73 protein-coding genes, 3 tRNA genes and 1 other RNA gene (1 of these 77 running past the window's edge) are annotated in these 92,551 nt (G+C 59.7%); 34 read left to right on the top strand and 43 right to left on the bottom strand.

Going from position 1 to position 92,551, the window contains the following annotated elements:
* Nucleotides 1-983: 983 nt before the first annotated feature.
* From L6D82_RS22440 to L6D82_RS22400, 9 genes are all read left to right on the top strand, one after another.
* A complete protein-coding gene (locus L6D82_RS22440) occupies nt 984-2,585 on the top strand; it encodes an ABC transporter substrate-binding protein (protein WP_236191681.1) in 1,602 nt (533 codons plus the stop codon).
* A gap of 260 nt (nt 2,586-2,845) precedes the next feature.
* Nucleotides 2,846-4,471 (top strand): ABC transporter substrate-binding protein, encoded by a 1,626-nt coding sequence (locus tag L6D82_RS22435; protein WP_085746903.1) that lies wholly within the window; start codon nt 2,846-2,848, stop codon nt 4,469-4,471.
* 300 nt (nt 4,472-4,771) lie between these two features.
* Nucleotides 4,772-6,370 carry an ABC transporter substrate-binding protein gene (locus L6D82_RS22430; protein WP_236191680.1) on the top strand — a complete coding sequence of 533 codons (1,599 nt, stop codon included), beginning with the start codon at nt 4,772-4,774 and terminating at the stop codon, nt 6,368-6,370.
* 177 nt (nt 6,371-6,547) lie between these two features.
* The gene (locus tag L6D82_RS22425; RefSeq protein WP_102687360.1) at nt 6,548-7,969 is read left to right on the top strand and encodes an OprD family porin; all 1,422 of its coding nucleotides are present in this window, start codon (nt 6,548-6,550) and stop codon (nt 7,967-7,969) included.
* A 79-nt stretch (nt 7,970-8,048) separates the two neighbouring features.
* The gene (locus L6D82_RS22420) at nt 8,049-9,644 is read left to right on the top strand and encodes an ABC transporter substrate-binding protein (protein ID WP_236191679.1); all 1,596 of its coding nucleotides are present in this window, start codon (nt 8,049-8,051) and stop codon (nt 9,642-9,644) included.
* A 73-nt stretch (nt 9,645-9,717) separates the two neighbouring features.
* A complete protein-coding gene (locus L6D82_RS22415; protein WP_007953665.1) occupies nt 9,718-10,728 on the top strand; it encodes an ABC transporter permease subunit in 1,011 nt (336 codons plus the stop codon).
* An 11-nt stretch (nt 10,729-10,739) separates the two neighbouring features.
* A complete protein-coding gene (locus tag L6D82_RS22410; RefSeq protein ID WP_039769224.1) occupies nt 10,740-11,666 on the top strand; it encodes an ABC transporter permease subunit in 927 nt (308 codons plus the stop codon).
* 10 nt (nt 11,667-11,676) lie between these two features.
* Nucleotides 11,677-12,645, top strand: coding sequence for an ABC transporter ATP-binding protein (locus L6D82_RS22405; protein ID WP_011332433.1), 969 nt, complete (start codon nt 11,677-11,679; stop codon nt 12,643-12,645).
* A complete protein-coding gene (locus L6D82_RS22400) occupies nt 12,645-13,625 on the top strand; it encodes a peptide ABC transporter ATP-binding protein (protein WP_085746899.1) in 981 nt (326 codons plus the stop codon). The genes L6D82_RS22405 and L6D82_RS22400 overlap by 1 nt, the downstream gene beginning before the upstream one ends.
* Nucleotides 13,626-13,732: 107 nt before the next feature.
* Here L6D82_RS22400 and L6D82_RS22395 read toward each other — a convergent pair whose 3' ends face one another.
* Both L6D82_RS22395 and L6D82_RS22390 read right to left on the bottom strand, forming a co-directional pair.
* Complete coding sequence (locus tag L6D82_RS22395) at nt 13,733-13,993, bottom strand: hypothetical protein (RefSeq protein ID WP_085608056.1); 261 nt, start codon at nt 13,991-13,993, stop codon at nt 13,733-13,735.
* Nucleotides 13,994-14,262: 269 nt separating this feature from the next.
* On the bottom strand, nt 14,263-15,846 hold the full coding sequence (locus L6D82_RS22390; RefSeq protein WP_085608055.1) for a peptide chain release factor 3: 1,584 nt from the start codon (nt 15,844-15,846) through the stop codon (nt 14,263-14,265).
* 356 nt (nt 15,847-16,202) lie between these two features.
* On the opposite strand from L6D82_RS22390, the gene L6D82_RS22385 reads away from it, so the two are divergent.
* The 5 genes from L6D82_RS22385 (at nt 16,203) to L6D82_RS22365 (ending at nt 21,381) form a co-directional block, all read left to right on the top strand.
* Complete coding sequence (locus tag L6D82_RS22385; protein ID WP_172667905.1) at nt 16,203-16,892, top strand: ABC transporter permease; 690 nt, start codon at nt 16,203-16,205, stop codon at nt 16,890-16,892.
* Between the two features lie 20 nt (nt 16,893-16,912).
* A complete protein-coding gene (locus L6D82_RS22380; RefSeq protein WP_236191678.1) occupies nt 16,913-17,806 on the top strand; it encodes a glycine betaine ABC transporter substrate-binding protein in 894 nt (297 codons plus the stop codon).
* Nucleotides 17,807-17,819: 13 nt separating this feature from the next.
* Nucleotides 17,820-18,473, top strand: a complete 654-nt coding sequence (locus L6D82_RS22375) for an ABC transporter permease (protein WP_007953690.1) — start codon at nt 17,820-17,822, stop codon at nt 18,471-18,473.
* On the top strand, nt 18,470-19,624 hold the full coding sequence (locus L6D82_RS22370; protein ID WP_039769215.1) for an osmoprotectant ABC transporter ATP-binding protein OsmV: 1,155 nt from the start codon (nt 18,470-18,472) through the stop codon (nt 19,622-19,624). The genes L6D82_RS22375 and L6D82_RS22370 overlap by 4 nt, the downstream gene beginning before the upstream one ends.
* Nucleotides 19,625-20,217: 593 nt before the next feature.
* Complete coding sequence (locus L6D82_RS22365) at nt 20,218-21,381, top strand: type III PLP-dependent enzyme (protein ID WP_007953693.1); 1,164 nt, start codon at nt 20,218-20,220, stop codon at nt 21,379-21,381.
* A 60-nt stretch (nt 21,382-21,441) separates the two neighbouring features.
* Here the strand turns inward: L6D82_RS22365 and L6D82_RS22360 are convergent, their stop codons facing one another.
* On the bottom strand, nt 21,442-22,200 hold the full coding sequence (locus L6D82_RS22360; RefSeq protein ID WP_236191677.1) for a tetratricopeptide repeat protein: 759 nt from the start codon (nt 22,198-22,200) through the stop codon (nt 21,442-21,444).
* Nucleotides 22,201-22,881 (bottom strand): Fe2+-dependent dioxygenase, encoded by a 681-nt coding sequence (locus L6D82_RS22355; protein WP_102717842.1) that lies wholly within the window; start codon nt 22,879-22,881, stop codon nt 22,201-22,203.
* 207 nt (nt 22,882-23,088) lie between these two features.
* Here L6D82_RS22355 and L6D82_RS22350 point away from each other — a divergent pair, with 207 nt between their 5' ends.
* Both L6D82_RS22350 and L6D82_RS22345 read left to right on the top strand, forming a co-directional pair.
* On the top strand, nt 23,089-25,410 hold the full coding sequence (locus tag L6D82_RS22350; protein ID WP_102687357.1) for a TonB-dependent receptor: 2,322 nt from the start codon (nt 23,089-23,091) through the stop codon (nt 25,408-25,410).
* Nucleotides 25,411-25,542: 132 nt separating this feature from the next.
* Nucleotides 25,543-28,071, top strand: a complete 2,529-nt coding sequence (locus L6D82_RS22345) for a PepSY domain-containing protein (RefSeq protein WP_236191676.1) — start codon at nt 25,543-25,545, stop codon at nt 28,069-28,071.
* Nucleotides 28,072-28,125: 54 nt separating this feature from the next.
* Here the strand turns inward: L6D82_RS22345 and L6D82_RS22340 are convergent, their stop codons facing one another.
* Genes L6D82_RS22340 through ptsP form a run of 4 tightly spaced genes read right to left on the bottom strand, consistent with a single transcriptional unit; the run spans nt 28,126 to nt 35,274 of the window.
* Nucleotides 28,126-29,667, bottom strand: coding sequence for an alkaline phosphatase D family protein (locus L6D82_RS22340; protein WP_236191674.1), 1,542 nt, complete (start codon nt 29,665-29,667; stop codon nt 28,126-28,128).
* Between the two features lie 59 nt (nt 29,668-29,726).
* Nucleotides 29,727-31,460, bottom strand: coding sequence for a PTS fructose-like transporter subunit IIB (locus L6D82_RS22335; RefSeq protein ID WP_236191671.1), 1,734 nt, complete (start codon nt 31,458-31,460; stop codon nt 29,727-29,729).
* 11 nt (nt 31,461-31,471) lie between these two features.
* The gene (gene pfkB / locus L6D82_RS22330; protein ID WP_236191669.1) at nt 31,472-32,413 is read right to left on the bottom strand and encodes a 1-phosphofructokinase; all 942 of its coding nucleotides are present in this window, start codon (nt 32,411-32,413) and stop codon (nt 31,472-31,474) included.
* Nucleotides 32,413-35,274, bottom strand: coding sequence for a phosphoenolpyruvate--protein phosphotransferase (gene ptsP / locus L6D82_RS22325; RefSeq protein ID WP_236191667.1), 2,862 nt, complete (start codon nt 35,272-35,274; stop codon nt 32,413-32,415). Before ptsP ends, pfkB begins: the two co-directional genes overlap by 1 nt.
* Nucleotides 35,275-35,580: 306 nt before the next feature.
* Between ptsP and cra the strand changes: the two genes are divergently transcribed.
* Both cra and L6D82_RS22315 read left to right on the top strand, forming a co-directional pair.
* Nucleotides 35,581-36,576: a catabolite repressor/activator gene (gene cra / locus L6D82_RS22320; RefSeq protein ID WP_074691885.1), complete on the top strand. Its 996-nt coding sequence runs from the start codon at nt 35,581-35,583 to the stop codon at nt 36,574-36,576.
* Nucleotides 36,577-36,579: 3 nt separating this feature from the next.
* Entirely contained in the window at nt 36,580-37,356 is a 777-nt protein-coding gene (locus L6D82_RS22315; protein WP_236191666.1) for a TatD family hydrolase, read from the top strand.
* Here L6D82_RS22315 and L6D82_RS22310 read toward each other — a convergent pair whose 3' ends face one another.
* From L6D82_RS22310 to L6D82_RS22290, 5 genes are all read right to left on the bottom strand, one after another.
* Entirely contained in the window at nt 37,357-37,746 is a 390-nt protein-coding gene (locus tag L6D82_RS22310; RefSeq protein WP_007953715.1) for a hypothetical protein, read from the bottom strand.
* Between the two features lie 154 nt (nt 37,747-37,900).
* Complete coding sequence (locus L6D82_RS22305) at nt 37,901-39,931, bottom strand: methyl-accepting chemotaxis protein (RefSeq protein WP_236191663.1); 2,031 nt, start codon at nt 39,929-39,931, stop codon at nt 37,901-37,903.
* Nucleotides 39,932-40,088: 157 nt separating this feature from the next.
* Nucleotides 40,089-40,922 (bottom strand): regulatory signaling modulator protein AmpE, encoded by an 834-nt coding sequence (gene ampE / locus L6D82_RS22300; RefSeq protein ID WP_236191661.1) that lies wholly within the window; start codon nt 40,920-40,922, stop codon nt 40,089-40,091.
* Nucleotides 40,919-41,479, bottom strand: coding sequence for a 1,6-anhydro-N-acetylmuramyl-L-alanine amidase AmpD (gene ampD, locus L6D82_RS22295; RefSeq protein WP_179692673.1), 561 nt, complete (start codon nt 41,477-41,479; stop codon nt 40,919-40,921). The genes ampE and ampD overlap by 4 nt, the downstream gene beginning before the upstream one ends.
* A gap of 64 nt (nt 41,480-41,543) precedes the next feature.
* Nucleotides 41,544-43,733 carry a DUF1631 domain-containing protein gene (locus L6D82_RS22290; protein WP_236191660.1) on the bottom strand — a complete coding sequence of 730 codons (2,190 nt, stop codon included), beginning with the start codon at nt 43,731-43,733 and terminating at the stop codon, nt 41,544-41,546.
* 255 nt (nt 43,734-43,988) lie between these two features.
* On the opposite strand from L6D82_RS22290, the gene nadC reads away from it, so the two are divergent.
* Entirely contained in the window at nt 43,989-44,837 is an 849-nt protein-coding gene (gene nadC / locus L6D82_RS22285) for a carboxylating nicotinate-nucleotide diphosphorylase (RefSeq protein ID WP_007953729.1), read from the top strand.
* Nucleotides 44,838-44,925: 88 nt separating this feature from the next.
* Here nadC and L6D82_RS22280 read toward each other — a convergent pair whose 3' ends face one another.
* The 17 genes from L6D82_RS22280 to rlmE all read right to left on the bottom strand — a co-directional run bounded on the left by L6D82_RS22280 (nt 44,926) and on the right by rlmE (nt 60,974).
* Nucleotides 44,926-45,225 (bottom strand): DUF6388 family protein, encoded by a 300-nt coding sequence (locus L6D82_RS22280; RefSeq protein WP_039769697.1) that lies wholly within the window; start codon nt 45,223-45,225, stop codon nt 44,926-44,928.
* A 234-nt stretch (nt 45,226-45,459) separates the two neighbouring features.
* Nucleotides 45,460-45,535 (bottom strand) — tRNA-Thr (locus tag L6D82_RS22275).
* 130 nt (nt 45,536-45,665) lie between these two features.
* On the bottom strand, nt 45,666-47,771 hold the full coding sequence (pnp, locus tag L6D82_RS22270) for a polyribonucleotide nucleotidyltransferase (RefSeq protein WP_011332410.1): 2,106 nt from the start codon (nt 47,769-47,771) through the stop codon (nt 45,666-45,668).
* A 194-nt stretch (nt 47,772-47,965) separates the two neighbouring features.
* Nucleotides 47,966-48,235, bottom strand: coding sequence for a 30S ribosomal protein S15 (rpsO, locus tag L6D82_RS22265; protein ID WP_011332409.1), 270 nt, complete (start codon nt 48,233-48,235; stop codon nt 47,966-47,968).
* Between the two features lie 141 nt (nt 48,236-48,376).
* The gene (gene truB, locus L6D82_RS22260; RefSeq protein WP_007953739.1) at nt 48,377-49,294 is read right to left on the bottom strand and encodes a tRNA pseudouridine(55) synthase TruB; all 918 of its coding nucleotides are present in this window, start codon (nt 49,292-49,294) and stop codon (nt 48,377-48,379) included.
* A 4-nt stretch (nt 49,295-49,298) separates the two neighbouring features.
* Nucleotides 49,299-49,700: a 30S ribosome-binding factor RbfA gene (gene rbfA, locus L6D82_RS22255; RefSeq protein ID WP_007953741.1), complete on the bottom strand. Its 402-nt coding sequence runs from the start codon at nt 49,698-49,700 to the stop codon at nt 49,299-49,301.
* Between the two features lie 159 nt (nt 49,701-49,859).
* The gene (infB, locus tag L6D82_RS22250; protein WP_007953742.1) at nt 49,860-52,376 is read right to left on the bottom strand and encodes a translation initiation factor IF-2; all 2,517 of its coding nucleotides are present in this window, start codon (nt 52,374-52,376) and stop codon (nt 49,860-49,862) included.
* 27 nt (nt 52,377-52,403) lie between these two features.
* Nucleotides 52,404-53,885, bottom strand: coding sequence for a transcription termination factor NusA (gene nusA, locus L6D82_RS22245; RefSeq protein WP_003221546.1), 1,482 nt, complete (start codon nt 53,883-53,885; stop codon nt 52,404-52,406).
* A 47-nt stretch (nt 53,886-53,932) separates the two neighbouring features.
* Nucleotides 53,933-54,391 carry a ribosome maturation factor RimP gene (gene rimP, locus L6D82_RS22240; protein WP_039769696.1) on the bottom strand — a complete coding sequence of 153 codons (459 nt, stop codon included), beginning with the start codon at nt 54,389-54,391 and terminating at the stop codon, nt 53,933-53,935.
* A 138-nt stretch (nt 54,392-54,529) separates the two neighbouring features.
* Nucleotides 54,530-54,606: transfer RNA gene (locus L6D82_RS22235), tRNA-Met, on the bottom strand.
* Nucleotides 54,607-54,703: 97 nt separating this feature from the next.
* Nucleotides 54,704-54,789, bottom strand: a tRNA-Leu gene (locus L6D82_RS22230).
* Between the two features lie 22 nt (nt 54,790-54,811).
* Nucleotides 54,812-55,195: a preprotein translocase subunit SecG gene (secG, locus tag L6D82_RS22225; protein ID WP_011332406.1), complete on the bottom strand. Its 384-nt coding sequence runs from the start codon at nt 55,193-55,195 to the stop codon at nt 54,812-54,814.
* 4 nt (nt 55,196-55,199) lie between these two features.
* Entirely contained in the window at nt 55,200-55,955 is a 756-nt protein-coding gene (tpiA, locus tag L6D82_RS22220; protein ID WP_007953744.1) for a triose-phosphate isomerase, read from the bottom strand.
* A gap of 65 nt (nt 55,956-56,020) precedes the next feature.
* Nucleotides 56,021-57,358, bottom strand: a complete 1,338-nt coding sequence (gene glmM / locus L6D82_RS22215; protein ID WP_085746884.1) for a phosphoglucosamine mutase — start codon at nt 57,356-57,358, stop codon at nt 56,021-56,023.
* A gap of 16 nt (nt 57,359-57,374) precedes the next feature.
* Nucleotides 57,375-58,226 (bottom strand): dihydropteroate synthase, encoded by an 852-nt coding sequence (gene folP, locus L6D82_RS22210; protein WP_102717854.1) that lies wholly within the window; start codon nt 58,224-58,226, stop codon nt 57,375-57,377.
* Nucleotides 58,227-58,234: 8 nt separating this feature from the next.
* Nucleotides 58,235-60,142, bottom strand: a complete 1,908-nt coding sequence (ftsH, locus tag L6D82_RS22205; protein ID WP_011332403.1) for an ATP-dependent zinc metalloprotease FtsH — start codon at nt 60,140-60,142, stop codon at nt 58,235-58,237.
* 202 nt (nt 60,143-60,344) lie between these two features.
* The gene (rlmE, locus tag L6D82_RS22200) at nt 60,345-60,974 is read right to left on the bottom strand and encodes a 23S rRNA (uridine(2552)-2'-O)-methyltransferase RlmE (protein ID WP_007953751.1); all 630 of its coding nucleotides are present in this window, start codon (nt 60,972-60,974) and stop codon (nt 60,345-60,347) included.
* A gap of 101 nt (nt 60,975-61,075) precedes the next feature.
* Between rlmE and L6D82_RS22195 the strand changes: the two genes are divergently transcribed.
* Complete coding sequence (locus L6D82_RS22195) at nt 61,076-61,384, top strand: YhbY family RNA-binding protein (RefSeq protein ID WP_007953753.1); 309 nt, start codon at nt 61,076-61,078, stop codon at nt 61,382-61,384.
* Nucleotides 61,385-61,393: 9 nt separating this feature from the next.
* Here the strand turns inward: L6D82_RS22195 and L6D82_RS22190 are convergent, their stop codons facing one another.
* From L6D82_RS22190 to grpE, 8 genes are all read right to left on the bottom strand, one after another.
* On the bottom strand, nt 61,394-61,798 hold the full coding sequence (locus tag L6D82_RS22190; RefSeq protein ID WP_236191658.1) for an MFS transporter: 405 nt from the start codon (nt 61,796-61,798) through the stop codon (nt 61,394-61,396).
* 28 nt (nt 61,799-61,826) lie between these two features.
* On the bottom strand, nt 61,827-62,303 hold the full coding sequence (gene greA, locus L6D82_RS22185) for a transcription elongation factor GreA (protein WP_007953757.1): 477 nt from the start codon (nt 62,301-62,303) through the stop codon (nt 61,827-61,829).
* On the bottom strand, nt 62,300-65,521 hold the full coding sequence (carB, locus tag L6D82_RS22180) for a carbamoyl-phosphate synthase large subunit (protein ID WP_007953758.1): 3,222 nt from the start codon (nt 65,519-65,521) through the stop codon (nt 62,300-62,302). The genes greA and carB overlap by 4 nt, the downstream gene beginning before the upstream one ends.
* Before the next feature lie 126 nt (nt 65,522-65,647).
* A complete protein-coding gene (carA, locus tag L6D82_RS22175; protein ID WP_007953761.1) occupies nt 65,648-66,784 on the bottom strand; it encodes a glutamine-hydrolyzing carbamoyl-phosphate synthase small subunit in 1,137 nt (378 codons plus the stop codon).
* Nucleotides 66,785-67,040: 256 nt separating this feature from the next.
* Nucleotides 67,041-67,847, bottom strand: a complete 807-nt coding sequence (dapB, locus tag L6D82_RS22170) for a 4-hydroxy-tetrahydrodipicolinate reductase (RefSeq protein ID WP_085746881.1) — start codon at nt 67,845-67,847, stop codon at nt 67,041-67,043.
* Nucleotides 67,848-67,856: 9 nt separating this feature from the next.
* Complete coding sequence (dnaJ, locus tag L6D82_RS22165) at nt 67,857-68,981, bottom strand: molecular chaperone DnaJ (RefSeq protein ID WP_007953765.1); 1,125 nt, start codon at nt 68,979-68,981, stop codon at nt 67,857-67,859.
* Nucleotides 68,982-69,278: 297 nt separating this feature from the next.
* Complete coding sequence (gene dnaK, locus L6D82_RS22160) at nt 69,279-71,195, bottom strand: molecular chaperone DnaK (protein ID WP_129972373.1); 1,917 nt, start codon at nt 71,193-71,195, stop codon at nt 69,279-69,281.
* A 102-nt stretch (nt 71,196-71,297) separates the two neighbouring features.
* Nucleotides 71,298-71,867 (bottom strand): nucleotide exchange factor GrpE, encoded by a 570-nt coding sequence (gene grpE, locus L6D82_RS22155; protein WP_236191656.1) that lies wholly within the window; start codon nt 71,865-71,867, stop codon nt 71,298-71,300.
* A 240-nt stretch (nt 71,868-72,107) separates the two neighbouring features.
* On the opposite strand from grpE, the gene recN reads away from it, so the two are divergent.
* On the top strand, nt 72,108-73,781 hold the full coding sequence (recN, locus tag L6D82_RS22150; RefSeq protein ID WP_236191655.1) for a DNA repair protein RecN: 1,674 nt from the start codon (nt 72,108-72,110) through the stop codon (nt 73,779-73,781).
* A gap of 75 nt (nt 73,782-73,856) precedes the next feature.
* On the opposite strand, the gene fur is transcribed toward recN, so the two are convergent.
* The gene (fur, locus tag L6D82_RS22145) at nt 73,857-74,261 is read right to left on the bottom strand and encodes a ferric iron uptake transcriptional regulator (protein WP_039769149.1); all 405 of its coding nucleotides are present in this window, start codon (nt 74,259-74,261) and stop codon (nt 73,857-73,859) included.
* 97 nt (nt 74,262-74,358) lie between these two features.
* On the opposite strand from fur, the gene L6D82_RS22140 reads away from it, so the two are divergent.
* Nucleotides 74,359-74,886: an outer membrane protein assembly factor BamE gene (locus L6D82_RS22140; RefSeq protein ID WP_102717856.1), complete on the top strand. Its 528-nt coding sequence runs from the start codon at nt 74,359-74,361 to the stop codon at nt 74,884-74,886.
* 63 nt (nt 74,887-74,949) lie between these two features.
* Here L6D82_RS22140 and L6D82_RS22135 read toward each other — a convergent pair whose 3' ends face one another.
* From L6D82_RS22135 to L6D82_RS22125, 3 genes are read right to left on the bottom strand one after another with little or no spacing between them, the layout of a single operon-like run.
* Nucleotides 74,950-75,261, bottom strand: a complete 312-nt coding sequence (locus tag L6D82_RS22135) for an RnfH family protein (RefSeq protein WP_236191653.1) — start codon at nt 75,259-75,261, stop codon at nt 74,950-74,952.
* Nucleotides 75,254-75,688 (bottom strand): type II toxin-antitoxin system RatA family toxin, encoded by a 435-nt coding sequence (locus tag L6D82_RS22130; RefSeq protein ID WP_129972375.1) that lies wholly within the window; start codon nt 75,686-75,688, stop codon nt 75,254-75,256. The genes L6D82_RS22135 and L6D82_RS22130 overlap by 8 nt, the downstream gene beginning before the upstream one ends.
* Nucleotides 75,689-75,695: 7 nt before the next feature.
* Nucleotides 75,696-77,099, bottom strand: coding sequence for a sodium-dependent transporter (locus L6D82_RS22125; RefSeq protein ID WP_085746876.1), 1,404 nt, complete (start codon nt 77,097-77,099; stop codon nt 75,696-75,698).
* A gap of 119 nt (nt 77,100-77,218) precedes the next feature.
* Here L6D82_RS22125 and smpB point away from each other — a divergent pair, with 119 nt between their 5' ends.
* A complete protein-coding gene (gene smpB / locus L6D82_RS22120; protein ID WP_007953781.1) occupies nt 77,219-77,701 on the top strand; it encodes an SsrA-binding protein SmpB in 483 nt (160 codons plus the stop codon).
* Nucleotides 77,702-77,751: 50 nt separating this feature from the next.
* Here smpB and L6D82_RS22115 read toward each other — a convergent pair whose 3' ends face one another.
* Nucleotides 77,752-78,519, bottom strand: a complete 768-nt coding sequence (locus L6D82_RS22115; protein ID WP_102717858.1) for an FCD domain-containing protein — start codon at nt 78,517-78,519, stop codon at nt 77,752-77,754.
* Between the two features lie 262 nt (nt 78,520-78,781).
* On the opposite strand from L6D82_RS22115, the gene L6D82_RS22110 reads away from it, so the two are divergent.
* The 11 genes from L6D82_RS22110 to L6D82_RS22060 form a co-directional block, all read left to right on the top strand.
* Complete coding sequence (locus L6D82_RS22110; protein WP_085746875.1) at nt 78,782-80,476, top strand: lactate permease LctP family transporter; 1,695 nt, start codon at nt 78,782-78,784, stop codon at nt 80,474-80,476.
* A 150-nt stretch (nt 80,477-80,626) separates the two neighbouring features.
* The gene (locus tag L6D82_RS22105) at nt 80,627-81,451 is read left to right on the top strand and encodes a (Fe-S)-binding protein (protein WP_236191645.1); all 825 of its coding nucleotides are present in this window, start codon (nt 80,627-80,629) and stop codon (nt 81,449-81,451) included.
* Nucleotides 81,448-82,902 (top strand): LutB/LldF family L-lactate oxidation iron-sulfur protein, encoded by a 1,455-nt coding sequence (locus L6D82_RS22100; protein ID WP_085647650.1) that lies wholly within the window; start codon nt 81,448-81,450, stop codon nt 82,900-82,902. Before L6D82_RS22105 ends, L6D82_RS22100 begins: the two co-directional genes overlap by 4 nt.
* Entirely contained in the window at nt 82,902-83,573 is a 672-nt protein-coding gene (locus tag L6D82_RS22095; protein ID WP_236191643.1) for a LutC/YkgG family protein, read from the top strand. The genes L6D82_RS22100 and L6D82_RS22095 overlap by 1 nt, the downstream gene beginning before the upstream one ends.
* Nucleotides 83,570-86,392 (top strand): FAD-binding and (Fe-S)-binding domain-containing protein, encoded by a 2,823-nt coding sequence (locus tag L6D82_RS22090; RefSeq protein ID WP_236191640.1) that lies wholly within the window; start codon nt 83,570-83,572, stop codon nt 86,390-86,392. The genes L6D82_RS22095 and L6D82_RS22090 overlap by 4 nt, the downstream gene beginning before the upstream one ends.
* Nucleotides 86,393-86,522: 130 nt before the next feature.
* Nucleotides 86,523-86,801 carry a hypothetical protein gene (locus L6D82_RS22085; protein ID WP_007953788.1) on the top strand — a complete coding sequence of 93 codons (279 nt, stop codon included), beginning with the start codon at nt 86,523-86,525 and terminating at the stop codon, nt 86,799-86,801.
* Between the two features lie 95 nt (nt 86,802-86,896).
* Nucleotides 86,897-87,286, top strand: a transfer-messenger RNA (tmRNA) gene (gene ssrA, locus L6D82_RS22080).
* A gap of 67 nt (nt 87,287-87,353) precedes the next feature.
* Complete coding sequence (locus L6D82_RS22075) at nt 87,354-87,836, top strand: cysteine hydrolase family protein (protein ID WP_236191639.1); 483 nt, start codon at nt 87,354-87,356, stop codon at nt 87,834-87,836.
* 462 nt (nt 87,837-88,298) lie between these two features.
* The gene (locus L6D82_RS22070; protein ID WP_139832907.1) at nt 88,299-89,585 is read left to right on the top strand and encodes a hypothetical protein; all 1,287 of its coding nucleotides are present in this window, start codon (nt 88,299-88,301) and stop codon (nt 89,583-89,585) included.
* A 250-nt stretch (nt 89,586-89,835) separates the two neighbouring features.
* On the top strand, nt 89,836-92,202 hold the full coding sequence (hsdR, locus tag L6D82_RS22065) for an EcoAI/FtnUII family type I restriction enzme subunit R (RefSeq protein WP_085746867.1): 2,367 nt from the start codon (nt 89,836-89,838) through the stop codon (nt 92,200-92,202).
* Nucleotides 92,203-92,290: 88 nt separating this feature from the next.
* Nucleotides 92,291-92,551: the beginning of a type I restriction-modification system subunit M gene (locus L6D82_RS22060; RefSeq protein ID WP_085746866.1), read on the top strand. 1,209 nt of this gene lie beyond the right edge of the window; 261 of the gene's 1,470 nt are visible here — the first part of the coding sequence; the start codon lies at nt 92,291-92,293; its stop codon lies off the right edge, out of view.

The following is a 92,551-nucleotide window of genomic DNA, read 5'->3' as shown; positions in this document are numbered from 1 at the left end:
GGGGTGGGTCGGGGACAACCTTGTTCATTGATTAACTCCTTGCTGACTTGAAGCCACCAAATGCCGTTCTCACGCGGCGAAGAGGTGGCAGCTATGTGCGGGGTGAGAAACCGGGCAAGGAGATTCCGGCCAGACCGAAGTCTGCCCGCACACGGCCGCCATAAATCAATTACAGGCAGCAGAAAAGCTGGCGGCAATTATGGTCGGACTGGCGTTCGAATAACACTCGCTTGCCTGGGTTCTCACACCCAATCACAGAGTTTTCTGCGACAACCAAAGACTAGGGATCGTGGTTCCGACGGACAACCTGAAAAACTTGTGGGAAGGTTCGGTGAATCCCACACATCTTTAAACATCCGAAAATGGATCGCGGAGCGTCCCGGGCTACATTCCCACGCGGAGCGTGGGAACGATCAAAAGCTGCCCTCTCCCGGAGGGAGAGGGAACTGACCGCGTCGTTTAAATGAAATACGCCGACGTGAGATATCGAAGGTGAATTCAAAATCCGAAAAGCACACAAACCGCTCTAGCTGTTGCCCCACCACCACTCAACAGGATGAGCGTTAGCTCGGCTGCAGCTTTTGATCTTGATCCACGGGCGACGTCGGAAGGCTGAGTGGAGGGATTTATCCGGGGGTGGGAGCGCAGCGACCGTGCGGCGAAGCCGCATGCATCGAGAGGAGGTGCAGCGAAGCAAACCGGAGGCGATGCCCCCGGATGAATCCCGTAACGAAGGAACCCCGAGCCCAGCGAGGGGCCGAACGCAGGAGCAAGCGTTTTTGGTTACTTTTTAGGCGTTTGTAAAAAGTGACCCGCCGTAAGGGCGGAACCATAAGAAGCCGTTACCGCAGCATCGGATATGCACACAATCACCCCAGATATACCGAGATAGACACCTCACCTAGAAAAACGATATTTCCGCGCCCACCGAAACCCCGGCTACCCTCCTCCCCACAACTACCTCCAGTGCACCCGGGGACTCCATGGATCGATTCACCTTCAAACCACTTCTAATAACCCTGGCCCTGACCGCCATAACCCCAATCGCCAACGCCGCAACAACCCTGGTCTACTGCTCCGAAGCCAGCCCCGCAGGCTTCGACCCCAGCCAATACACCAGCGGCACCGACTTCGACGCCTCCGCAGAGACCGTCTTCAACCGCCTAACCCAATTCAAACGCGGCGGCACCGAAATCGAACCCGGCCTGGCGACCAATTGGGACGTAAGCCCGGATGGCCTCCAATACACCTTCCACCTGCGCCAAAACGTAAAATTCCACACCACCGACTACTTCACCCCCACCCGCACCTTCAACGCCGACGACGTCCTGTTCACCTTCCAGCGCCTGCTCGACCCGGAAAACACCTTCCGCAAGGCCTACCCCGCCGAATCCCCGTACTTCACCGACATGGGCCTGAACACCACGATCAAATCCGTGGAAAAGCTCGACGAAAACACCGTGCGCTTCAACCTGAACAACGTCGACGCCGCCTTCGTGCAAAACCTCGCCATGAGCTTCGCCTCGGTGCAATCGGCCGAATACGCCGCCCAACTGTTGAAAGAAGGTCACGCCGCCGACCTCAACCAGAAACCGGTCGGCACCGGCCCGTTCGTGTTCAAGCGCTACCAGAAGGACGCGCAGATCCGCTACGCGGCGAACAAGGAGTACTGGAAACCCGAGGACGTGAAGCTCGATAACCTGGTGTTCTCGATCACTCCGGACGCCGCCGTTCGCCTGCAAAAGCTCAAGACCGGCGAATGCCAGGTCAGCGGCTACCCGCGCCCGGCCGACATCGAAGTGATGGAAAAAGACCCGAACCTGCGGGTGCTGAAGCAGGCCGGTTTCAACCTCGGCTTCCTCGCCTACAACACCACCCACCCGCCGCTGGATCAGCTCAAAGTGCGCCAGGCACTGGACATGGCCATCGATAAACCGGCGATCATCAAGGCGGTTTATCAGAGTGCCGGGCAGCTCGCGCAAAACGCCTTGCCGCCAGCGCAATGGTCATTCGATCCGAACATAAAAGACGCGCCGCACGACCCGGTAAAAGCCAAGGCGCTACTCAAGGAAGCCGGGGTTGCACCCGGTACAACCATCAACCTCTGGGCCATGACCGTGCAACGCGCCTCGAACCCGAATGCGCGGATGTCGGCCCAGATGATCCAGCAGGATTGGGAGAAGATCGGTATCAAGGCCAACATCGTCAGCTATGAATGGGGCGAGTACATCAAGCGCGCCAAGAACGGCGAACACGACGCGATGATCTACGGCTGGACCGGTGACAACGGCGACCCGGACAACTGGCTGGGCGTGCTTTACAGCTGCGCGGCGGTGAACGGCAGCAACTACGCCAAATGGTGCGATCCGGCCTACGACAAGCTGGTACAGCAGGCCAAGGTATCCAGCGATAAATCGCAACGGGTAAAACTGTATCAACAGGCGCAACTGATCCTTAAACAGCAGGTGCCAATCACGCCGATCGCCAACTCCACGGTGTTCCAGCCGCTGCGCAAGGAAGTCACTGACTTCAAGATCAGCCCGTTCGGTCTAACCCCCTTCTATGGCGTGGGTATAAATAAGTAACACCCGGCCCCAATCCGGCGCGCACAACGTGACCAACGCACCGTTTTGGGGCTTCGTTTGCACCGTAAAAACCGTCCGCAAACGGTCAAATGCGTCAGAAGTTATACGGATGCGACATTAAGGTACGTTCGTGCCACGCTTTGACGCCGCCGAGCGCTCTGGATCTTGCATTGGGTATGGGCCCTGCATAAGTATCCGCAGGCACGACTCACGAGGTCGTACCTCACAACTAAAAAATGACAACAAATCATGAGGCCAACATGCTTAAACACGCGGTCATTCCGTTTTTAGTCGGCGCAGGCTTGTTAGCCTCCGCACCTTTCGCCACCGCTGCGACTAACCTGGTGTTCTGCTCCGAAGGCAGCCCGGCCGGTTTCGATCCAGGCCAATACACCACCGGAACCGACTTCGACGCCTCAGCCGAAACCATGTTCAACCGTCTGACCCAGTTCGAGCGTGGCGGTACCGCCGTGATTCCTGGTCTGGCGACCAAGTGGGACATTTCTGATGACGGCCTGACTTACACCTTCCACCTGCGTGAAGGCGTCAAGTTCCACACCACCCCGTATTTCAAGCCGACTCGTGAGTTCAACGCCGACGACGTGCTGTTCACCTTCAATCGCATGATTAACAAGGATGACCCGTTCCGTAAGGCGTACCCGACCGAATTCCCGTACTTCACCGACATGGGGATGGACACCAACATCACCAAGATCGATAAAGTCGACGACCACACCGTCAAGTTCACTCTGAAAGAAGTCGACGCCGCGTTCATCCAGAACATGGCCATGAGCTTCGCGTCGATCCAGTCCGCCGAGTACGCAGCCCAGCTGCTGAAAGAAGGCAAGGCTGCCGACATCAACCAGAAGCCGATCGGCACTGGTCCGTTCGTGTTCAAGAGCTACCAGAAAGACTCCAACATCCGCTACACCGGGAACAAGGACTACTGGAAGCCTGAAGACGTGAAGATCGACAACCTGATCTTCGCCATCACCACCGACCCGTCGGTACGTATCCAGAAGCTGAAAAAGAACGAGTGCCAAGTCACCCTGTTCCCTCGTCCGGCCGACCTCGCGGCACTGAAAGCCGATCCTACGCTGAAGATGCCTGACCAGGCTGGTTTCAACCTGGGCTACATCGCCTACAACGTGATGGACAAGGTCAAGGGTAGCAACGAGCCGAACCCGCTGGCTGACCTGCGCGTGCGTCAGGCACTTGACATGTCGGTGAACAAGCCACAGATCATCGACTCGGTTTACCAGGGTGCGGGCCAACTGGCCGTCAACGCCATGCCGCCGACCCAGTGGTCCTACGACACCACCATCAAGGACGCCAAGTACGATCCTGAGAAAGCCAAACAGCTGCTCAAGGAAGCCGGCGTCAAGGAAGGTACCGAGATCGTCCTGTGGGCGATGCCGGTTCAGCGTCCGTACAACCCGAATGCCAAACTGATGGCCGAAATGCTCCAGTCCGACTGGAAGAAAATCGGTCTGAACGTGAAGATTCAGAGCTACGAGTGGGGCGAGTACATCAAGCGTTCCAAAGGTGGCGAGAACCAGGGCATGCTGATTGGCTGGAGCGGTGACAATGGTGATCCGGACAACTGGCTCAACGTGTTGTTTGGTTGCGACTCCCTGAGTGGCAACAACTTCTCCAAATGGTGCGACAAGAAATTCGACGGCCTCGTGAAAGAAGCCAAGCGCACCACTGACCAGGCCAAGCGCACCGAACTCTACAAAGAGGCGCAGCACGTCCTCAAAGATGCAGTCCCTATGACACCTATCGCTCACTCGACGGTGTATCAACCCATGCGCGCCAACGTGCAGGACTTCAAGATCAGCCCATTCGGCTTGAACTCCTTCTACGGCGTCAGCGTCAGCAAATAAAAGAAGCAGCGGCGACGTTTTCAGCGTCGCCGCTGTTTTTTTTGCCGAGAAGTCAGGAATTTGCCTACAACCTTTTCCGCCCCGTCTTACTGGGTTGGTTCAGGACGTGTTGCCTTTTCCTACGAGTCTTTAGGACTCAGCGCATTTACTGCCAGACCCACGGCCCCTACCGTCGGGTTCTGACCAGTGACTGCGTGGGCTATCGGTTTTGCTGCCGTATTGGTTTGAGCTCAATGCCGCCACCACATCCCTGGACGGGATCGCGGCGCATTGAAAAACACTAAAAAAAGAGGGAGCGTCATGCGCCATACCTTGGTTTTTTCCGCATTGCTGGGCGCCGGTCTTTTGGCCGCCACGTCCGCCAGTTACGCCGCCAGCAACAGCCTGGTGTTCTGCTCCGAAGGCAGTCCGGCCGGTTTCGATACCGCGCAGTACACGACAGCGACCGATAACGACGCCGCCGAACCGCTGTACAACCGACTGGCCGAGTTTGAAAAAGGCGCGACCAATGTCGTACCGGGCCTGGCAACCAGCTGGGATATTTCCGAGGATGGTCTCAAGTACACCTTTCACCTGCGTGAAGGTGTGAAGTTTCATACAACGCCGTACTTCAAACCTACGCGCGATTTCAACGCCGACGACGTGCTGTTCACGTTTAACCGCATGCTCGATCCGCAACAGCCATTCCGTAAGGCTTATCCGACCGAGTTCCCGTATTTCAACGGGATGAGCCTCAACAAGAACATCGCCAAGGTCGAGAAGACCGGGCCGCTGACCGTGCAGTTCACGCTCAACAGCGTCGACGCCGCGTTCATCCAGAACATCGCCATGAGCTTCGCCGCCATCCTGTCTGCCGAATACGCCGACAAGCTGCTGGCCGAAGGCAAGCCGAGCGACATCAACCAGAAGCCGATCGGCACTGGCCCGTTCGTGTTCAAGAGCTACCAGAAAGACTCGAACATCCGTTACACCGGCAACCCGCATTACTGGGATCAGAGCCGGGTGAAGCTGAAGAACCTGATTTTCGCGATCAATACCGACGCCTCGGTGCGCGTGCAAAAGCTCAAGGCCGGCGAATGCCAGATTACCCTGCACCCACGCCCGGCCGATGTGCCGGCACTGAAGAACGATCCGAAGCTGCAATTGATCGAGAAGCCGGGCTTCAACCTCGGCTACATCGCCTACAACGTCCGCCACAAGCCGTTCGATCAGCTCGAAGTACGCCAGGCGCTGGACATGGCAGTGAATAAACAGGGGATTCTCAACGCTGTTTATCAAGGCGCCGGCCAACTGGCCGTCAACGCCATGCCGCCGACCCAATGGTCCTACGACGACACCATCAAGGACGCCGCCTACAACCCGGAAAAAGCCAAAGAGCTGCTCAAGGCTGCCGGCGTCAAGGAAGGCACCGAGATCACCCTGTGGGCGATGCCGGTACAGCGTCCGTACAACCCGAACGCCAAACTGATGGCCGAGATGCTCCAGGCCGACTGGGCCAAGATCGGTCTGAAAGTGAAAATCGTCAGCTACGAATGGGGCGAGTACATCAAGCGCACCAAGAATGGCGAACACGACATCAGCCTGATCGGCTGGACCGGTGACAACGGGGATCCGGACAACTGGCTCGGCACGCTCTACAGCTGCGACGCCATCGGCGGCAACAACTACTCCATGTGGTGCGATCCGGCTTACGACAAGCTGATCAAACAGGCGAAGGTCGTCACCGACCGCGACCAGCGCACCGTGCTCTACAAACAGGCCCAGCAACTGCTCAAGCAGCAAGTGCCGATCACGCCTGTCGCTCACTCGACGGTCAACCAGCCACTGAGCACCAAAGTCGAAGGGTTCAAGGTGAGCCCGTTCGGTCGCAACGTGTTTTCGGGTGTCAGCATCGATTAAACAAACAACCGATTAGCCGCAATGCTGAGGGGGCCGTCTACCCCCTCACGCAAGCGCTTTGCCGAAATTCGCCAATCAGGTCTTTTGCAAACGTTTGCGATGTGTGAATGAGTTCTAAACCAATAACCGGCCAACCCAAAAAAGCCGGCATAAAAAGAAAGTAAAGGAGCTTCACCCATGAAACTGAGCAATACCGCGATACTGGCCCTGGCCATCAGCAGCATCACCGCCACGGCTTATGCGGAACCTGCAAGTCAGGAGTTCATCCCTACCACATTGGCCGGCAGCAGCGCCCAAAGCGAGGCCAAAGGCTTTATCGATGGACAAAGCCTGGGCGGCACAACGCGTAACTGGTATGCCAACGAACTGCGTCGTCGTGACGACAGTTTCAGTTACGTGAAAAACAGCGACAAAGACACCTCGCCAGTGGTCAGAACAAAGACCCCGCGTCGTATCAACTGGGTTCAGGGCACCATCGTCAACTACACCTCGGGCTTCACCCAAGGCACCGTTGGCGTGAGCACCGAAGTTGCCGCTTACAACGCCATCGTTCTCGACCGTGACCGCAAGGATATCGCCGGCGGCTCCAACCGCACCCTCGCCCATTCCGACGGTGATGCGGTCGACCAGTGGAGCAAACTGGGTCTGGCCAACGTCAAGTTCCGCGTGTCGAACACCACGTTGACCGCCGGTCGTCAGAACTTCAGCACGCCGATTGTCGATGTTATCGGCAACCGTCCGCTGCCTTCGAGCTTTGAAGGGATCAGTCTGCATAGCGAGGAGTTGAACAACCTGTCGTTCGACCTCGCCGGTTTCGACCGCGTCTCGCCACGTACCGAGCAGAGCCTGTCGAAATTCCGTTCCGAATACGGCGCCAACGGCGAAGAAACCGACAAGGTCTACACCGCGGGCGTGAACTATCAGCCGCTCAAAAGCCTGAAAACCAGCCTGTACGTCGCCAACGTCGAAGACTTCTGGAATCAGTACTACTTCGGCGGTACCCACGAACTGGGTGACAGCCAGGTCCTGAGCCTGACCACCGGTCTGAACTACTACAAGACCGTCGACGAAGGCAAAAAACTGATGGGCAACATCGACAACGATACCTACTCGTTGTCCCTCGGCCTGACTCACCAGGCCCACAGCCTGACCTTCTCGTACCAGCAAGTGAACGGTAACGAGTACTTCGACTACCTGCATGAAACCAACGGCATCTACCTGGCCAACTCCCTGCTGTCGGACTTCAACGGCCCGAACGAGAAATCCTTCCAGATCGCCTACGGCATCAACATGGCCGAATACGGCGTACCAGGCCTGAAGTTCAACATCTATCAGGCTCGCGGCTGGGGCATTGACGGTACTCACTACCGTGGCACGGCTTACACCATTCCAGATGACAAGCGCGGCGACCTGAGCCTGATGGACGGCGAATCGCACTACGAATACGGCATCGGTGCTTCCTACGCCGTGCAGAGCGGCCCGCTCAAGGCCACTGCGATTCGCGCGACGTACACCACTCACCGCGCCAGCGAACACCAGGCTGACGGCAACATCAACGAGTTCCGTCTCGTGACCACCATTCCATTCAACATCCTGTAAAAACCGCCAGCCGACGGCTGACTCAGTGACGAGTCGGCCGTTCGGCTTTTTGTCTTCAACCGATTGCAGAGGGTTCTTGATGAAAATGCTTCCCCTACGTGCGGCCATCGCGGCTGCGTTGCTGAGTGTCGCTATCGGCGTCTCGGCCAAACCCTTGGTGGTCTGCACCGAAGCCAGTCCGGAAGGCTTCGATATGGTCCAGTACACGACTGCAGTCACTGCCGACGCGGTGGCCGAAACCATCTTCAACCGTCTGGCGGACTTCAAGCCCGGCACCACCGAAGTGATTCCGGCGCTGGCCGAGTCCTGGGACATCAGCGAAGACGGCCTGACCTACACGTTCCACCTGCGCAAAGGCGTCAAGTTTCACACCACCGAATATTTCAAGCCGACCCGCGACATGAACGCCGACGACGTGGTCTGGAGTTTCCAGCGTCAGCTGGACCCGAATCACCCGTGGCACAAGCTGTCGAGCGTGGGCTTTCCGTACTTTGAAAGCATGGGCTTCAAGGAACTGCTGAAAGGCGTTGAGAAAGTCGACGACAACACCGTCAAGTTCACCCTGACCCGTCGCGAAGCGCCGTTCCTGGCCGACATCGCCATGGCGTTCTCCTCGATCTATTCGGCCGAATACGCCGACCAGTTGCTCAAGGCCAACAAGACCGGCGACCTGAACAGCAAACCGGTCGGCACCGGCCCGTTCATCTTCCAGCGTTACGCCAAGGACGCCCAGGTACGCTTCAAGGCCAACCCGGACTACTTCCGCGGCAAGGCGCCGGCTGACGCGCTGATCCTGGCGATTGCCACCGACAACAACGTGCGTTTGCAGAAGCTCAAGGCCAATGAGTGCCAGATCGCGCTGTATCCGAAACCGGATGACATCCCGAGCATCAAGAAAGACAGCAACCTGAAAGTCGATGAAATGGACGCGATGACCGTCTCGTACATCGCCATGAACACCCAGCACAAGTACATCAGCGACGTGCGGGTGCGCAAAGCGATCGACATCGCCTTCGACAAGGAAGCCTACGTCAACGCCCTGTTCGGCAAAGGCAACGCCAGCGTGGCGGTTAACCCGTACCCGCCGACCCTGCTGGGCTACAACCACGAGCTGAAAAACCCGCCACGAGACCTCGACAAGGCCCGCGCCCTGCTCAAGGAAGCCGGTGTACCGGAAGGCACCACGTTCACTCTGTTCACCCGCAACGGCGGCGGCCCGACCAACCCGAACCCGATGCTCGGCGCGCAGATGATGCAGGCTGACCTGGCGAAAGTCGGGATCAAGATCGACATCCGCGTGATGGAATGGGGCGAGATGCTCAAACGCGCCAAGGCCGGCGAGCACGACATGGTTTCAGCCGGATGGGCGGGCGACAACGGCGACCCGGATAACTTCCTGACGCCTATGCTCAGTTGCGAAGCCGCCAAGAACGGCGAAAACTACGCTCGCTGGTGCAACGAGAAATTCCAGGCCCTGCTCGACGAAGCACGGGCTAAAGTAGATCCGGCCGAACGCGCCAGGCTGTATGAGCAGGCTCAAGTGCTGTTCAATCAGGATCAGCCGTGGATCAGCATGGCCCACACCCGCATGTTCACCGCAATGCGCAACAACGTAGAGGGTTATCACATCAGCCCTCTGACAACCAATAACTTCGCCACCACCCAGGTGAAGTAGATAAGAAACTCCCGAAGTCCCTGACCCCAGGGACTTCGGGCACGCCTAACCGGCTGATGAGGTACCACACACGATGTTTAGTTTTATTGCCCGCCGACTGGGGTTGTTGATCCCCACGTTTTTCGGCATCACCTTGCTGACTTTCGCGTTGATTCGCATGATTCCCGGCGACCCCGTGGAAGTGATGATGGGCGAACGTCGGGTCGACCCCGAAATGCACGCTCAGGCAATGGAACGCCTCGGTCTGAACAAACCGCTGTACGCCCAGTACCTGGACTACATCGGCAAACTGGCCCACGGCGATCTCGGCGAATCCCTGCGCACCCGTGAGAGCGTATGGACCGAGTTCACCTCCCTCTTCCCGGCGACCCTGGAACTGTCCATGGCCGCCCTGCTGTTCGCCGGCATCCTGGGCCTCCTGGCCGGGGTGATCGCGGCCCTCAAGCGAGGATCCCTGTTCGACCACGGGGTGATGGGCATCTCCCTCGCGGGTTATTCGATGCCGATTTTCTGGTGGGGTCTGATCCTCATCATGTTCTTCTCGGTGAGCCTGGGCTGGACCCCGGTGTCCGGGCGGATCGACCTGCTTTACGACATCGAGCCGCGCACCGGTTTCATGCTGATCGACACCCTGCTGGCCGATGACATGGGCGCCTTCCTCGATGCCCTGCACCACCTGATCCTGCCGGCCATCGTGCTGGGTACCATTCCGCTGGCGGTGATCGCGCGGATGACCCGTTCGTCGATGCTCGAAGTACTGCGTGAAGACTACATCCGCACCGCCAAGGCCAAAGGCCTGTCGCCGTCGCGCGTGGTGTTCGTGCACGGCCTGCGCAACGCGCTGATCCCGGTACTGACCGTGGTCGGCCTGCAAGTCGGCACCCTGCTGGCCGGTGCGGTCCTGACCGAAACCATCTTCTCCTGGCCCGGCATCGGTAAATGGCTGATCGAAGCCATCGGCGCCCGGGACTACCCGGTTGTGCAAAACGGCATCCTGTTAATCGCCTGCCTGGTGATTCTGGTCAACTTCGTGGTGGACATCCTCTACGGCTTTGCCAACCCACGCATCCGTCATCAGCGCTGAGGTCAATACCCATGAGCACTCCAACTTCCTCAGTAGTCACCGCCGCCACCGCCGTGGATCAAAGTCTGCTGTACCCGTCCCCGTACAAAGAGTTCTGGCAGGCCTTCGCCAAGAACAAGGGCGCCGTCGCCGGCCTGCTGTTCATGCTGCTGGTGATTTTCTGCGCGATCTTCGCGCCGTGGGTCGCCCCGCATAACCCGAGCGAGCAATACCGCGACTTCCTGCTGACGCCGCCGGCGTGGCTCGAAGGCGGGCAGATGCAGTTCCTGCTCGGCACCGATGAACTGGGTCGCGACCTGCTGTCGCGTCTGATCCAGGGGTCGCGCCTGTCGCTGCTGATCGGTCTGTCGTCGGTGGTGATGTCGCTGATCCCGGGGATCCTGCTGGGTCTGTTCGCCGGTTTCTTCCCGAAAGTGGTCGGCCCGACCATCATGCGTCTGATGGACATCATGCTGGCCCTGCCGTCGCTGCTGCTGGCCGTGGCGATCGTCGCCATCCTCGGCCCAGGCCTGATCAACACCGTGATCGCGATTGCCGTGGTGTCCTTGCCGTCCTACGTGCGTCTGACCCGTGCCGCCGTGATGGGTGAGCTGAACCGCGACTACGTGACCGCCGCGCGCCTGGCCGGTGCCGGTCTGCCACGCCTGATGTTCATCACCGTGCTGCCGAACTGCATGGCACCGCTGATCGTTCAGGCGACTTTGAGCTTCTCCTCGGCGATCCTCGATGCCGCCGCCCTGGGCTTCCTCGGCCTCGGCGTTCAGCCGCCAACCCCTGAGTGGGGCACCATGCTGGCTTCGGCCCGCGACTACATCGAACGCGCCTGGTGGGTGGTGAGTCTGCCTGGTTTGACCATTTTGCTCAGCGTGCTGGCAATCAACTTGATGGGCGACGGCCTGCGCGATGCGCTGGACCCGAAACTCAAGAACGCCGCCTGAGGAGATTCCCATGTCACTGTTAGAAATCAAGAATCTCAACGTTCGCTTCGGCGACAAGAACGCCACCCCGGTTGTCGACGGCCTCGACCTGAAAGTCGACAAGGGCGAAGTCCTGGCGATCGTGGGCGAGTCGGGTTCCGGCAAGTCCGTGACCATGATGGCGCTGATGGGCCTGATCGAGCACCCGGGGATCGTCACCGCCGACTCGCTGAGCTTCGACGGCAAGAACATGCTCAAGCTGAACAACCGCCAGCGTCGGCAGATCGTCGGCAAAGACCTGGCGATGGTGTTCCAGGACCCGATGACCGCGCTGAACCCGAGCTACACCGTCGGTTTCCAGATCGAAGAAGTGCTGCGCCTGCACCTGAAAATGTCCGGCAAGCAAGCGCGTAAACGTGCGATCGAACTGCTGGAAAAAGTCGAAATCCCGGGTGCCGCCAGCCGTATGGACGCCTATCCGCACCAACTGTCAGGCGGCATGAGCCAGCGTGTGGCGATTGCCATGGCGATTGCCGGCGAGCCGAAACTGCTGATCGCCGACGAACCGACCACAGCACTCGACGTGACGATTCAGGCGCAGATCATGGACCTGCTGCTGGCGTTGCAGAAAGAGCAGAACATGGGCCTGGTGCTGATCACCCACGACCTCGCCGTGGTAGCCGAAACCGCCCAGCGCGTGTGCGTGATGTACGCCGGTCAAGCCGTTGAAGTCGGCCAGGTGCCGCAGCTGTTCGACATCCCGGCCCACCCGTACAGCGAAGCGCTGCTCAAGGCGATTCCGGAACACAGCCAGGGTGCCGAGCGTCTGGCCACACTGCCGGGCATCGTTCCCGGCCGTTACGACCGCCCGCAAGGCTGCCTGCTGTCGCCGCGCTGCCCGTACGTGCAGGACAGCTGCCGCGCGCAGCGTCCGACCCTTGACCCGAAAAGCCACAGCCTCGCCCGCTGCTTCTATCCGTTGAACCAGGAGGTGGCGTAATGGCCGTCGTACTTACCGCCCGCGACCTGACCCGTCACTACGAAGTCTCCCGTGGCCTGTTCAAGGGCCACGCCACCGTGCGCGCCCTCAACGGCGTGTCGTTCGAGCTGGAAGCCGGCAAGACCCTCGCCGTCGTCGGTGAATCGGGCTGCGGCAAATCCACCCTCGCCCGCGCCCTGACCTTGATCGAGGAGCCGTCCTCCGGCTCGCTGAAAATCGCCGGGCAGGAAGTGGCCGGCGCCGACAAAGCCCAACGCAAACAACTGCGCAAAGACGTGCAGATGGTGTTCCAAAGCCCGTACGCGTCGTTGAACCCTCGGCAGAAAATCGGTGATCAACTGGCCGAGCCGCTGTTGATCAACACCAACCTCTCGGCTGCCGAGCGTCGCGAGAAAGTCCAGGCGATGATGAAGCAGGTCGGCTTGCGTCCCGAGCACTACCAGCGTTATCCGCACATGTTCTCCGGCGGTCAGCGTCAGCGTATCGCGCTGGCCCGCGCCATGATGCTGCAACCGAAAGTGCTGGTGGCGGACGAGCCGACCTCGGCGCTGGACGTGTCGATCCAGGCGCAGGTGCTGAACCTGTTCATGGACATGCAGCAGGAGTTCAACACCGGTTACGTGTTCATCTCGCACAACCTGGCGGTGGTGCAGCACGTGGCGGATGACGTGATGGTGATGTACCTCGGTCGCCCGGTGGAAATCGGTCCGAAACACGACATCTATGCCCGTCCTCTGCACCCGTACACCCAGGCGCTGTTGTCGGCTACCCCGACCATCCACCCGGATCCGGACAAGCCGAAAATCAAGATCGTCGGCGAGCTGCCCAACCCGCTGAACCCGCCGCCTGGCTGCGCGTTCCACAAGCGCTGCCCGTACGCCACCGCGCGTTGCAGCAGCGAAGAGCCGGTCCTGCGCCAGCTCGACACGCGTCAGGTTGCATGCCACTACGCCGAGCAGTTCCTCGACGGCGCGGCATGAAAAAACCCGCCCCGTTTCCCGGGGCGGGTTGTTGATGAGTTGACCAAACCCCTTCTGCCCCGATTGCGCATCGATCGGGAAAGAAGGGGTTTTCTTTTGCGCGGAATCTACGTCTGGCTGTCGCCTTCGTCCGCATCGTCGGAGTCCGGCTCATCGGTGGTCGAGTCGTCATCGTCGGCGCTGCCACCCTGGCCCTGATCGCCCGGCTCGGACTCGGACTTGGCCAGCATCAGCGCGCTGTGCCCCACCTGCCCGCTCGATGCCTGGGTATCGTGATCCTCGCACTCGGCCCAGGCCGTCGCGGTGCCGAGGGACAGCATCACCATCACTTTCAACAGCAGCAAAACGCGTAGCAACCTGTTTTTCATAGCCGAGTCCATCCTGTTCCAGGTGAGAAATTCATGCTGACCTGACGCTGATTGAAATCTAGTTCCGATCCGCCGGGTTCACCAGATAGGACGCTAACCAATGCCCGGAAATGCCATGCGTGGACAGACCGCTTTCGAATAACGCTCATAACCGGATCGGCTAAGCGAGGCCGCTTCTCTCGAACGCCTGATGAGCAACCTATCGGTAGCCAATAAAAAGCCCCCGAGGCTTACGCAACGGGGGCTTTTGGGGGGGAACAGCTCAGCGCTTAGTGATGCTCACGGGTGGCACGGAATTTCACGTCCGGCCAGCGCTCTTCCATCAGGGCCAGGTTGACGCGGGTCGGCGCGAGGTAGGTCAGGTGACCGCCGCCGTCCAGTGCCAGGTTTTCCACGGCCTTGTTGGAGAATTCCTCGAGCTTCTTCTTGTCGCTGCATTCGATCCAGCGCGCGGAGTACACGGTGATCGGCTCGTAGGAGCACTCGACCTTGTATTCCTCTTTCAGGCGGCTGGCGACCACATCGAACTGCAGCACACCGACGGCGCCGAGGATGATGTCGTTGCTGCGTTCCGGGAAGAACACCTGGGTCGCGCCTTCTTCGGCGAGCTGTTGCAGGCCCTGGCGCAGTTGCTTGGATTTCAGCGGGTCGCGCAGGCGTACGCGGCGGAACAGCTCCGGGGCGAAGTGCGGGATACCGGTGAAGCCCAGGGTTTCGCCTTCGCTGAAGGTGTCGCCGATCTGGATCGTGCCGTGGTTGTGCAGACCGATGATGTCGCCGGCGTACGCCTCTTCCAGCTGTTCACGCTCGGAGGAGAAGAACGTCAGGGCGTCGCCGATGCGCACGTCCTTGCCGGTACGCACATGGCGCATCTTCATGCCTTTTTCGTACTTGCCGGAGCAGATACGCATGAAGGCGATGCGGTCGCGGTGTTTCGGGTCCATGTTCGCCTGGATCTTGAAGATGAAGCCCGAGAACTTCTCTTCCACCGGCTCAACGGTGCGCTCGTTGGCTACGCGTGGCAGCGGGCGCGGGGCCCAGTCGACAACAGCGTCGAGTACGTGATCGACACCGAAGTTGCCCAGCGCGGTACCGAAGAACACCGGGGTCAGTTGACCGTCGATGAACTCCTGCTGGTTGAACTCGTGGCAGGCGCCCTGCACCAGTTCCAGCTGCTCGAGGAAACGATCGTACTCATCGCCCAGGTGTGCGCGGGCTTCGTCGGAATCGAGCTTCTCGATGATCTTGGTTTCGGTGCGTTCGTGACCGTGACCGGCGGTGTAGACAATGATGTAGTCGTCCGCCAGGTGGTACACGCCCTTGAAGTCGCGGTAGCAACCGATCGGCCAGGTGATCGGCGCAGCCTTGATCTTCAGGACGGCTTCGATTTCGTCGAGCAGTTCGATCGGGTCGCGGATGTCACGGTCGAGTTTGTTGATGAAGCTGACGATCGGCGTGTCACGCAGACGGCAGACGTCCATCAGCGCGATGGTACGTGGCTCAACACCTTTACCGCCGTCGAGAACCATCAGGGCCGAGTCCACCGCAGTCAGGGTGCGGTAGGTGTCTTCGGAGAAGTCTTCGTGGCCCGGGGTGTCGAGCAGGTTGATCATGTGTTCGCGATACGGGAACTGCATGACCGACGTAGTAATCGAGATGCCCCGCTGCTTTTCCATCTCCATCCAGTCGGATGTCGCGTGGCGGTCGGATTTACGGGATTTCACCGTACCGGCCACAGCAATCGCCTTGCCCATCAGCAAGAGCTTTTCGGTGATGGTGGTTTTACCGGCATCGGGGTGGGAAATAATGGCGAAAGTGCGGCGTTTCGCGACTTCGGCGGCCTGTCTGGTCATGGGAAATCGCCTGGCGGTGATTCAAAAAAGGGCGGCGATTATAGCCCAACTCGATTCAATAACCGAACCGTTGAGCACATTAAGGGTGGCCAAATGCTGCCTCAGATGGGAACCTTTTAAAGCACGGAGACGTCCATCCCCTGTTACGACAATTCGTCAGGGGCTGAAAAATCAGCAAGTTAGCCTGACGAGGCTGCGCTCATGGCTCGCTTTCAGACCGCTTTTGCCGGGCTGAAAAAAAGCTGCTTCTCGCGAACACTGACTCCGGCAGCCAGGCATGGCATGCCACACGGAGCAGCGGTCGCCGACTAAAAAAAAGGAGTCCGCCTGTGGCTATCCGCTATGGCAAAGGGCTGATGGGAGGTGCGGTGGTGATCGCGCTCCTGGCCCTGCTGGTCCACTGGATCGGCATCAACACGATCGAACACTACCGCGACGATTTGTTGTTTTACCTGCAAGCTCACCTGATTCTCGTCCTCGCCTCAATGCTGGCCGCCCTGGTCGTGGGCATTCCCGCCGGTATATTCCTGAGCCGCCCGACCATGGTCGGCCGCGCCGAACGCTTCATGCAGATCTTCAACATCGGCAACACCGTGCCGCCGCTGGCCGTGCTCGCGATTGCCCTGGGGATTCTCGGCATCGGCAGCGGCCCGGCGATCTTCGCTTTGTTCCTCGCCTCGCTTTTGCCGATTGTGCGCAACACCTATGAAGGCCTGAAAAACGTCCAGGGCTCACTGAAAGAGGCCGCCGTCGGGATCGGCATGACGCCGCGTCAGGTGCTGTGGAAAGTCGAATTGCCCAACGCCGTGCCGATCATCGTCGGCGGTGTGCGGGTCGCGCTGGCGATCAACGTCGGTACGGCGCCGCTGGCCTTCCTGATCGGCGCCAACAGCCTCGGCAGCCTGATCTTCCCCGGCATCGCCCTGAACAATCAGCCGCAACTGCTGCTCGGCGCCGCGTGCACTGCGCTGCTGGCCCTGCTGCTCGATGGCGTGGTCACCCTCGCCAGCCGCCTCTGGCTGGAACGCGGTTTGCGCCCGTCTTGAGGCTTTGCGAAGGAATATTTATGAAAAGACTTAGTTTGATTCTGGGCTGCGTGCTGCTCTTCGCAGGCATCGCCCAAGCCGCCGACAAACCGGTGATTCGCCTTGGCGCCCGGCTGTTCACCGAGCAGACCCTGCTCGCGGAAATCACCGCGCAATACCTGCGCAGCAAAGGCTACGACGCGCAGATCACCGGTGGCCTGGGCAGTAACCTGGCCCGCAGCGCCCACGAAACCGGGCAACTGGACATGCTCTGGGAATACACCGGTGTGTCGCTGGTGGCCTACAACCATGTCACCGAAAAACTCGACAGCGCACAGTCCTACGCCCGGGTGAAAGAACTCGATGCAAAGAAAGGCCTGGTCTGGCTCACGCCGTCGAAATTCAGCAACACCTACGCCCTCGCCCTGCCGAAAAAAGTGGCCGAGCAATACCCGCAAATCCACACCATCAGCCAGTTGAATGACGTGCTGAAGGCTGAAGCCAAGACCAATCACCTGGTGGCGCTGGACACCGAGTTCGCCAACCGCTCCGACGGCCTGGATGGCATGGTCAAGCTCTACGACATGAACCTGACCCGCAAGAACATCCGGCAGATGGACGCGGGCCTGGTCTACACCGCGCTGCGCAACGGTCAGGTGTTTGCCGGTCTGGTCTACACCACCGACGGTCGCCTCAACGCGTTCGGACTGAAGCTGCTGGAAGACGACAAGCATTACTTCCCGGACTACACCGCCGCGCCAGTCGTGCGTCAGGCCTACCTCGACGCCCACCCGCAACTGGCCGAGCAACTCAAGCCGCTGGCCGAGCTGTTCGACGACGAAACTATGCGCCAGCTCAACGCGCGGGTCGACGTCGATCACGAGAGCCCGTCGAAAGTCGCTGCCGACTTCCTGCGCCAGCACCCACTGAATTAAAGGAGGAAAAGTCATGGAATTTCTGAACGCCTTTTCCCACCTCGACTGGCAGCAGGTGATGCACCTGACCTGGCAGCACATCACCCTGGTCGGCATCGCCGTCAGCCTGGCAATCCTCATCGGCGTGCCGCTGGGCATCCTGATGACACGCTTCCCGAGCCTCGCCGGTCCCTTGCAGGCCAGCGCCACGGTGTTGCTGACCGTGCCGTCGATTGCCCTGTTCGGCCTGCTGCTGCCGTTCTACTCGAAATTCGGCCAGGGCCTCGGCCCGATGCCGGCGATCACCGCCGTGTTCCTTTATTCACTGCTGCCGATCATGCGCAACACCTACCTCGCCCTGACCGGTGTCGAGCCGGGCATCCGCGAAGCCGCACGCGGCATCGGCATGACCTTCGGCCAGCGCCTGCGCATGGTCGAGTTGCCAATCGCAGTGCCGGTGATCCTCGCCGGTGTGCGCACCGCCGTGGTGATGAACATCGGCGTGATGACCATCGCCGCGACCATCGGCGCCGGCGGTCTCGGCGTGCTGATCCTCGCCTCTATCAGCCGCAGCGACATGTCGATGCTCATTGTCGGCGCGCTGCTGGTCAGTCTTCTGGCGATCTTCGCCGACCTCATTTTGCAGTGGCTGCAACGTTCGCTGACTCCAAAAGGACTCCTCAAATGATCGAACTTCAAAACCTCAGCAAGACCTTCCAAAGCAACGGCAAAGATGTGAAAGCCGTGGACTCGGTAAGCCTGACCGTCAATGAAGGCGAAATCTGTGTGTTCCTCGGGCCATCGGGTTGCGGCAAAAGCACCACGCTGAAAATGATCAACCGCCTGATCAAGCCGACCTCGGGCAAGATCCTGATCAACGGCGAAGACACCACCGACCTCGACGAAGTAACCCTGCGCCGCAACATCGGCTACGTGATCCAGCAGATCGGTCTGTTCCCGAACATGACCATCGAAGAGAACATCGTGGTGGTGCCGAAACTGCTCGGCTGGGACAAACAGAAATGCCACGACCGCGCCCGCGAACTGATGAGCATGATCAAGCTTGAGCCCAAGCAGTATCTGCATCGTTACCCGCGTGAACTGTCCGGCGGCCAGCAGCAACGGATCGGCGTGATCCGCGCACTGGCGGCGGATGCACCGCTGTTGCTGATGGACGAACCGTTCGGTGCGGTCGACCCGATCAACCGCGAGATGATCCAGAACGAATTCTTCGAGATGCAGCGGGCGCTGAACAAGACCGTGATCATGGTCAGCCACGACATCGACGAAGCGATCAAGCTCGGTGACAAGATCGCAATCTTCCGCGCCGGCAAACTGTTGCAGATTGACCATCCGGACACCCTGCTCGCCCATCCGGCGGACGACTTTGTCAGCAACTTCGTTGGCCAGGACAGCACCCTCAAACGCCTGCTGCTGGTGAAAGCCGAAGACGCAGCAGACAACGCGCCGTCAGTCAGCCCGGAAACCCCGGTGGCCGATGCGCTGGAGTTGATGGACGAACATGACCGTCGCTATGTCGTCGTCACTGACGCTGAGAACAAGGCACTGGGTTATGTGCGCCGTCGAGACCTGCATCGTCAGACCGGCACCTGTGCGCAGTTCCTGCGCGAATTCAACGCCACGGCGGCATACGACGAGCATTTGCGCATCCTGCTGTCGCGCATGTACGAGTTCAATCGCTCATGGCTGCCGGTAATGGATGCCGAGCGTGTGTTCCTCGGCGAAGTCACCCAGGAGTCGATTGCGGCATACCTGAGTTCGGGTAGATCGCGCGGAATGAAGACCAATATCGTGTCACCGGCCGAAGCGGTGGCCTGATCAAACGCAAAAGGGCTGTTCGACAGCCCTTTTTTTCGACCACCGGAACCTGAAAGTCGTGATTTTTTTGCAAGCGAAGTGCCGACAAGAAATATCAACACGTGAGAAAGCTGACCCTGTCCGCGAATGTCAGCATTAACCAGCAACTTCCCCCTCATTTCCCCTTCTCGCCGCCAACGTCGCCGATGTTGAAGTGAACGCACTTATCTAAGACTTGGCACACATCAGCGTCGAACGTGCAGGTATTTTTAACACCTGAAAATTATTGCGGAACATCTGACCGTCATCTCGGTCGGCTACAAAGAGTGATATCCGCGACGCACGTCAGAAGCGTGCAAAAACGCGACATTTTTAGTTGATCTCAGGCCCCTCACGCCCTAAAGTTCGCGCCGAACGTCCATGCTGGAAACGATCCATCCGGCTCAAGTACTGACGACGAGACAGCAAGGCCAAGGGAAAGAAAGACTACATTTCCCATGGCCTTTTTGCTTTCGGCGACATGCCTTGGGAAGTAGGCGAACCAAAGTGGGGATACGGAGGGCGTTCATTTGCACCCATTGATTTCACGAGTTTGCCCATAGGAGCTCCCAAGTATGTCGATCCAGGTCGAAGACTATTTCGCGCGCGAAACCTTTCAGAAAATGAAGGCGTTCGCCGACAAACAGGAAACCCCGTTCGTGGTGATCGACACCGCGATGATCGCCCAGGCCTACGATGACCTGCGCGCCGGTTTCGAATTCGCCAAGGTCTACTACGCGGTCAAAGCCAACCCGGCCGTCGAGATCATCGACCTGCTCAAAGAGAAAGGTTCGAGCTTCGACATCGCCTCGATCTACGAGCTGGACAAAGTGCTGAGCCGGGGCGTGAGCGCGGACCAGATCAGCTACGGCAACACCATCAAGAAATCCAAGGACATTCGCTACTTCTATGAGAAGGGCGTGCGTCTGTTCGCCACCGACTCGGAAGCCGACCTGCGCAACATCGCCAAGGCCGCACCGGGCGCCAAAGTTTACGTGCGCATCCTGACCGAAGGCTCGACCACGGCCGACTGGCCACTGTCGCGCAAGTTCGGCTGCCAGACCGACATGGCCATGGACCTGCTGATCCTCGCCCGCGATCTGGGCCTGGTGCCGTACGGCATCTCGTTCCACGTCGGTTCGCAACAGCGTGACATCAGCGTCTGGGACGCAGCGATCGCCAAAGTCAAAGTGATCTTCGAACGCCTGAAAGAAGAAGACGGCATCCACCTGAAGCTGATCAACATGGGCGGTGGCTTCCCGGCCAACTACATCACCCGCACCAACAGCCTGGAAACCTACGCCGAAGAAATCATCCGCTTCCTGAAGGAAGACTTCGGTGATGACCTGCCGGAAATCATCCTGGAGCCAGGCCGTTCGCTGATCGCCAACGCCGGCATCCTGGTCAGTGAAGTGGTGCTGGTTGCGCGTAAATCCCGTACCGCCGTCGAGCGTTGGGTTTATACCGATGTGGGCAAGTTCTCCGGCCTGATCGAAACCATGGACGAAGCGATCAAGTTCCCGATCTGGACCGAGAAGAAAGGCGAGATGGAAGAAGTCGTGATCGCCGGCCCGACCTGCGACAGCGCCGACATCATGTACGAAAACTACAAGTACGGCCTGCCGCTGAACCTGGCGATCGGTGATCGCCTGTACTGGCTGTCGACCGGTGCGTACACCACCAGTTACAGCGCGGTAGAGTTCAACGGCTTCCCGCCGCTGAAATCGTTCTACGTGTAAGCGATGCTGGCGTAATGCAAAAAGCCCATGACGTGTCATGGGCTTTTTTACGGCTGCGATTCAGGCACTCTGTAACTCGGTGCAACGGTGAGCGTAGGCCTGCGCAAGCGCCTGGATTCGCGGATCGGTTGCGCTCGCCAGCGTCTGGCTGGCCACGCGCAGGAAATTCAGGTTGCCGCCGGCCAGCGCTTTCTCCAGCCAGGTGAGCGCGTCATCGATCCGCCCCTCATCTGCCAACACCGCTGCATAGCTGAATTGCCCGCGAAAGTCCCCGCCCTCGGCCGAACGTCGATACCAGTCACGAGCCGCTGCGGGATCCGCCGCACACACCTGCCCTTCCTCCAGATAACGCCCGAGCAGGTTCATCGACTTGGCATGCCCGACCTCGGCCGCGCTTTGATACAGCGCGATGGCCTGAAGATGATCGACCGCTACACCGCGCCCGGTCGCCAGAAGATTGGCGAGGTTATACATCGCCCAATCCAACCCGGCATCCGCTGCAACGCGATATTGCTGGGCGGCAACCGCTGCGTCCGCCACGCAACCCCAACCGTGTTCATGACAGCGGCCGAGCATGTTGCGCGCCATCAGATGACCTTGCCCGGCGGCAATCTCAAACCAGCGCAAGGCCAGCGGCTGATCCTGAGCGATCCCGTGGCCATCGAGCAGGATCTGCCCGAGCAGCGCCTGCGCTTCCAGCACGCCCTCACCCGCCGCCAGCAGAATTGCCTGCGCTGCGCGGGCAGGACTCTCTTCGAGCATGGCGGTGAGGCGTTCGCCGTCGAGGACTTCTTCGCGACGTAACCGAAAATCCGCCACTTACACCTCGACCCAGCGACGCAGCAGGTTGTGGTAAGTGCCGGTGAGGCGGATCAGCGAAGGGTGATCGGGCATGTCCTGGGTCAGTTGCTGGATCGCCCCGTCCATCTCGAACAGCAAGGCTCGCTGGCTGTCTTCGCGCACCAGACTTTGGGTCCAGAAGAACGAGGCATAACGCGCGCCGCGAGTGACTGCGTTGACCTTGTGCAGGCTGGTGCCGGGATACAAGACCATGTCGCCGGCGGGAAGCTTCACTCGCTGGGTGCCGAAGGTGTCCTGGATCTCCAGCTCGCCGCCGTCGTAATCCTCTGGCTCGCTGAAGAACAGCGTGGCCGACAGATCAGTGCGTACCCGCTCGATGCTGCCCTTGGGTTGGCGTACCGCGTTGTCGATATGGAAATCGAAACTGCCGCCCGCCGTGTAGCAGTTGAGTAACGGCGGGAATACTTTGTGCGGCAGCGCGGCCGACATGAACAGCGGGTTTTTCCACAGGCGTTCAAGCATCGCGGCGCCGATTTCCTTGGCCAGCGGATGGCCTTCCGGCAGTTGCAGATTGTGCTTGGCCTTGGCCGATTGATAGCCGGCGGTGATCTTGCCATCGGCCCAGTCGGCCTGTTCCAGCGCCTCGCGAATACGCTGCACTTCGTCTTTCGCGAACAGCCCGGGGATGTGCAGCAGCATGGCAATGTCACCTGATGGCAAAGAGGCGGCAATGGTATTGATTCTTATTGACTGTGTAAAACCCGCTAGACGAATGAACTGGTAAAAACCGTAAGGTTAAATTGTAAAGAATGTAAATTTGTCGCGAATAGTAATGTTTCGCAATTGATACGAATACCTGTTTACCCTATATTCCGCCGCCTCAAATCCTTGGGGAGGGGAATAAAAATGGCACGTCAACCAGCACAAGTACCGGTCAGTTCACCACGTCTGCTCGCTTCCGCCATCGGCGTGGCAATCACCGCCGGCTCCGCAGGCCACATGGTGTTCGCCGCCGAAAAAACCGACAGCAAAGCCACCGGCAATGCCATCGCCCTGGACGCCACCGCCATCACCGGCGAAGCCCAGGACTCGACGTCCTACCAGGTCGAGAAAGCCTCCTCGCCCAAGTACACCGCGCCACTGGTTGATACCCCGCGCTCGGTCACCGTTATCCCGCAACAAGTCCTGAAGGACACCGGCGCCCTGAACATGCAGGACGCGCTGCGCACCGTGCCGGGCATCACCTTCGGTGCCGGTGAAGGCGGCAACCCGCAGGGCGACCGTCCGTTCATCCGTGGTTTCGACGCCCAAGGCGACACCTACCTAGACGGCGTGCGCGACACCGGTTCCCAGAGCCGCGAAATCTTCGCCGTGGAAAACATCGAAGTCAGCAAGGGCCCGAACTCCGCCATCGGCGGTCGCGGCGCAGCTGGCGGCAGCATCAACCTGGTGAGCAAGAAAGCGCACCTGGGCAACTCGTTCGACGGTGGCTTCACCTGGGGCTCCGACCAGACCCAACGCTACACGATGGATGGCAACTACCAGTTCAGCGACACCGCTGCCGGCCGTCTGAACCTGATGAGCCACGAGAGCAACGTCGCCGGTCGCGACAAGGTCGACTACGACCGCTGGGGCATCGCGCCGTCCCTGGCCTTCGGCCTGGGCACCGACACCCGCGTCAACCTCGACTACTACCATCTCGAAAGCAACGACACGCCGGATTCGGGCATCCCTTACACGATTCCGGCCGGTGGCTCGGCGGCGCGCACCAAGTCCAACCCGGACAAGCCGTACGCCGGCGGCGATCACAGCAATTTCTACGGTCTGGACCGCGACTTCCGCAAGGGCCGCACCGACACCGCGACCTTCGCCATCGAGCATGACCTGAGCGACTCGCTGACGATCAAGAACACCCTGCGTCACGGCACCAGCATGCAGGATTACATCCTGACCCAGCCCGACGACAGCAAAGGCAACGTGAACAACGGCAGCGTCTGGCGTCGCGCGAACACTCGCGTGAGCAACACCGAGACCACCACCAACCAGACCGACCTGTTCGGCAACTTCTACCTCGCCGGCTTCAAGAACAGCTTCTCCACCGGTGTCGAATACACCCGTGAGGAAAGCAGCAAATCCTCGTACAACGTCAACACCGACACCACGCCGCGCACCTCGGCCGTGACCACCAACTGCAACCCGGGCCTGATCGGTGCTGCCAGCGGCTACAATTGCACCTCGCTGTCGAACCCGAACCCGAACGATCCGTGGAACGGCGCAATCTCGCGCAACTACGCCGGCACCGACACCCAGTCCGATACCTACGCGCTGTATGCGTTCGACACCCTGGAGCTGTCCGAGCAATGGCTGGTGAACATGGGCCTGCGTTACGACCACTTCGAAACCGGCTACAAGACCTACACCGCCGCCGGCAACACCACCTCCAAAGGTTCTGACACCAGCGAGTTCGTCACCGGTCAGCTCGGCATCGTCTACAAGCCGGCAGAGAACGGCAGCATCTACGCGTCCTACGCCACCTCGGCCACTCCGCCGGGCAACACCCTGGGTGAAGGTCAGGAAGGCAACCCGCTGGGCGGCACGCCGGATCGCAACGGCAACCTGCTCAAGAGCGACATGGAGCCGGAAACCACCAAGAACTACGAAATCGGTACCAAGTGGGATCTGCTGAACGATCGCCTGTCGCTGACCGCCGACATCTTCCGCACCGAGAAAGAAAACGCGCGTGTCCAGGTTGATACCACTTCGTACGAAAACGCCGGCAAGACGCGTGTACAAGGTATCGAGTTGTCCGCCAGCGGCAAGATCACCGACAAGTGGCAAGTGTTCGCCGGTTACGCCTACATGGACAGCGAACAGGTTGACGGTGGCGACCTGCCGGCCAACAAGGCCAACAACGGCAACGAGCTGCCTAACACGCCGAAAAACAGCGCCAGCCTGTGGACCACTTACCAGGTCACGCCGAAGCTGACTATCGGTGGCGGTGCGTTCTACGTGGATGACGTGTTCGGCAGCGTGGCCAACACCACCATGGTCGATTCCTACGTTCGCTACGACGCGATGGCGGCGTACAAGCTGAGCAAGAACGTCGACCTGCAACTGAACGTGCAGAACCTGACCAACGAAACCTACTACGACAAGGCCTTCTCGACTCACTTCGCCAACCAGGCGGCGGGCCGTACGGCATTGCTGAGCACCAACTTCCACTTCTGATCGAAGAGGGAAGTACCGGGCCCCGTTCATTCATTTGAGCGGGGCTTTTGTGCGTAATAAAGAACGTTTCTCGATAGGCCACGGCATAATGCACGCCGTGAACACAATTTCCGAACGGACAAGGCAAGCGACGTGTTGAAGAAAACCCTGTTCCAGTTGCACTGGTTTTTTGGCATCACTGCCGGGCTGGTGCTGGCCCTGATGGGCATCACCGGTGCTGCCTATTCGTTTCAGGACGAAATCCTCAAAGCCCTCAACCCTTCCGTGTTGCAGGTCGAGAAGCAGGTCGCTGGCGTCCTGCCGCCCGCCGACCTGGTGGCGCAGATCGAAGCGGCCTCGGGCAAGAAAGTCTCGATGCTCTCGGTCGAGACCGAAAGCGGCAGCGCCGGCCGCGTCTGGTTCACCCCGCCCAAAGGCGAGCGCCGGGGCGAGATGCGCTACTTCGATCCCTACACCGCCGAGTTCAAGGGCGACGCCACCGGCCAGGACTTCTTCGGCCTGATGCTGCGACTGCACCGGTTCCTCGCCATGGGCGATACCGGCCGCAACATCACCGGCGCCTGCACCCTGATGCTGCTGTTCTTCTGCCTGTCTGGCCTGTACCTGCGCTGGCCGCGCCAGTGGAACAGCTGGCGCGTGTGGCTGACCCTCGACTGGAAGAAAAAGGGCCGCAGCTTCAACTGGGATCTGCACTCGGTGTTCGGCACCTGGTGCATGCTGGTTTACCTGCTGCTGGCGCTGACCGGACTGTCCTGGTCCTATGAGTGGTACAACAAGGGCCTGACCAAATTGCTCTCCGATGCGCCGCAAAACGAGCGCGTGCGCGGCGGTCGTGGCCCGGCCCCCGAAGGCCCGGCGCCGACTGCCGATTACGCCGCGATGTGGGTCAGCATCTACAGTTCCGCAGGTCCGGGCCTCGCCTCCTACAACATCCGCATGCCGCCGGTGGCCGGCCAACCGGCGACCGTGTTCTATCTGCTCGACAGCTCGCCCCATGACCGCGCGCTGAACCAGATCACCCTCGACCCGGCCACCGGCGTGGTCAAGCGCGTCGACCGCTACGCCGACAAAAGCTTCAAGGCGCAATTGCTGACCAGCATTTACGCGCTGCATGTCGGCAGCTATTTCGGATTGGTCGGACGGATCATCGTCACAGTCGCGGCGGTGTTGATGCCACTGTTCTTCATCACCGGCTGGTTGCTGTATCTGGATCGCCGCCGCAAGAAAAAGCAGATCAAGGATGCCCGCAAAGGTCTCGACCAACCGGCCGGCGATACACCGGCGTGGCTGATCGGTTTCGCCAGCCAGAGCGGTTTTGCCGAGCAACTGGCGTGGCAGACCGCCGGCCAGTTACAGGCGGCCGGATTGCCGGTGAAGGTGCAGCCGCTGGCGAATGTCAGCGAGCAGGATCTGCGCGAATCGAACAACGCGCTGTTCGTGGTCAGCACCTTCGGCGACGGCGAAGCGCCGGACAGCGCTCGCGGTTTCGAGCGCAAGGTGTTGAAGAACGCCTCGACCCTCGACAGCCTCAACTATGCCGTCCTCGGCCTCGGCGACCGTCAGTATCAGCACTTCTGCGGTTTCGCCCGACGCCTGCATCAATGGCTCGGCGAGCACGGCGGCAAAACCCTGTTCGCCCCGGTGGAAGTCGACAGCGGCGATCCTTACGCCCTGCGTCACTGGCAGACCCAGCTCGGCCTGATCACCGGGCAAGCACCGGTCGACACCTGGCAAGCGCCGAGCTACGAGAACTGGACGCTGGTGCGCCGCGACCTGATGAACCCGGACAGCAGCGGATCCCCCGTCTTCCTGCTCGGCCTGACCGCGCCGACCTCCCGCAGCTGGCTGGCCGGCGATCTGGTGGAAGTACTGCCACGCAACTGCCCGTGGGCGATCGAGCATTTCCTCGACGGCCTCGGCATCCGTGGTGAAACCAGCGTCAAGGTCAACGGCCTGGAAGAGTCGCTGGAGGTCGCCCTCGCCACCCGCCAGCTGCCCGAGCACCGCGCGCATCTGGTGGGCCTGCACGCTCAGGCGCTGGTCGATGCGATGGTGCCGCTGGCGATGCGCGAGTACTCGATCGCCTCGATTGCCGCCGACGGCGTGCTGGAGCTGATCGTGCGTCAGGAACAACACGCCGACGGCAGCCTCGGCATCGGTTCCGGCTGGCTGACCGAGCATGCTCCGGTCGGCGGCAGCATCAGCCTGCGGGTCCGCCGCAACAGCGGTTTCCATCTGCCGAACGCTCCGGTGCCAATGATCCTGCTGGGCAACGGCACTGGCCTCGCCGGGCTGCGCAGCTTGCTCAAGGCGCGGATCGCCGACAATCAGCAGCGTCATTGGCTGCTGTTTGGCGAGCGCAATCGCGAGCACGATTTCCTCTGCCGTGCGGAGCTGGAAGAGTGGTTGATCAATGGCGATCTGGAACGCCTGGATCTGGCGTTCTCGCGGGATCAGTCCGAGAAGATTTACGTGCAGGATCGTCTGCGCGAATCGGCCGGCGAGTTGAAGAAATGGCTGGCGGACGGTGCAGTGATCTACATCTGCGGCAGCCTTCAAGGCATGGCGTCGGGCGTGGATCAGGTGCTCAATGAAGTGCTGGGCGCCGCTGAAGTCGAACGCCTGATCGAACAGGGTCGCTATCGCCGCGACGTTTACTGATTCACCTTGGGTCACTGTGGGAGCAACCTTGCTCCCACAGGTTCAGCGCTGCATTCAGACCGGCTGCAGCTTCTGCTCGAACACCGCAACACCCTCCAGATCCCGCAACACCACGCTCATCTCCCCGCTCTGGCCGTCAATGTTCACCTCACCGAAAAACTGAAACCCGGCAAACGGCGAGGCGTTCTGTACCGCCGGCGCCTTCTCGAACACCACTTGCGGGCCAAAGGTCTTGTCCAGCGGATTGGGTCCGAAACTGCCGGCGCTCAACGGTCCTGCGACAAACTCCCAGAACGGTTCGAAATCCTGGAACGCCGCGCGATTCGGGTGATAGTGATGCGCCGCGCAGTAATGCACGTCCGCCGTCAGGAACACGAAATTGCGCACCTGCTGCGCGCGCAAAAAACCCAGCAGTTCGGCGATTTCCAGCTCACGTCCCTGCGCCGGGCCGGGGTCGCCGTTGGCCACCGCTTCCCAGCGCGCAACACCGGGACTGACCTCGCCATCCGGCACGCCAAGACCGATCGGCATATCAGCGGCGATCACTTTCCACTGGGCTTTAGAGGCCTTCAATCCGCGCTTGAGCCAGTTCAATTGCTCGCGCCCGAGGAACGGTTTTTCCGCCCCGAGATTGTCATCGTTGGCCCCGCGATAACTGCGCATGTCGAGCACGAACACATCGAGCATCGGCCCGTAGCTCAGCTTGCGATAGATGCGCCCGCCGCCATCGGCAGCCTGCAAACGCATCGGCGAATATTCGAGCCAGGCCTGGCGCGCACGGCCGACCAGGGTATGGATATTTTTTTCCTGATAACGTTCGTCGAGCTGTTTGCCCGGCGACCAGTTGTTGACCACTTCATGGTCGTCCCACTGCCAGATCTGCGGCACTTCGGCATTGAAGCGGCGGACGTTTTCGTCCATCAGGTTGTAGCGGTAATTGCCGCGATAATCGTCGAGGGTCTGGGCGACTTTGCTCTTGGCCTCCGTGGTGAGGTTGCGCCAGATCCGGCCACCCTCCGTGGTCAGTTGCGCCGGCACCGGGCCGTCGGCATAGATGGTGTCGCCGCTGTGGATAAAGAAGTCCGGCAGGCGCATGCGCATGGCTTCATAGATGCGCATGCCGCCGATATCGGGGTTGATGCCGAAGCCCTGGCCGACGGTGTCGCCGCTCCACACGAAGCGGATATTGCGCCGCGCGGTCGGTGCACTGCGCAAGTGACCGAGCCACGGTTCGCTGGCGACGCCGGTGCGGGCGTCCTTGAAATACACGCGGTAGAAAATCGCCTGATCGGCGGGTAACCCGGTGAGTTCGACGCGAGCGGTGAAATCGCTGCGCGCATCGGCCAGTGCCGAGACGACCCGGCGCGGATGGCGGAACTGGCTGCGGGTGTCCCACTCCACCACCATCTGCGCGGGGCGGTCGGCGCGGCTCCAGATCATCGCCCGGTCGCCCTGCAAGTCGCCGGATTGCACGCCGTCAGTGAGTTGCGGTCGATCCTTGACCGACGCGATCACGGCCGGCGCCAGCCCCGGCATCAGCAGTCCGGCGCCGACGGCTTGCATCACGCGCCGGCGACCGGGATTGAAATCGCTCATGGTGTTCTCCCTGAAAAAAGGAAAACTTAAGCACTGCTAGATGAAAGGGGTGTGACACCTCACGCCTTCGCGGGCTCCAGCGCCAGCTCCACGGCTTCCGGCCGCTTGACCAGCGCGTACACCACCGCCGTCAGCAGACTGCCCGCGACAATCGCCAGCAGGTACAACAGCGCATGGTTGATCGCGTTCGGAATCGCCAGCACGAACAGCCCACCGTGCGGCGCCATCAGCTTGCAGCCGAAATACATCGACAGCGCACCGGTCAACGCACCGCCGGCAATGCTCGCCGGGATCACCCGCAACGGGTCTTTCGCGGCAAACGGAATCGCCCCTTCGGAGATGAAGCACAACCCGAGCACCAGCGCCGCTTTACCGGCTTCGCGTTCAGTCTGGGCGAACTTGCGCCGGGCGATGAACGTGGCGATGCCGAGACCAATCGGCGGCACCATGCCGGCGGCCATGGTCGCGGCCATCGGTGCGTAACTCTGCGAGGCCAGCAGCCCCACCGAGAATGCATACGCAGCCTTGTTGATCGGCCCGCCGAGGTCGACGCACATCATGCCGCCCAGCAGCACACCGAGCAGAATCGCGTTGGTGGTGCCCATGCTGTCGAGAAAATGCGTCAGCGCCGCGAGCATCCCGGCCACCGGTTTGCCGACCACGTAAATCATCACCAGCCCGGTGAACAGACTGGCGAACAACGGGATGATCAGAATCGGTTTCAGCGCTTCGAGACTTTGCGGGAGCGCCACATACCGACTGATCGCCTTGGCCGCGTAGCCTGCGATAAAACCGGCAACGATCCCGCCAATGAAGCCGGCGCCCAGGGTGCTCGCCAGCAAACCACCGATCATGCCCGGCGCGAGTCCGGGGCGGTCGGCAATCGACCAGGCGATGTAACCGGCCAGCAGCGGCACCATCAACTTGAACGCGGTCTCGCCGCCGATCTGCATCAGCGCCGCCGCCAGCGTGCCTTCTTCCTTGAATGCAGTGATGCCGAACACGAACGACAAGGCGATCATCAGACCACCCGCCACCACCATTGGCAGCATGAACGACACACCGGTCAGCAGGTGTTTGTAGACGCCGCTTTTCTCTTGTTTGGCCGGGGCCTTGCCGTCGCCGGCAGCGCTTTCCACGACACCTTCGGCCAGGGCTTTTTTCAGCGTGGCTTCGGACTGTTTCAACGCAATCCCGGTGCCGCAGCGGTAAATTTTCTTGCCGGCGAAACGCTCGGTCGCGACTTCGATGTCAGCTGCCAGCAGCACCACGTCAGCCTCGGCGATGGCTGCCGCACTCAGCGGATTTCGCGCGCCGACCGAGCCCTGGGTTTCGACTTGCAGGTCGTAGCCCAGACGCTTGGCGGCTTGCTGCAAGGCTTCGGCGGCCATGAAGGTGTGGGCGACGCCGGTCGGGCACGCAGTGACAGCGACCAGACGCGGCGCTTGAGCGCTGGCAACCAAGGGCGGCGTTTCGGCAGCGACGTAAACCTCGGCCTCGACCGCGCCACGCCGCAGTACTTCTTCCACATCCTGCAGGGCTTGCGCCGGTGCAATCCGAAAGACTTTCTTGCCGATGAACCGGGTCATGTCCACCGGTCCCGTGGCCACCAGCAACACCCACTCGGCGGCCTCGATGGTGGCCGCCGACAACTCGCGTTCCGGGTGCGCCGCATCCACCACTTCGACGCTGGTGCTCCAGCCCTGACGCTGGGCCGCGGCATCCAGCAACCGGGCGCACAGCACACTGGTGACCATGCCGTTCGGGCAGGCCGTGACAATGGCTAACTTCATGACAAACCCTCTTATTGTTCTGTCAGGGGGCGCACGCGCACGCCCTGTTCGAGCTGCACCAGTTGCGCAGCATCGTGAATACCGAAACCGATCTGGGTTACCGCCTGCGCCGCAATTGCGGTGGCCGTGCGCAGGGTTTGTTCCAGCGTGTCGGCGCTGAGCAGACCGTGGAGCATGCCGGCCAGCAACGAATCGCCGGCACCGACCGTGCTGGCGACGCTGACTTTCGGCGGCGTCGCGTGCAGCGCCGAGCCGACGCTGAACCAGTTCACACCGTCGGCGCCGTGGGAAATCACCACATGCTCGATGCCTTGGGCGTGCAACCGATTGGCCGCTTCAGCCTGAGACGCGTGGGACACCACTTCACAGCCCAGCGCATCGGCCAGCTCTTCAGTGTTCGGCTTGATCAGCCACGGGCCGGCCTTGAGCGCCGCGCGCAGGGCGTCGCCGCTGGTGTCCAGGGCGACTTTCAGGCCCAACGCCTTCAAGCGTTCGACCAGTTCGCGCAACCACTGCGCAGTGACTCCGCGCGGCAAGCTGCCCGCAACTACAACCGCGTCATGCCCCGGCGCGATCTGCACCAGACGCTCCAGCAACGCCTGTTGCGCCACCACGCCCACAACCGGACCCGGGCCATTGATGTCGGTGATGCGTCCGTCCTGTTCCGCCACCTTGATGTTGCTGCGGGTATCGCCGGGCACCCGGATAAACGCATCGGTGAAGCCACGTTTGGCGAACAGGGTTTCGAAGGCTTGCAGATTGTCTTCGCCGAGAAAGCCGCTGACCGTCAGTTCATGACCGAGGTCGGCCAGCACTTGTGCGACGTTGACGCCCTTTCCGGCGGCGTGGGTGTGCATCTCGTCGCTGCGGTTGACCTGACCGGCCTCCAGACGTGGCAACTGCACCGTAAGGTCCAGCGCCGGGTTGAGGGTCAGGGTGAGAATCTTGGCCATTACATGGCCTCCACTAATGCGCGCACTTCGTTGGCGCTGCCCACGGCCAGGGCTTGTTGAGCAAGGGTTTGAGCCTGGGTCAGGCTGAGTTCGCGGATGCGTGCCTTGACCTCGGCGATGCTGCGCCCGGAGACGCTCAATTCATCCACACCGAGGCCGACCAGCACCGGCACCGCCAGCGGATCCGCCGCCAGCTCGCCGCACACACCGACCCATTTGCCATGGGCATGGGCCGCGCGCACGGTGATGTCGATCAGTTGCAGCACCGCCGGGTGCAGGCCGTCAGCCTGGGCGGACAGGGTCGGATGACCACGGTCAATCGCCAGCGTGTACTGGGTCAGATCGTTGGTGCCGACGCTGAAGAAGTCCACCTCTTTGGCCAGCACCGGCGCCAGCAACGCGGCAGACGGCACCTCGATCATGATCCCCAGTTGCAGGTCGGCAACCGGTATTTCCAGACGCAAGCGTTCGGTCATGTCGCGAGCCTGACGCCACTCTTCGACGCTGCCGACCATCGGGAACATGATCCGCAATGGACGGTTGTCCGCAGAACGCAGCAAGGCGCGCAACTGCGCTTCCATGATCTGCGGACGCTGCAAGGTCAGGCGAATGCCGCGTACGCCAAGGAACGGGTTTTCTTCCTTGGCGATCGGCCAATACGGCAGCGGTTTGTCGCCGCCGACGTCGAGGGTGCGCACCACCAGCGGGCGACCGGCGAGGCCGTCGAGGACGCGGCGGTATTCGGCTTCCTGAGTCGCCTCGTCCGGTGCCTGTGGATGAGCCATGAAAATCAGTTCGGTGCGCAGCAGGCCGATGCCTTCGGCGCCCTGCTCCACCGCGCTGATCACACCGGCGCTCTCACCGATGTTGGCAAACACTTCCACGGCGTGGCCGTCGGTGGTGTGCGCCGGTTGATGACGTTGTTCGGCGGCGGCTTTCAGGTGTTGTTCGCGGGTGTCGCGTTCTTCGCTGGCGCGTTGCAGGGTCGCGGCATCCGCGTCCACATGCAGGCGACCGCGCTGGCCGTCGAGCAGCAGCGGCGTGCCCGGTTTCAGCAGCAATACCGCAGCGCCCGCGCCGACCAGCGCCGGAATCCCAAGCGCGCGAGCCACGATGGCACTGTGCGCGGTGGCGCCGCCACGGGCGGTGAGAATCCCCGCGACCCGCGCCGGATCCAGACGCGCCACGTCGGACGGACCGACCTCGTCCATCACCAGAATGTACGGTTGCTCAGGCTCGGCGGGCGTCTGAACGCCACACAGTTGCGCCAGCACCCGACGACCGATGTCGCGCAGGTCGGCGGCACGTTCAGCGAGCAGCGCGTCCTGCAACGCTTCCTGTTGCTTCGCGGCGGCCTCGATCACGGCCATCCAGGCTGCTTCGGCGCTTTCGCCCTGCTTGAGGCGAGTGTCGACTTCGTCGGTGAGTTCCGGGTCGTCGAGCATTTCCTGGTGGGTGATGAAAATCTCGCGGATTGCCTTGGCCTTGCTGCGTTCGATCAGGCCCTGAATGTCCTGACGCACGTCGGCCAGCGCTTGCTTGAGACGCTCGCGCTCGATGGCAGCGGACTCGCCGCGCAACGGGTAATCGATGGTTTGCTGGACCTGAATGTGCGCCGGGCCGATGGCGATGCCGGGGGCGGCAGGAATCGCTTGCAGCAGGCTGCCGGAGGCCGGGGCGCTCAGGACTTCGGCGATGTCGGCGATGACTTCGCGCTGTTGGCTGACTACGGGTAGTGGTTCGACTTCTTCGCCGAGGCCTTCTTCGATGGCGGCCAGCAACGCCGGTAAGGCGTCAGCGGCGATGCTCGGTTCGGCGATGATTTCCAGCACCTGGCCACGACGAGCGCCAAGGCTCAGCAGTTTGCTCAGGCTTTTCACCGATACGGCGCTGTCCTGACCGTCGACGATGCGCACACGGATTTCGCCGTCAAAACTCTTCGCCAGTTGCGCGAGGATCTTCGCCGGCCGCGCGTGCAGACCATGGGCGTTGGCCAGCGCAATTCGCGCGCTCGGCCAGTCGGCCGGCAACTCGCCGCCGAGCACTTCGAGAACCTTGCGGCTGCTGGTGGCACGGCCCAGTTCATGGCCGCGACCTTCGATCAGCAACGCGCACAACCGCTCGAGCAACGCCTGATGCGCTTCACCGAGGCTGGCCAGACAGAACAGACCGCTGAGCGGCTGACCGAGGTAGCGCATCGGTTTGTCCGGCGTGACGAAGGCCAGGCCCGGACGCTTCACGGTCTGCTCGCTGTGCAGCCACCACAGGCCATCGCCCAGCGGCAGCGCTTCAACTTGCTGCAACACCCCTGCGAAACCGTTGCTCACGCAATCGGCCTGGCGCAGCAGACGCGCACCACGCCAGACCAGTTCTTCAAAATCGTCGGCGGAGACCCCAAGGCCGATCATCTGCGCATCCAGCGCCAGCTCTTGCGGCGCGCCTTGCAGCAGTTTCAGCAGCGCTTCGGGCGAACTCGCGCGGCGCAGGGCCTGACCCAGATCGGTCTCGCCGAGGGCGCGGGTCAGCAGTTGCAGCAGGCGCAGGTGTTCGTCGGATTTGGCGGCGATGCCGATGGCCAGATAAACGATCTGGCCATCGCCCCAGTCCACGCCGTCGGGAAACTGCATCAAGCGCACACCGGTGGCGAACACCTGATCGCGGGTTTCGGACGTGCCGTGGGGGATCGCAATGCCTTGGCCGAGGAAGGTCGAACCCTGAGCCTCCCGGGCCTGCAGGCCGGCGAGGTAGCCGTCGGCGACCAGACCATCGGCGACCAGATGACTGGCCAGCAATTGCAAAGCGGCGGGTTTATCCACAGCCGACTGGCCCATGGATATCTGCTCTACAGTGAGCTCGAGCATGCGATCTCCTTTTTGGCGCGGTGGTGCGCCAGGTATTGTTTTGAATGGTTGCAGCTTAGGCGCTGTGAGCCATCCTTTTCAGGAGGCTGTTTTGGCGGTTTCACGGCAGAACCGGCCAAAGGCGTCTAAAACGTAGAAAATACGCTTGCTGAAACGTTTAATCTAGATTGATCGGCACGTTACTCGATAATGTCCCATCCTTGAAGTCCAACTTGTCGGATGCGCTGAGACAATGGTCGCCTGCCTGAATCGGGTAGGATTGGCGAAAATGTCGCGGCAAGCTCGAAAAAACAAGGAAATCCCGGGTTGAAACTCAGTGATATCGCGCGGTTGGCCGGAGTGTCCGTGACCACCGCCAGCTACGTCATCAACGGCAAGGCCGAACAGCAACGCATCAGCACCGCCACCGTCGAGCGGGTGCGGGCGGTGGTCGATCTGCACGGCTTTACCCCCAATCCACAGGCGGCCGGGCTGCGCAGTCGGCACACCCGGACCCTGGGTTTTATCCTGCCGGATCTGGAAAACCCCAGTTACGCGCGGATCGCCAAACTGCTGGAGCAAGGCGCCCGTGCGCGGGGCTATCAGCTGCTGATCGCCAGCTCCGACGATGCACCGGACAGCGAGCGGCAACTGCTGCAACTGTTCCGCGCCCGACGCTGCGATGCGTTGATCGTCGCCAGTTGTCTGCCGGCCGGTGACGACAGTTATCGCCAATTGCAGGCCAAGGGTCTGCCGATCATTGCCATCGACCGGGTGATGGATGCCGAGCATTTCTGTTCGGTGGTCAGCGATGACCGCGAAGCCAGCCTGCACCTGACCGAAAGCCTGCTCGACCCGCAGCCGAAACAGATCGTGCTGCTGGGCGCCCGCCCGGAACTGAGCATCAGCCAGGAACGTGCGGCCGGGTTCAAGCAAGCCTTGGCCGGTTTCAAGGGCGAAGTGCTGATCGAGCACGCCGAATCCTTCAGCCGCGAGTGCGGCAAACAGTTGATGGAAGAACTCCTGCAACGCCTCGGGCATTTGCCGGATGCGCTGGTGACCACGTCCTACGTACTGTTGCAGGGAGTGTTCGACGCGCTGCATGACTTCCCGTTAAAAAACCGCCCGCTGCGCCTCGGCACATTCGGCGACACCCAGTTGCTCGACTTCCTGCCGCTGCCGGTCAACGCCATGGCCCAGCAGCACCAGTTGATCGCCGACAAGGCGCTGGAACTGGCACTCGCAGCGGTCGAGCAATCGGACTATCAGCCTGGCGTGCAAGCCATTGCCCGTACCTTCAAGCAGCGTATTCACCGGGATTGAGCCGTGGAGCTGATCGACAGCCACACCCATCTGGACTTCCCCGACTTCGACGCCGACCGCGCGGCGCTGCTCACCGAAAGCCGCGCCCTCGGGGTGCGGCGAATGGTCGTGTTGGGTGTCTACGAAGGCAACTGGCAAAGGGTGTGGGATCTGGTGCAAAGCGATAGCGATCTGTACGCGGCCTTCGGATTGCACCCCGTCTATCTCGATCAGCATCGGCCTGAAGACCTGCTTGCTCTAGGTGACTGGCTGACACGGCTAAAAGGTCATCGGCAGCTGTGCGCGGTCGGCGAAATCGGCCTGGATTACTTCATCGAAACCCTCGACCGCGAGCGCCAGCAAGCGCTGTTCGAGGCACAACTGCAACTGGCGGCAGATTTTGAACTGCCGGCATTGATCCATGTACGACGCAGCCATGCGGCGGTGATTGCCACGCTCAAGCGCTTCAAGCTCAAGCGTGCCGGGATCATCCATGCGTTCGCCGGCAGCCGTGAAGAAGCGCGGGAATACATCAAGCTCGGTTTCAAACTGGGTCTTGGCGGTGCGCCAACCTGGCCGCAGGCGTTGCGCATGCACCGGGTGCTGGCCGACTTGCCGCTGGATTCGGTGGTGCTGGAAACCGACTCACCGGACATGGCGCCCGCCATGTACCCCGGCATTCGCAATACGCCAGCGCATCTGCCGGCGATCTGCGACTCACTGGCCACTTTGATGAACATCAGTGCGCAACAGCTCGCTGCCGCCAGTACCGCCAACAGTTGCGAGGTGTTCGGCTGGTAGTCAGTCGGCGTGGGCCTTGGCCGCGTCGAGAATCAGCGTCAGGTGCTGGCGCTGCCGGGCATAACGAATCACCGCGAAGTACACGAAAATCGCGATCAGCGACGCGTTCAACTGCTCGGTAACGCTGAGCAGACCCACCCATTCCATCACCAACGCCACCAGCAACGCGGTGCACACCGTCACCAGCGCACTGGCGCGCATTAGTCCGAGAGAGTCGAGCGAGCGAAAGCGTTTGATCTGCTTCGGGCAGCGCAGCTCCAGGCTTTTCTGGCAGTGCGCACAGGTGAACGCTTCGTGGATCGAAATGGCATTCAGTTGCCAGGGTTTGAGCACCAGGGTGGTCTGGCAGTGGGCGCAGCGGCCCTGGACGCCCAGGGTTGCGACGGACATATGCGATCTCCTCCAAGTGGTCAAAAAACTGAGCTTGGTTCATTGAAGACGAAAAACCAGCTATCGGAGGAAAACAGGATTTTGCTTACAGATGTAAGCCAAAAAGTACTACAAGCCATTCCGAAAAAACCTGCCTCACAAGAGGCAGGTCAATTCAAACCCGGAACGCGCTGATCAATTGCTTCAACTCGACCACCTGCGCCGACAACGCGCGGCTGGCATCTTCGGTCTGATGCGCACCTTCTGCCGTGCGCTCGCCGGCACGGTTGATCTCGACGATATTCTGGTCGATGTCGTGGGCCACGGCGGTCTGCTGCTCGACGGCGGCGGCGATCTGCTGATTCTGGTCGACGATCATGCCGACAGCGCCGAGGATGTTTTCCAGCGCCTGCTGGACTTTCTCCGACTGCCCCACCGTGCCGTTGGCCATCTGATGGCTGACGCCCATGGCCTTCACCGCCGCACCGACGCCACCGTGAAGCTTGGCGATCATCTGCTCGATTTCTTCGGTCGATTGCTGAGTGCGTTTGGCCAGCGTCCGGACTTCGTCAGCGACCACGGCAAAACCGCGCCCCTGTTCGCCAGCCCGCGCAGCCTCGATCGCGGCATTGAGCGCCAGCAGGTTGGTCTGTTCGGCGATGCTCTTGATCACTTCCAGAACGCGGCTGATCGACTGACTGTCGCTGGCCAACTGGTTGATCACCAGCACCGACTGATCGATTTCGCTCGCCAGTGCCGCGATGCTGCCCTGCTGCGATTCCACCAGTCCGCGACCGCTAATGGTTTCGTCGTTCACGCTGTGGGCGCTGCTGACCGCGGCCGCCGCACTGCGTGCCACCTCCAGCGACGTTGCAGACATCTGGTTCATCGCGGTGGCCACTTGCTCGATCTGCGTGCGTTGCCCGGCGACCGCCTGATTGCTTTGCGCCGAGACGTTTTCCACTTGCCCCGCCTGTCGCTCGACCTCGCCAACGGTGTGGCCGACCCGTTCGATCAGGTCGTGGATTTTCCTCACCGTACCGTTGAACACTTCGCCCAACTCGCCGAGTTCATCGCGGCTGTTGGCGCGGAAATTCACTGTCATGTCGCCTGCCGCGACTTTATCCATCATGGCGCCGAGGTTTTTCAGGGTGGCGCGAGTCGAGGCGTAGAACCCGCCGTAGAGATAGAAAATCAACACGAACACCACCGACAACGCCACGGCTTGCAGCACCATGTGCGTACGGTTTTGCCCCAGGCGCTGCTGCAATTGGGTGTCGAGGAATTTCAGGGTGGCGTCGTTGAGCTGATAGGTCTGGTCCATCAGCCCGGTGACCTGGTCATAAAACCCCTGCCATGGAGCGTCGAGGGTTTCGGCCATCACCACTTGTTCTTCGATCAGTGTGCCGGCCTGTTTCAGCGATGCCTTGCTGGCATCGGCCGGTGCGCTCAGGGAATCACGGGCAGCTTTGCTCGAGCCCAGCGCGTCCTGCAATTTCAGGCCATATTCGGCCTGAAGTTTTTCGATCTGCACCAGCAGCTCGTCGAAACGGGTGCTCGACGAACTGTTGAGAAAGCCCTGGCCCAATGAATACGAACCCATCGCCCGACCCTCGCCCAACGCCTGAGTAACAGCCGGCGTGATCGAGGTGATCAGCTCGCTGAGCTGGCGAATGTCGCCCTGATTGTCGCGACTCAATCCGGCCTGACTGGCCACGATCTGGCTGAAAATCTGCGCATTGCCCAGCAGTTTGCCGATCAGCGCACTTTTGCTTTGCAGGGAGTTTTCCGCTTGCTGGGCCTTGAAGGCGGCGATCATTTCATCGCGCTTGGTCTCGAAGAACTTGATCTGCTCCGGATCCTCCGTCATGGGCGTCAGCCCTTGCAGGCGCGCCAGGACGTTTTGCTCAAGGCTGGTGATCTGCGCCTCGACATTGCCGGCCTTGCCGGACTGGCCGAGGGTGACGTTGATCTGCACCAGATTGTTGAGGGTTTCCAGATCCCGGCGCAGGGCCAGGCTGCTGCCCAGCAGATCGAGGCTCTGCAGCTCCACCCGGGTGCCCTGGAATTCACGGTAGGAATCGCGCACCAGATAGAAATTGGTCACCAGCATCGGCACCAGGAACAGCACGCTGATCAGGCTGAACTTCATGCCGAAGCTCAAGCGGTTCATCAGCGAGACGGCGGGATAGAGCAAGCTCTTCACTGGAAGTCTCCCTTGGTTTTTTCTTGTTTTTATTGGCAGGCGCGGGGCGACAGCAGATAGCCACTATCGGGCGCCATCTCTGTATAGCTCAAATCGAAGGGAGGTTTTGTAACTTAAGGTTAACGAGGAGGATTGCCCCCCTCGTCACTTGAACGGCCTACGCCAGCACTGTCCACAGGGCAAAGCCGGCATACCAAAGCACCGCCGCCCGCAACAGCAGTTCCCACAGGCAGTCGAGGGTGTTGATGCCTTCGGGACCGACAGCGGCCGGCGGGATTTCCCCGGCAGCCAGCCCGACCTTGTTGATCAGTTGCGCAGCGCTGATGTTCCAGTTCAGCAGTTCGTGCAGCATCACCCGGCTGACAGCGACGAAGTTGCCGACCAGAGCAAGACTCGCCGCCAGCAGGCGTACCGGCACCCAGTCGAAGGCGTGGCGCAGTTGCCCTGCCCGTTCGGCCACCGCCGGGTTCTGGGCGTTTTCTTCCGCCAGCGCCAGCAAGCGATAGCTCAGCGCCGCGACCGGGCCGAGCAGGAAGTACCAGAAAATCACCGCAAAGAAACTCTGGTAGGCCTGCCACAACAGATGCCGTTGCACTTGCTCCAGCAATTGCTCGCCGCTTTCGGCGCAGATGTTCAGATCACGCTTGGCCACATGGGCGGCGGCCTGCAGATCCTCACGGCGCCAGGCGTCGCGAAACGGCCCTAGTTCGCCGAGCAGATCGCCGCGCCCCAGGCTGTAAATCACCACCAGCAAATGCACCGGTAACGCCAGCAGACCGTAGGCCACCGGGTCCAGCACCACCAGCAGTAATCCCAGCAGCGCCACCGGCAACAACACCAGGACGGTCAGCACCAGCCACGGTTGTTTGACCAGCCCGCCGGTTTCAAGCTTGTGCAGTTCGCGGATCCATCCGCCATCGCCTTGAACCCGTTGGCGCAGGGCCGAGAACTTCTCGATCCATACCGCCAGCAGTAACACCAGAAAACTCATTGTCCTTCCTCTTGTGCCAGGGCGGCGCGGTAGCGTGCCCAGTCGAATGCGGGTCCGGGGTCGGTCTTGCGTCCGGGAGCGATGTCGCTGTGCCCGCAGATGCGCTCGACGGTGATCGCCGGAAACGCCGTCTGTATCTGCCGGGTCAGCACGGTCAACGCCTGATACTGCGCATCGGTGAACGGCAGATCATCGGTACCTTCCAGCTCGATGCCCAGCGAAAAATCGTTACAGGTTTCCCGTCCCTCGAACACCGAAACGCCGGCATGCCAGGCACGCTCAAGACAGGAGACAAACTGGGTGACCTTGCCGTCACGTTCGATCAGAAAATGCGCAGACACGCGCAGGTCGGCGATCCCGGCAAAGTAGGGATGTTCCGTGACATCCAGACGATTCTGGAAAAATTCCTGCACCTTGCCGGTGGCGAACTGCGCCGGTGGCAGGCTGATGTTGTGGATGACCAACAGGGAGACTTCGCCCGCCGGGCGTTCATTGAAGTTGGGCGAAGGGCAGACCTGCACCCCGTGACACCACCCGCTTGCGGGATCCAACTGCATACCGATTCCTTCAACGCCGACTGTGTTGGCGACCAGTATGCCGTGATCGGCCCCCGGCGCGCGATCACTTGCCGCGATTGAGCCGCCGCAGATTGCCGATTACCGACTCCAGCGCACGGTCGAACAACAAGGTGTCGTCCAGCGTCCGCACCGCGCCGCGACGGAATGCCAGGGCCAGTTCAGTGCGGTCGCGCTCCAGCACTTTCATCCCGGTGCGGTCGACGAACACGTACTTGTTGGTGGCCTCGATGATCGCCGCCAGCTTGCAGCGCAGGGTGTGTTCTTCGTCTTCTTCGAACGCCACCCAACTGCCCAGGCGCAACTGATCGACCTGACGCAAACCTGCGTCGTCGGCCGGCAAACGCGCCGGCATGCGTGGCTGGAGGCCATCGTCGGCCATCTGCAAGACAATCGCCTGCGACACTTCAATCATTTCCGGCAATGCGGTTTGATCCGGCTCGCTGGACGGTTCGAGCAGGCGCACATGCAGCGCTTCCAGTTCACTGAAGAAGCCGCTGGTGGCAAACGGATCGAAGGCCGAACTGCTCAGGCCGTCGCGCAATGACTTGAGCAACCCCGGCACTAGCGCCAGCAGACGCAGACCGGCTTCGGCGTCGTCGTGGCGCTGCACGCTCCAGATCAATTGCTCCATGGTCTGCACGTCGGCCTGCCATTCGGCAGACTGATCGCCGTGCTTGAGGCAGGTCAGCAGCAATACCTTGCTCCAGGCCTCCTGCACGAACGTCACCACCGACGGTGGCAGGACTTTGCCCAGCAGGGCCTGGTTCAGCGCCTGCTCGACACGCTGGCGGGCCAGTTCGGTTTTCGCCCGGCCCTCTTCGGCATCGCGTAAACGCTGTTCAAGCAATTCGCTGCGACGACGTTCGTCACTGGTGAACGCGAGGAAGTCCGCCAGCAACTCGGAAAAAATCGCCGGGTCATCGACGAAATCCGTCAGCAGGCGCTGCACCACTTGCTCGATGCGCAGGTACAGGCTGTCGCGCGCATTGCCGTCACACTCGCCCCAGCCCATCGCCGCTTCGGCGATTTCATTGAGCAGGCGACGCGCCGGGTGGCTGCTGCGGCTGAAGAAACTTTTGTCGATCACCGCGACCTTCAACATCGGGATCTGCAACCGGGCGATCAGTGCCTTGAGCGAATCCGGCAGATTGCGATCATCGAGGATGCAGTCGAAGACCATCGCCACCAGATTGATCACGTCCTCGTCCGCCCCGCCGACGATTCGTGATTTGCCGCTGCGTACGCTGACCCGGGTCAGCAACTGTTCAAGCTGATGGCGCAGATCGAAGTCGTCCTGCACCGCCAGCGCCGGTACGTATTGCTGCAGGTGGGAGAGCAGGCGCAGCAAGTCGCGGGTGGAAATCGGCTGCGCCGGGGCGCTGGGTTCCAGGGTCGGCGCAACGGTGCCGCGCACGTGCAGCAGCAACTCCTGCAACGCGGCGAAGACCTCCTGCACGCCCGCATCGGTCTGGGTTTTGTCGACGCCCTCGAATTCGCTCTGCACGCTGGCCACAGCCTGATCGATGGCGCGACGGGCCGGCGCCGGCTTGAGCTCGGGCAACACGCCCGTGGCGATCAGCAGTTGATTGGCTTCGGCGTAAAGTTGATCGGTATCGGCCAGCACATAGCGCTCGAACAGTTTGAGCAGGATCAGTTTGACCTTGATCTCCACGCCCAGATTGCGCCCGGCCTGCAGGAAGTATTCGCAAAGCATCGCCGGGCCCAGCGGGTTGTATTGATCGTCCAGGGTCTTGCCCAACAGCGCATTGAATCGCGCGGTCAGTTGATCGAGGGCGAACCCGTCGCGATTCAGCACGCGGCCGACCATGGTTTCGACCGCGACGTTGCGCTCCATGTCGTCGGTGCGCGCGGTAGTGTCCTCATTCTGCAAGGCATGAGAGAGGACGGTGGGGACGGGATCGAATTGAGTGAGGCCGACAAAGGCTTCGAAAAATTGCTCGAGAAAGCCGCGCTCGATGTTCTTGCGCTTGAGGCGCAGGTCGCGCATGGCTTCGAAGAAAATGTTCTGTTCGACGTCGTTGCGTGCCCGGTCGGCCATTTCGAACAGGGTGTCGTCGGCGTTATCGAACAGCTCCTGCAAACCGTTGCGCAGGCGCTGGGCAGCCTTGTCGCGAACCTGAAGCAGAATCACAGGCAGGCGGGCGAGCGGCGAGTGAGTCGCCTGATCGGTAGTGGCTTTGTGCAGAGGCACTACATTCCCGTCGTTGTGCATCCAAGCCTCCTGAAACGGTGATTTGCCGACGTCAAACTCATGGCGTCAAATGCAAGGCGGATTATCTTGCAAAAGATGTCCCCGGCGCCAGAGCCGTCAGGGTTTCCCCTATGCGCCGACACCTTGCAGTGACCACGACAGAAACGGGTTTGCTCAAAGAAAATCGACCGGATGCAGCGCTGCGTGGCTGTTCTCGCCTTGGGTTGGCCGACGCCATGCCCCTATAATCGGGCCACTTAGTTTGTGGAGCCCGTTATGCCGAATCTACGTCTCGCCGATTTGACCGCCGAAATCGAAGCCAACGTGCGCCGTGCGTTGCTCGAAGACATCGGCAGCGGCGACATCACCGCGCAACTGATCCCGGCCGAACGTCTGGCCAAAGCCACCATCATCACCCGCGACGCCGCCGTCATCAGTGGTACGGCCTGGGTCGATGCGGTGTTCCGCCAGCTCGATCCACGGGTGGCGGTGCATTGGCAGGTGCGCGATGGCGAACGGGTTTCGCCGAACCAGCCGCTGTTTCATCTGGAAGGCCCTGCCCGTTCGCTGCTGACCGGTGAGCGCAGCGCCCTGAACTTCCTGCAATTGTTGTCAGGCGTAGCGACCCGCGCGCAGTACCTGGCGGACTTCGTTGCCGAGACTTCGGTGAAACTGCTCGACACCCGCAAGACCCTGCCGGGCCTGCGTCTGGCGCAGAAATATGCGGTCACCTGCGGCGGCTGCCATAACCACCGCATCGGCCTGTACGACGCGTTCCTGATCAAGGAAAACCACATCGCCGCCAGCGGTGGCATCCCGCAGGCCATTGCCGCCGCGCACAAGATCGCCCCGGGCAAACCGGTGGAAATCGAAGTGGAAAGTCTGGAGGAGCTGAAGGAGGCGCTGGCCGCCGGTGCCGATATCATCATGCTCGACGAACTGAGCCTCGATGACATGCGCGAAGCCGTGCGCCTGAACGGCGGCAAGGCAAAACTGGAAGCCAGTGGCGGCATCAACGAAAGCACGCTGCTGCCGATCGCTCAGACCGGGGTGGACTACATCTCGATCGGCGCGATGACCAAGGATGTGAAGGCCGTGGACCTGTCGATGCGCCTGAGCATTTAAGGGCAGCGGCAAGATGCGAGCTACAAGCTGCAAGCCAAAGCGGTTGTGCTTTTACTTGTAGCTTGCGGCTTGTAGCTGGCAGCTCTCGTCAAACGACGAGATTGTTCATCTCGCAGTACTCTTCCCACTCGACGCCCAACACCTCAGCCGCTTCCTTGTGCAGCTCCAGGCGCTTGGCCTCGAACTCTTCAGGGGTGCTGGTGTACTTGAGGGTCAATTCCCAAGGCTGCAGACCCTGGGCTTCGGCTTCGTCTTCGAACGCCCACTGGATCTGGTCTTTCTGATCATCGGGACTCAGGTCCTTGATCTCTTCCTTCAGATCCGGAACATCCAGGATGTATTTTCTTAGCGCTTCTTCGTGACGTTGCTCTTGAGTTAATTCGGTCATGGCGTTCTCGCTGATCATGGGAATGGAGGATGGATCTGGATCATCAAGGATCTCTCTGACGCGGACTGTCCGGCCTTCGGAACCATTCGGGATCATCTGAAAACTGCTAAGCGATGCTCATGCAGGCACCGAATATAGGACGTTTGCATGACGAATTACACGGCTCTTTACATCTCTCCCACAAAAAGTTGACCTGTGGAACATAAATGCCGGTTCAAAAGGATTAGGAAGAGGTGGTGCCCGAGACAGGAATCGAACCTGCGACCTTCGCGTTACGAGTGCGCTGCTCTACCGGCTGAGCTACACGGGCGGTGGGCTAAACCTAGCACTGGTCTTGCAGGTCGGCAACTTCGCCGAATGACTCGATATTTCATGGACAAAAAAATGCCCCGCCGTTTTCACGGCGGGGCATCTTTCATTGCGCTAGAGCTGCGGGGTGATTAAACGCCCGAAGCCTTGGCAGCTGCCACGTCTTTGATGGACAGCTTGATACGGCCGCGGTTGTCCACGTCCAGTACCAGCACTTCCACTTCCTGGCCTTCTTTCAGGATGTCGGTCACTTTCTCTACGCGAGCGTCGCTCAGCATCGAGATGTGAACCAGACCGTCCTTGCCCGGCAGGATGTTGACGAATGCGCCGAAGTCGACGATGCGCTCAACCTTGCCGACGTAGATCTTGCCGATCTCGGCCTCTGCGGTGATACCCAGAACGCGCTGACGTGCTGCTTCAGCCGCTTCCTTGGTTTCACCGAAGATCTTGATCGAACCGTCGTCTTCGATGTCGATCGAAGCCTTGGTCTCTTCGCAGATCGCACGGATGGTCGCGCCACCTTTACCGATAACGTCACGGATCTTGTCGGTGTCGATCTTCATCGCGATCATGGTCGGAGCGTTGGCCGACAGTTCGGTACGCGACTGGCCGATGATCTGGTTCATCTGACCGAGGATGTTCAGGCGCGCTTCCAGGGCTTGGCCCAGAGCGATTTCCATGATCTCTTCGGTGATGCCCTTGATCTTGATGTCCATCTGCAGCGCGGTCACACCTTTGGCGGTACCGGCAACTTTGAAGTCCATGTCGCCCAGGTGGTCTTCGTCACCCAGGATGTCGGTCAGAACAGCGAATTTCTCGCCTTCTTTAACCAGACCCATGGCGATACCGGCAACCGGCGCCTTCATCGGAACACCAGCGTCCATCAGGGCCAGGGAAGCGCCGCAAACGGAAGCCATCGAGCTCGAACCGTTGGACTCGGTGATTTCCGATACCACACGGATGGTGTACGGGAACACGTCAGCGGCTGGCAGCATCGCCGAAACCGAACGACGGGCCAGACGGCCGTGACCGATTTCACGACGACCGGCGCCACCCATGCGACCACACTCGCCCACCGAGAACGGAGGGAAGTTGTAGTGCAGCATGAACGGGTCTTTTTTCTCGCCTTCCAGAGTGTCCAGCAGTTGTGCGTCACGGGCGGTGCCCAGCGTCGCGACGACCAGAGCCTGGGTTTCACCACGGGTGAACAGTGCCGAACCGTGGGTCTTCGGCAGAACGCCGACTTCGATGTTCAGCGGACGTACGGTGCGGGTGTCGCGACCGTCGATACGTGGCTTGCCGTTAACGATGTTTTCGCGAACGGTGCGGTATTCGATTTCGCCGAAAGCGGCTTTGACGTCGGCAGCCGAAGGTTGGCCTTCTTCACCGGACAGCTTGGCAACAACCTGATCACGCAGCTCGCCCAGACGCGCATAACGGTCGGCCTTGATGGTGATGGTGTAAGCCTGGGAGATCGCTTCGCCGAACTCGGAACGGATAGCAGCCAGCAGCTCGGTGGCTTCTGGAGCAGGTGCCCAGGTCCAGGTTGGCTTGGCAGCTTCGGCAGCCAGTTCTTTAACGGCGTTGATTACGACCTGGAACTCGTCGTGAGCAAACAGTACTGCGCCCAGCATCTGGTCTTCGGTCAGCTCTTTGGCTTCCGATTCAACCATCAGCACGGCGTCCGAAGTACCGGCAACAACCATGTCCAGGCTCGAGGCAGCTTGCTGCTCGTAGGTCGGGTTCAGCAGGTAGCCGGTGCTTTCGTGGAAAGCAACGCGAGCGGCGCCGATCGGGCCGTCGAAAGGAATGCCGGAGATCGCCAGGGCTGCCGAGGTACCGATCATCGCAGCGATGTCCGGATCGGTCTTTTTGCTGGTGGAAACGACGGTGCAGACAACCTGCACTTCGTTCATGAAACCTTCCGGGAACAGCGGACGGATCGGACGGTCGATCAGTCGGGAAGTCAGGGTTTCCTTCTCGGAAGGACGGCCTTCACGCTTGAAGAAACCGCCAGGGATCTTACCGGCAGCGTAAGTCTTTTCCTGGTAGTGAACGGACAGAGGGAAGAAGCCCTTGCCCGGATCGGCTTGCTTGGCACCAACTACGGTCACCAATACGCTGACGTCGTCGTCAACGGTGACCAATACTGCGCCGGAGGCCTGACGGGCGATACGGCCAGTCTCGAGGGTAACGGTCGACTGACCGAACTGGAATTTTTTGATTACCGGGTTCACGGTGTCCTACCTTCTTTGTGGCTCTTGGGGGAACTGGTTTCTTGCGAAATTCTTGGGCAATGCCGGGAATCGGCCCGACGCCTGTCCAGGGTAAAACGTGTATCCAGATAAAACTTGAGGCTGGGAGCTTGCCGGACGCCGGCGGAAACCCGCTGACATCTGACAGACAACCAACCTCATAGCGCAATCGCTGATTAGCGACGCAGACCCAGGCGAGCGATCAGAGCGCTGTAACGGCTCACGTCCTTGCCTTTCAGGTAGTCCAGCAGCTTGCGACGCTGGTTAACCATGCGGATCAGACCACGACGGGAGTGGTGGTCTTTACCATTGGCCTTGAAGTGACCTTGCAGTTTGTTGATGTTGGCGGTCAGCAGTGCAACTTGCACTTCTGGCGAACCAGTGTCACCAACAGCTTGCTGGTAGTCGGCAACGATTTGAGCTTTTTCTTGAACGTCGAGAGCCATGAGGCAATCCTTTTATCAGGAAACCGTTTCAAAAACAGTTTCAACAGGCCAGGGACAAATCCCTGTATCTATAAATGAGTAGTGACCGTGCCTGTTGACAGCCACACTCGCCGGCCTGCTGTTACACAGACCGGTTTCCGGTCATTCTGACCGAATCAGTCGACGCGGCGCGATGCGCCCGTCTTCGCTCACTTCACCGATACCGATGAAGCGACCGTTGTGATCCTGTACCCGCACCATGCCGAACTTCGGAGCATCCGGGGCACGTACCGGCTGGCCGTTGAGCCAGTAGAACGCGCTCGCTTCCGAGAACTGCAGCAACGGCCAATCCTGCAGGCCGCTGTCCGATGGCATCAGGAAGCGGTCGACCGCTTCGTTGCCGCCTTCGGCATGTACCGCTTCCAGCTCTTCGAGGGTCACGGTCTGCGCCAGGGTGAAAGGCCCGGCCTGGGTACGACGCAGTTCAGCGACGTACGCACCACAACCGAGTTGCTCACCGATATCCTCCACCAGGGTGCGAATATAGGTGCCCTTGCTGCAATCCACCGCAAGACGCGCAGTATCGCCTTCGAAGGCCAGCAATTCCAAGCGCGCAATAGTAACAGAACGCGGTTCGCGCTCCACTACTTCGCCTGCACGGGCCAACTTGTACAGCGGCTGGCCATCACGCTTGAGAGCGGAGTACATCGGCGGTATCTGACTGATTTGCCCACGAAATTTCGGCAGAACCGCTTCAATGTCGGCCTGACCAACGGTCACCGGACGCTCCTGCAAAACCTCACCTTCGGCGTCCGCCGTGGTGGTGGTCTTGCCCAGTTGCGCCAGGGTTTCGTAACCCTTGTCGGAATCGAGCAGATACTGCGAGAACTTGGTCGCCTCGCCAAAGCACAGCGGCAGAACGCCGGTGGCCAGGGGATCGAGACTGCCGGTGTGACCGGCCTTCTCGGCGTTGAGCAACCAGCGGACCTTCTGCAACGCGGCGTTGGAGGTGAACCCCAGCGGCTTGTCGAGCAGGATGATGCCGCTGACGTTACGACGGATACGTTTGACCTGAGCCACCGAGTTACTCCTTGGTGTCTTCGGGTTCTGCCGCAGCCACGTGCTGATTGTCCTCAGCCACGGCGCGCTCGATCAGGGCCGACAGGTGCGCACCCCGCACGACGCTTTCGTCGTAGTGGAAGTGCAATTGCGGCACGCTGCGCAGCTTCATTTCGCGGGCCAGCTGCATGCGCAGGAAACCGGCAGCAGCGTTGAGCACCTTGATGCTTTGCGCGATGTCTTCAGCGTTGTCCTGCCCCATCACGGTGATGAAGATCTTCGCGTGACCGACGTCACGGCTGACTTCCACAGCGGTAATGGTGACCAGACCGACGCGCGGGTCTTTGACTTCACGACGGATCAGTTGGGCCAGCTCACGCTGCATCTGATCGCCGATACGTTGGGTACGGCTGTATTCTTTTGCCATGATTTGTTACCTGTTACTGCCCCGCGGTGAAACCCGCAAGGTCTGAAAGCGGCAAACGCCCGGCCTGACAAAAGCCAGACCGGGCGTTGCGTTTAGAGTCCTGACGCCGTGCCGCGCACTTGCATGCGGCGGCCCGACGTGGCCCTTGAAGTGCGCGAGTCAGAGGCTGCGAGCAACCTGAACCTTCTCGAAGACTTCGATCTTGTCGCCGACTTTGACGTCGTTGTAGCTCTTCACGCCGATACCGCACTCCATGCCGGCACGTACTTCGGAAGCGTCATCCTTGAAGCGGCGCAGGGATTCCAGCTCGCCTTCGAAGATAACGATGTCTTCACGCAGTACACGGATCGGACGGTTACGGTGAACAGTACCCTCGATCACCATGCAGCCGGCGATGGCGCCGAACTTAGGCGAACGGAACACGTCACGGACTTCGGCCACACCGAGGATGTTCTCGCGAACGTCGCTGCCAAGCATGCCGGTCAGGGCTTTCTTGACGTCTTCGATGATGTCGTAGATCACGTTGTAGTAACGCATGTCCAGACCTTCCTGCTCGACGATCTTCCGTGCGCCGGCATCGGCACGCACGTTGAAGCCGAACAGTACAGCGTTGGAAGCCAGTGCCAGGTTGGCATCGGATTCGGTGATACCACCGACGCCGCCACCGACCACGCGCACTTGCACTTCGTCGTTGCCCAGGCCGTTCAGAGCGCCCTGCAAGGCTTCCAGCGAACCACGGACGTCGGATTTGAGGACGATGTTGAGCGTCTTCTTCTCTTCCTGACCCATGCTTTCGAAGATGTTTTCCAGCTTGCCGGCGTGAGCGCGAGCCAGTTTGACTTCGCGGAACTTGCCTTGACGGAACAGAGCCACTTCACGGGCTTTCTTCTCGTCGGCAACCACGCTCATCTCGTCGCCAGCGTCAGGCGTACCGTCCAGGCCGAGGATCTCGACCGGAATGGCCGGGCCCGCTTCCTTGATCGGCTTGCCGTTCTCGTCGAGCATGGCGCGCACGCGGCCATAGTTCGAGCCGACCAGCACCATGTCGCCTTGACGCAGCGTACCGTCCTGAACCAGAACAGTCGCCACCGGGCCACGGCCCTTGTCGAGACGCGATTCAACCACGACACCACGGCCAGGAGCCGATGGAGTGGCAGTCAGTTCGAGAACTTCGGCTTGCAGCAATACAGCTTCAAGCAGTTCGTCGACGCCGGTACCCATCTTCGCGGAAACCGGAACGAATGGAGTGTCGCCACCCCAGTCTTCGGAGGTCACGCCGTGGGCCGACAGTTCGCTACGGATGCGATCGAGATCTGCACCCGGCTTGTCGATCTTGTTCACCGCAACTACCAGCGGAACGCCAGCAGCAACAGCGTGCTGAACAGCTTCGATGGTTTGTGGCATCACGCCGTCGTCCGCCGCAACCACCAGGATCACGATGTCCGTCGCCTTGGCACCACGGGCACGCATGGCGGTAAACGCGGCGTGACCAGGGGTGTCGAGGAAGGTGACCATGCCGCGTTCGGTTTCAACGTGGTATGCACCGATGTGCTGGGTGATACCGCCGGCTTCGCCAGCAGCTACCTTGGCACGACGGATGTAGTCGAGCAGCGAGGTCTTACCGTGGTCAACGTGACCCATTACGGTCACAACCGGCGCACGAGGAACTGCTTCACCTTCGAACTTCAGGGACTCGGCCAGGGAATCTTCCAGAGCGGTGTCGCTGACCAGGGTCACTTTGTGGCCCAGTTCTTCGGCTACCAGTTGAGCAGTTTCCTGATCAAGCACCTGGTTGATGGTCGCTGGAGTACCCAGTTTGAACATGAACTTGATGATTTCGGCAGCTTTAACCGACATCTGCTGAGCGAGATCGCCAACAGTGATGGTTTCGCCGATCTTCACTTCACGCACGACAGGACCGGTAGGGCTCTGGAAACCGTGGGCGTTGCGTTTCTTCAGCTTGGCCTTGCCGCGACCGCCGCGACGGAAGCCATCGCTTTCTTCATCGGTAGTACGTGGCGCCACACGTGGAGCCGGAGCCTTTTCCTTGACCGATGCGCGATGCGGAGCGTTTTTGCGCTCGCCATCACCACCGCCACGACGGTTGTTGTCGTCGGCACGTGGTTTGTCCGGACGGCGCTGTTCGTCACGCTTGCGAGTGTCGGCAGCTGGGGCAGCAGCCACAACCGGCGCGGCTTCGCGCACTGGTTCGGCCACTGGCGCAGGTGCAGCGACGGCTTCGGCAGGAGCGGACGGCGCAGCAGGCTGGCGACGCGCTTCTTCTTCGGCGCGAACGCGGGCTTCTTCTTCAGCCTTCTGACGGGCAGCATTTTCTACTGCGCGACGTTCATCCAGTTCACGCTTGCGCTCGGCTTCGATTTCTTCCGGGCTACGCTGTACGAAAACTTTCTTCTTGCGGACTTCAACGCTGATGCTTTTGCTGCCAGCCACACGCAGGGTGCTGGTGGTTTTACGCTGCAGCGTGATCTTGCGTGGTTCTTCCACTTTCGCCTTGTGGCTGCTTTTCAAGTGGGTCAGCAGGGATTGCTTCTCACTGTCAGTCACATTTTCTTCGGCGGCGGTGTGCGGCAGACCTGCCTCACGCATCTGCTGCAACAGGCGCTCTACCGGTGTTTTGACCTCATCGGCCAGTTGTTTCACCGTGACTTGCGTCATGCACTTCTCTCCTCAGGCCGCGCCTAATTACTCGAACCAGTGGGCTCGGGCGGCCATGATCAACTTGCCGGCACGATCATCGTCAATGCCGTCGATGTCGAGCAGGTCGTCAATAGACTGCTCGGCCAGGTCTTCGCGGGTAATTACGCCGCGCACCGCCAGTTCCATCGCCAAATCCTTGTCCATACCCTCAAGCGAGAGCAGGTCTTCGGCCGGATGGGCGTCTGCCAGCTTTTCCTCAGTAGCGATGGCTTTGGTCAACAAGCGATCCTTGGCACGAGCGCGAAGCTCGTTGACGATGTCTTCGTCAAAGCCGTCGATGTTGAGCATTTCTTCCAACGGTACGTAGGCAATCTCTTCCAGGCTGGTGAAGCCTTCGTCTACCAGCACCTGAGCCAGCTCTTCGTCGACTTCCAGCTCGTCGATGAAGTTGCGCAGGATGTCGCCGGTTTCCGCTTGTTGCTTAGCCTGGATGTCCGATTCGGTCATCACGTTCAGGGTCCAGCCAGTCAGCTGGCTCGCCAGACGCACGTTCTGACCACCACGACCGATGGCCTGAGCCAGATTGTCTGCGCCAACGGCGATGTCCATGGCATGGGCATCTTCGTCAACGATGATGGCCGCCACTTCTGCCGGCGACATGGCATTGATCACGAACTGAGCCGGGTTGTCGTCCCACAGGACGATATCGACACGCTCGCCACCCAACTCGCCCGACACGGCCTGGACGCGCGAACCGCGCATACCGATGCACGCGCCTTGCGGGTCGATGCGTTTGTCCTTGGAGCGGACAGCGATCTTGGCACGCGAACCCGGATCACGGGATGCGGCCATGACTTCGATCAGGCCTTCAGCGATTTCCGGCACTTCGATACGGAACAGCTCGATCAGCATTTCCGGCGCGGTACGCGACAGGATCAGCTGAGGGCCGCGGTTCTCGGTGCGGATTTCCTTGAGCAGCGCACGCAGACGCACGCCAACACGGAAGGTTTCGCGAGAGATGATGTCTTCACGGGCCAGCAACGCTTCAGCGTTATTACCCAGGTCGACGATCACGTTGTCGCGGGTCACTTTCTTCACGGTGCCGGAGATGATTTCTCCCAGGCGCTCGCGATAAGCGTCAACCACTTGAGCGCGCTCGGCTTCGCGCACTTTCTGCACGATGACCTGCTTGGCGGTCTGCGCAGCGATGCGGCCGAACTCGATGGACTCGATCTTTTCTTCAACGACGTCGCCAACCTTGGCGCCAGGGTGCGTTTCAGCAACCTTGCTCGGCCAGGTTTCGATGGCCGGATCATCGAGATCATTCTCTTCGACGACCGTCCAGCGACGGAAAGTTTCGTAAGAACCGGTGTGGCGGTTGATTTCCACACGCAGATCAACTTCGTCTTCAAAACGCTTTTTGGTAGCAGTGGCTAGAGCCAGCTCCAGCGCTTCAAAAATTACGCTTGCCGGTACACCCTTTTCATTGGATACCGACTCAACAACCAGCAGTACTTCTTTGCTCATCGTACGCCTCGCCTTTCGCAAGCCATTGGATCCGCGGGATCCGCGTCTCAGTCAAAACTGGGAATAATGTTGGCCTTGTCGATCATATCGATCGGCAACAGGAACTCATGGTCATCTACCTGCACCACGACGTCCTGCTCTTCTACACCGCGCAGAAGGCCCTGAAAGTTGCGTCGACCTTCGAAAGGCGAGCGCAGCTTGATCTTCACTTGTTCACCGACATATTTGGCAAACTGCTCAAGAGTGAACAGTGGGCGTTCCATGCCTGGCGAGGAAACTTCAAGGGTGTATTCAACGGAGATCGGATCTTCAACATCCAGCACACCGCTGATCTGACGGCTGACGATGGCGCAATCGTCCACCAGTACGCCGCCTTCCTTATCGATATAAACGCGCAACATTGAGTGGCGACCTTGAGCCGAAAACTCAATACCCCAGCATTCATAGCCTAGGGCCACGACCACCGGGGCCAGCAAGGCCTGCAACTCTTCTAGCTTGCTCGACACCTGAACCCCCTCGTGCATGTATGTGCATGCTATGCAAAATAAAAAAATGGGCGAAACGCCCATCCTTGAAACGCCGTCGAACAGCGGCGTCGAAAGTGTCCAGCTAACAAAAAGCCCCTTAAAAGGGGCTCCTTAAACTGGTTGCGGGGGCCGGATTTGAACCGACGACCTTCGGGTTATGAGCCCGACGAGCTACCAGACTGCTCCACCCCGCGACAAAGCTGGGGCGGAAGTATACGACCGATCCCTTATAGGGTCAATGTAACCTTCCACCTGCAAGAAAGCCCGCAACAGCGGGCTCTCCTGACTAATTGGTACCGAGAAGGGGACTCGAACCCCTACACCCTATGGGCACAACCACCTCAAGGTTGCGTGTCTACCAATTCCACCACCTCGGCAATACTACGTTTGAAACTTTTCTTACTTCTGCTCTTGAGCTGGAGGTACGTCAGTCGCTGGAGTAGCCGACTTTTGCTCTTGAAGCACCGGGACATCATCAGAAGCCGGTTGTTGCTTTGGAACTTCCAACACTGCCGGGTTTGGCAAACCTGCTTGAGTCAGCTGATGAGCCTTCTCTTTAGCAAAGTATCCTAACCCCAAGCTGGTTATGAAGAAACCGGCGGCAAGTATAGCAGTAAACTTACTAAGAAAGGTAGAGGAACCTTGGCTTCCGAACACAGTATTTGAAGCACCTGCTCCGAAAGACGCGCCAGCATCCGCACCTTTACCCTGCTGCAGCAAAACCAGAGCAACTACGCCCAATGCACCCAGCAGATGAAAAACGACTACGACTGTTTCCAGCATTTTTTCAGTTTCCCGCGGCGCGACAAATCGCACCGAACTCATCTGCATTCAGGGAAGCTCCACCAATGAGCCCCCCATCGATATCCGGCATGCCGAACAGTTCGACCGCATTGGCCGCCTTCACGCTGCCGCCGTATAGAAGCCGCACACCTCGTGCCACTTCAGAATTCTCTGCCGCCAACTGCTCGCGAATGGCTTTATGCACATCCTGAGCCTGTTGCGGCGTTGCAGTCAGTCCAGTACCAATCGCCCAGACCGGCTCGTAAGCGATCACTGCGTTGGCAAAAGCACCGACACCCAGCTCCTCGATGATACTGCCCAGCTGACGCCCGACAACCTCAAGAGTTTTTCCGGCTTCACGCTGCTCCAGGGTCTCCCCTACGCACAACACCGGAATCAAGCCACATGCCTGTGCCGCTGCGAACTTGCGATTCAGCATTCCGTCTCGCTCGCCCATGATCTGACGGCGTTCGGAGTGCCCGACAAGCACCAGGGAACAACCTGCATCCACCAACTGACTCGGCGCAATCTCGCCCGTCAACGCACCTTGCATGGATTCCACCGCAGAGTTCTGCGCACCGACCGAAATCGATTTGCCTTTCAAGCCATCAATCACTTGATTGATATACAAGCAAGGCGGGAATACCGCGACATCAACACCGCTTGGCAAGGCCAGATGACGAAGGCCGTTGATCAGCTCAGCGACGCTGGCGCGGGTACCGTGCATCTTCCAGTTACCAGCTACCATAGGGCGACGCATGCTGTACCTCGTCGGTCAAAGTGGGCGCAGATGTTACCCAACACAATCATGGCTGGCAAGCCGAATCAGGCAGAAACTTCAGTTACCAGTTTTGCCAGTTCTTCGGCATAGCCACGAACCTGGGTTTCGTCCTCACCTTCGACCATCACACGCACCAGAGGCTCTGTCCCGGACTTGCGCAAAAGCACACGGCCACGACCCGCCATCGCCTCGGTCACACGCTTGCTGGCTTCCTTGACAGCCGGATGATCAAGCGGGCTGTCGCCACCGCCGAAACGTACATTGATCAGCACCTGAGGACACTTGCGCAGGGCCTGGCGCGTTTGCGCCAAACCTTCGTTACGGGCTTTCAACGCCATCAACACCTGCAACGCCGCGATGATCGCATCGCCAGTCGTCGTGTGATTGAAGCAGACGACATGTCCGGAGTTCTCGCCCCCGACCAGCCAATCACGCTCCAGCAATTCGGCAATCACATAGCGGTCGCCGACATTTGCACGCACAAAAGGAATACCCAGATCCGCCAGAGCCAGCTCCAGACCCAGATTGCTCATCAGCGTACCGACCACACCACCCTGCAACTTGCCTCGCTCATGCAGATCGCGCGCAATAATGAAGATCAGCTCATCGCCATCAACAATCGCACCCGTGTGATCAACCATCAACACCCGGTCGCCATCGCCGTCGAATGCGATCCCGAGGTCAGCGTGCTCCGACAGCACCGCCGCCTGCAACTGCCCCATGTGAGTGGAGCCACAGTTGTCGTTGATATTCAGACCATTGGGCTGCGCGGACAGCACCACGACTTCGGCACCCAGCTCACGGAAAACGCTCGGTGCGACCTTGTAGGTTGCTCCGTGTGCGCAGTCGATGACAATTTTCAGGCCAGAAAAACTGGTACCCGTCGGTACAGAGCTCTTGCAGAACTCGATATAGCGACCGGACGCATCATTGATTCGCGAAACCTTGCCGATCTTGCTCGACTCAACGACCGTCATCGGCGTGTCAAGCAGCTCTTCGATCATCAGCTCCAGCTCATCTGGCAGCTTGGTACCTCTGCCGGAGAAAAACTTGATGCCGTTGTCGTCATGCGGATTGTGCGATGCGCTGATCACGATTCCGGCCTCGGCCTGGAATGTACGCGACAAATAGGCGATGGCCGGAGTCGGCATCGGACCGAGCAGCATCACATCAGCACCTGCGGAAGTCAGGCCGGCCTCAAGGGCCGACTCGAACATGTAGCCGGAAATCCGCGTGTCCTTGCCGACCAGCACCTTGCAGGCGCCCATCTTGCGAAAGGCCATGCCGGCAGCCCAGCCGAGCTTGAGCATGAAGTCAGGAGTAATCGGATATTCCCCGACACGACCACGAATGCCGTCAGTACCAAAATATTTCTTGCTCATAAGTGCTCCATCATTCTTATTCGGCTGATTCCACGGCTGCGAGCATTCGCACCACGTCCACCGTTTCCGCCACATCATGGACGCGCAATATACGCGCACCCTTCACCGACGCCAGTGCAGCCAGTGCCAAACCACCGTATAGACGCTCGCCCACCGGGCGATTCAATGCGTGACCGATCATGCTTTTGCGCGAAACGCCCACCAACAGTGGCCGCCCCAGCGCATGCAGGGCTTCCATATGCTTGAACAAGCTTAGATTGTGCTGCAGGGTTTTGGCGAAGCCGAAGCCCGGATCAAGAATGATCCGCTCGGCCGGAATACCTGCCATCTCACACTGAGCCATGCGCTCGGCGAGAAATTCGCCCACTTCCCGGGTGACATCCTGATAACGCGGATCATCCTGCATGTCGCCAGGCTCGCCGAGCATATGCATGAGACATACAGGCAACCCGGTGGCAGCAGCAGCATCCAACGCACCATCCCGCCGTAGCGAACGAACGTCGTTGATCAAACCGGCACCCAACCGCGCTGTTTCGCGCATGACCGCCGGAGTGGACGTATCGACCGATATGACCACATCCAGCTCGCGGTTGATCAGCTCAACGACAGGAGCGACACGTTCCAGCTCCTCCAATGGAGAAACCGCCCGCGCGCCGGGCCGGGTTGACTCCCCACCCACATCGATCAGCGTTGCACCCGCCGCAACCATGGCTTCGGCATGACGCAAGGCCGCATCAAGCTGGCTGTATCGGCCACCGTCGGAAAATGAATCGGGAGTGACATTGAGAATGCCCATGACATGCGTCCGGGCCAAATCAAGAACCCGGTTGCCGCAAGGCAACCGGGTCAGGGACTGTACAGAAGTCATTTCAAACCTTAAACGTCGGCAGCCGGACCGCCAATCGGTGTTTCCGGACGCTCGCCCTGAATGACAGGAGGCGTACCAGTACCGGTACCGCCCGACCAGTCGCGAGGCTCGCGAGGTGTACGACCGGCCATGATGTCGTCGATCTGTTCGGCATCGATCGTCTCGTACTTCATCAGGGCATCCGCCATGGCATCGAGCTTGTCGCGATTGTCCGTAAGGATCTGCTTGGCGGTGCCGTAGCACTGATCGATGATGCTGCGCACTTCGGAGTCGATCAGCTTCGCTGTCTCACCGGAGAAGCTCGCATTCTGACCGCCACCACCGCGACCGAGGAATACTTCACCTTCTTCTTCCGCGTACATCAACGGACCGAGTTTTTCCGACAGGCCCCACTTGGTCACCATGTTCCGCGCAATCTGACTCGCGCGCATGATGTCGTTGGAAGCACCTGTGGTGACACCGTCGAAGCCCAAAGTCATCTCTTCAGCAATACGGCCGCCGTACAGCGAGCAGATCTGACTGATCAGCGCACGCTTGGACAGGCTGTAGCGATCCTCTTCCGGCAGGAACATGGTCACACCCAGCGCACGACCGCGCGGGATGATCGACACTTTGTAGACCGGATCATGCTCGGGCACGACGCGACCAACAATGGCGTGGCCTGCTTCGTGATAAGCGGTGTTCTGCTTTTCCTTCTCGGACATGACCATGGATTTGCGCTCGGCGCCCATCATGATCTTGTCTTTGGCCAGTTCGAACTCTTTCATTTCGACGATGCGCTTGCCGGCACGGGCGGCGAACAGCGAAGCCTCGTTGACCAGGTTCGCCAGATCGGCACCGGAGAACCCCGGAGTACCACGTGCGATAACGGCCGGAGCAACGTCGTCACCCATTGGCACTTTACGCATGTGAACCTTGAGGATCTGCTCGCGACCACGGATGTCCGGCAAACCAACCACCACCTGACGGTCGAAACGACCAGGTCGCAGCAACGCAGGGTCCAGCACGTCAGGACGGTTGGTCGCAGCGATGACGATGATGCCGTCATTCATTTCGAAACCGTCCATCTCGACCAGCAACTGGTTGAGCGTCTGTTCGCGCTCGTCGTGACCGCCACCCATGCCCGCACCACGATGGCGACCAACGGCGTCGATCTCGTCGATGAATATAATGCACGGAGCGTGTTTCTTGGCCTGTTCGAACATGTCACGAACGCGGCTGGCACCGACACCTACGAACATTTCGACGAAGTCGGAACCGGAAATGGTGAAGAACGGCACTTTGGCTTCGCCGGCAATCGCCTTGGCCAGCAAGGTTTTACCGGTACCCGGAGGGCCGACCATCAGCACGCCGCGAGGAATGCGGCCGCCCAGGCGCTGGAACTTGCCCGGATCACGGAGGAACTCGACCAGTTCGCCCACTTCTTCCTTGGCTTCGTCGCAACCGGCAACGTCAGCCAGGGTGGTTTTCACCTGATCTTCGGACAGCAGACGCGCCTTGCTCTTGCCAAAGCTCATCGGCCCGCCCTTGCCGCCCGCACCGCCCTGCATCTGGCGCATGAAGAACATGAACACCGCGATGATCACCAGGATCGGGAAGCTGGCCACCAGAAGCTGGGTCCAGATGCTTTGCTGCTCAGGCTGCTTGCCTTCGACTACAACGTGGTTGTCGACCAGATCGCCGATCAGGCCATTGTCCTGGATTGCCGGACGAATGGTCTTGAAGCTGTCGCCATCGTTGCGTTTGCCGGTAATCACGTAGCCGTCGACGGCCACGCGCTCGACCTTGCCATCCTTGACCTGCTGGATGAAGTCGGAATAGTTGAGGGTCTGCGGCTCGTTAGGGCTGGAGAAGTTGTTCATCACCGTCACCAGGACAGCCGCGATGATCAACCACAGGATCAGATTCTTTGCCATATCGTTCAATTAACTACCCTCTGAAGCAAGCTCCGCTACTGGCGCGCGCTTCGCATGATATTCACCGGCCTAACTTACTACATTACCTACAGCTCTGGCAGGCGCCGTCTGTAACCCTTTGTGAAACACTTTCTACACAATATTCGCTTATGCGCGCGGGGCGAAATACGAAAAACCTATCACCCCGCCAAAAAACCTCGTTTTACTCGCTACGACCGCGATAGCCCCAAGCCAGCATGTACTGCTCGCGAGAGCTGCCACGAGAGGAGTCCGGCTTGATCATCTGGATCTTGTCGAACTTCTTTCGAGCATCCTTCAGGTAAACATCGAACCCTTCGCCCTGAAAAATCTTGATCACAAAATTGCCACCCGGCTTGAGTATCCGCTCCGCCAGATCAAGCGCCAGCTCGCAAAGGAACATGGCTTTTGGCATATCCACTTCAGGCGTACCACTCATATTGGGGGCCATATCGGAAATCACAAGGTCCACCTGCGAATTACCCACAGCCTCAAGGATCTGAGCGAGCACTGCATCCTCGGTGAAGTCACCCTGAATGAAAGTCACGTCCGGAATGCTGTCCATTTCCAGGATGTCCGAGGCGATCAATCGCCCCTGACCACCGATCAGCCGGCTGGTGACCTGCGACCAGCCGCCAGGCGCCGCGCCGAGGTCGACGACGTTCATGCCCGGACGGATCAGTTTGTATTTCTCCTGGATCTCCAGAAGCTTGTAACTCGCACGCGAGCGGTAGCCATCCTTCTGCGCTTGCTTCACATAGGGATCATTGACATGTCTTTTCAGCCAACCAAGGCTTGTCTTGGAACGCGCCATTGGGCACCTCGTTGATTAGGGTCGTGATTAATTGGGCGGATCCACGAGCCCTCGGGTAAAATGGCCGCCATTTTACAGAATCCAGACGAAAGGGTCAGATTATGCCGCTCACTCCAGAGCAGAAGAAACAGTACAAATCCATTGGCCACCACCTGAAACCAGTTCTGACTGTGGCTGACAACGGTTTGACTGAGGGTGTTCTAGCCGAACTCGAACGCGCATTGGCAGATCACGAGCTGATCAAGATCAAGCTCAACATCCTCGATCGCGAGGCGCGCCTGGCGTCCGTTGCAGAGCTGTGCAAGACCGGCAAGGCCGATCTGGTGCAAGTCATCGGCAAGATGGCACTGATTTACCGCAAGAACTTCAGCGTCAACAAGCAGCTGTCGAACGTCCATCGCTTCAAGTGATGGCAAGGGTCAAGGGTGTGCTTCGCGCACCCTGCCACTCCATCCCGGCACCGGCTGCAATACCAGCACCAACCCGGAAAAACCCAACACAAGAAAGCTGAACACCTGCCAGCGCTGCGCATCCGGCCAGCCGACACGCACTGCGACAAACATCGCACACGCATACGACGCCATCAGCAACACCTGCCCGCGAAAATCCCGCCATAGACTGGCAAGGCCCTCGGCCTGTACCAGCACCAAAGCCTGAAATATCACACACGCGACGGCAAAACCCACTACCGCCACTTCAAACGTACTTGCAACTTCGTCGATCAGCAGCGGAGCCAGGCCAATCCGACCCAGCACCGGCCGCAGACCGAGATGTACCAACCACAGGCCACCGACCCACAACATCTGGGCCAGTTGCCAGAGCATCGCGCCCGCATGCAGCGGGCGCCCACCCTCAGATGTGACGGACTTCGACAATCTCGTACTCGATATCGCCACCTGGCGTTTTCACGACGACCGTATCGCCCTCTTCCTTGGCAATCAAGGCGCGAGCGATCGGCGAGCCAACCGAAATCTTGCCGAGTTTGATGTCCGCCTCATCCTCACCCACGATCTGGTAAGTGACGCTTTCATCAGTCTCGACGTTGGCGATTTCGACGGTGGTGCCGAAAATCACTTTGCCGGTGTGCGGAATGGTCGTCACATCGATGATCACCGCGTTCTGCAGGCGACCTTCGATGTCACGGATCCGCGCCTCGACCATGCCTTGCTGTTCGCGCGCGGCATGGTATTCAGCGTTTTCTTTCAAGTCACCCAACTCGCGGGCCGTACCGATGTCCTGGCTGAGCTTCGGACGAACGACCTTGGTCAGGTGAGCATGCTCTTCTTCCAGGGCCTTGGAGCCCTGGACGGTCATTGGGTATTTATTCATGCCTTCAATCCTGCGTGTAGATCCTGCAAGCGGCGTACGGTCTTCTCGGGACCGAACTTCAGCGCTTCGCAGATAGCTTCGCCAGCAGCAATGGTGGTGGTGCAGTAAATCTTGTGCTGCAAGGCGTTACGGCGAATGGAATAGGAATCGGCGATCGACTGACGACCTTCGGTGGTGTTGATGATCAGGGTGACTTCGTCATTCTTGATCATGTCGACCACGTGCGGACGCCCCTCGGTCACCTTGTTCACGCGACGCACTTTCAGACCTGCGGCTTCGATCAGCTTGGCAGTGCCGGCAGTGGCGACGACTTCGAAGCCCAAGTTGATCAGATCACGGGCCACGCCTGCAACCAGTGGCTTGTCATCGTCGCGCACGCTGATGAATGCGGTACCGCCGGTCGGCAGCACTTCGCTGGCGCCCATCTGGGCTTTGGCAAAGGCTTCGCCGAAGGTGTCGCCGACGCCCATCACTTCACCGGTGGACTTCATCTCTGGGCCGAGAATCGGGTCAACACCTGGGAACTTGGCGAACGGGAACACCGCCTCTTTCACGCTGTAGAAGTTCGGGATGATTTCCTTGGTGAAGCCGATTTCCTTCAGGGTTTTACCGGCCATCACGCGGGCCGCGATCATCGCCAGGGAAACACCGATGCACTTCGACACGAACGGTACGGTACGGGAAGCACGCGGGTTGACTTCGATGACGTAGATGTCTTCGCCTTGCAGCGCCAACTGAACGTTCATCAGGCCGACCACGCCCAGCTCCAGGGCCATTTTCTTGACCTGTTCGCGCATCTCATCCTGGATGTGCGCCGGCAGCGAGTACGGCGGCAGCGAGCACGCGGAGTCACCGGAGTGAACGCCTGCCTGTTCGATGTGCTGCATGATCGCGCCGATCACTACATCCTTGCCGTCGCAGACCGCATCCACGTCCATCTCGATGGCGCAGTTGAGGAAGTGGTCGAGCAGCACCGGGCTGTCGTTCGAGACTTGCACCGCGTCACGCAGGTAACGCTTGAGTTCTTCTTCCTTGTAAACGATTTCCATCGCCCGGCCGCCCAGTACGTAGGACGGACGCACCACCAGCGGGTAACCGATCTTCGCGGCAGCGCGAACAGCTTCGTCTTCGCTACGCACGGTGGCGTTTGGCGGCTGACGCAGGTTCAGGCGCTCAACCATTTGCTGGAAGCGCTCACGGTCTTCGGCACGGTCGATGGCGTCAGGGCTGGTGCCGATGATCGGCACGCCGGCCGCTTCCAGGGCGCGAGCCAGTTTCAGAGGCGTCTGGCCGCCGTACTGGACGATCACGCCTTTCGGCTTCTCGACGCGGCAGATTTCCAGGACGTCTTCCAGGGTCACCGGCTCGAAGTACAGACGGTCGGAAGTGTCGTAGTCAGTGGAAACGGTTTCCGGGTTGCAGTTGACCATGATGGTCTCGTAACCGTCATCGCGCAGCGCCAGTGCCGCGTGAACGCAGCAGTAGTCGAACTCGATGCCCTGACCGATACGGTTCGGGCCACCGCCGAGGATGATGATCTTGTCGCGACCGGACGGCGCGGCTTCGCACTCTTCCTCGTAGGTCGAGTACAGGTAGGCGGTGTCGGTGGCGAACTCGGCCGCGCAGGTGTCGACGCGCTTGTAGACCGGGAACACTTCCAGCTTGTGGCGGTGAGTACGCAGGTTCTTCTCGGTGACGCCCAGCAGTTTGGCCAGACGCTGGTCGGAGAAACCTTTGCGCTTGAGCTTGTACATCAGATCGCGGTCGATAGCGGACAGACCGAGGGTCTTGACCTTCTCTTCGTCCTTGATCAGGTCTTCGATCTGCACCAGGAACCACGGATCGATCATGTTCATGCCGAAGATTTCTTCGACGGTCATGCCGGCGCGGAAGGCGTCCGCCACGTACCAGATACGCTCGGCGCCCGGCACGGTCAGTTCGCGCTTGAGCACGCTCATGCTTTCCGGGTTGCTCAGGTCGACTTTCTCGTCCAGACCGCAAACGCCCACTTCCAGACCGCGCAGGGCTTTCTGCAGGGATTCCTGGAAGGTACGGCCGATGGCCATGACTTCACCGACCGACTTCATCTGAGTGGTCAGGCGCGCGTCAGCGTTGGCGAACTTCTCGAAGGCGAAGCGCGGCAGCTTGGTCACGACGTAGTCGATGGACGGCTCGAAGGACGCCGGGGTACGGCCGCCGGTGATGTCGTTCTGCAGTTCGTCGAGGGTGTAACCAACGGCCAGCTTGGCCGCGATCTTGGCGATCGGGAAACCGGTGGCTTTCGAGGCCAGAGCCGACGAGCGGGATACACGCGGGTTCATCTCGATCACGACCATACGGCCGGTGTCCGGGCAGATACCGAACTGAACGTTGGAACCGCCGGTCTCGACGCCGATCTCGCGCAGTACCGCCAGCGAGGCGTTACGCAGGATCTGGTATTCCTTGTCAGTCAGGGTCTGAGCCGGGGCAACGGTGATCGAGTCACCGGTGTGCACGCCCATCGGGTCGAAGTTTTCGATCGAGCAGACGATGATGCAGTTGTCCTTTTTGTCGCGGACAACTTCCATTTCATACTCTTTCCAGCCGATCAGCGATTCGTCGATCAGCAGCTCCTTGGTTGGCGACAGGTCCAGACCACGGGCGCAGATTTCTTCGAACTCTTCACGGTTGTAAGCGATACCGCCACCGGTGCCGCCCATGGTGAAGGACGGACGGATGATGCACGGGAAGCCCAAGCGTTCGAGCACCGCGTTGGCTTCTTCCATGCTGTGGGCGATACCGGAACGCGGGCATTCCAGGCCGATGGCTTTCATCGCCTTGTCGAAACGCGAACGGTCTTCAGCCTTGTCGATGGTGTCGGCGTTGGCACCGATCATCTCTACGCCGAACTTCTCCAGAACACCTTCGCGCTCCAGGTCCAGAGCGCAGTTCAGAGCAGTCTGGCCGCCCATGGTTGGCAGCACGGCATCCGGACGCTCTTTCTCGATGATCTTGGCAACGGTCTGCCACTTGATCGGCTCGATGTAGGTCGCGTCGGCCATGTCCGGGTCGGTCATGATGGTGGCCGGGTTGGAGTTCACCAGGATGACGCGGTAACCCTCTTCGCGCAGGGCTTTACAGGCCTGGGCGCCGGAGTAGTCGAATTCGCAGGCCTGGCCGATAACGATCGGGCCAGCGCCGAGAATCAGGATGCTTTTAATGTCTGTACGTTTTGGCATGGGTTTGTCACTCAAATCCGCAGGTCAGTCGGCAAGCCGTCTTGATCGATTTCTGAAGTCCCGAGGGGGCCGCCGGTTCCGGGGCCGCCCTCGAGGGGCTTCTCGCTACAGTCTCAAGGCGAGCGCTTAGCGTCGCTTGGCCATCTCGTTGATGAAGCGGTCAAACAGAGGGGCCACATCGTTCGGGCCCGGGCTCGCTTCAGGGTGACCCTGGAAGCTGAACGCGCTCTTGTCGGTGCGCTCGATACCTTGCAGGGTGCCGTCGAACAGCGATTTGTGGATCGCGCGGACGTTGGCTGGCAGGGTTTCTTCGTCAACCGCGAAGCCGTGGTTCTGGCTGGTGATCATCACGACGCCCGTGTCCAGATCCTGCACCGGGTGGTTGGCACCGTGGTGGCCGTGGCCCATTTTCAGGGTCTTGGCACCGGAGGCCAGAGCCAGCAGCTGGTGGCCGAGGCAGATGCCGAAGACCGGAATTTCGGTTTCCAGTACTTCCTTGATCGCCTTGATCGCGTAGTCGCAAGGCTCCGGATCACCAGGGCCGTTGGACAGGAACACGCCGTCCGGTTTCAGAGCCAGTACGTCGGCAGCCGGAGTTTGCGCTGGAACAACAGTGACGCGGCAGCCGCGCTCGACCAGCATGCGCAGGATGTTGACCTTGACGCCGTAGTCATAGGCAACCACGTGGTAAGGCAGCTCGGAGGCTTCGATGGTCGCGTGGCTGTCGGTTTTCAGATCCCAGACAGTGGAGCGCCATTCGTATTGGGTCTTGGTGCTGACGACTTTCGCCAGGTCCATGCCCTTCAGGCCCGGGAAGCCTTGCGCCGCGGCGATGGCCGCTTCTTCGGAGATGTTGTCGCCGGCCATGATGCAGCCGTTCTGTGCGCCTTTTTCACGCAGGATGCGGGTCAGGCGGCGGGTGTCGATACCGGCGATCGCCACAACGTTGTTGGCTTTCAGGTAATCGGACAGGGACATCGTGTTACGCCAGTTGCTCGCTACCAGCGGCAGGTCACGGATGACCAGGCCAGCGGACCAGACGCGATCGGACTCGGCATCTTCCGGCGTGGTGCCGGTGTTGCCGATGTGCGGGTAAGTCAGGGTAACGATCTGTTGGGCGTAGGAAGGATCGGTAAGGATTTCCTGATAGCCGGTCATTGCGGTGTTGAACACCACCTCACCAACGGTCTGACCGTCGGCTCCAATGGCTTCGCCGCGAAAAATGCTGCCATCAGCAAGGGCGAGTATGGCTGGCTTAGTCAAGAAGACCTCCCGTAAATAACGCATGAAAGGGCAATCGCAGGTTGTAAAAAAGCGGAGTGACGTATGGACACGTCACCCCGCTTCTTCACTGAATTATTCTGCGCGCTTTTAGTGGACACACTAAAGCTGTAGCTTACAGAAAAAGGGTTTTTTGGTCTACCGCCAATGAGGCCGAAAGGCCGGAGAATGCGACAGGGCGTCGCTCGGCGGAGTAAAACCGGCGCAAACAGGGCGTTTGCGCCTGCTTCAGAACATCTCAATGCAGGTCGAGCACGTCCTGCATGTCGTACAAACCAGGCTCACGAGCATCCAGCCACAACGCCGCACGCACCGCGCCCTTGGCGAACGTCATGCGACTCGAAGCCTTGTGCGTGATCTCCAGTCGCTCGCCCTCGCAGGCGAACAATACCGTGTGATCACCCACCACATCACCACCGCGAACAGTGGCGAAGCCGATGGTTTCGCGCTCACGAGCACCGGTGTGGCCTTCACGACCATAGACCGCGACTTTCTGCAGATCACGATCCAGCGCATTGGCGATCACTTCACCCATGCGCAGGGCCGTACCCGACGGCGCATCAATCTTGTGCCGGTGATGGGCTTCGATGATTTCGATGTCCGCATCATCCGCCAACACCCGTGCCGCCATGTCGAGCAGCTTCAGCGACAGATTGACGCCGACACTGAAGTTGGCGGCGAAGACGATCGGGATATCCTTGCCCGCGTCGGCCAGCAATTGCTTCTGCGCAGCATCCAGCCCGGTCGTGCCGATCACCATCGCCTTGCCGGCCTTGCGGCAGAAGGCCAGGTTTTTCAGCATCACTTCCGGCAGGGTGAAGTCGATCAACACATCGAACTCTTCCGCCACTGATTCCAGATTCCCGGACAGCGGCACGCCGATTCGACCGAGCGAAGCCAGCTCTCCGGCATCCACACCGATCAGCGTACTGCCAGGGCGGACAATCGCGGCTGTCAGACCGGTCAGCGGCGCGCGCTGCTGCACCGCCTCGACCAGAATCTTGCCCATGCGCCCGGCAGCGCCCATCACAGCTATACGTCGCATGCCGACTCCTTACAGATCGCCGAAGAAGCGCTTCACACCGTCGAACCAACCGGTAGTTTTCGGGGAATGGCTGTTGTCGTCCGCCAGGGAGCTGCGGAACTCTTCCAGCAGCTCACGCTGACGACGGTTCAGATTGACCGGGGTCTCAACGGCCACACGACACATCAGGTCGCCTGCACCACCACCACGCACCGGCGCAACGCCCTTGCCGCGTACGCGGAACTGCTTGCCGGTCTGCGTCCCTTCCGGAATCTTCAGTTTTACGCGACCGTCGAGGGTCGGAATTTCCAGCTCGCCGCCCAGGGCTGCGTCGACGAAGCTGATCGGCACTTCGCAGAACAGGTGCTTGCCGTCACGCTGGAAGATGTCGTGTTCGCGGACGTTGATCACCACGTACAGGTCGCCGGTCGGCCCACCCTGAGTGCCCGCCTCGCCTTCGCCGGACAGACGAATGCGGTCGCCGGTATCGACACCGGCCGGCACTTTGACGGAAAGGGTTTTGTATTCTTCAACGCGACCGTCACCGTGGCAGGAGTCGCATGGATCGGAAATGATCTTGCCCTGGCCATGGCAGCGCGGGCAGGTCTGCTGCACCGAGAAGAAGCCTTGCTGCATACGCACCTGACCGATGCCGCCGCACGTCGGGCAGGTCGATGGCGACGAGCCTTTCTTCGCGCCCGAACCATCGCAAGGCTTGCAGTTGACCAGTGTCGGAACGCGGATATTCACGGTGGTACCGCGTACCGCTTCTTCCAGGTTCAGCTCCAGGGTGTAGCGCAAATCGCTGCCACGCTGGGCGCCGCCACGGGAACCGCCGCGACCGCCACCGAAGAAGTCACTAAAGACATCACCGAAGATGTCGGAGAAGTTCTGACCGCCGAAGCCTGCACCGCCGCCACCCATGCTCGGGTCGACGCCGGCATGACCGTACTGGTCGTACGCTGCACGCTTGCTGGAATCGGACAGCACTTCGTAGGCTTCGTTGGCCTCTTTGAACAGTTCTTCCGACGCTTTGTCATCGGGATTACGGTCCGGGTGATGCTTCATCGCCAGACGGCGATAGGCCTTTTTCAGGTCTGCTTCGCTTGAGCCGCGCTCAACACCCAACACTTCGTAATAGTCACGCTTAGCCATAAGTTCTTCATACTCTTGAGGACGTTCGGCAAACCCCTCCTGAGCTTCGCCAAACTCGTTGAGCCCCAATACAGGCCCGGACCCAACTCACGTCAATTCAACGATCCTGGTCTTTGGTTCATGCGGTATTTGCGGCGCGAAAAGCAGGAGCATTCCCGGCCATACCGCCAGCATTCGAGCTTTGTCGCATGCTGTAAAAATTCGCGTATTCCAGATACGCCAACGCGGGAGCAAGCTCCCGCGCGGCGACATCCTACCAGTCACCGCCGCAAGGCAGTCAACCGGGCGACCAACAACTTACTTGTGGTCTTTGACTTCTTCGAACTCGGCATCGACAACATCGTCAGCCTTTTCAGCTTTCTCGTCGTGCGGTGCCGCGCCTTCAGCAGGCTGAGCCTGTTCGGCGTACATCTTCTGGGCAACCGGCGCAGAGACTTTCGACAACTCTTCAACTTTGGCGTCGATGGCAGCCTTGTCGTCGCCTTTGACGGCGGCTTCCAGGGCAACCACGGCCGCTTCGATTGCAGTCTTCTCTTCTGCAGTCACTTTGTCGCCAGCGTCAGCGATCATCTTGCGAGTCGAGTGAACCAGTGCATCACCCTGGTTACGGGCAGCGGCCAGCTCTTCGAACTTGCGGTCTTCCTCGGCGTTCAGCTCGGCGTCGCGCACCATCTTCTGGATTTCTTCATCCGACAGACCAGAGTTGGCCTTGATGGTGATCTTCTGCTCTTTGCCAGTCGCCTTGTCCTTCGCACCTACGTGCAGGATGCCGTTGGCGTCGATGTCGAAGGTCACTTCGATCTGCGGCACACCACGTGGAGCAGGTGGAATGTCGGCCAGGTCGAACTTGCCCAGGGACTTGTTCTGTGCGGCTTGCTTGCGCTCGCCTTGCAGGACGTGAATGGTCACGGCGCCCTGGTTGTCGTCGGCCGTCGAGAACACTTGCGATTTCTTGGTAGGAATCGTGGTGTTTTTCTCGATCAGCGCGGTCATCACGCCACCCATGGTTTCGATACCCAGGGTCAGCGGGCTGACGTCGAGCAACAGAACGTCTTTCACGTCACCGGCCAGAACGGCGCCCTGGATGGCAGCACCCATGGCAACGGCTTCGTCCGGGTTCACGTCTTTACGTGCTTCTTTACCGAAGAAATCGGTAACTGCCTTCTGCACCAGTGGCATACGAGTCTGACCACCAACCAGAATCACGTCGTCAATTTTGCTGGCGTCGATACCGGCGTCTTTCAGAGCAATACGGCACGGCTCGATGGTACGGTTCACCAGGTCTTCGACCAGCGACTCGAGCTTGGCACGAGAGATCTTCACGTTCAGGTGCTTAGGACCAGTCGCATCTGCTGTGATGTACGGCAGGTTGACGTCGGTCGACTGCGAAGAAGACAGCTCGATCTTGGCTTTCTCAGCGGCTTCCTTCAGACGCTGCAGGGCCAGAGGATCGTTCTTCAGGTCCATGCCGGACTCTTTCTTGAACTCGTCGACGAGGTAGTCGATCAGGCGCATGTCAAAGTCTTCGCCGCCCAGGAAGGTGTCACCGTTGGTGGCCAATACTTCAAACTGGTGCTCGCCGTCAACTTCAGCGATTTCGATCACGGAAACGTCGAAGGTACCACCACCCAGGTCATAAACGATCACGGTGTGATCGCCCTTGGCCTTGTCCATGCCGTAAGCCAGAGCAGCTGCGGTCGGTTCGTTGATGATACGTTTTACGTCCAGGCCGGCGATGCGACCAGCATCTTTAGTCGCCTGACGCTGACTGTCGTTGAAGTACGCCGGAACGGTGATCACCGCTTCGGTCACAGCCTCACCGAGATAGTCTTCGGCGGTCTTCTTCATCTTTTTCAGGACTTCGGCGCTGATTTGCGGCGGAGCCATCTGCTTGCCGGAAGCCTCGACCCAGGCGTCACCATTGTTAGCCTTGACGATCTTGTAAGGCACCAGCTTGATGTCTTTCTGTACAACTTCTTCTTCGAAGCGGCGACCGATCAGACGCTTCACCGCAAACAGTGTGTTGTGCGGGTTGGTCACAGCCTGACGCTTGGCGGACTGACCCACCAGAATTTCACCATCGTTGGCGTAAGCGATGATCGACGGCGTGGTACGCGCGCCTTCGGCGTTCTCGATAACTTTGGCTACGCCATTTTCCAGCACGGAGACGCAGGAGTTGGTAGTCCCCAGGTCGATACCTATAATTTTGCCCATGTTCACTCTCCCGAAACTTTGGATTTTTTTGCCGCAGCAGTGGTGGCTGACTGCGGTAATACTTAAACGCTTGACTTGTAAATGGGGGCCTTGCGGCTAATTTCAAGCCTTCTCGTCAATCGAAGGCGAAACTGGCGCCGGCGCCTTGCTGACCACGACCATCGCCGGACGCAGCAGGCGACCGTTGAGCTGGTAGCCCTTCTGGAACACCTTCAGAATGCTGTTCGGCTCCAGATCAGCACTTTCCTGCATGGCCATCGCCTGATGCTCCACGGCATTGAACGGTTCGCCTTTCTGCGGGCTTACAGCGACAAGCTGATAGCGCGTGAGGGTGTCGTGAAACATTTTCAGGGTCAGCTCGATGCCTTCGCGCATCGGACGGATGCTTTCGTCATCAGGGCTCGACAGCTCGAGACCACGCTCCAGGCTGTCGACGATCGGCAGCAGATCGCCGGCGAATTTTTCCAGCGCAAACTTGTGCGCCTTTTCGACATCCTGCTCGGCACGTCGGCGGACGTTCTGCAGATCGGCAGCTACGCGCAGCGATTGATCCTGCGCGGCGGCCAATTGCTCTTCGAGCACTTGTACACGGGTCGCCAGGTCATCACCCGAAGTCTCGGGCGCCTGATTGGCTTCTGGGTTTTGCGTATCTACTGTCTGTTCGTCAGCCATAGAATTCTCCTTTCAATATCGTCCGCGAGTTCGATTCGCGCTTCTGCCCCGATATATGGGGCCGCAAAATCAGGCTTCAAGGGCTGACAACGATTAACCCTACAAAAAAGTGCTGCATTGCCATTCCCTGGCGCGATAGGCATTTGATCGGATCATCCCCATCGACCTCGGCGAGGGCATTGTCAGCTCGAAACAAAACACTGTATAAATAACCAGACCTGAAGCCTGGGAGCGGCCTTTATGCTGGTGCACCTGTCCGTACACAACTACGCCATCGTTGAACATCTCGATCTCGAACTCGATCGCGGCATGAGCGTGATTACCGGGGAAACCGGCGCCGGCAAGTCGATCATGCTCGACGCCCTGGGCCTGACGCTCGGTGATCGCGCCGACAGCGGCGTGGTTCGACCGGGCGCCGACAAGGCCGATATCCTGGCGACCTTCGATCTGGCCGACATTCCCGAGGCCAGCGCCTGGCTCGCGGAACGCGACCTGGAAATCGACGGCCCGTGCATCCTGCGCCGGGTCATCACGTCCGAAGGTCGCTCACGCGGCTATATAAATGGCACGCCCTGCCCGCTCGGCGACCTTAAGGCTCTCGGTGAGCTGCTGATCGATATCCACAGCCAGCACGAACACCAATCCCTGCTCAAGACCGACACCCACCGGCGCCTGCTCGACGAATACGCCGGGGCCACCGATCTGGCGCGCCAGGTTCACCTGGCCGCCCAGCGCTGGCGCCAGACCCGTCAGGAGCTAGAGCGCCTTTCCAATTCCGGCGACGAACAGCGCGCGCGCCATCAGCTGCTCAGCTACCAGCTCGAAGAACTGGAAAACCTCGGCCTAGGCGAAAACGAGCTGGAAGAACTGGAGCAGGAACACAAGAACCTGACCAATGCCGAAACCCTGCTCGGCATCTGCCGACAAGTGGTCGAGCAATGCAGCGAAAGCGATTCCGGCAACGTGCTGAATGCCCTGACGGCCAGCCTCAATCGCCTGTCGAGCGTGAACAACTCGGTCGGCGCGCTGGGTGAGGCGAGCAGCCTGCTGACCAGTGCGCAGATCCAGGTCGAAGAAGCCGTCGGCGAACTCAATCGTTTTCTCGACAACTTCGATGCCGATCCAGCGCGCCTGCAATATCTGGAGGAACGTCTGGACTCCATTTACACGCTGGCACGCAAACACCGTATTCAGCCGACGGAGGTGGCAGAGATGCAGCAGAAGCTGCTCGACGAAATCGAAGCCCTCGACGCCAACGATGAATCCATCGAGCGTCTTGCCGAAGAACTCGCATCCTATGCCCGACACTATCAGGAAAAGGCCCGGGAACTGAGCAAGCTGCGTCACCAGGCGGCCGGCAGCCTGGCCAGCGCGGTGGAGCAGGAGATCCAGCGCCTGGGCATGCCCGGCGGTCGCTTCACCATCGAATTGCGCGCCAACAACAGCAGCGAACTACAACCCAATGGCCTGGAGCAGGTTGAACTGCTGGTCAGCGCCAACCCTGGCCAACCCCTGAAGGCCCTGGCCAAAGTGGCGTCCGGCGGTGAGCTGTCACGGGTCAGCCTGGCCATCCAGGTGATTACCGCCCAGACCTCTCGCGTACCGACATTGGTATTCGACGAAGTGGACGTGGGCATTGGCGGTCCGACGGCCGAAATCGTCGGCCAGTTGCTGCGCCGCCTCGGGGATCGCGGACAGGTACTGACGGTCACACACTTGCCGCAAGTCGCGGCCCAGGGACATCAGCACCTGTTCGTGCATAAAGTGCGCGGCGAGCAGGCGACTCACACAGCCGTTTCGAAGCTGAGCAAGAATGACCGTATAGAAGAAGTCGCGCGGATGCTTGGCGGCATCGATCTGACCAAAGAGTCTTTGGCGCACGCGAAAAAGATGGTCGTTACCGCAAAGGTTTAAGCACGCCAGAAAGCACGAAGGCGACCCTTGGGTCGCCTTCGCTCGTTTCGCGAACCTGAAATTCGCGCGACATGCTTACTTTTTGTTGCGTACGTACAGTACGAGATTGTGATCAACCATCTCGTAACCGTGCTTCTCGACGATCGCCTTCTGAAGTTTTTCGATTTCTTCGTCGAAGAATTCGATGACTTCGCCCGACTCCACGTTAACCATATGATCGTGGTGGCCACCGTCGGCCAATTCGAATACCGCGTGGCCGCCGTCGAAGTTGTGACGGACCACGAGGCCAGCCGCTTCGAACTGGGTCAGAACACGGTAAACCGTGGCCAGACCGACATCCTCGCCAGCTTCCATCAACGCCTTGTAGACGTCCTCGGCACTCATGTGACGCTGCTCTGTAGAGTCGAGCATTTGCAGGATCTTGACCCGTGGCAGGGTCACTTTGAGGCCGGCTTTGCGTAGTTCGCTATTTTCAACCATGGTCAGCTTTCTCGCGATGCTGCTTCGCAGCTTCTCTTAATGCGGGTATGATCGGCGTTTACGTTGTCCCAGCCAAGATAGTGGAAGTCGCCCACCGATGCAAAACACCAAGCTCTTGCTAACCAGTTTCACCTTTGTGGGACTGCTCGCACTCGCCGGTTGTTCATTCCCCGGGGTTTACAAAATCGACATCCAGCAGGGCAATGTCGTCACGCAGGACATGATAGACCAGTTACGCCCGGGAATGACCCGGCCGCAAGTACGGTTTATCATGGGTAACCCTCTGCTTGCCGACACGTTCCATGCCAACCGCTGGGATTATCTGTACAGCCTGCAACCTGGTGGCGGTGAACGTCAGCAGGAACGCATGAGTGTCATTTTCGACTCGAATGACCGTCTTGTCAGCCTGTCCGGTGACTTCATGCCGGGCGTCAGCCGTGACGAAGCCATTCTCGGCAAGGACAGTGGCACCAGCGTGACCACTCCTGCTGAAAACGCCGAGCAGCCGACACCGGAAAAACCGGCCAAGCCAGGCTCCTTGCTGGATCAGATCCAGAAGGACGTCGATGGTGTGGAAACCGTTCCGGTTCCAACGCCAGAACCGCTGGACACCTCGCCGCAATAATTTGCGACGCAATAAAAAACCCGGAAATTCCGGGTTTTTTATTGCCTGCAGATCAGCGCATCACTAATTTCTGGCTTTAGCCTCGGCAGCCTTGGCGGCACGCAATCGGCGCACCTCTTTCGGATCAGCCAACAGTGGTCGATAGATCTCGATGCGATCACCTTCCTGAACCTGTCGAGTATCCGGATCAGCAATCACTTTGCCGAAGATCCCCAAAGGACAGCTCTTCAGATCCAGCTCCGGAAATTCAGCATCAATCCCGGACGCCATCAGCGCCGCACGCACCGTCGTACCTTCGGCAACACTGGTTACACGCAACACCTGCCGATCAACCGCCGCATACACCACTTCGATTTCGATCACCGGCTCAACCATGCATCTGCTTGGCGCGCTGGCAGAACGCGTCCACCAGCGTATTGGCCGCCTGATTGAACAAAGGCCCGAGCGTCGCGCGGACCAGCGGCCCGGCGTAGTCGAAAGACAGATCCAGACTGATCTTGCAGGCCTTCTCGTTCAGCGCCTTGAACACCCAGACGCCGTGCAGCTGATTGAACGGCCCCTCCTCCAGGTTCATCTCGATCGACTGACCCGGCACCAGCGTATTGCGCGTCACGAAATGCTGACTGAGGCCGCCCTTGGCCACGCCGACACTGGCGCGCATATGCTCAGGCGAGCTTTCCAGGACTTCAGCAGACGCGCACCACGGCAAAAACTCGGGGTAACGCGCCACGTCATTGACCAGGTCGTAGAGAAATTGCGCCGGATAAGGCAGCAGCGCCGATCGTTGAATATGTGTCGTCATGTAAGCGTCACTTCCAGAGCTGGGCGGCAAACACTACAAGAATGCCGATGGGCGCCACATAGCGCATCAAGAACAGAGACAGGGCGAACAGCGCCGGGCTGCGAATCGACAACTCGTCACGCACCGCCTCACGCCCCATCACCCAACCGGCAAACAGCACGAAGCACAGCCCGCCGAGCGGCAACATGATCCGCGAGGTGAAGAAGTCGATCACCCCAAAGAAGTCCAGGCCACCGGCCGCACCCCATTGGTAGAGATGGAACACCCCGCCATCGTTCACGAAAAATTTGGCTTCCTTCCAGATATTGAAGGAAAACACCGTGCCCAGGCCGACGAACCAGCAAGTGAAGGCCAACCAGAATGTCACCCAGGCACGACTGATTTTAGTCCGCTCGACCAGATAGGCGACCATCGGCTCTAGCAGGGAAATCGCTGAGCTCCAGGCGGCAATGGCCACCAGAACGAAGAACACCACGCCCATCAACTGGCCGAACAGCACGTTACCGAAAGCAAATGGCAGGCTGACAAACATCAGCCCCGGGCCTTCGCTCGGGTTCAAACCACCGGCGAACACAATCGGAAACAAGGCCAGACCGGCCACCAGCGAAACAAAGGTATCGAGCAGCGCCACACCCACGACCGTGCCGGACAGCGAGGCTTCCTTGGTCATGTAGGCGCCGTAGATCATGATCGAGCCCACGCCCACGCTCAGGGAGAAGAACGCGTGGCCCATGGCCGGCAGCAAGCCGTCGAGGACTTTTTCCGGGTGGAAGTCGAACATGAAATGCACGCCTTCCATGAAATGCCCGGTGGTCATGCTGTAACCCAGCAGCACCAGCACCATCACGAACAGCAGCGGCATCATGATCCGCAGGCTGCGTTCGAGCCCGGCGACCACGCCCTTGGCGATCACTACCGCAGACAACAGCATGAAAACCGTGTGCCAAAGTGTCAGGCGCCACGGATCGGAGATGACATTACCGAAATACGCCCCGACCTGATCGGCCGTCGCGCCCTGGAAGTCTCCGCGCCCCATATCAATGATGTAATCCAGCGACCAGCCGCCGACCACACTGTAAAAGGACAGGATCAGCAACGCCGTGATCATCCCGGCGAACGCGCCCCACGACCACTTGCCCGAGTGCCCCGCTTCCAGCGCCAGCACCTTCAGGGCATTCGCCGGACTCTGGCGGGCACGGCGGCCGATCAGGGTTTCGGCGAGCATTACCGGGATGCCGATCAGCGCGATACACGCCAGAAACATCAGCACGAAGGCGCCGCCACCGTAGACCCCGACCATGTAGGGGAATTTCCAGATGCTGCCCAATCCCACGGCCGAACCGGTCGCGGCGAATATGAAAACCCAGCGGCTAGCCCAACTGCCGTGGACAGAAACCTTGTCTGTCGACATCGTTTATCACGCCCAAGCGTTAGAAAAAGAGGCCGCATTGTCCGGGATTCACTCAACCTGCTCAAGCACGCAGCATCACCGTAGCCGACAGCCGTTTATCTCCATATAATGCCGCCCCTATGGCTAAACAGAAGAAACACCCAACAGGGACCATCGCGCAAAACAAAAAGGCGCGACACGATTACTTCATCGAGCACAAGTTCGAGGCTGGTCTGGTCCTGGCCGGCTGGGAAGTAAAAAGTCTGCGGGCAAGCAAACTGCAACTGGTCGACAGTTACGTGTTGCTCAAGGATGGCGAAGCCTGGTTGCTCGGCAGCCACATCACGCCTCTGATGACCGCCAGCACCCACGTCATTGCCGACCCGGTGCGTACCCGCAAGCTGCTGCTCAACCGCCGCGAGCTGGACAAGCTCGCCGCCGCCGTGCAGCAAAAGGGTTACGCCTGCGTGTGCCTGTCCTGGTACTGGAGCAAGCACATGGTCAAGTGCGAGATCGCACTGGGCAAGGGCAAGAAGGAATACGACAAGCGTGACACCGAACGCGAACGCGACGCCGGTCGCGAGTTACAGCGTGCGGTGCGCAACAAGGGCAAGGAAGACTGATTCTTCTGCCTGAATGACCGTTCCCGCGCCTTGCACGGGAGCGGTCTTTTTTACATCCCTTTACGTCGCTCGGCGCGAGCCATGCGCTGCACTTCCTGACGCACCTCTTCCAGCACTTCTTGCACATACAGAATGTGTCGGCTGGACACCTCACGCGCCTGTTCCGCGCGCCCCTCGATAATCGCCAGATACAACTCCCGATGCTGGGTGATCAGCATGTCGCGGGTTTCCGTGCGCTGCTTGTACATGCCACCGATGTTGGTCACGACGTTGCGCTTGAGCAGATCGAACAGCCCGCGAATGGTGTGCAGCAACACCGCGTTATGACTGGCTTCGGCAATCGCCAGATGGAATTTCGCATCCGCCGCGCCCTCTTCCGCCCGGCTCACTTCGTCATGACGCGAATAGCAGTCCTGTAATTCTTCAAACGCAGCCGTCAGCCGTTCACGATCCACATCCGTGGCGCGCAATGCCGCGTAATAGGCGCACGATGCCTCCAGCGTGTGGCGAAATTCCAGCAAATCGCGCTGCGCCTCGGGATTGCTTTCCAGCAATTGCAGCAGCGGATCGCTGAACGTCGAACCGAGGCTATCCACGACATAGTTGCCGCCGCCCTGCTTACTGACCAGCAAACCCTTTGCCGCCAGTTTCTGAATCGCTTCGCGCAACGAGGGCCGGGAAACACCGAACTGTTCCGCCAGTGTCCGCTCGGCTGGCAGACGCTCGCCAGACTTCAGCGTGCCCTCAAGAATCATCCCTTCCAGTCGCTCGACAATGTCGTCAGACAAACGGCGCTGACGTATCTGATCAAACCCCATCACTCAACTCTCCACCATCCCGACCGCTCGCCGGGCTCTCTATTCTGGCCTATCGGCGCGTTGCCGACACCTGCCAGATGACACTTGGGCGACCGGATCAGATCGAGCTCTGCACCGGCGATTCGACAAAAGTTTTAGGGCGGCAAATTGACACACCGACATCAAGGCTTTTACCCTAGCCAACAGCGATTGTAAATTGGTATTACCAATTAACCAAGAACGCTGACAGTGCCTGACCAACAACAATTAGGGGCCACCCCATATGCAAACCTGGCAACAGCTCTACAGCCCGCTCGGCAGTCTCGGCGTGTCCGCACTCGCGGCCGTCATCCCCATCGTGTTCTTCTTCCTCGCTCTGGCGGTGTTCCGCCTCAAAGGTCATGTAGCCGGCAGCATCACGCTCGCCCTGGCGATCCTTGTGGCGATCTTCGCGTTCCAGATGCCGGTCGACATGGCGTTCGCCGCTGCCGGATATGGCTTCGCCTATGGTCTGTGGCCGATTGCCTGGATCATTGTGGCGGCTGTGTTCCTGTACAAACTGACGGTCAAGAGCGGTCAGTTCGAGGTCATCCGCAGCTCGGTGCTGTCGATCACTGACGACCAGCGTCTGCAGGTGCTGCTGATCGGTTTCTGCTTCGGTGCATTCCTGGAAGGTGCCGCCGGCTTCGGCGCGCCAGTGGCGATTACCGCTGCGCTGCTCGTAGGACTGGGCTTCAACCCGCTGTACGCCGCCGGCCTGTGCCTGATTGCCAACACCGCACCGGTGGCGTTCGGCGCACTGGGGATTCCAATCATCGTGGCCGGGCAAGTCACCGGTATCGACGCGTTCAAGATCGGCGCCATGACCGGCCGCCAACTGCCGCTGCTGTCGCTGTTCGTGCCGTTCTGGCTGGTGTTCATGATGGACGGCCTGCGCGGCGTGCGTGAAACCTGGCCAGCCGCACTGGTTGCCGGCCTGAGCTTCGCTGTCACCCAATACTTCACTTCGAATTTCATCGGCCCGGAGCTGCCGGACATCACGTCGGCCCTGGCCAGTCTGATTTCGCTGACCCTGTTCCTGAAGGTCTGGCAACCGAAACGTGCCGCCGGCCAGCACATCGTCGGCGCCGTATCCGCTTCGGTGGTCTCCGCCAGCGTCGGCGGTTTCGGCCAGAAGCGCACCACCGTCGCTTCGCCCTACAGCCTCGGGGAAATCTTCAAGGCGTGGTCGCCGTTCCTGATCCTCACCGTGCTGGTGACCATCTGGACCCTCAAGCCTTTCAAAGCCATGTTCGCCGCCGGCGGTTCGATGTACGCCTGGGTGTTCAACTTCGCGATTCCGCACCTGGATCAACTGGTGATCAAGACCGCTCCGATCGTTGCTGCTCCGACCGCGATCCCGGCCGTATTCAAACTCGATCCGATTTCCGCGACCGGCACGGCAATTTTCTTCTCCGCACTGATCTCGATGCTGGTGCTGAAGATCAATTTCAAAACTGGTCTGACCACTTTGAAAGAGACCTTCTACGAACTGCGCTGGCCGATCCTGTCGATCGGCATGGTGCTGGCGTTTGCCTTCGTCACCAACTATTCCGGCATGTCCTCGACCATGGCTCTGGTGCTGGCCGGTACTGGCGCAGCGTTCCCGTTTTTCTCGCCATTCCTCGGCTGGCTCGGCGTGTTCCTGACCGGTTCCGATACTTCGTCCAACGCGCTGTTCAGCTCGCTGCAAGCGACCACCGCACACCAGATCGGGGTCAACGACACCCTGCTGGTGGCGGCCAATACCAGCGGCGGCGTGACCGGCAAAATGATTTCGCCACAATCGATCGCCGTGGCCTGCGCCGCGACCGGTCTGGTGGGCAAGGAATCCGATCTGTTCCGCTTCACCCTCAAGCACAGCCTATTCTTTGCCACGATCGTCGGTCTGATCACTTTGGCCCAGGCCTATTGGTTCACCGGCATGCTGGTGCATTAAGACTACAAGCGACATGGAAATAACCGACGCCGGTTCGTGATTCCGGCGTCAGCAATTCACAACCCGGTCTGTAAGGCTGCTGAAAGCAACGCGCTCTATATTCGGCAGCCTCAACAGACGGATAACCGGGCCCACCCGGAGACACGCCTGATGAGCGAGCTTTTTTACAACGCCGTGCCCAACGCCACTCGCGTCGCACCGCCACTGCCCGAACCCCGGCAATACCCCAGCGAGAAACCGTCGCGGGTCTACCTGTTCGGCACGTGCGTGGTCGACCTGTTCTATCCGGAAGCCGGGATGGACGCGATCCACTTGCTGGAACGCGAGGGCATTCGGGTCGATTACCCGCAAGGGCAGAGCTGCTGCGGACAACCGGCCTACACCTCGGGTTACACCGAGCAGGCACGGACGGTGGCGCGCTCGCAACTGGCGCTGTTTGCCGGGGACTATCCGGTGGTGGTGCCGTCGGGTTCGTGCGCCGGAATGATCCGCGAGCATTACGCCGACTTGTTCAAGGACGAGCCGGAAACGCTGAAACAGGTTCAGGCCCTCGCGGCCCGCACCTATGAGCTGGCCGAGTTTCTGCTGTTCGTCTGCAAGGTGCAGCTCAAGGACAGCGGCGAGCCGGTCAAAGTGGCGCTGCACACCTCGTGTTCGGCGCGACGGGAAATGAACACCCACCTGCACGGCCGCGAGTTGTTGGCGCAGTTGAGCAAGGTGGAACGGGTCAACCACGATCACGAAAGCGAATGCTGTGGCTTCGGTGGGACATTCAGCGTCCGTATGCCAGACATTTCCGGCGCGATGGTGGCTGACAAGACCCGAGCGTTGAAGGAATCCGGCGCGCATCAGGTACTCAGTGCCGACTGCGGCTGCCTGATGAACATCAACGGCTCGCTGGAAAAACAGCAGGAAGCACTGCGCGGGCAACACCTGGCGAGCTTTCTCTGGCAACGAACCGGAGGTGCGCGATGAGCACTTCCACGATTATTCCTACGGTTGCCGTAGAAGAAGACTTCCGCACCCGGGCGCACAACGCCCTGGGCGATTCGCAGTTACGGAACAACTTCCGCACCGCGATGGATTCACTGATGACCAAGCGGGCAGCGGCTTTCAGCGATGCCCACGAAAGAGAACACTTACGCGCCCTGGGCAACTCGATCAGGGCGCGTGCGCTCTCCAAGTTGCCCGACCTGCTCGAGCAACTGGAACAGAACCTGACCCGCAACGGTGTGACAGTGCACTGGGCGGAAACGGTGGACGAGGCCAATGGCATCGTCCTTTCGATCATCCGCGCTCACGAGGCGCGGCAAGTGATCAAGGGCAAATCGATGGTCAGCGAAGAGATGGAGATGAACCATTTCCTCGAGGCTCGGGACATTGAGTGTCTGGAGTCCGACATGGGGGAGTACATCGTCCAGCTCGACCACGAGAAGCCTTCACACATAATCATGCCGGCAATCCACAAGAATGCCGGTCAGGTCGCGTCCTTGTTCCACGACAAACTTGGCGTGGAATACACCAAGGACGTTGACCAACTCATTCAGATCGGTCGCAGAGTCCTGCGGCAGAAATTCTTCGAAGCGGACATCGGCGTCTCCGGTGTCAACTTCGCGGTGGCCGAAACCGGCACACTGCTGCTGGTGGAAAACGAAGGCAACGGCCGCATGACCACCACCGTGCCGCCGGTGCACATCGCCGTCACCGGCATCGAAAAGGTCGTGGAAAACCTGCGCGACGTGGTGCCGCTGCTGTCATTGCTGACCCGCTCGGCGCTGGGCATTCCGATCACCACCTACGTCAACATGATCTCCGGCCCGCGCAAGGAACACGAACTCGACGGCCCGCAGGAAGTGCATCTGGTACTGCTCGACAACGGTCGCAGCCAGGCCTTCGCTGACAGTGAATTGCGCCAGACGTTGAACTGCATCCGCTGCGGCGCCTGCATGAATCATTGCCCGGTCTACACCCGCGTCGGCGGCCATACCTACGGCGAGGTTTACCCCGGCCCGATCGGCAAAATCATCACCCCGCACATGGTCGGCCTGGCGAAAGTCCCGGATCACCCGAGCGCTTCTTCGTTATGCGGTGCCTGCGGTGAAGTGTGTCCGGTAAAAATTCCTATTCCCGCACTGCTGCGCCGCCTACGCGAAGAGAACGTCAAAGCCCCCGACAGCCCTCATCAAGTGATGCGCGGTCAGGGCAGCAAATACTCGCGCAAGGAACGCTTCATCTGGAACGCCTGGGCGAAGCTCAACAGCTCGCCGACCTTGTATCGGCTGTTTGCGTTTTTCGCCACACGCCTGCGCGCGCTGGCGCCGAACAATGTCGGCCCGTGGACACAAAATCACAGCGCGCCGAAACCCGCCGCCCGCTCACTGCATGACATGGCTCGCGAACACCTGGCCAAACAAGGAGACCGTTGATGAGCGCCAAGCAAAACATCCTCGGCAAGTTAAGGAAAAGCCTGACCGGCACCACGCCGATTGCCGACAACTTCGACGTCGATCTGGTGACCCAGCCTTACACCTACAGCGCCGAACAACGGATCCCGCAACTGCGCAAATTGATGGAAGCGGTGCACACCGAAATCCACCTGAGTTCCGCTGATGGGTGGCCGGCGTTACTGGCGCAATTGCTGCGTGACCGCCAGTTGCCGAGCCTGTTGATCGCACCGACTACACCTCACGGGCAGCGCATCACACAACACTGGGCGAACAATCCTGATCTGCCGGCGCTGAAGTCCTACGACCGGCCGATGGAAGAGTGGAAAGCCGAGTTGTTCAACGACACTCCGGCCAGCCTGACCGGCACCCTCGGCGCCATTGCCGCCACCGGCAGCCTAATTCTCTGGCCGACCCGCGAAGAACCACGGCTGATGAGTCTGGTGCCACCGGTGCATTTCGCCCTGCTCAAGGCCAGCCAGATCCGCGACAACTTCTATCAGGTGCAGCGGGAATTCGAGTGGGCGCAAGGTATGCCGACCAATGCGCTGCTGGTGTCCGGCCCGTCGAAAACCGCCGACATCGAACAAGTCCTGGCTTACGGCGCTCACGGCCCGAAAGACCTGGTGGTGTTGATCCTGGAGGACCAATGACCTTACCGGCGACTTTCCTGCGCGATGCGCAGCAACTGATTCCTGCCGAACGGCGTTTCGACGATCCGCTGTCGACCTTGGCCTTCGGCACCGATGCCAGCTTCTACCGGTTAATTCCGCAACTGGTGATCCGCGTCGAGTCCGAAGACGAAGTGGTGGCGCTGCTGAAACTGGCCCAGCGCGATCAGGTTCCGGTGACCTTCCGCGCTGCCGGCACCAGCCTGTCCGGCCAGGCGATCAGCGATTCGGTGCTGATCGTGCTTGGGGATAACTGGAACGCGCGGGAGATCCGCGGACAAGGCACACAAATTCGCCTGCAACCGGGGGTGATCGGTGTCCAAGCCAATGCGTGGCTGGCGCCATTCGGGCGCAAAATCGGCCCGGATCCGGCTTCGATCAACGCCTGCAAGATCGGCGGCATCGTCGCCAACAACGCCAGCGGCATGTGCTGCGGCACTGCGCAAAACACCTATCACACGCTGGCCGGGATTCGTCTGGTACTGGCCGACGGCACACGTCTGGATACCGAAGATGCTGCCAGCGTCGAGGCGTTTCGAGTCAGCCACGGTCAATTGCTGGAACGACTGGCGACCTTGGGCCGCGAGACCCGCGCCAATGCCGAACTCGCTGCACGAATCCGCCACAAATACCGTCTGAAAAATACCACCGGCCTGTCGCTCAACGCCCTGGTGGATTTCGATGAGCCTGTGGATATCTTGAGCCACTTGCTGGTCGGTTCCGAAGGCACTCTCGGTTTCATCAGCGCCGTGACTTACGACACGGTGATCGACCATCCGAACAAGGCCTCGGCGCTGATCGTATTCCCGGATGTGGAAACCTGCTGCAACGCCGTCACCGTGCTGAAAAGCCAACCGGTGTCGGCCGTGGAACTGCTCGACCGCCGCAGCCTGCGCTCGGTGCAGGACAAACCCGGCATGCCGGCTTTCGTACAGCAGCTGTCGAACAATGCCTGCGCGCTGTTGATCGAATCCCGCGCCGCTTCTTCCACTTTGCTGCAGGAACAACTGGCGCAGATCATGGCCTCGCTCAGCGCCTTCCCGGTGGAGAAACAGGTCGACTTCACCGAAGACCCGGTCGAAAACGCCCGCCTCTGGGCGATCCGCAAAGACACCTTCCCCGCCGTCGGCGCCGTGCGCAAGACCGGCACCACGGTGATCATCGAAGACGTGACCTTCCCGGTCGAGCAACTGGCCATCGGCGTAAACCGCTTGATCGAGTTGTTCGACAAACACTCCTACGACGAAGCGATCCTTTTCGGACACGCGCTGGAAGGCAATCTGCACTTTGTCTTCACCCAAGGCTTCAACAGCGCGGAAGAAGTCGCACGCTATCAGGCGTTCATGGACGACGTGGCGCAACTGGTAGCCGTGGAGTTCGGCGGCTCGCTGAAGGCGGAGCACGGCACCGGGCGCAACATGGCGCCCTTCGTCGAACTGGAATGGGGCAGCGACGCCTATCAATTGATGTGGCAGCTCAAACGCCTGCTCGACCCCAACGGCATTCTCAATCCGGACGTGGTGCTCAGCGAAGATCCGCAGATCCACCTCAAGCACCTGAAACCGCTGCCGGCGGCCGACGAGATTGTGGATAAATGCATCGAGTGCGGTTTCTGCGAACCGGTCTGCCCCTCGAAAGGCCTGACCCTGAGCCCGCGCCAGCGCATCGTGATCTGGCGCGATATCCAGGCGCGAAAACGCGCCGGGATCGACACCACCGAACTGGAAAAAGCCTACGACTACCAAGGCATCGATACCTGCGCCGCGACCGGCTTGTGTGCGCAACGCTGCCCTGTAGGAATCAACACCGGCGAGCTGGTGAAAAAGCTGCGCGGCCGTCACGCGACACATACGAAAACCGCCAACCTGATCGAAGGAAATTTCGCCACCACCCTGCAAGGTGCGCGTTTCACCCTGCATGTGGCCAACGGTGCGCGGATGTTGTTGGGGGCACCGCGCCTGGCGAAGCTTTCGGCGACCCTGACGCGACTGTCCAAAGGTCAGGTGCCGCTGTGGACCAACGCGATGCCGCAGCCGGAAAAAGCCCTTCGCTTCAGCCCGGCCGTGTCGGACGAACGCCCGCGCGTCGTGTATCTGGCAGCCTGCGTCTCGCGGGTAATGGGGCCGGCGGCGGGCGACAAGGAGCAGATGTCTCTGTACGACAAAACCCGTGGCCTGCTGGAAAAGGCCGGGTATCAAGTGGTGTTCCCGGACAATCTGGACAACCTCTGCTGCGGCCAACCCTTCGCGTCCAAAGGCTATGCCGAACAGGCCGAACACAAGCGTCAGGAGCTGATCGGCGCGCTGCTCCAGGCCAGTCGCGGCGGGCTCGATCCGATCTATTGCGACACCAGCCCCTGCACGCTGCGGCTGGTGCAGGATGTGGGAAATGTTCGCCTGGATCTGTATGACCCTGTGCGCTTCATCCGTACGCATCTGATGGATCGTCTCGACTTCACCCCGCAGGAAGCACCGATTGCCGTTCACGTGACCTGCAGCACTCAGCATCTGGGGGAAAGCCAGGCGCTGATCGACCTGGCACGCAAATGCAGCAAGACGGTAGTGATCCCGGAAGGCATTCACTGCTGCGGTTTCGCCGGCGACAAGGGTTTCACCACGCCGGAGCTCAACAGCCATTCCCTGCGAAGGCTCAAGAATGCGGTGCAACAGTGCAGCGAGGGGATTTCCACCAGCCGCACCTGTGAGATCGGTCTGACGCAACATGGCGGCATCGACTACCACGGTCTGGTGTATCTGGTGGACCGGGTAACCCGGGCCAAAGCCCCCGCAACCGCCGTCTGAAGAAAAATAGAACCCTTGCGAGCGACCGCAGTCCACAGAACAGGCCCCGAACAATCGGGGCTTGTCCTCCATTCGGTTGCCCGTCCTGACGGCCAGCGAAGTCTGGATCCCTCAGTTCAAGGAGATTCATATGAAACGTTCTGTACTGTTAGGTCTGTTCGTTACTGCCTCGATGATGGCGTCTGCTTCGTTCGCCGCCGACAAGCCTGCCGATCTGTGCGATGCCAATCTGCAAACCATCAACAACGCCAAGGCGCAGGCAATGGCCTCACCCGACCTGAATCAACGGGTTGAAGCCAGTGTGCAGAAGGCCCAGGCACTCAAGGCCCAGGGCAAGATCGACGAATGCGTGGCTGAAACCCAGCAAACCATTCTGGAAATCCGCAAAACCAGCGGAACCAACAACTGATCGAAGCTCAGGCCAACCTTCGGGTTGGCCTTGTGAGCCGTTTGGCGTACACTGCGCAGGCTTGTTGCTCACAAGATATACAGAGCACCAGGCTCGGGGCCGTTTAGGATTCGACGCCGGTTGCGAAACTCTAGGTGCATGCCGACTTGGTAACAGAAGTCGTAAATCCACTGTTGCAACTTCTTATAGTTGCCAATGACGACCAATACGGTGCTGCTCTCGCTGCTTAATTGCAGCTGACATGCACTCCTGGTACCTTCGGGTCCAGCAATCATCAGGGGATGTCTGTAAACCCAAAATGATTGTCATATAGAACAGAATCGCCGTGCAGTACGTTGTGGACAAAGCGGCTAAAACTTACACAACTCGCCCAAAGCACCCTGCCCGTCGGGTCGCTGAGGGTTAACTTAATAGACACGGCTACGCATGTAGTACCGACAGCGGAGTACTGGCGGACGGGGGTTCAAATCCCCCCGGCTCCACCAACTCTCAACGACAAGGCCCGCCCAGTGCGGGCCTTGTTGCATCTGGAGATTCATCCCCGGAGACCTCATGCGCCAAGCACTGCTGATCATCGACGTCCAACCCAGCTTCTCCCCGCCGCAATGGCTGATCGACGGCATTCAATCACTGATCGGCAAACTGCCCAGCATCGCAACAGTCGAACGCCATGATGAAACCCGCACACCATTCCAGCGTCAGCTCGGCTGGCACCCGGCGGCGGACGATGACAGCCTGATCGCCGCAGACCGCACCTTCATCAAATACGGCTACGCGCCCTCCCCGGACACAATCGAATACCTGAAAAGCCTGAATCTGGATCGCGTGGTGGTCTGCGGCCTGCAAACCGAAACCTGCTGCCTCGCTGCCGGGTTTGCGCTGTTCGATGCCGGTTTGCAGCCGACGCTGCTCACGGATCTGACGGTGGGTTCTTCGTTGGATCGTTCGGGCGGGCTGGGGGTGCGGTTGTGGGAACATCACTTCAAGCACACGCTCACGTCGGGTGAACTTCGCTCCTGTCTGCAGGCGTCCTAGGAAATTTCCCGCAGCACGCGTCGACTTTCATGAGCTGGTTCAAGATGCTTCCAAACGCTAGTCTTCGCGCTCCGCTGCAACCCGGCAGATGGTTTACCAAAGGAATTCGCCGGGAGCCTGAAATCATGGAGCCTTGTCATGAAAAAAGACACCCGAGGCCAAATGAAAAAGGACCTCCCCACTCGCCTGCCGAGGCAGCGGGCGAGTGAACTCGGAGAGTTTTGCCGCATCGTTGGCAACCGGCTTAGCTTCGTAAGACCGGATGTCCGGACGCTTACGGCGTGTTTCAGCCGCAGCTCCGTTGAGATGGCGTTAAATCTAGGCGTGACAGGTACGGCTATCTGGCATAACCGGCGATTGGTGGCGAGTTTTGAAAAGGGGTCTCGTTCTATTAGAATTGCGCACCTCGCAAAGCCAGAACGACCAAATGGCATTTGATCCCCAAGGAAGGAATACTCTCTAATGACCGGTGAAGTGGAACAGCAGACCACCGCGCAAAACACACTACCCGAAACGCCAACGGAGATATCGAGACCTACCAGCTACCGGCAAGCGCTGTCTGGACTGCTTGCCGACATCAAATGGTGGCTTCCCTTGGCAGCGACATTAATTTCAACTTCACTTCTAACCAAATATTTGTGGCTTATCCATCACCCAGAATTGATTCTGAGCTCTTTGGGAAACCCATCGAACCTCGTAGCTTGGCTGTTTTTTACTTCACTCGTTCTAGCTTCACTTCTGGTTATCGTATCAGTGCCGTCGTTAGCCTTCATGATGTGTATTACACAATGTTCGCCCGGAAGGGAGTTAGAAAAAACGCTCGCCTTTCGATTCAGCCTTATTGTCGGCGGAGGATACGGACTACTCTCGCTTAATCTACTGGGTTCAACCTTTGGTATAGCCGTTGCTCCTGGCTACTTTTTCGTACTTGTCGCATTTGCTGCTGCTTGGGCAGCGTGGCATGTCCTCTGCAGCGAATCATCGCTCAAGGAAAAAGTACTGGAGCTCTCGCCCGGGCCTCGTAAACCTTGGCGTAGAAAAGGCTATCGCGCCGTTCGGCTTGGATGGCTAGGTCTATTGCTCGCTTTTACTTCAATGAGCGGAGTGTTTCCGGCTCAACTAGGTATTATGGCTTGGCGCGGCGGAGAGAACGGCTGGGAAGCACTTGGGGCTATCGGCGTCTGCTTGTTGATCATGTGTCTTTACCTAGCGCCTGTTATGTCTTTCTATTTATCGGAAGGCAACGTGCTGCAGCGTACCGGTCGAGCCGCTCTTGCCATGCTGGTATGCACTTTTGCCAATGCCGTTTTACTTCCTGCAATCTTGGATTTGTGGGTCTATTCCGCAGGCAATCTGATCAAGATCAGGGACAATACCGAGCTGAATTATGTCCTGGACGAAAAGGATTACCCAAAGGAGGTTTTTAATAAAAATCTCTGGCAGCTGGAGGCCTACGGAGGGCCCAATGGTTTGTACAGTGTGAGGGCGTTCCGTCAGTTTCGCTTTGGGGACATATTGTTGATCTGCCCTGGCCGACACAGAAATGTCGAACTGAAGAAGATAGGTAGCTACGCGCATCTATGCATTACGTTGTCTGACTCCAAGGTGAAAGTGGCGGCGCCTGTTGTAAGCAAGGACATCGCAGTGCTTCCCAAGCCGGACTGTGTTTTGGCGGCTCAAACGCCTACGCCCACTCCGCTATTGATTAAAAACACGGGGACATGCCTGTACCGAAGTCTTTATAAGTGAACGTACTCCGCCATGCGAATCAGGCGCAAGCCTGTACTCTGACGTTTGCTTTACTCAGGTATATACCTGAAAGGCACCGTTTCTGTGCGTGGCAATTAGGCGGATAGAGCAAACCGACGCAACTAGGGATTAGAAGCGTCCTCTTTCCGGGCGTACTACGCTGCGTGTCAGCCCAGCGTGCCAATACTGGCAGCATGCCTCCAGCCCGATCTGGTAAAGTCCACGGCAAGCCATAGGGACATAGCCAGCCATGGACAAGAAATCACTTTCCGAGCGCGACATCTGCAGCAAATACATCGCCCCCGCCATTCAGCAAGCTGGATGGGACATGCACAAGCAGGTGCGCGAGGAAGTCAGCTTTACCAAGGGCCGCATTATCGTCCGGGGCAAACTTCACAGCCGTGGCGAAGCACGCCGTGCAGACTTCATCCTCTATCACCAGGCCAACTTGCCTATCGCTGTGATCGAGGCTAAGGACAACAAACACTCCGTTGGCTCCGGCATGCAGCAAGCGCTCGCCTATGCAGAGGCGCTAGACGTACCGTTCGTGTTCTCCAGCAATGGCGACGGCTTCCTGTTTCACGACCGCAGTGGCACAGGCAGCCAGATAGAAAGCGAACTCACCCTTGATCAATTCCCCAGCCCTGCCGAACTCTGGCACCGCTACTGCCAGTGGAAGGGTCTGGATAATACCGCCCAGCGCAAGATCGAAGCCCCCTACTACGACGACGGCTCCGGGCGCATGCCTCGCTATTACCAGATGAATGCAATCAACCGCACAGTCGAGGCTGTGGCGCGCGGCCAAGACCGTATCTTGCTGGTGATGGCTACGGGCACCGGTAAGACCTACACAGCTTTCCAAATCATCTGGCGACTGTGGAAATCGAAACAGAAGAAACGCATCCTGTTTCTGGCCGACCGCAACATCCTGGTCGACCAGACCAAAAACAACGACTTTAAGCCCTTCGGCCAGGCGATGACCAAAATCGCCAAACGCCAGATTGATACCTCCTACGAGATCTACCTGTCGCTCTATCAGGCTGTCACCGGCACTGATGAAGAGATGAACATCTACAAGCAGTTCTCCCGCGACTTCTTCGACCTGATCGTGATCGACGAATGCCACCGTGGCAGCGCCTCAGAGGACTCCGCCTGGCGTGAAATCCTCGACTACTTCTCCGGTGCCACCCATGTCGGCCTCACTGCCACACCGAAGGAAACCAAAGAGGTATCAAGCATCACTTACTTCGGTGAGCCGATCTACAGCTACACCCTGAAGCAAGGCATCGAAGACGGCTTTCTCGCCCCCTACAAAGTGGTTCGCATTGATTTCGACAAAGACCTGCAAGGCTGGCGGCCACACAAAGGCATGCTCGATAAGAACGGCGAACTGATCGAAGACCGCATCTACAACCTAAAGGACATGGACCGTACGCTGGTTATCGAAGCGCGCACCCAACTGGTGGCGAAGAAGGTCACCGAACTGCTAACGGCCACCGATCCATTTCAGAAAACCATCGTCTTCTGCGACGACATCAACCACGCCGAGCGTATGCGCCAAGCCCTCGTCAATCTCAACCCCGAGCGAGTGGCTGAGAATCGCAAGTACGTCATGCGCATCACCGGCGATGACCAGGAAGGCAAGGCCGAGCTGGATAACTTCATCAACCCCGAAGAGCGTTACCCGGTGATTGCCACCACCAGCAAGCTGATGACCACCGGCGTCGATGCTCAGACCTGCAAGCTGATAGTGCTCGACCAGCACATCAAATCGATGACCGAATTCAAGCAAATCATCGGTCGCGGTACTCGTATCAACGAGGATTACGGCAAGTACTGGTTCACCATCATGGACTTCAAAAAGGCTACCGAGCTGTTTGCCGATCCTGCCTTCGACGGCGACCCGGTGGTGATTTACGCCCCAGATATCGACGACTCACCTGTACCGCCGGATGACCCACTTGCCGACGACGATGGCATCAGCGCAGGAAACGATAACGAGGGCAATGACCTGGATTTTACCGGCGAAGATGAGGGCAAAAAACGCATCAAGTACCTCATCGATAGCGTCCCGATTTACGTCGTCGCCGAGCGCGTGCAGTACTACGGTCCGGATGGTCGATTGATTACCGAGTCGCTGCACGATTACACCCGCGCCTGCGTGCAAAAACAGTTTGCTTCGCTGGATGACTTCCTGAGGCGTTGGAGTGATGCCGAGCAGAAAAAGGCCATCATCGAGGAGATGGCCATCCAGGGTGTGATGTGGGAAGCCTTGGCCGAAGAAGTGGAAAAGAAACAGGGCAAGCCGCTCGATCCGTTCGACCTGATCTGCCACGTCGCCTTCGATCAGCCCGCCCTATCACGGCGTGAGCGAGCCGAGCAGGTGAAAAAACGTAACTACTTTGCCAAGTATTCCGGAGCGGCCCGCCAAGTGTTGGAGGCGTTGCTGGATAAATACGCTGATACCGGTATCGAGCATATTGAGGACATCAAAATCCTGCAGCTTGAACCGTTTAGCCAGATTGGTGTGCCCATCGAATTGGTCAAGGCATTTGGCGGTAAAGCTGGTTACAGCAAGGCAATCCACGAACTGGAAGACGAGCTTTACGCAAGCTAAAGGCTAGACACCGACGACATGCCAAAGCACTCACTCCCACTATCCGGTAGAATTTCGCCCCCCTTGCGGTACGCGTTGAGAGAACACCATGTCCATTAGCTCCACCATCAAGTCGATTCAAGACATCATGCGCAAAGACGTCGGCGTAGACGGCGACGCCCAGCGCATTGGCCAGTTGGTCTGGCTGCTGTTCCTGAAGATCTTCGATGACCGCGAGCTGGAATGGGAACTGATGGACGACAACTACCGTTCGCCCATTCCCGACAGCTGCCGCTGGCGTACCTGGGCCGCCGACCCGGAAGGCATGACCGGCGATGCGCTGAAGGACTTTATCGACAATAACCTTTTT

Source organism: Pseudomonas paraglycinae, from assembly GCF_021601625.1.
GTDB lineage: Bacteria > Pseudomonadota > Gammaproteobacteria > Pseudomonadales > Pseudomonadaceae > Aquipseudomonas > Aquipseudomonas paraglycinae.
This window is presented reverse-complemented; position numbering and strand designations above follow the sequence as displayed.

What these genes read in the sequence shown, in the direction of transcription:
- L6D82_RS22115 (WP_102717858.1), bottom strand. Translation starts at nt 78,519, where the DNA reads ATGGGGTTTGATCAGATACGTCAGCGCCGTTTGTCTGACGACATTGTC.
- L6D82_RS22340 (WP_236191674.1), bottom strand. Translation starts at nt 29,667, where the DNA reads ATGAGCGATTTCAATCCCGGTCGCCGGCGCGTGATGCAAGCCGTCGGC.
- L6D82_RS22440 (WP_236191681.1), top strand. Translation starts at nt 984, where the DNA reads ATGGATCGATTCACCTTCAAACCACTTCTAATAACCCTGGCCCTGACC.
- L6D82_RS22365 (WP_007953693.1), top strand. Translation starts at nt 20,218, where the DNA reads ATGTCGATCCAGGTCGAAGACTATTTCGCGCGCGAAACCTTTCAGAAA.
- L6D82_RS22100 (WP_085647650.1), top strand. Translation starts at nt 81,448, where the DNA reads ATGAGCACTTCCACGATTATTCCTACGGTTGCCGTAGAAGAAGACTTC.
- L6D82_RS22085 (WP_007953788.1), top strand. Translation starts at nt 86,523, where the DNA reads ATGAAACGTTCTGTACTGTTAGGTCTGTTCGTTACTGCCTCGATGATG.
- nadC (WP_007953729.1), top strand. Translation starts at nt 43,989, where the DNA reads ATGCCGAATCTACGTCTCGCCGATTTGACCGCCGAAATCGAAGCCAAC.
- dnaJ (WP_007953765.1), bottom strand. Translation starts at nt 68,981, where the DNA reads ATGGCTAAGCGTGACTATTACGAAGTGTTGGGTGTTGAGCGCGGCTCA.
- L6D82_RS22280 (WP_039769697.1), bottom strand. Translation starts at nt 45,225, where the DNA reads ATGACCGAATTAACTCAAGAGCAACGTCACGAAGAAGCGCTAAGAAAA.
- L6D82_RS22105 (WP_236191645.1), top strand. Translation starts at nt 80,627, where the DNA reads ATGAGCGAGCTTTTTTACAACGCCGTGCCCAACGCCACTCGCGTCGCA.
- L6D82_RS22195 (WP_007953753.1), top strand. Translation starts at nt 61,076, where the DNA reads ATGCCGCTCACTCCAGAGCAGAAGAAACAGTACAAATCCATTGGCCAC.
- rlmE (WP_007953751.1), bottom strand. Translation starts at nt 60,974, where the DNA reads ATGGCGCGTTCCAAGACAAGCCTTGGTTGGCTGAAAAGACATGTCAAT.
- L6D82_RS22425 (WP_102687360.1), top strand. Translation starts at nt 6,548, where the DNA reads ATGAAACTGAGCAATACCGCGATACTGGCCCTGGCCATCAGCAGCATC.
- ptsP (WP_236191667.1), bottom strand. Translation starts at nt 35,274, where the DNA reads ATGCTCGAGCTCACTGTAGAGCAGATATCCATGGGCCAGTCGGCTGTG.
- L6D82_RS22405 (WP_011332433.1), top strand. Translation starts at nt 11,677, where the DNA reads ATGTCACTGTTAGAAATCAAGAATCTCAACGTTCGCTTCGGCGACAAG.
- L6D82_RS22310 (WP_007953715.1), bottom strand. Translation starts at nt 37,746, where the DNA reads ATGTCCGTCGCAACCCTGGGCGTCCAGGGCCGCTGCGCCCACTGCCAG.
- hsdR (WP_085746867.1), top strand. Translation starts at nt 89,836, where the DNA reads ATGGACAAGAAATCACTTTCCGAGCGCGACATCTGCAGCAAATACATC.
- dnaK (WP_129972373.1), bottom strand. Translation starts at nt 71,195, where the DNA reads ATGGGCAAAATTATAGGTATCGACCTGGGGACTACCAACTCCTGCGTC.
- L6D82_RS22140 (WP_102717856.1), top strand. Translation starts at nt 74,359, where the DNA reads ATGCAAAACACCAAGCTCTTGCTAACCAGTTTCACCTTTGTGGGACTG.
- rbfA (WP_007953741.1), bottom strand. Translation starts at nt 49,700, where the DNA reads ATGGCAAAAGAATACAGCCGTACCCAACGTATCGGCGATCAGATGCAG.
- dapB (WP_085746881.1), bottom strand. Translation starts at nt 67,847, where the DNA reads ATGCGACGTATAGCTGTGATGGGCGCTGCCGGGCGCATGGGCAAGATT.
- L6D82_RS22130 (WP_129972375.1), bottom strand. Translation starts at nt 75,688, where the DNA reads ATGACGACACATATTCAACGATCGGCGCTGCTGCCTTATCCGGCGCAA.
- ampE (WP_236191661.1), bottom strand. Translation starts at nt 40,922, where the DNA reads ATGAGTTTTCTGGTGTTACTGCTGGCGGTATGGATCGAGAAGTTCTCG.
- greA (WP_007953757.1), bottom strand. Translation starts at nt 62,303, where the DNA reads ATGAATAAATACCCAATGACCGTCCAGGGCTCCAAGGCCCTGGAAGAA.
- L6D82_RS22410 (WP_039769224.1), top strand. Translation starts at nt 10,740, where the DNA reads ATGAGCACTCCAACTTCCTCAGTAGTCACCGCCGCCACCGCCGTGGAT.
- infB (WP_007953742.1), bottom strand. Translation starts at nt 52,376, where the DNA reads ATGACGCAAGTCACGGTGAAACAACTGGCCGATGAGGTCAAAACACCG.
- L6D82_RS22095 (WP_236191643.1), top strand. Translation starts at nt 82,902, where the DNA reads ATGAGCGCCAAGCAAAACATCCTCGGCAAGTTAAGGAAAAGCCTGACC.
- L6D82_RS22435 (WP_085746903.1), top strand. Translation starts at nt 2,846, where the DNA reads ATGCTTAAACACGCGGTCATTCCGTTTTTAGTCGGCGCAGGCTTGTTA.
- L6D82_RS22385 (WP_172667905.1), top strand. Translation starts at nt 16,203, where the DNA reads ATGGGAGGTGCGGTGGTGATCGCGCTCCTGGCCCTGCTGGTCCACTGG.
- grpE (WP_236191656.1), bottom strand. Translation starts at nt 71,867, where the DNA reads ATGGCTGACGAACAGACAGTAGATACGCAAAACCCAGAAGCCAATCAG.
- L6D82_RS22400 (WP_085746899.1), top strand. Translation starts at nt 12,645, where the DNA reads ATGGCCGTCGTACTTACCGCCCGCGACCTGACCCGTCACTACGAAGTC.
- L6D82_RS22090 (WP_236191640.1), top strand. Translation starts at nt 83,570, where the DNA reads ATGACCTTACCGGCGACTTTCCTGCGCGATGCGCAGCAACTGATTCCT.
- L6D82_RS22430 (WP_236191680.1), top strand. Translation starts at nt 4,772, where the DNA reads ATGCGCCATACCTTGGTTTTTTCCGCATTGCTGGGCGCCGGTCTTTTG.
- folP (WP_102717854.1), bottom strand. Translation starts at nt 58,226, where the DNA reads ATGACTTCTGTACAGTCCCTGACCCGGTTGCCTTGCGGCAACCGGGTT.
- L6D82_RS22355 (WP_102717842.1), bottom strand. Translation starts at nt 22,881, where the DNA reads ATGCTGCTGCACATCCCCGGGCTGTTCGCGAAAGACGAAGTGCAGCGT.
- L6D82_RS22335 (WP_236191671.1), bottom strand. Translation starts at nt 31,460, where the DNA reads ATGAAGTTAGCCATTGTCACGGCCTGCCCGAACGGCATGGTCACCAGT.
- L6D82_RS22415 (WP_007953665.1), top strand. Translation starts at nt 9,718, where the DNA reads ATGTTTAGTTTTATTGCCCGCCGACTGGGGTTGTTGATCCCCACGTTT.
- L6D82_RS22370 (WP_039769215.1), top strand. Translation starts at nt 18,470, where the DNA reads ATGATCGAACTTCAAAACCTCAGCAAGACCTTCCAAAGCAACGGCAAA.
- secG (WP_011332406.1), bottom strand. Translation starts at nt 55,195, where the DNA reads ATGCTGGAAACAGTCGTAGTCGTTTTTCATCTGCTGGGTGCATTGGGC.
- L6D82_RS22070 (WP_139832907.1), top strand. Translation starts at nt 88,299, where the DNA reads ATGACCGGTGAAGTGGAACAGCAGACCACCGCGCAAAACACACTACCC.
- L6D82_RS22420 (WP_236191679.1), top strand. Translation starts at nt 8,049, where the DNA reads ATGAAAATGCTTCCCCTACGTGCGGCCATCGCGGCTGCGTTGCTGAGT.
- L6D82_RS22190 (WP_236191658.1), bottom strand. Translation starts at nt 61,798, where the DNA reads ATGCTCTGGCAACTGGCCCAGATGTTGTGGGTCGGTGGCCTGTGGTTG.
- pfkB (WP_236191669.1), bottom strand. Translation starts at nt 32,413, where the DNA reads ATGGCCAAGATTCTCACCCTGACCCTCAACCCGGCGCTGGACCTTACG.
- rpsO (WP_011332409.1), bottom strand. Translation starts at nt 48,235, where the DNA reads ATGGCTCTCGACGTTCAAGAAAAAGCTCAAATCGTTGCCGACTACCAG.
- L6D82_RS22390 (WP_085608055.1), bottom strand. Translation starts at nt 15,846, where the DNA reads ATGACCAGACAGGCCGCCGAAGTCGCGAAACGCCGCACTTTCGCCATT.
- L6D82_RS22290 (WP_236191660.1), bottom strand. Translation starts at nt 43,733, where the DNA reads ATGCACAACGACGGGAATGTAGTGCCTCTGCACAAAGCCACTACCGAT.
- L6D82_RS22350 (WP_102687357.1), top strand. Translation starts at nt 23,089, where the DNA reads ATGGCACGTCAACCAGCACAAGTACCGGTCAGTTCACCACGTCTGCTC.
- glmM (WP_085746884.1), bottom strand. Translation starts at nt 57,358, where the DNA reads ATGAGCAAGAAATATTTTGGTACTGACGGCATTCGTGGTCGTGTCGGG.
- L6D82_RS22110 (WP_085746875.1), top strand. Translation starts at nt 78,782, where the DNA reads ATGCAAACCTGGCAACAGCTCTACAGCCCGCTCGGCAGTCTCGGCGTG.
- carB (WP_007953758.1), bottom strand. Translation starts at nt 65,521, where the DNA reads ATGCCAAAACGTACAGACATTAAAAGCATCCTGATTCTCGGCGCTGGC.
- smpB (WP_007953781.1), top strand. Translation starts at nt 77,219, where the DNA reads ATGGCTAAACAGAAGAAACACCCAACAGGGACCATCGCGCAAAACAAA.
- ftsH (WP_011332403.1), bottom strand. Translation starts at nt 60,142, where the DNA reads ATGGCAAAGAATCTGATCCTGTGGTTGATCATCGCGGCTGTCCTGGTG.
- recN (WP_236191655.1), top strand. Translation starts at nt 72,108, where the DNA reads ATGCTGGTGCACCTGTCCGTACACAACTACGCCATCGTTGAACATCTC.
- ampD (WP_179692673.1), bottom strand. Translation starts at nt 41,479, where the DNA reads ATGCAGTTGGATCCCGCAAGCGGGTGGTGTCACGGGGTGCAGGTCTGC.
- L6D82_RS22395 (WP_085608056.1), bottom strand. Translation starts at nt 13,993, where the DNA reads ATGAAAAACAGGTTGCTACGCGTTTTGCTGCTGTTGAAAGTGATGGTG.
- nusA (WP_003221546.1), bottom strand. Translation starts at nt 53,885, where the DNA reads ATGAGCAAAGAAGTACTGCTGGTTGTTGAGTCGGTATCCAATGAAAAG.
- L6D82_RS22380 (WP_236191678.1), top strand. Translation starts at nt 16,913, where the DNA reads ATGAAAAGACTTAGTTTGATTCTGGGCTGCGTGCTGCTCTTCGCAGGC.
- tpiA (WP_007953744.1), bottom strand. Translation starts at nt 55,955, where the DNA reads ATGCGTCGCCCTATGGTAGCTGGTAACTGGAAGATGCACGGTACCCGC.
- L6D82_RS22125 (WP_085746876.1), bottom strand. Translation starts at nt 77,099, where the DNA reads ATGTCGACAGACAAGGTTTCTGTCCACGGCAGTTGGGCTAGCCGCTGG.
- L6D82_RS22135 (WP_236191653.1), bottom strand. Translation starts at nt 75,261, where the DNA reads ATGGTTGAGCCGGTGATCGAAATCGAAGTGGTGTATGCGGCGGTTGAT.
- L6D82_RS22375 (WP_007953690.1), top strand. Translation starts at nt 17,820, where the DNA reads ATGGAATTTCTGAACGCCTTTTCCCACCTCGACTGGCAGCAGGTGATG.
- fur (WP_039769149.1), bottom strand. Translation starts at nt 74,261, where the DNA reads ATGGTTGAAAATAGCGAACTACGCAAAGCCGGCCTCAAAGTGACCCTG.
- L6D82_RS22075 (WP_236191639.1), top strand. Translation starts at nt 87,354, where the DNA reads ATGCGCCAAGCACTGCTGATCATCGACGTCCAACCCAGCTTCTCCCCG.